104 protein-coding genes, 1 pseudogene and 1 riboswitch (2 of these 106 cut by a window edge) are annotated in these 115,343 nt (G+C 44.0%); of the genes and pseudogenes, 40 read left to right on the forward strand and 65 right to left on the reverse strand.

The window, feature by feature from the left end:
- Positions 1–852, forward strand: partial view of a hypothetical protein gene (locus OQJ75_RS06200; protein WP_265971854.1) — the 3' portion only. 381 nt of this gene lie to the left of the window's left edge; the window shows 852 of its 1,233 coding nt (coding positions 382–1,233); its start codon lies off the left edge, out of view; the stop codon is at positions 850–852.
- A 72-nt stretch (positions 853–924) separates the two neighbouring features.
- Here OQJ75_RS06200 and OQJ75_RS06205 read toward each other — a convergent pair whose 3' ends face one another.
- The 3 genes from OQJ75_RS06205 to OQJ75_RS06215 form a co-directional block, all read right to left on the reverse strand.
- Entirely contained in the window at positions 925–1,236 is a 312-nt protein-coding gene (locus OQJ75_RS06205; RefSeq protein ID WP_265971853.1) for a hypothetical protein, read from the reverse strand.
- Complete coding sequence (locus OQJ75_RS06210) at positions 1,226–1,585, reverse strand: hypothetical protein (RefSeq protein WP_265971851.1); 360 nt, start codon at positions 1,583–1,585, stop codon at positions 1,226–1,228. The genes OQJ75_RS06205 and OQJ75_RS06210 overlap by 11 nt, the downstream gene beginning before the upstream one ends.
- Positions 1,586–1,842: 257 nt before the next feature.
- The gene (locus tag OQJ75_RS06215; RefSeq protein ID WP_004730224.1) at positions 1,843–2,277 is read right to left on the reverse strand and encodes a YccF domain-containing protein; all 435 of its coding nucleotides are present in this window, start codon (positions 2,275–2,277) and stop codon (positions 1,843–1,845) included.
- Positions 2,278–2,524: 247 nt separating this feature from the next.
- On the opposite strand from OQJ75_RS06215, the gene OQJ75_RS06220 reads away from it, so the two are divergent.
- Positions 2,525–2,650 (forward strand): hypothetical protein, encoded by a 126-nt coding sequence (locus OQJ75_RS06220; protein WP_017075772.1) that lies wholly within the window; start codon positions 2,525–2,527, stop codon positions 2,648–2,650.
- A 116-nt stretch (positions 2,651–2,766) separates the two neighbouring features.
- Here the strand turns inward: OQJ75_RS06220 and OQJ75_RS06225 are convergent, their stop codons facing one another.
- The gene (locus OQJ75_RS06225) at positions 2,767–3,843 is read right to left on the reverse strand and encodes a threonine aldolase family protein (protein ID WP_265971845.1); all 1,077 of its coding nucleotides are present in this window, start codon (positions 3,841–3,843) and stop codon (positions 2,767–2,769) included.
- A 304-nt stretch (positions 3,844–4,147) separates the two neighbouring features.
- On the opposite strand from OQJ75_RS06225, the gene OQJ75_RS06230 reads away from it, so the two are divergent.
- The 3 genes from OQJ75_RS06230 to OQJ75_RS06240 all read left to right on the forward strand — a co-directional run bounded on the left by OQJ75_RS06230 (position 4,148) and on the right by OQJ75_RS06240 (position 8,458).
- Complete coding sequence (locus OQJ75_RS06230) at positions 4,148–4,765, forward strand: NAD(P)H-dependent oxidoreductase (protein ID WP_248376104.1); 618 nt, start codon at positions 4,148–4,150, stop codon at positions 4,763–4,765.
- Positions 4,765–6,690: a monovalent cation:proton antiporter-2 (CPA2) family protein gene (locus OQJ75_RS06235; RefSeq protein WP_265971843.1), complete on the forward strand. Its 1,926-nt coding sequence runs from the start codon at positions 4,765–4,767 to the stop codon at positions 6,688–6,690. The genes OQJ75_RS06230 and OQJ75_RS06235 overlap by 1 nt, the downstream gene beginning before the upstream one ends.
- A 541-nt stretch (positions 6,691–7,231) precedes the next feature.
- Entirely contained in the window at positions 7,232–8,458 is a 1,227-nt protein-coding gene (locus OQJ75_RS06240; protein ID WP_171307935.1) for a DUF819 domain-containing protein, read from the forward strand.
- A 100-nt stretch (positions 8,459–8,558) separates the two neighbouring features.
- On the opposite strand, the gene OQJ75_RS06245 is transcribed toward OQJ75_RS06240, so the two are convergent.
- Positions 8,559–9,419, reverse strand: a complete 861-nt coding sequence (locus tag OQJ75_RS06245; RefSeq protein ID WP_265971840.1) for a hypothetical protein — start codon at positions 9,417–9,419, stop codon at positions 8,559–8,561.
- Positions 9,420–9,757: 338 nt separating this feature from the next.
- Here OQJ75_RS06245 and OQJ75_RS06250 point away from each other — a divergent pair, with 338 nt between their 5' ends.
- Complete coding sequence (locus tag OQJ75_RS06250) at positions 9,758–11,284, forward strand: DUF4041 domain-containing protein (RefSeq protein ID WP_265971839.1); 1,527 nt, start codon at positions 9,758–9,760, stop codon at positions 11,282–11,284.
- A gap of 121 nt (positions 11,285–11,405) precedes the next feature.
- Here the strand turns inward: OQJ75_RS06250 and tdh are convergent, their stop codons facing one another.
- Both tdh and OQJ75_RS06260 read right to left on the reverse strand, forming a co-directional pair.
- The gene (gene tdh / locus OQJ75_RS06255; protein WP_017059546.1) at positions 11,406–12,437 is read right to left on the reverse strand and encodes an L-threonine 3-dehydrogenase; all 1,032 of its coding nucleotides are present in this window, start codon (positions 12,435–12,437) and stop codon (positions 11,406–11,408) included.
- A 110-nt stretch (positions 12,438–12,547) separates the two neighbouring features.
- The gene (locus OQJ75_RS06260) at positions 12,548–13,741 is read right to left on the reverse strand and encodes a glycine C-acetyltransferase (RefSeq protein ID WP_176679902.1); all 1,194 of its coding nucleotides are present in this window, start codon (positions 13,739–13,741) and stop codon (positions 12,548–12,550) included.
- A 378-nt stretch (positions 13,742–14,119) separates the two neighbouring features.
- Between OQJ75_RS06260 and OQJ75_RS06265 the strand changes: the two genes are divergently transcribed.
- On the forward strand, positions 14,120–14,851 hold the full coding sequence (locus OQJ75_RS06265) for an EAL domain-containing protein (protein ID WP_265971838.1): 732 nt from the start codon (positions 14,120–14,122) through the stop codon (positions 14,849–14,851).
- Positions 14,852–14,866: 15 nt separating this feature from the next.
- On the opposite strand, the gene OQJ75_RS06270 is transcribed toward OQJ75_RS06265, so the two are convergent.
- Entirely contained in the window at positions 14,867–15,679 is an 813-nt protein-coding gene (locus OQJ75_RS06270) for a helix-turn-helix domain-containing protein (RefSeq protein ID WP_265971837.1), read from the reverse strand.
- Between the two features lie 167 nt (positions 15,680–15,846).
- Between OQJ75_RS06270 and OQJ75_RS06275 the strand changes: the two genes are divergently transcribed.
- Together OQJ75_RS06275 and OQJ75_RS06280 are read left to right on the forward strand one after the other, a co-directional pair.
- The gene (locus OQJ75_RS06275) at positions 15,847–16,779 is read left to right on the forward strand and encodes a LysR family transcriptional regulator (RefSeq protein WP_265971836.1); all 933 of its coding nucleotides are present in this window, start codon (positions 15,847–15,849) and stop codon (positions 16,777–16,779) included.
- A complete protein-coding gene (locus tag OQJ75_RS06280; RefSeq protein WP_265971834.1) occupies positions 16,779–17,162 on the forward strand; it encodes a VOC family protein in 384 nt (127 codons plus the stop codon). Before OQJ75_RS06275 ends, OQJ75_RS06280 begins: the two co-directional genes overlap by 1 nt.
- A gap of 90 nt (positions 17,163–17,252) precedes the next feature.
- Here OQJ75_RS06280 and OQJ75_RS06285 read toward each other — a convergent pair whose 3' ends face one another.
- The 4 genes from OQJ75_RS06285 to OQJ75_RS06300 all read right to left on the reverse strand — a co-directional run bounded on the left by OQJ75_RS06285 (position 17,253) and on the right by OQJ75_RS06300 (position 20,817).
- Positions 17,253–18,788: a PepSY-associated TM helix domain-containing protein gene (locus OQJ75_RS06285; protein ID WP_265971832.1), complete on the reverse strand. Its 1,536-nt coding sequence runs from the start codon at positions 18,786–18,788 to the stop codon at positions 17,253–17,255.
- Between the two features lie 111 nt (positions 18,789–18,899).
- Complete coding sequence (locus OQJ75_RS06290; protein WP_048657751.1) at positions 18,900–19,250, reverse strand: hypothetical protein; 351 nt, start codon at positions 19,248–19,250, stop codon at positions 18,900–18,902.
- A gap of 280 nt (positions 19,251–19,530) precedes the next feature.
- Positions 19,531–19,926, reverse strand: coding sequence for a cytochrome b562 (locus OQJ75_RS06295; RefSeq protein ID WP_132815909.1), 396 nt, complete (start codon positions 19,924–19,926; stop codon positions 19,531–19,533).
- A 144-nt stretch (positions 19,927–20,070) separates the two neighbouring features.
- Entirely contained in the window at positions 20,071–20,817 is a 747-nt protein-coding gene (locus OQJ75_RS06300) for a phosphatase (RefSeq protein WP_265971830.1), read from the reverse strand.
- A 287-nt stretch (positions 20,818–21,104) separates the two neighbouring features.
- On the opposite strand from OQJ75_RS06300, the gene OQJ75_RS06305 reads away from it, so the two are divergent.
- Positions 21,105–24,119: an HD domain-containing phosphohydrolase gene (locus OQJ75_RS06305; RefSeq protein WP_265971829.1), complete on the forward strand. Its 3,015-nt coding sequence runs from the start codon at positions 21,105–21,107 to the stop codon at positions 24,117–24,119.
- A 78-nt stretch (positions 24,120–24,197) separates the two neighbouring features.
- On the opposite strand, the gene OQJ75_RS06310 is transcribed toward OQJ75_RS06305, so the two are convergent.
- Positions 24,198–25,208 (reverse strand): DMT family transporter, encoded by a 1,011-nt coding sequence (locus OQJ75_RS06310; RefSeq protein WP_265971828.1) that lies wholly within the window; start codon positions 25,206–25,208, stop codon positions 24,198–24,200.
- A gap of 91 nt (positions 25,209–25,299) precedes the next feature.
- Here OQJ75_RS06310 and OQJ75_RS06315 point away from each other — a divergent pair, with 91 nt between their 5' ends.
- Both OQJ75_RS06315 and OQJ75_RS06320 read left to right on the forward strand, forming a co-directional pair.
- Positions 25,300–26,226: a LysR substrate-binding domain-containing protein gene (locus OQJ75_RS06315; RefSeq protein ID WP_265971826.1), complete on the forward strand. Its 927-nt coding sequence runs from the start codon at positions 25,300–25,302 to the stop codon at positions 26,224–26,226.
- 58 nt (positions 26,227–26,284) lie between these two features.
- Positions 26,285–26,605, forward strand: a complete 321-nt coding sequence (locus OQJ75_RS06320; RefSeq protein ID WP_004730185.1) for a heavy metal-binding domain-containing protein — start codon at positions 26,285–26,287, stop codon at positions 26,603–26,605.
- A 148-nt stretch (positions 26,606–26,753) separates the two neighbouring features.
- Here OQJ75_RS06320 and OQJ75_RS06325 read toward each other — a convergent pair whose 3' ends face one another.
- Positions 26,754–28,010 (reverse strand): peptidoglycan DD-metalloendopeptidase family protein, encoded by a 1,257-nt coding sequence (locus tag OQJ75_RS06325; RefSeq protein ID WP_265971797.1) that lies wholly within the window; start codon positions 28,008–28,010, stop codon positions 26,754–26,756.
- Positions 28,011–28,173: 163 nt separating this feature from the next.
- Entirely contained in the window at positions 28,174–29,013 is an 840-nt protein-coding gene (locus tag OQJ75_RS06330; RefSeq protein WP_248376062.1) for a tetratricopeptide repeat protein, read from the reverse strand.
- 275 nt (positions 29,014–29,288) lie between these two features.
- On the opposite strand from OQJ75_RS06330, the gene OQJ75_RS06335 reads away from it, so the two are divergent.
- Positions 29,289–29,804 (forward strand): cytochrome b, encoded by a 516-nt coding sequence (locus OQJ75_RS06335; protein ID WP_260811532.1) that lies wholly within the window; start codon positions 29,289–29,291, stop codon positions 29,802–29,804.
- 81 nt (positions 29,805–29,885) lie between these two features.
- Here OQJ75_RS06335 and OQJ75_RS06340 read toward each other — a convergent pair whose 3' ends face one another.
- The 5 genes from OQJ75_RS06340 to OQJ75_RS06360 form a co-directional block, all read right to left on the reverse strand.
- A complete protein-coding gene (locus OQJ75_RS06340; protein ID WP_248376060.1) occupies positions 29,886–30,320 on the reverse strand; it encodes a hypothetical protein in 435 nt (144 codons plus the stop codon).
- A 54-nt stretch (positions 30,321–30,374) separates the two neighbouring features.
- Positions 30,375–30,641 (reverse strand): hypothetical protein, encoded by a 267-nt coding sequence (locus OQJ75_RS06345; RefSeq protein ID WP_265971793.1) that lies wholly within the window; start codon positions 30,639–30,641, stop codon positions 30,375–30,377.
- 232 nt (positions 30,642–30,873) lie between these two features.
- Positions 30,874–32,658: an ABC transporter ATP-binding protein gene (locus tag OQJ75_RS06350; protein ID WP_260811529.1), complete on the reverse strand. Its 1,785-nt coding sequence runs from the start codon at positions 32,656–32,658 to the stop codon at positions 30,874–30,876.
- Complete coding sequence (locus OQJ75_RS06355) at positions 32,652–34,415, reverse strand: ABC transporter ATP-binding protein (protein WP_265971792.1); 1,764 nt, start codon at positions 34,413–34,415, stop codon at positions 32,652–32,654. The genes OQJ75_RS06350 and OQJ75_RS06355 overlap by 7 nt, the downstream gene beginning before the upstream one ends.
- A gap of 228 nt (positions 34,416–34,643) precedes the next feature.
- Positions 34,644–35,162 carry an NUDIX hydrolase gene (locus OQJ75_RS06360; RefSeq protein ID WP_265971790.1) on the reverse strand — a complete coding sequence of 173 codons (519 nt, stop codon included), beginning with the start codon at positions 35,160–35,162 and terminating at the stop codon, positions 34,644–34,646.
- A 302-nt stretch (positions 35,163–35,464) separates the two neighbouring features.
- On the opposite strand from OQJ75_RS06360, the gene OQJ75_RS06365 reads away from it, so the two are divergent.
- Complete coding sequence (locus tag OQJ75_RS06365) at positions 35,465–35,719, forward strand: DUF333 domain-containing protein (protein WP_265971788.1); 255 nt, start codon at positions 35,465–35,467, stop codon at positions 35,717–35,719.
- Positions 35,720–35,928: 209 nt separating this feature from the next.
- A complete protein-coding gene (locus OQJ75_RS06370; RefSeq protein ID WP_265971786.1) occupies positions 35,929–36,606 on the forward strand; it encodes a hypothetical protein in 678 nt (225 codons plus the stop codon).
- Between the two features lie 4 nt (positions 36,607–36,610).
- Here the strand turns inward: OQJ75_RS06370 and OQJ75_RS06375 are convergent, their stop codons facing one another.
- Positions 36,611–37,489 carry a YdcF family protein gene (locus OQJ75_RS06375; RefSeq protein ID WP_265971784.1) on the reverse strand — a complete coding sequence of 293 codons (879 nt, stop codon included), beginning with the start codon at positions 37,487–37,489 and terminating at the stop codon, positions 36,611–36,613.
- 356 nt (positions 37,490–37,845) lie between these two features.
- On the opposite strand from OQJ75_RS06375, the gene OQJ75_RS06380 reads away from it, so the two are divergent.
- From OQJ75_RS06380 to OQJ75_RS06390, 3 genes are all read left to right on the forward strand, one after another.
- Positions 37,846–39,216, forward strand: a complete 1,371-nt coding sequence (locus OQJ75_RS06380; protein ID WP_248392997.1) for an L-serine ammonia-lyase — start codon at positions 37,846–37,848, stop codon at positions 39,214–39,216.
- A 415-nt stretch (positions 39,217–39,631) separates the two neighbouring features.
- A complete protein-coding gene (locus tag OQJ75_RS06385; RefSeq protein ID WP_265971782.1) occupies positions 39,632–41,110 on the forward strand; it encodes a peptide MFS transporter in 1,479 nt (492 codons plus the stop codon).
- Positions 41,111–41,334: 224 nt separating this feature from the next.
- Positions 41,335–42,117 carry a siderophore-interacting protein gene (locus OQJ75_RS06390; protein ID WP_017079678.1) on the forward strand — a complete coding sequence of 261 codons (783 nt, stop codon included), beginning with the start codon at positions 41,335–41,337 and terminating at the stop codon, positions 42,115–42,117.
- Positions 42,118–42,233: 116 nt separating this feature from the next.
- Here OQJ75_RS06390 and gntR read toward each other — a convergent pair whose 3' ends face one another.
- The 12 genes from gntR to OQJ75_RS06450 all read right to left on the reverse strand — a co-directional run bounded on the left by gntR (position 42,234) and on the right by OQJ75_RS06450 (position 56,067).
- Positions 42,234–43,235 (reverse strand): gluconate operon transcriptional repressor GntR, encoded by a 1,002-nt coding sequence (gene gntR / locus OQJ75_RS06395; RefSeq protein WP_265971781.1) that lies wholly within the window; start codon positions 43,233–43,235, stop codon positions 42,234–42,236.
- A gap of 139 nt (positions 43,236–43,374) precedes the next feature.
- Positions 43,375–44,883: an NADP-dependent phosphogluconate dehydrogenase gene (gene gndA / locus OQJ75_RS06400; protein WP_265971780.1), complete on the reverse strand. Its 1,509-nt coding sequence runs from the start codon at positions 44,881–44,883 to the stop codon at positions 43,375–43,377.
- 3 nt (positions 44,884–44,886) lie between these two features.
- A complete protein-coding gene (locus OQJ75_RS06405) occupies positions 44,887–45,384 on the reverse strand; it encodes a gluconokinase (RefSeq protein WP_265971779.1) in 498 nt (165 codons plus the stop codon).
- 118 nt (positions 45,385–45,502) lie between these two features.
- On the reverse strand, positions 45,503–46,825 hold the full coding sequence (locus OQJ75_RS06410; protein ID WP_017059512.1) for a TRAP transporter large permease: 1,323 nt from the start codon (positions 46,823–46,825) through the stop codon (positions 45,503–45,505).
- Entirely contained in the window at positions 46,818–47,375 is a 558-nt protein-coding gene (locus OQJ75_RS06415) for a TRAP transporter small permease subunit (RefSeq protein ID WP_265971774.1), read from the reverse strand. Before OQJ75_RS06415 ends, OQJ75_RS06410 begins: the two co-directional genes overlap by 8 nt.
- Before the next feature lie 65 nt (positions 47,376–47,440).
- Positions 47,441–48,457, reverse strand: a complete 1,017-nt coding sequence (locus tag OQJ75_RS06420; protein ID WP_265971773.1) for a TRAP transporter substrate-binding protein — start codon at positions 48,455–48,457, stop codon at positions 47,441–47,443.
- Between the two features lie 200 nt (positions 48,458–48,657).
- Entirely contained in the window at positions 48,658–49,560 is a 903-nt protein-coding gene (locus tag OQJ75_RS06425; protein ID WP_265971772.1) for a multidrug transporter, read from the reverse strand.
- Positions 49,561–49,673: 113 nt separating this feature from the next.
- On the reverse strand, positions 49,674–50,378 hold the full coding sequence (gene phnR / locus OQJ75_RS06430) for a phosphonate utilization transcriptional regulator PhnR (protein ID WP_017075809.1): 705 nt from the start codon (positions 50,376–50,378) through the stop codon (positions 49,674–49,676).
- Between the two features lie 68 nt (positions 50,379–50,446).
- Positions 50,447–52,156 carry a putative 2-aminoethylphosphonate ABC transporter permease subunit gene (locus OQJ75_RS06435; RefSeq protein ID WP_416340669.1) on the reverse strand — a complete coding sequence of 570 codons (1,710 nt, stop codon included), beginning with the start codon at positions 52,154–52,156 and terminating at the stop codon, positions 50,447–50,449.
- A 21-nt stretch (positions 52,157–52,177) separates the two neighbouring features.
- The gene (locus OQJ75_RS06440) at positions 52,178–53,287 is read right to left on the reverse strand and encodes a putative 2-aminoethylphosphonate ABC transporter ATP-binding protein (protein WP_010428765.1); all 1,110 of its coding nucleotides are present in this window, start codon (positions 53,285–53,287) and stop codon (positions 52,178–52,180) included.
- Positions 53,288–53,514: 227 nt separating this feature from the next.
- Positions 53,515–54,936: an FAD-dependent oxidoreductase gene (locus OQJ75_RS06445; RefSeq protein ID WP_265971770.1), complete on the reverse strand. Its 1,422-nt coding sequence runs from the start codon at positions 54,934–54,936 to the stop codon at positions 53,515–53,517.
- Between the two features lie 120 nt (positions 54,937–55,056).
- The gene (locus OQJ75_RS06450; RefSeq protein WP_032545450.1) at positions 55,057–56,067 is read right to left on the reverse strand and encodes a putative 2-aminoethylphosphonate ABC transporter substrate-binding protein; all 1,011 of its coding nucleotides are present in this window, start codon (positions 56,065–56,067) and stop codon (positions 55,057–55,059) included.
- A 400-nt stretch (positions 56,068–56,467) separates the two neighbouring features.
- Between OQJ75_RS06450 and phnW the strand changes: the two genes are divergently transcribed.
- The 4 genes from phnW (at position 56,468) to OQJ75_RS06470 (ending at position 61,326) form a co-directional block, all read left to right on the forward strand.
- Positions 56,468–57,571 (forward strand): 2-aminoethylphosphonate--pyruvate transaminase, encoded by a 1,104-nt coding sequence (gene phnW / locus OQJ75_RS06455; RefSeq protein ID WP_248392986.1) that lies wholly within the window; start codon positions 56,468–56,470, stop codon positions 57,569–57,571.
- Positions 57,571–58,992 carry an aspartate aminotransferase family protein gene (locus tag OQJ75_RS06460; protein ID WP_265971768.1) on the forward strand — a complete coding sequence of 474 codons (1,422 nt, stop codon included), beginning with the start codon at positions 57,571–57,573 and terminating at the stop codon, positions 58,990–58,992. The genes phnW and OQJ75_RS06460 overlap by 1 nt, the downstream gene beginning before the upstream one ends.
- Positions 58,993–59,106: 114 nt before the next feature.
- Positions 59,107–59,925 (forward strand): phosphonoacetaldehyde hydrolase, encoded by an 819-nt coding sequence (gene phnX / locus OQJ75_RS06465; RefSeq protein WP_265971766.1) that lies wholly within the window; start codon positions 59,107–59,109, stop codon positions 59,923–59,925.
- Positions 59,926–60,258: 333 nt separating this feature from the next.
- Positions 60,259–61,326 carry an OmpA family protein gene (locus OQJ75_RS06470; protein ID WP_248376014.1) on the forward strand — a complete coding sequence of 356 codons (1,068 nt, stop codon included), beginning with the start codon at positions 60,259–60,261 and terminating at the stop codon, positions 61,324–61,326.
- Between the two features lie 129 nt (positions 61,327–61,455).
- On the opposite strand, the gene OQJ75_RS06475 is transcribed toward OQJ75_RS06470, so the two are convergent.
- Positions 61,456–61,854: an OsmC family protein gene (locus OQJ75_RS06475; protein ID WP_017068628.1), complete on the reverse strand. Its 399-nt coding sequence runs from the start codon at positions 61,852–61,854 to the stop codon at positions 61,456–61,458.
- 199 nt (positions 61,855–62,053) lie between these two features.
- On the opposite strand from OQJ75_RS06475, the gene msrB reads away from it, so the two are divergent.
- Positions 62,054–63,196 carry a peptide-methionine (R)-S-oxide reductase MsrB gene (gene msrB / locus OQJ75_RS06480; protein WP_265971761.1) on the forward strand — a complete coding sequence of 381 codons (1,143 nt, stop codon included), beginning with the start codon at positions 62,054–62,056 and terminating at the stop codon, positions 63,194–63,196.
- Positions 63,197–63,276: 80 nt separating this feature from the next.
- On the opposite strand, the gene OQJ75_RS06485 is transcribed toward msrB, so the two are convergent.
- Together OQJ75_RS06485 and OQJ75_RS06490 are read right to left on the reverse strand one after the other, a co-directional pair.
- The gene (locus OQJ75_RS06485; protein WP_248392982.1) at positions 63,277–64,644 is read right to left on the reverse strand and encodes a TrkH family potassium uptake protein; all 1,368 of its coding nucleotides are present in this window, start codon (positions 64,642–64,644) and stop codon (positions 63,277–63,279) included.
- A 19-nt stretch (positions 64,645–64,663) separates the two neighbouring features.
- Entirely contained in the window at positions 64,664–65,320 is a 657-nt protein-coding gene (locus tag OQJ75_RS06490; RefSeq protein WP_265971760.1) for a potassium channel family protein, read from the reverse strand.
- 186 nt (positions 65,321–65,506) lie between these two features.
- Here OQJ75_RS06490 and OQJ75_RS06495 point away from each other — a divergent pair, with 186 nt between their 5' ends.
- The 3 genes from OQJ75_RS06495 to OQJ75_RS06505 all read left to right on the forward strand — a co-directional run bounded on the left by OQJ75_RS06495 (position 65,507) and on the right by OQJ75_RS06505 (position 69,677).
- Positions 65,507–66,622 carry a mechanosensitive ion channel family protein gene (locus tag OQJ75_RS06495; protein ID WP_265971758.1) on the forward strand — a complete coding sequence of 372 codons (1,116 nt, stop codon included), beginning with the start codon at positions 65,507–65,509 and terminating at the stop codon, positions 66,620–66,622.
- An 80-nt stretch (positions 66,623–66,702) separates the two neighbouring features.
- Positions 66,703–68,238: a mannose-1-phosphate guanylyltransferase/mannose-6-phosphate isomerase gene (locus OQJ75_RS06500; protein WP_265971755.1), complete on the forward strand. Its 1,536-nt coding sequence runs from the start codon at positions 66,703–66,705 to the stop codon at positions 68,236–68,238.
- A 14-nt stretch (positions 68,239–68,252) separates the two neighbouring features.
- A complete protein-coding gene (locus OQJ75_RS06505; RefSeq protein WP_265971754.1) occupies positions 68,253–69,677 on the forward strand; it encodes a phosphomannomutase CpsG in 1,425 nt (474 codons plus the stop codon).
- 109 nt (positions 69,678–69,786) lie between these two features.
- Here the strand turns inward: OQJ75_RS06505 and aroG are convergent, their stop codons facing one another.
- The 4 genes and pseudogenes from aroG to OQJ75_RS06525 form a co-directional block, all read right to left on the reverse strand.
- Positions 69,787–70,839 (reverse strand): 3-deoxy-7-phosphoheptulonate synthase AroG, encoded by a 1,053-nt coding sequence (gene aroG / locus OQJ75_RS06510; protein WP_019820407.1) that lies wholly within the window; start codon positions 70,837–70,839, stop codon positions 69,787–69,789.
- A gap of 314 nt (positions 70,840–71,153) precedes the next feature.
- Positions 71,154–71,369 carry a DUF3820 family protein gene (locus tag OQJ75_RS06515; RefSeq protein WP_265971752.1) on the reverse strand — a complete coding sequence of 72 codons (216 nt, stop codon included), beginning with the start codon at positions 71,367–71,369 and terminating at the stop codon, positions 71,154–71,156.
- Between the two features lie 12 nt (positions 71,370–71,381).
- Positions 71,382–72,052 (reverse strand): annotated as a pseudogene (locus OQJ75_RS06520) (DUF3313 domain-containing protein).
- Positions 72,053–72,150: 98 nt separating this feature from the next.
- Positions 72,151–72,504 carry an XRE family transcriptional regulator gene (locus tag OQJ75_RS06525; RefSeq protein WP_248375998.1) on the reverse strand — a complete coding sequence of 118 codons (354 nt, stop codon included), beginning with the start codon at positions 72,502–72,504 and terminating at the stop codon, positions 72,151–72,153.
- A gap of 323 nt (positions 72,505–72,827) precedes the next feature.
- A riboswitch (cyclic di-GMP riboswitch) is annotated at positions 72,828–72,917 on the forward strand.
- Between the two features lie 72 nt (positions 72,918–72,989).
- Between OQJ75_RS06525 and gbpA the strand changes: the two genes are divergently transcribed.
- The gene (gene gbpA / locus OQJ75_RS06530) at positions 72,990–74,456 is read left to right on the forward strand and encodes an N-acetylglucosamine-binding protein GbpA (RefSeq protein WP_265971747.1); all 1,467 of its coding nucleotides are present in this window, start codon (positions 72,990–72,992) and stop codon (positions 74,454–74,456) included.
- A 111-nt stretch (positions 74,457–74,567) separates the two neighbouring features.
- On the opposite strand, the gene cyoE is transcribed toward gbpA, so the two are convergent.
- From cyoE to OQJ75_RS06550, 4 genes are all read right to left on the reverse strand, one after another.
- The gene (gene cyoE, locus OQJ75_RS06535; RefSeq protein WP_265971745.1) at positions 74,568–75,578 is read right to left on the reverse strand and encodes a heme o synthase; all 1,011 of its coding nucleotides are present in this window, start codon (positions 75,576–75,578) and stop codon (positions 74,568–74,570) included.
- Positions 75,568–76,623 (reverse strand): COX15/CtaA family protein, encoded by a 1,056-nt coding sequence (locus OQJ75_RS06540; RefSeq protein WP_265971743.1) that lies wholly within the window; start codon positions 76,621–76,623, stop codon positions 75,568–75,570. Before OQJ75_RS06540 ends, cyoE begins: the two co-directional genes overlap by 11 nt.
- Before the next feature lie 60 nt (positions 76,624–76,683).
- Positions 76,684–77,292, reverse strand: a complete 609-nt coding sequence (locus OQJ75_RS06545) for a hypothetical protein (RefSeq protein ID WP_265971741.1) — start codon at positions 77,290–77,292, stop codon at positions 76,684–76,686.
- 65 nt (positions 77,293–77,357) lie between these two features.
- Entirely contained in the window at positions 77,358–78,287 is a 930-nt protein-coding gene (locus OQJ75_RS06550; RefSeq protein ID WP_265971740.1) for an SURF1 family protein, read from the reverse strand.
- Here OQJ75_RS06550 and OQJ75_RS06555 point away from each other — a divergent pair.
- The gene (locus tag OQJ75_RS06555) at positions 78,175–78,405 is read left to right on the forward strand and encodes a DUF2909 family protein (protein ID WP_265971739.1); all 231 of its coding nucleotides are present in this window, start codon (positions 78,175–78,177) and stop codon (positions 78,403–78,405) included. The two genes, OQJ75_RS06550 and OQJ75_RS06555, sit on opposite strands and share 113 nt — an antisense overlap.
- A 19-nt stretch (positions 78,406–78,424) precedes the next feature.
- On the opposite strand, the gene OQJ75_RS06560 is transcribed toward OQJ75_RS06555, so the two are convergent.
- From OQJ75_RS06560 to coxB, 4 genes are read right to left on the reverse strand one after another with little or no spacing between them, the layout of a single operon-like run.
- Entirely contained in the window at positions 78,425–79,309 is an 885-nt protein-coding gene (locus OQJ75_RS06560; protein WP_009845661.1) for a cytochrome c oxidase subunit 3, read from the reverse strand.
- A gap of 38 nt (positions 79,310–79,347) precedes the next feature.
- The gene (locus tag OQJ75_RS06565; protein WP_265971735.1) at positions 79,348–80,022 is read right to left on the reverse strand and encodes a cytochrome c oxidase assembly protein; all 675 of its coding nucleotides are present in this window, start codon (positions 80,020–80,022) and stop codon (positions 79,348–79,350) included.
- Positions 80,023–80,033: 11 nt separating this feature from the next.
- Positions 80,034–81,695, reverse strand: a complete 1,662-nt coding sequence (ctaD, locus tag OQJ75_RS06570; RefSeq protein WP_265971734.1) for a cytochrome c oxidase subunit I — start codon at positions 81,693–81,695, stop codon at positions 80,034–80,036.
- Positions 81,692–82,909, reverse strand: coding sequence for a cytochrome c oxidase subunit II (gene coxB / locus OQJ75_RS06575; protein ID WP_265971732.1), 1,218 nt, complete (start codon positions 82,907–82,909; stop codon positions 81,692–81,694). The genes ctaD and coxB overlap by 4 nt, the downstream gene beginning before the upstream one ends.
- A 508-nt stretch (positions 82,910–83,417) precedes the next feature.
- On the opposite strand from coxB, the gene OQJ75_RS06580 reads away from it, so the two are divergent.
- Positions 83,418–85,124, forward strand: a complete 1,707-nt coding sequence (locus OQJ75_RS06580) for a phospho-sugar mutase (RefSeq protein WP_265971731.1) — start codon at positions 83,418–83,420, stop codon at positions 85,122–85,124.
- 107 nt (positions 85,125–85,231) lie between these two features.
- On the opposite strand, the gene OQJ75_RS06585 is transcribed toward OQJ75_RS06580, so the two are convergent.
- The 4 genes from OQJ75_RS06585 to yegD form a co-directional block, all read right to left on the reverse strand.
- Positions 85,232–85,864, reverse strand: coding sequence for a LysE family translocator (locus OQJ75_RS06585; protein WP_265971730.1), 633 nt, complete (start codon positions 85,862–85,864; stop codon positions 85,232–85,234).
- Positions 85,865–86,014: 150 nt separating this feature from the next.
- Positions 86,015–86,647, reverse strand: a complete 633-nt coding sequence (locus OQJ75_RS06590) for a fumarylacetoacetate hydrolase family protein (RefSeq protein WP_265971729.1) — start codon at positions 86,645–86,647, stop codon at positions 86,015–86,017.
- Positions 86,648–86,992: 345 nt separating this feature from the next.
- Positions 86,993–88,069, reverse strand: coding sequence for a porin (locus OQJ75_RS06595; RefSeq protein WP_265971727.1), 1,077 nt, complete (start codon positions 88,067–88,069; stop codon positions 86,993–86,995).
- A gap of 539 nt (positions 88,070–88,608) precedes the next feature.
- Positions 88,609–89,961: a molecular chaperone gene (yegD, locus tag OQJ75_RS06600; protein WP_265971725.1), complete on the reverse strand. Its 1,353-nt coding sequence runs from the start codon at positions 89,959–89,961 to the stop codon at positions 88,609–88,611.
- Between the two features lie 159 nt (positions 89,962–90,120).
- Between yegD and OQJ75_RS06605 the strand changes: the two genes are divergently transcribed.
- Complete coding sequence (locus tag OQJ75_RS06605; protein WP_265971724.1) at positions 90,121–90,429, forward strand: DUF1289 domain-containing protein; 309 nt, start codon at positions 90,121–90,123, stop codon at positions 90,427–90,429.
- A 118-nt stretch (positions 90,430–90,547) separates the two neighbouring features.
- Here the strand turns inward: OQJ75_RS06605 and OQJ75_RS06610 are convergent, their stop codons facing one another.
- Complete coding sequence (locus OQJ75_RS06610; protein WP_265971722.1) at positions 90,548–90,898, reverse strand: HopJ type III effector protein; 351 nt, start codon at positions 90,896–90,898, stop codon at positions 90,548–90,550.
- 194 nt (positions 90,899–91,092) lie between these two features.
- Between OQJ75_RS06610 and OQJ75_RS06615 the strand changes: the two genes are divergently transcribed.
- Positions 91,093–91,752 carry a PilZ domain-containing protein gene (locus OQJ75_RS06615; RefSeq protein WP_265971720.1) on the forward strand — a complete coding sequence of 220 codons (660 nt, stop codon included), beginning with the start codon at positions 91,093–91,095 and terminating at the stop codon, positions 91,750–91,752.
- Between the two features lie 59 nt (positions 91,753–91,811).
- Here OQJ75_RS06615 and luxQ read toward each other — a convergent pair whose 3' ends face one another.
- From luxQ to OQJ75_RS06640, 5 genes are all read right to left on the reverse strand, one after another.
- Positions 91,812–94,385, reverse strand: a complete 2,574-nt coding sequence (luxQ, locus tag OQJ75_RS06620) for a quorum-sensing autoinducer 2 sensor kinase/phosphatase LuxQ (RefSeq protein WP_265971719.1) — start codon at positions 94,383–94,385, stop codon at positions 91,812–91,814.
- Positions 94,385–95,479 (reverse strand): autoinducer 2-binding periplasmic protein LuxP, encoded by a 1,095-nt coding sequence (locus tag OQJ75_RS06625; protein ID WP_265971718.1) that lies wholly within the window; start codon positions 95,477–95,479, stop codon positions 94,385–94,387. The genes luxQ and OQJ75_RS06625 overlap by 1 nt, the downstream gene beginning before the upstream one ends.
- 308 nt (positions 95,480–95,787) lie before the next feature.
- The gene (locus tag OQJ75_RS06630; protein WP_265971717.1) at positions 95,788–96,102 is read right to left on the reverse strand and encodes a GIY-YIG nuclease family protein; all 315 of its coding nucleotides are present in this window, start codon (positions 96,100–96,102) and stop codon (positions 95,788–95,790) included.
- Positions 96,103–96,759 carry a YceH family protein gene (locus OQJ75_RS06635; RefSeq protein ID WP_019823422.1) on the reverse strand — a complete coding sequence of 219 codons (657 nt, stop codon included), beginning with the start codon at positions 96,757–96,759 and terminating at the stop codon, positions 96,103–96,105.
- Positions 96,760–96,815: 56 nt separating this feature from the next.
- Positions 96,816–97,016, reverse strand: a complete 201-nt coding sequence (locus OQJ75_RS06640; protein WP_265971715.1) for a hypothetical protein — start codon at positions 97,014–97,016, stop codon at positions 96,816–96,818.
- 195 nt (positions 97,017–97,211) lie between these two features.
- On the opposite strand from OQJ75_RS06640, the gene OQJ75_RS06645 reads away from it, so the two are divergent.
- From OQJ75_RS06645 to OQJ75_RS06655, 3 genes are all read left to right on the forward strand, one after another.
- Positions 97,212–97,526 carry a DUF496 family protein gene (locus tag OQJ75_RS06645; RefSeq protein ID WP_004730049.1) on the forward strand — a complete coding sequence of 105 codons (315 nt, stop codon included), beginning with the start codon at positions 97,212–97,214 and terminating at the stop codon, positions 97,524–97,526.
- 212 nt (positions 97,527–97,738) lie between these two features.
- Positions 97,739–98,365 carry a D-Ala-D-Ala carboxypeptidase family metallohydrolase gene (locus OQJ75_RS06650; protein WP_004730047.1) on the forward strand — a complete coding sequence of 209 codons (627 nt, stop codon included), beginning with the start codon at positions 97,739–97,741 and terminating at the stop codon, positions 98,363–98,365.
- A gap of 164 nt (positions 98,366–98,529) precedes the next feature.
- The gene (locus OQJ75_RS06655; protein ID WP_004730045.1) at positions 98,530–98,766 is read left to right on the forward strand and encodes a hypothetical protein; all 237 of its coding nucleotides are present in this window, start codon (positions 98,530–98,532) and stop codon (positions 98,764–98,766) included.
- 32 nt (positions 98,767–98,798) lie between these two features.
- Here OQJ75_RS06655 and OQJ75_RS06660 read toward each other — a convergent pair whose 3' ends face one another.
- Positions 98,799–101,363, reverse strand: a complete 2,565-nt coding sequence (locus OQJ75_RS06660; protein WP_265972004.1) for an ATP-binding protein — start codon at positions 101,361–101,363, stop codon at positions 98,799–98,801.
- Positions 101,364–102,261: 898 nt separating this feature from the next.
- Between OQJ75_RS06660 and OQJ75_RS06665 the strand changes: the two genes are divergently transcribed.
- Complete coding sequence (locus OQJ75_RS06665; protein WP_265971705.1) at positions 102,262–103,698, forward strand: glyceraldehyde-3-phosphate dehydrogenase; 1,437 nt, start codon at positions 102,262–102,264, stop codon at positions 103,696–103,698.
- A 281-nt stretch (positions 103,699–103,979) separates the two neighbouring features.
- On the opposite strand, the gene OQJ75_RS06670 is transcribed toward OQJ75_RS06665, so the two are convergent.
- On the reverse strand, positions 103,980–105,059 hold the full coding sequence (locus OQJ75_RS06670; protein ID WP_265971704.1) for a hybrid-cluster NAD(P)-dependent oxidoreductase: 1,080 nt from the start codon (positions 105,057–105,059) through the stop codon (positions 103,980–103,982).
- Between the two features lie 119 nt (positions 105,060–105,178).
- On the reverse strand, positions 105,179–106,840 hold the full coding sequence (hcp, locus tag OQJ75_RS06675) for a hydroxylamine reductase (RefSeq protein ID WP_265971702.1): 1,662 nt from the start codon (positions 106,838–106,840) through the stop codon (positions 105,179–105,181).
- A gap of 274 nt (positions 106,841–107,114) precedes the next feature.
- Between hcp and OQJ75_RS06680 the strand changes: the two genes are divergently transcribed.
- Positions 107,115–107,345, forward strand: coding sequence for a hypothetical protein (locus tag OQJ75_RS06680; RefSeq protein WP_029221973.1), 231 nt, complete (start codon positions 107,115–107,117; stop codon positions 107,343–107,345).
- 53 nt (positions 107,346–107,398) lie between these two features.
- A complete protein-coding gene (locus tag OQJ75_RS06685; RefSeq protein ID WP_265971699.1) occupies positions 107,399–108,562 on the forward strand; it encodes an alpha/beta hydrolase in 1,164 nt (387 codons plus the stop codon).
- A 103-nt stretch (positions 108,563–108,665) separates the two neighbouring features.
- Here the strand turns inward: OQJ75_RS06685 and OQJ75_RS06690 are convergent, their stop codons facing one another.
- The 3 genes from OQJ75_RS06690 to OQJ75_RS06700 form a co-directional block, all read right to left on the reverse strand.
- Positions 108,666–109,280: a LysE family translocator gene (locus OQJ75_RS06690; RefSeq protein WP_029221972.1), complete on the reverse strand. Its 615-nt coding sequence runs from the start codon at positions 109,278–109,280 to the stop codon at positions 108,666–108,668.
- A gap of 127 nt (positions 109,281–109,407) precedes the next feature.
- Complete coding sequence (locus OQJ75_RS06695; protein ID WP_065205870.1) at positions 109,408–110,328, reverse strand: LysR family transcriptional regulator; 921 nt, start codon at positions 110,326–110,328, stop codon at positions 109,408–109,410.
- The gene (locus tag OQJ75_RS06700) at positions 110,322–110,783 is read right to left on the reverse strand and encodes an Lrp/AsnC family transcriptional regulator (RefSeq protein ID WP_265971697.1); all 462 of its coding nucleotides are present in this window, start codon (positions 110,781–110,783) and stop codon (positions 110,322–110,324) included. Before OQJ75_RS06700 ends, OQJ75_RS06695 begins: the two co-directional genes overlap by 7 nt.
- A 256-nt stretch (positions 110,784–111,039) precedes the next feature.
- Between OQJ75_RS06700 and yjeH the strand changes: the two genes are divergently transcribed.
- On the forward strand, positions 111,040–112,308 hold the full coding sequence (yjeH, locus tag OQJ75_RS06705) for an L-methionine/branched-chain amino acid transporter (protein ID WP_265971696.1): 1,269 nt from the start codon (positions 111,040–111,042) through the stop codon (positions 112,306–112,308).
- A 45-nt stretch (positions 112,309–112,353) separates the two neighbouring features.
- Here the strand turns inward: yjeH and OQJ75_RS06710 are convergent, their stop codons facing one another.
- Complete coding sequence (locus tag OQJ75_RS06710; protein WP_265971695.1) at positions 112,354–113,811, reverse strand: PLP-dependent aminotransferase family protein; 1,458 nt, start codon at positions 113,809–113,811, stop codon at positions 112,354–112,356.
- Positions 113,812–113,901: 90 nt separating this feature from the next.
- Between OQJ75_RS06710 and OQJ75_RS06715 the strand changes: the two genes are divergently transcribed.
- Positions 113,902–114,561, forward strand: a complete 660-nt coding sequence (locus OQJ75_RS06715) for a pyridoxamine 5'-phosphate oxidase family protein (RefSeq protein ID WP_265971694.1) — start codon at positions 113,902–113,904, stop codon at positions 114,559–114,561.
- A gap of 80 nt (positions 114,562–114,641) precedes the next feature.
- Positions 114,642–115,343: the 5' portion of an urea transporter gene (locus tag OQJ75_RS06720; RefSeq protein ID WP_265971693.1), read on the forward strand. It continues 222 nt past the right edge of the window; only the first 702 of its 924 coding nucleotides appear in the window; the start codon lies at positions 114,642–114,644; its stop codon lies off the right edge, out of view.

Below are 115,343 nucleotides of genomic sequence, written 5' to 3' on the forward strand. Positions count from 1 at the left end.
CGCAATGACGTAAAAATTGTTGGCGTAGACAGTGCCAGTATCCTTGCAGGTGCCAGTCAAGACGAACCCGAAGCCGTTTTCATTGATGGTCAATCCAGTGTGAGGCTTCAAGACATCACCCTTGGCGGCATGCTTTTCGCCAGAAACAGTTCATCTGTGCGCTTTGACAACGTTACCCTACCTACTGCGGTAGAAGATGGCGACGAATATCAAACCAACGTAACAATTCGAACCGCTTATCTACGAGTCAATTCTGGTTCAGTCAACAATCTTGCGCTGCACCTTAATCGCAACGCCAGTGTCGATATTCGCAGCAGTATTACCGGTAGTGCTCCTCAAGCTATCGCAGATGCAAACTCTAGCCTTGTGGTTGATAGCGGTGATGTCTCTTTCACCAACCTAGAGGCTATCGGTAGTTCGTTTGTTTACGTTTCGAACCTCGTAGCAGAGAATGTCGTTGTTGAGTCTGGCTCGACGTTAGAAGCCGATGAACTCACCGTGAGTAATGAATTGGAGGCATGGGGTAACTCGCGAATCTCGGTTTGGGGCGATGCCACCATCACAAATGAAACTTACATCTCTCAAACTAGCTCTTTTGTGTCAGATGGTGATGTTTCAAGTGGCGTTTTCGAATGTGAATCCAACTCAATGTTCCAGATTCTCGGTAATCTAACCGTTACCGACACCTTTGAATGGGATGACTCCAATACCAGTGGCTTGAGCCTACAGCGTGGTTGCCACGGGCAATACGGGGTCGATGAAGAGAATGGCGGTACTTTTAATGGCTCATTAATCAAAGATAACTACTCTGCATTAGTAGACGGCCAATATATGGAGGTTATTCCAGATTAATTAACGCTAAAGGCGTAAACGATATTCTCTATATTAAGCCGGGAAAGCAACGCTCTTCCCAGCTTAACTGTTCTATTTACTCAATTTGGACAACAACTCTTCACCAAAATACGAATTACCTGTTACTTCAGTCAACCAATCATTCACCGACAGCAAAGAAACAAACACGGCAGGTTGGTGGTGTTCATAATTATCCCATTTAACGATCTCTGGAATGTAACCATGATTAATACCCACCAACTCCCCATGTTGGTTATACACGCCGCCTCCCGACATGCCGATACGAACTAAACCAGTAGATGCAGACATTGTGCACCCTTGCCAAGTTGCGACATTAATCTCACCAATGTAATAACCACCGTTAACCGTTGGCTCACGCGTCATTGGATAGCCAACATGAGCGACAAACTCGCCACGAAATACTACCCCCAGTTTGGATGACTGTTTGCCTGGGACGTTTGATTAATGCCACATCGCATTTAGGATGATAAATCACCTCCAGATCTAAATTGTCGAGCAAATGCTTATTATGTTTTGCCGTTAACACCCAATCTTCATCTAGTCTAACGGTACTTGCTTCAATGGTTTGAATAAGCGGAACGCCATAAGTAATCTTCTGATTTTGTACCATAAAACCCTCTTTATGGGGTTTTGTTGCAGAAGAAAAACCATTGCTACAGCCAACCAACGTACTGCACAATAACAGCATGAGTACGTTCGATTTTGTAGACATAACACCCTCCGATTTTGCATTTATCGAGTTTCAAGGATGCTGCACCACTAAGGCTAGCAAAATAGATGAAAGGTAACTAAACAACCGCATGCACTTAATAACTGCGCATAAGGGCACTAGGTTGGAGAGTTTCACTATATTGCGAGGGTGTCTCTTTCCGTGGAGTGGGAGTGCACATACTAATGCGGCAAGAAAAAGAGCATGCTCAGTAGCATGCTCTTTTATTATTTGCAGACCTGTGTAATACAGATAGAAAATTAACCTTTGTAATTTCTTACTCGCGCTGCTTCGGCTTCACGTTTATCGACAACCGTCTTACCGATTGGCGCCAGCGAGATAACCGCGAGCTTAAGGTGTTGAATCGCGAACGGAATACCGATGATGGTAATGAAACACGCCACTGCTGACATGATGTGACCAATCGCAAGCCAGATTCCCGCAAACAAGAACCAAATAACGTTACCAATCACACCTAGCGGACTCGTGCCAATGTCCATTTCATTGGTCAGTTCATCACGCGAAATCGCTTCCTGACCAAATGGGAAGAATGAGAAGTTACCCATAACAAAACACGCTCTACCCCATGGAATACCAACGATGGTTAGGAATGCGAGCAGTCCGAAGAACCACCACGCCAGCCCCATAAATACACCACCGAACAGAAACCAAATGATGTTTCCTATTGTTTTCATTCTGTATTCTCCAAATCTTTGAATGCTGTTTATTTTATATGCCGAGTGAGGCAATACTTTTTCTAATAGGTTCATTATTGTTGAACCTTTATGAACCATTTATGAATCACTTACATTTTATGTGATTGATATACTCCACGGTTCTCTAAATCTACATAGGGCTAAACCCATTTATTTGATACCATGCACTTAGATTTTTAGTACCAAAAAGCTAAACAGACACGACAACTACTTTAAGGCCGAATTTATGAATAACACTGAGCAACCTAAAAAGAAAATCAAAAACTGGGTGCCAATCGTCTTCTTCGGACTTCTCAGTACGGTTCCAGTGTTCATGTTCTTAGTCGACGTATACATCAACCAGTATATGTAACAGAGCCTGCCGTCCTAGCTGCATAAATGGATACCGGACCAATTTCCTGTATCCATTTCCATTAGATCCGTTGTTCTGCAGTCAGTTCTATTGTAATCAACTCAACTCTTCCGCAATCAAATCAGCTCTTCGTTAATAAAATCAAGAATGTCGATCAGCTCATGATCAGGCAGATTTAATAAGTTATCCCCTACATACCATTCAATTTTACATTGGTTTGGCAATTCGCTGATCGCTGGGTTTCCTATCCAAACCTTGTGTTTCTTAGCTATGTTATCTCTCACGATAATGCCGTCTTCGTAACTCACAGGTAAATAGAGGTGAAGCATGTTGACCTGCGGTTGCTGTGGGTTAACCGTAAACTGAGGGTAATCTTGTAGGATTTGATAAACCTGTTTGGTGCGTTCGTATAAAGCAGGCATCAGTTCTAATCGCTCATCAAACTGCATCGCAGCTGAAACCACATAAGGCGTTCTGTGATAAACATTACCACCTTGACGTTTCATCCAGGCCGATGCTTTCGCTACAAAAGCTTTATCGCCCAACAATAACGAACCACCAAGGCCATTGAGACCTTTATACAGAGAAACATAGGCGCTATCGAACCCCTTAGCAATTTCGCTGTATGGCTTTTGGTAATAGGCGCCACATTCCCACAAGCGTGCACCATCCATATGAAAGTGAATCGATTGTTCTTTGCAGTACTGCTTTATAGCTTCAAGCTCTTCCCACTCAGGCAACTGACCACCAATCTCTCGCATCGGTAGTTCATACAATGCCGCGGCAATCTCATCAGGCCAAGCCTTTAAGTCGTCGACATTCCAAGTGCGAAATACATTGCCGACCGGAAGCACGTTGAAGCGATTTTGGAGCTGATACCCTTGGCGTTCATGACGCATGATATGACTCGACTCATGCATCGCTACTAGTGGGTTTCTTTTCTCTTGGCAGGCAATTTCTAATGCTGTGGGTTGATTCATGGTGCCAGTGATAACAAACACGGCGGCTTCATAACCAAGCAGATCTGCGACCTTGTTTTCGAAGCTCTCGATAAACTCGCCATCACCGTAGCTATCATGGCTCACATTGTGTGTTTCACACCATTCAGCCATCTGAGCGAATGTTTGTGCTGGTGTCGGTTCTAGATGACCAGAAAGCAACAAATCACATTGTTGACGCAAGTCCATGCTCATAGTTTTTTCCTTTATTCATTATCGTTCTATGTAGGGTTATTGGATTATTTACGTTACCCACCAACGGTGACATAAAATGCCCATATTCGCTTTTACTATTCGTGAATAATTAGTTTTACTCAGTCATCGGCTACTTGCGCCTGAAAGACACAAAATAACTGGTGTATTATAGAATTAAGCGCAGAAAAGCACCCGTATCTAAACAAAGAACTATGGGCTAATTCGTTGTTGTTCAACCATTCTTCTATTATTGTATAACTATAATTCCAATAAATATTATTCGTTAATGGACAAAGAGGGCTATATGTCGAAAAATCGAGTCTTGGTGCTATTCGCCCACCCTTCTCAACATCGTTCTGAAGCAAACAAACCCTTATTTGAACAAGCCAAACGCGTTGACGGTGTTACCTGTGTCGATCTCTATGCTGAGTATCCGACATTTAAAATCAACATCGACCGTGAACAGAAACGCCTGTTAGACCATGACATCATCATTTTTCAGTTCCCTTTGTATTGGTACTCAACACCGGCAATTCTTAAAGAGTGGCAAGATCTTGTTCTTGAATACGGCTTCGCCTATGGCGCTGATGGTAATGAACTGCAGGGTAAGAACTTGTTATGTAGCATTACTGCAGGTGGCAAGAAAGACGCCTACCAAAGTGATGGTTACAACCATTTCACTATTCGAGAGCTGCTTCACCCAATAGAACAAACCGCTTCTCTGTGTGGGATGACCTACCTCGCACCATTTGCTCTATTTGGTTCACGTACCGCATTGGAAGAAAACCGCATTCAAGAGCATGTCGATAGCTATAAAGTGCTGTTGGAGGCACTGGTTGCTGGCAAGATCAATATCAAGAAAGCCAGCAAGGCAGAAAAACTCAACCACTACGTAGAAGAACTAATGGCAGAGGTTAAATAATGACGGGATATTTTCTACAAGCATTTATCTACTTAGTCGCAGCAGTTATTGCGGTGCCTATTGCCAAAAGACTTGGCCTTGGTTCAGTGCTTGGCTACCTAATTGCCGGTGTTGTGATTGGTCCAATTATCGGCTTAGTCGGCGAAGAGACCACAACCATTCAACACTTTGCCGAATTCGGCGTGGTGATGATGCTGTTCTTAGTCGGACTGGAACTTGAGCCTAAGATGCTTTGGGCAATGAGAAACCGACTTATGGGTCTTGGTGGTCTGCAAGTTGGTGGCACGACCGCGATTGTAATGGGTATCGCCCTTTTCTTCGGACAGCCTTGGACCATTGCACTGACTATCGGTTTGATCTTCGCACTATCATCTACTGCGATTGTACTTCAAACCTTTAATGAGAAAGGGCTCTCCAAGACAGAAGGCGGCAAGAATGCTTTCTCGGTCTTACTGTTCCAAGATATCGCAGTCATTCCGATGCTGGCATTTATCCCTCTATTAGCGTTGCCAGAATTAATCGAAGCTGCACAAAGCGCTGTCGCTTCGGCTTCTGATCACCATGAAGAGTTAAGTCTCGTTGCTGGCCTACCCGGTTGGACTTATGGCCTTGTGATCACGGCATCTATTGCGATTGTTGTTGTCGGCGGGCACTTCTTGAGTCGTCCACTGTTCCGCTTTGTTGCAAGCTCAGGCCTACGTGAAATCTTCACTGCAACCGCACTAATGTTGGTGATTGGTATTGCTGCACTAATGAGCCTAGTCGGCCTATCACCGGCTTTGGGTACCTTCCTTGCGGGTGTGGTATTGGCGAACAGTGAATTCCGCCACGAACTTGAGTCTAATATCGACCCGTTTAAAGGGCTTCTACTTGGCTTGTTCTTTATTACCGTAGGTGCAGGCATCAACTTTGATGTTCTATTCAACGACTTTGGTTTGATCATTGGCCTCACCCTTGGCGTTATGCTACTCAAAGCTTTGGTGCTATTTACGTTGGCGTTAATCTTCAAAATCAAAAACAGTGACCGCTGGCTGTTTACATTGAGCTTAGCGCAAGCCGGTGAATTCGGTTTTGTCCTACTGAGCTTCTCATCCCAAAACCATGTACTGCCAGCCGATATTGTTCAAACACTGTCGCTGGTTGTTGCACTTTCAATGTTCCTAACGCCAGGATTATTCATTCTATTTGATAAAGTGATACTTCCTCGTTATGAGCAAAAGTCTAACGATCGCGAAGAAGATACCATCGAAGAGAAAGGTACGGTGATCATTGCTGGTATTGGCCGATTCGGTCAGATCGTTAACCGTTTATTGGTATCGAATGATGTCAATACTGTGGTTTTGGATCACCAAGCCAACCAAGTAGATTTATTACGCTCCATCAATATTAAATCTTACTTTGGTGATGCGACTCGTCATGACTTATTGCATACCGCAGGAATCGAAGAAGCCGCAATGCTTGTTGTCGCGATAGACAACCAGGACTCAAGCGTTGAACTGGTGAAGTACGTTAAACACACCTACCCTAAAGTGAAAATCTTAGCACGTGCATTCGACCGTGGTCACAGCTATCGCCTAAGAGAAGCCGGTGCAGATTTTGTAGAATCAGAAACGTACCACTCGGCGCTTGAAATGGGTGCAGAAGCCTTGCGTTCGCTAGGCCATCACCCATTCTTCGTTGAACAACAGAAATCAACGTATCAACGTGTTGAAAGCCGTAAGTCTGAAAAGCTCTACCAAGCTTGGTCTGAAGCGGAAGAGAACCCTCGCTACGACAACAACTACCGACAAATCTTTATTCATCTAGAAGAAGCGATGAAAGAAGATATGAAAAAAGACCGCTCAGATAAGCACTCTCGCTCAGAACGAGGTTGGACACCGCCACCGAAAGGCTATGCAGATGGCTTTGAGGAAGAAGAGTTCTAAGCACAACTCTAAATAACGGCGTTAGATAACCATACTAGGCAACCATCAAAAGCGGCTATTTAGGCCGCTTTTTCTTTCATTGCCCCCCTACAAAACGTCAAATGAGCATGAGTAGCGGGTGCTAAAACTCGTAATCCAAAAGATTTATGTGATCTAGCTAAAATTTTTAATTTCTGACCACATGGCAAAAGTGAATTCACTTTTTACATTATTGAAACATTCCAACCTCGCATAAACCACACCATAAACATGGCTATATATGCACTCATTTAAGTCATTCAATCATCGCCCCAATTCATAGCGACCACCCTCCAAGGCTTGAGTTACATTGCATATATCTAAATACGCTACACAAGCCCCAATCTAACCATTCACCACGCAAATATGTAACGCGCTACATTCACAAATTCAACCCGTTAAAATTAACATAAACATTTCAAAACATGTCTATCGTTACAATTTGTAACGAATAGCGGTTATCGGTATAGTCCTGCAATTCAAAAAGTGAGACCTTTGCGCTCACCTTAAAGGAGATATAATAATGATTACTAATGATGCTGTAATAATGGGCATGTTAGCTGTTATTCTTGGCGGTGTTTTTATCACGGAAAGTAGCCAAAATAGCGCACTGAAAAAATTCTACTCGTTCGTTCCGGGTCTATTGCTCTGTTACTTTGTTCCTTCTCTACTGAACAGTTTAGGCATCATCGACGCATCAAACTCTAAGTTATACTTCGTTGCAAGTCGCTACCTCTTACCAAGCGCGCTCGTTCTACTGATCATCTCAGCAGACCTACGTAAAATCTTTGGGCTAGGTTCAAAAGCCGTCATCATGTTCCTGACAGGTACTGTCGGTATTATCATTGGTGGCCCGTTGGCTATCTTGATCATCGACCAAATTAACCCTGACCTTGTATCTGGTGATGTATGGCGTGGCCTAACAACGGTTGCAGGTTCTTGGATTGGCGGTGGTGCAAACCAAGCCGCAATGAAAGAAGTGTTTGAAGTAGACGACCAACTGTTCTCTGCGATGATTACTGTAGACGTAATCTGTGCCAACATTTGGATGGCAATATTACTTATTATGGCTGGCCGTCAGAAGAAGATTGATGCGTGGTTAAAAGCCGATACTTCATCTATCGAAGACCTAAAAGAAACCGTTTCTAAGTACCAAGAAGAAAACGCTCGCCCGACGACGACGACTGATCTAATGAAGATCACGGGAATTGCATTTGGTCTTACGGGCTTAGCACACTTTTTCAGTGACATGATCGCACCATGGATCTCAACTAACGCTCCTGAGCTAGCGCAATACAGCCTGACTTCTGGGTTCTTTTGGTTAATCGTAATGGTGACTACGTTTGCGCTGATCGCTTCATGTTTCAAATCAACGCGCAGCCTTGAGCACAGTGGTGCATCTAAAGTAGGCTCAGCGTTCATCTATATCTTAGTTGCAACCATTGGTATGCAAATGGATATAACGGCTATTTTGGATAACCCTGGTTACTTCTTCATCGGTATCACTTGGTTAACTATTCACGCGATTATCATGATTGTGATGGCAAAGCTAATCCGTGCACCATTGTTCTTCATGGCTGTCGGTAGCCAAGCTAACGTAGGCGGTGCTGCATCGGCTCCTATCGTCGCTGCTGCATTCCACCCAGCATTAGCGCCAGTAGGCATTCTAATGGCTGTACTTGGTTACGCACTGGGTACATACGGCGCTTACATCTGTGGCCTAATCATGCAGGCTGCTGCACTAGGTTAATAAGCCTCTTAAAACAAAGATGGCTAAAGCAACAACAAGAAAGGCTGAACGATGATCGTTCAGCCTTTTTCGTTTCTAAAACTGTATTTCAAATAACGGCTTAATCGAACAAAGACGCCAGCTTATTTTCCACAACTGGGCTGATATTAAAGCTCAACATAAAATCTGGACGCGTTTCTTCGTCTTTCTCAAGGTAATAGTTCGCTTCAATGCCAAACTTCCAAGGACGTCCGTTCAACACAGTAGTCTTGCTTACGCTTACATTCAACGGAATTTCCGCCTGATCCTTATTCCAGTCATACGAGAATGTCGGCGCAGAGCCGATAGTCCAACCTCCTCCTAATATCTCCACCCAAAAGACTTGTGTCGATGTCTTATTTATTTGAGTATCAGAATCGTCAGCGCCATCTCCAGAAACACCATATAAGTGGTTTGGAAAAACACCTACAACTCGCTCGCTGCTTGCCTTACCGAACATAAACTCAGGCCCGACAGCAAATTGATCAGCCGTTAAGTCATTACTGCCCGTTGGCAAAGAAGCAAAGAGACCGAAAGCGACAATAGTAACGCCGTCCATTTTAGGCGCATAAGCTAAATCAAATGAGATGTCTGTAACGCCGGACTGATCCATATGCTGCGAGCTTGCTGGTGTATCCATATGGAAAGCGTTCTGTACATAAGAGACAGCCGGGCGGAAAATCACTTTATCACCATTGTCCATTGGAAACGGCAATGTCGGCTGCAAGACGGTCGCGAAAGCATCTCCTCCACCATCGTAACCACCTGAATACTGGAGCTTTAAATTGAGGCTAGCGTAAGCTGTGTTTGGGTTTGCAAGTTCCTTTGCTGCCTTTTCTGCTACTTGATCGCTTTCAGATTTCGAAATGTCGACATCAGCGCTAGCAAAATTCAGCGTTAATAATATTCCAGTTATTATCAGTGCAAGTGGTTTACAAGCCATGAGCCCTCTCTTCAATAATAAAACAATAAGGTGTAACTGCTTATTGAGTATTTTAGAGATTACTGGACAGTAAAATGGCCATTAAGTGACAGGAGTAGATTTCATGTAATTTGACTTCCCAATAACAGTCACAATTGCACAACCGCCAACTCACAAATAGAACAATATTACACAGCATTTATTGTGTTTTTGCTTTTATTACATGAGCTTAGATAATATACATCGTCAAACTACTAATACAGGAGTATTCTTCAAAGAGCGTTTAATTGGAAGAAACGACTCTCAGAAATCATTAAAGACGTAACTCAATAACAACCAAACTTAGCTAGGTAAAACAAATGGAAACAAGTGTAATAGTCACTCTTACTATATTTTTCTTACCATTGATCCTATTGGTGATTTTACATTTAAGAAGTAAAAAAAAGCGTAAAGAGTTTGAAGAACAATTTTCGATAGCTAATCAAAAAATTAGCAACATAGAAAATGAAAAAGACACACTACTAAAAAAGTATGCCCCTGTAATTGATATGGAGTTACACGCTAACCGCCTGCTTGATGAAGCCACCGAAGAAGCTACTTCGATAAGGTTCCAAGCAGAAAGAGTTTTGTCTGAGACTGAAGAGCTGCGTAACGAAACACGTAAAAAGTTAAACGAAGCAAAAGAAAAAGCGGAGATTATCAAGAACGATGCACGCGAAGAATCTGCGAAAGTGCTTAGCTTCGCAGAAGCTCAAGCCAAAGAAATAGCAGGTAATGCTTACGAAGCAAAGGCCAAAGCTGATTCCTACGAAAAGGCGATTCGTGCGATGCGCAATACAATTGACGGCTATAAAGATGACTACATCATCCCAAATCAGTCTGTTCTTGATGACCTCGCAGAAGAGTACAGTTACAAACAAGCAGGTGAAGAACTCAAAGTATCCCGTAAACGAGTAAAGGCAATGGTCAAAGAAGGTCATGCAGGGGCTTGTGATTATGTTGAAGCTCACCGTAAAACTTATGCAATTCATTTTGCCGTCGATGCTTTCAACGGAAAGGTCGATAGTGCTCTATCTAAAACAAAGCACGACAATTTTGGGAAAATCCAACAAGAAATTATTGATGCTTTTGCCTTAGTAAATCATAACGGTGCTCCATTCAGGAACGCTCGTATCAACCAAGAATACCTAGACGCACGTCTAACCGAGCTCAAATGGGCCGTTGCTGCATTTGAGCTAAGAAAGGTCGGAAAAGAAGAACAAGCCGAAATTAAGGCTCAGATTCGCGAAGAAGAACGAGCTATCCGCGAAATGGAAAAGGCGCGAAAAGAAGCTGAAAAAGAAGAAAAGATGCTACAAAAAGCTCTAGAAAAAGCGCGAGCTGAATTAGGTCAAGCAAGTGAAGAACAGAGAGCTGTATTTGAAGCACAACTTGCAGAATTAGAAAGCAAACTACAAGAAGCTGAAGAAAAAGGTCAACGTGCGCTATCAATGGCACAGCAAACTCGCCGAGGGCATGTTTACGTAATCAGCAACGTTGGTAGTTTTGGTGAAGAGGTGTTTAAGATTGGTATGACTCGTCGCTTAGAACCAATGGACAGAGTAAAAGAACTTGGTGATGCTTCTGTACCATTCTCATTTGATGTTCATGCAATGATTTATAGTGACGATGCTCCTTCTCTTGAGAAAGAGCTCCACAAGAAGTTCAACGAGCAGTCGGTTAACAAAATCAACCCAAGAAAAGAGTTCTTCAAGACTACAATAGCAGAGGTTAAACAAGCTGTTGAGCAACAAGGGTTACATGAAGTTCATTGGACTCTTAAGGCTGAAGCCGCTGAGTTCCGTGAGAGTTTAGCAATTGCGAAAGAACAGCAAGCAGTAGCGTAAAGGTAGCATTTATGAACGGGTAAACGATGACCTACTTCTGCTACGTAAAATACAAAAAAGGCGACAGTAATAACTGTCGCCTTTCTATTAAGCGTTCTTAAGTTAGCTTCCTAACTCAGAATTATTCCCAATCAAGAATTACTTTACCAGACATACCAGAGCGCATCATGTCGAAGCCTTTCTGGAAGTCGTCCACTTTGTAGTGGTGAGTAATGATTGGTGTTAGATCTAGGCCAGACTGGATTAGTGAAGCCATCTTGTACCAAGTTTCGAACATCTCACGACCGTAGATACCTTTGATAACCAAGCCTTTGAAGATTACTTGATTCCAGTCTACTGCCATGTCTGATGGTGGAATACCTAGCAGAGAGATCTTACCGCCGTGGTTCATGTTAGTCAGCATGCTGTTGAACGCAGATGGGTTACCAGACATTTCTAGGCCTACATCGAAGCCTTCTGTCATGCCAAGATCAGACATTACGTCTTCAAGCTTCTCTTCCATCACGTTTACTGCACGAGTTACACCCATTTTCTTAGCAAGATCTAGGCGGTATTCGTTTACGTCAGTAATTACAACGTGGCGAGCACCAACGTGCTTAGCAACAGCTGCAGCCATGATGCCGATTGGACCAGCACCAGTAATTAGCACGTCTTCGCCTACTAGGTCGAAAGAAAGCGCTGTGTGTACTGCGTTACCAAACGGGTCAAAGATTGATGCTAGATCGTCAGAGATTTCTGCAGGGATCTTAAATGCGTTGAACGCAGGGATCACAAGGAACTCAGAGAACGCACCAGTGCGGTTAACGCCAACACCTGTTGTGTTACGACAAAGGTGAGTACGGCCGCCACGACAGTTACGACAGTGACCACATGTGATGTGACCTTCGCCAGATACACGGTCGCCGATTTCAAAACCACGAACTTCTTGGCCGATGCCAACAACTTCACCCACGTATTCGTGACCTACTACCATAGGTACTGGAATTGTGTTTTGTGACCACTCATCCCAGTTGTAGATGTGTACGTCTGTACCACAGATTGCAGTTTTCTTAATACGAATAAGAAGATCATTATGACCCATTTCAGGTTTTTCAACCTCGGTCATCCAGATGCCTTCTTCAGGCTTAAGCTTAGAAAGTGCTTTAATTTTCATAATGTTATCCAGTTCATCTCGCCTAACTGTAAGGCGAGAATCAAAAATCTATATGTTCTACTGAGTGTTGCTCTATCTAATTAAAGGATGCTCGTGGCATCCCTTTAAAATTAGATGATACCCATATCTTTACCAACTTGGATGAACGCATCGATTGCGCGGTCTAGTTGCTCACGAGAGTGTGCAGCAGACATTTGCGTACGGATACGAGCTTGGCCTTTTGGAACTACAGGGAAAGAGAAACCTACAACGTAGATGCCTTTCTCTAGTGCGCGCTCTGCGAATTCAGCCGCTACTTTTGCATCACCAAGCATGATTGGGATGATTGCGTGGTCAGCACCGCCCATAGTGAAGCCCGCTTCTTCCATGCGAGTACGGAAGTGAGCAGAGTTTTCCCATAGTTGAGTACGTAGGTCGCCAGATTCCGCAAGAAGATCTAGAACACGGATAGACGCCGATACGATTGCAGGTGCAACAGAGTTAGAGAATAGGTATGGACGAGAACGCTGGCGTAACCAGTCAATTACTTCTTTCTTACCAGACGTGTAACCGCCTGAAGCGCCACCCATTGCTTTACCAAGCGTACCTGTGATGATGTCGATACGGTCTACAACGTTGTGGAACTCGTGAGTACCCGCGCCGTTTTCACCCATGAAACCTACTGCGTGAGAATCATCAACCATTACTAGTGCGCCGTACTTATCAGCAAGGTCACAAATAGCAGGAAGGTTAGCCACTACGCCGTCCATAGAGAACACACCGTCAGTTACGATAAGTGTGTGACGAGCGCCAGCTTCTTTAGCTGCGATAAGTTGTTGCTCTAGCTCTTCCATGTTGTTGTTCGCGTAGCGGAAGCGCATTGCTTTACACAGACGAACACCATCGATGATAGATGCGTGGTTTAGAGCATCAGAAATGATTGCGTCTTCTTTGCCTAGAATCGTTTCGAATAGGCCAGCGTTCGCATCAAAACAAGATGTGTATAGGATTGTGTCTTCTTTACCAAGGAACGTAGATAGCTTTTGCTCTAGTTCTTTGTGAGAGTCTTGAGTACCACAGATGAAACGCACAGAAGCCATACCAAAACCGTGTTGATCCATACCGCCTTTCGCAGCTTCGATCAGCTCAGGGTGGTTAGCAAGACCTAAGTAGTTGTTTGCACAGAAGTTTAGTACTTCTTCACCAGTCGAGATAGAAACCGCTGCTTTTTGAGCGGAAGTGATAATGCGCTCAGACTTGTAAAGACCTTCTTCTTTAACTTCTTCGATTTGAGTTTGAATCTGTTGGTAAAATGCAGAAGACATTGTTCATTCCTTCCTAATTATTATTCAGCAGCATCACGCGCCGCTTTATGTAGGGATATAAACGATCTCAAAACGATCATTTACACTGTAAAACTAATGCCTATATTCTAGTTGAACATCCGCTTTTCGATTATCCCTTTAGTTGGAAAAACATTAGTGAACCTGAGGCACGAATAATAGTTCATCCCAGTGACACAGGGCACATAAACGTCCTTCTCTTGTTCTTTTTAACGCCATATTTACCGAAAATTAGACCTAATTTCGCTTTCATATCAAATATCAATTTTTCATCTCAAAACGATATAGTGGTTAATTACCGTTTCTCTCAGAATGTGCGGCCGTTACACAGATGCCCAAGATAAGATGAGAAACAAGCCCATGACACTATCCGATCACATCATTCAAGAAGCCTTCGAAAACGACTGGTACACCTGCTTTTATCAGCCAAAGGTTGAGCCTAGTATCGAGAAAGTGACTGGGGTTGAAGCACTGTTTCGCCTAGATATCCCAGAGGAAGGCATTTTCTCTCCAGGTGTGTTTATCGACCGTGCATTTGCATTAGGTTATGAAGAAGAGATCTTCTTTAGTGTGCTTGAGCAATCTCTCACTGAAGTGAAATCACTCTCTGTTCACCTCAACTTGGCAGTGAACATCAGCAAGAAAGTATTAGCGAACCCAGATAACGTTGAGAAAGTTCGTGAACTTCTGTGGAATGCATCTTTCAAAGCGGAGCAACTGACTTTTGAGCTAAGTGAAAATGATCAGCTGGACGAACAATTATGTGAACAAATTCAGCGTTTTAAATCTCTGGGCGTAAAAATCTCTATCGATGATTTTGGCATTGGCCATTCAGACATGAATAAGGTAAAGAGCCTCAATGTCGATGAAGTTAAGTTTGATAAGTCGATTGTGAACAGCGCTGAACCAGCAAGCTCTGAGTTGGTTAAACAAACATTAGCGTACTGCAAAGAGTCTGGCATTGAGACTGTAGCGGAAGGTGTTGAAGATTCTGATACACATCAACGAGTCCACCAGCTTGGTTTTGATCAATACCAAGGCTTCTTATACTCGAAACCTCTGCCTCTCACTGATCTTAGATTGGTTATGTAGAACCGTTAACTGTCTCTAACTTAAGACAAATTCGACGCTTTTTTTCTTCTGCTTAAGGTCGTGGTAACGGATGTACTTGAAGTAGATATCGTGTTTATTTTGGATGTTCTGAGAAAAGGGGTTTTTCACTATCTTTTTTATGTCTGCCTTGAAGAACGGCATGCCGAGCTTACTCATATAAGGTTCTAGATATAAGTCATACAGGAACTGACTCATAGCAGGATCAAGAGTAGGAAAGCGGAATTCAGTACCCGATAAATTGTCCGCCATGTAATCGAATATCTTACGACGAATAACAATACTAACGGCACCAACACTGCAAAGCATCTTACTTAACCCGTCATACACCACATGCCCAATAATGACGCCTTCAAAAAGAAAACACAGCACCTGCATATCTTCTTTTACCACACCCAGATGTTTAGAAACCTCAATAAAATCTTTGCCATAGGTTTTTTGATGCATGATTTGAATGGATTTGAGCCTTTTCGCTGGCAGTGTCCCCATGCTGTATGACTCAACGCTCGTCACCTCATAGTCATAACCAATATCAACACTAAATGGACGCTCTGCATTCTTAGTGGCGGCTTTCACTTGCACCATTTCTTCAACGGAGAAATCGTAATCGACCTGAAAGAAGCTCGCGATACCCAGACGACGCACAAAACTCGGCAATGTTTTTGCCCTTTCCCACTGACTCACCATTACCTGATTCACACCTGAAAATGCCCGATGAGAATGGGACAATAACTCTGCGAATTCTTCCTGAGAAATGGATGCTGCTTCGCGAAGTCGTTTTAACTCTTCTGAGAAATTCTCTTTATTCATCGGTCACTTACCTAGCTTTTTTAACAGTGTAGTTTACTTATCTAAGTTATTAAACGACACCGTTGATATACCCCTAATTCACGATTCAATTAATGAAACTGATTCACAAATCAAGTTAGATCACTCACAATTACTATTACGCTCACCGCTGACTCTTATGGATACTTATGGTCAACCCCAAACTCATCGCCCTACTTCCCGATCTTGCCTCATTTATCCTAGTGGTAAACGAAGGGAGCTTTACTGCGGCAGCAAAGCAGCTAGGCGTGACACCCTCAGCGTTGAGTAAATTAATCACACGTTTAGAAAAAGCGCTCTCAGTGAAGCTGTTTGAACGCACGACTCGTACATTGATTATCACGCAAGCAGGCCAACTGGTTTATGACCAAAGCGTGGTTATGATTAATGCGGCGCAACAAGCGGTTGAGCTGTCTACCTCCGACCATACTGAACCAGCAGGCTCTATAACGGTGGCGGCACCAGAAGCCTTCTTGAACTCAGTTCTACAGCCTTTCGTTGTTCCATTCTTAAACCAGTATCCCGAGATCCAACTTAAGTTAAGGGCTGCTGATGGCGACATCGACATATTGCGCCAAGGCATCGACATTGCGTTTCGCCTTACCGATAAGCCCGACGAGAGCCTGGTTTTAAAAGAACTCGGAAAAACAAACCTCGTGTTATGTGCAAGCCCCGACTATTTGACAGCCAAAGGAGTTCCTAGCCACCCAACCGACCTTTCGGAACATGACTGTTTATACCTTGCAGAGACAGACAAAGACCACATTTGGGATTTCTTGAAAGACGATGAATTTCACACGGTATCCGTTAGTGGACGTTACGCAGTAAACCACTCTCAGATGCGACTCAAAGGCGTGAAAGAAGGCCTTGGCGTAGGTATTTTCCACGACTTTGTTATTCAAGATGCATTGACTGAAGGCTCTGTTGTGCAGGTGTTGGAAGATTGGACTATCAAGAGTAATTACCACGGCGCTATCGCGATGCAGTTCGCTCAAACCAAGTACATGCCTGCTCGATTACGTGTATTCATTGATTACGCGATGGAGCACTTAGGTGACAAGTTGGCAGGAGAAATAAACTGATGCTGAAAGGAATACACCACGCCGCCATTATTTGCTCAGACTACCAAGCCTCAAAACGCTTTTACACTGAGATTTTAAAGCTGGAAATTATTGCAGAGAATTACCGCGAAGCACGCCAGTCGTACAAGCTCGACTTAGCACTACCTAATGGCGCTCAAATAGAGTTATTTAGCTTCCCTAACGCACCTGAAAGACCAAGCTTTCCAGAAGCTCAAGGGCTGAGACATTTAGCCTTTTGTGTTGATGACGTTCAACAAATCAAAAACCATTTGGAAGGACAAGGAATCGACGTCGAACCGATTCGAGTGGATGAGTTTACGGGGAAATCATTTACGTTTTTCGCGGACCCTGACGGCCTGCCGCTCGAGCTTTATCAAATCTAGTGCAGTCTAAAGTCTTCCTCACAGAAGAAGCGCTTGCCTGATTAATAAAAACGGGCCTTCTCAAGTCGAGAAAGTCCGTTTTTGATTCAATTAACTTAATGCCGTTTTGAACCGTTCAACACGTGAGAATAGCAGCCAGTCCAATAATATCGCAGCCACAATCGTTGCTCCCGCGAGTGGAAACAGCACTGAAATAACCACCACGGTTACCAAGCCTACTTTCCATAAGCCAGCATCACCAAACTTAGGTGGCGCTCCAAGCTTGCGTTGGCCAGAAGGTCTGCGCATCCACCACATCACGCCGCCAGTCACCGACACCACAATAAATGCAAAGCAGAACAGAGCGTTTAAAAGTTTATTGATGATACTGATGTCACCTTGGTGCAGAGAAATACCGACCGCCAGTGTCTTAGCGATAAAATTGTAATCCTGCCAAGTCACCTCACCCAGAATACGACCTGAGTATTGGTCTAGGTGCGTGGTACGATCCTGAGTTGGATCGATGATGTCACCGCCCATAGTATTCGCTGTCACTGTGTAAACACCCGTTTCTGAGCGTGGGAAGTTCACCTTGTATTGCGTGAAACCAAGAGATCGTGCTTTTTCGATCACATCATCAATAGCAAAGCTGCTTGCTGCCATCACATGTTGAGAGTGGTCTTCCCCCATATTGGAGTGATCATGAGGTTCAGACGCCTCTTTCGCGTGGTGTACATGTTCTGCAGGCTTATCCTGAGACAACGGCAGTGGTGTTTGTTCTAAGTTCCACGGAAGTTCTTCTTCCGAGCCATGATTAAGCGATGCATGCGTCTTATCAGACAAAGGAATATCATCCCACATTTGAGCAGGGAAAGTGCTCCATGCTTGGACTAACTTTCCGCCCCAGAATCCCGTCCACGCCAATCCTGAAAGAATAAACAGCAGTAGAATGAGAGATAACGTGCCGCCGATGTTCGCATGTAAATCACGCATAAGCACACGTGGTCCAGATGACATTCTCAGCTTAAGAAAACCAGCACGGCTTGCGTTGTCTCTCGGTAGCCATAAGTAGATACCGCTGATAAGAAGTAGAATCGATAAGCTGATTGCCACTTCAATCAGGTAATCACCCCAATCGCCAATCAATAATGTGCCATGAATATCGTTCGCAAGTTCGTAGAGGCTTTCACTTCGTGGCACTTCACCGACGACTTCACCAGTATACTGATTCACAGTGGCGAAAACCGATGTGCCGTTTTCCAGAGAGACTGAAAATCGGTTGGCAAAATCAGGTGCTTTGCTTGGTACGAACTGTGTCACCGCCCCCTGTGGGTATTGATTCTGTACCGCGGCTAGCTGCTGTGAAACCTTGACTGGTTCGCCCGATGCAACAATTTCAATCGCATCGTGATGGAAAGCAAGTTCGATTTCATCGTCAAACAGCATCACCAAGCCAGTAATACTCAGCATCAACATAAATGGGATAACAAACAGCCCTGCATAAAAATGCCAGCGCCAAGTTAAGAAGTAGAGGGTTTTATTGCGGTCATTTCTTTTTACATGGGTTTTCGAACCGGTTTTTGCACTGCTTGTAGACTGCGAAGTTGCTTGTGCCCTCGCAGAGGCTTGAGATTCATTTCTCAACATTATTATTTCCTTTGACACGCGCAAACGAACCTTCTGAAAAATCAGAAAGTCACTAAGGCATGTTTAACTTTACTTAATACTTTATTTTTTAATTATTTTAGTGGGTTAGGTTTAAGCAGTAACAAAGGGAGGGCCACGTGGGGCTTGCCTCGTGTAGCGTTCGCTTAGAGCCAAAAAAGCGTAGCTGTCTGAGACAATAAAACTCAGTCGAGTTGTCAGTAGTGTAGTTGGAAGTTCATCTTGGTGAAATGTGGAAAAATGACTAAACGGACACGGCTTACCTTTGTGAGTATTCGGTTCGCCTTCTTCAATTTGAACCAGTTCAAAGCCGTTGACCGTACACAACGACGCCCACACTCCCGCACTGTTACCATGAGCATTGATAACAGGCATTAATGTTACTAAAGCCCAACTTAACGCTGTAGCAAGTAACATGGAGAGGTTGAACGAGGTTCGGCGCATTATTCCAAATCTTTATAAATTCCCCTTATTATGAGGCACTTGCTATATAGGTAAACGTAAAGATTAACATCAGGTTAAAAAATTGAAGCTAACGCACACTCTATTTGGTTAAAAACTGGTTACAACAGAAGCGCTAATAAAATATTACGCACCTCAGTGCATCAAACTGATTAGAAAAAAGACAATAAAAAACGCCGCTTATATTTTCCTGAAAAAGGAAATATAAGCGGCGTTTTAGAAGTTGAACTTTGTTATCTGGTCACTCTAATGAACAAGCGAATTAACCGAAGATCTTGCTCCAAATGCTTGGGTTACGTTTCTCGTGATATTCTTCGCGAAGGCCATCAATCGTGCGCAGTTCTTGCTGTGCCGCTTCAAAGTCACCTTGGTCTAGCTTCTGTTCAATGCTATCAATTGAAGCACTGATCTTTTTGAAGCCTTCCATGAAGTTGTCTTCTTTTTCTACTGGGTAAACACCCGTTTTCAGCTCTGCCACTAGCGTATCTAAACGAACGATAGGTTTCTGCATCTCTTCGATGTTTTGAGCTTCTGCCGCTTGTTTAAACGCAAGCTTCATTTCTTGCATGTTTTTCTTAAGGTCAACATTAGCAAATGCGTTGCCAGACATTACTGCAGCAGCGATTAAGCCAGATAAAAGGATTGAGCGAGTTTTCATTGTTTCTCCAAGTGAAACTGTGACTTTGAAGATAGCGCCATCATGATTGTGGCACTTCGACTTTATTATTTTCGGCTAGTGTATACAAAAATCTGACAGGCACAAAAATTGATTGTGTCGAAATGCAAACCCACCGACATTCTCTTAAGCAAGAGCTGAGTATTCTGGGATGTCATTACGACCACGCAACGCCAAAAAGGCTAGGAATTGCTTTGGCGAATGGGTAATCACCTTACTCGCATCCACGCCCATCTCATCAAGCAGTGAAGACACAAGATCCAGCCCGCCCACGTCTTGGCAGAAATGCGCATCACTTCCGGTAGTAATGAACGCCCCTTTCGCTTTCGCGATTCTCGCGATCTCGAAACAACGGTCGACACTACCAACACGGCTATTGCCTTTCAATGTGGTGTTATTAATTTCGATCGCGACGTTATGTTGGACTGCGCATTCAATCACAGCTTCAAAATCGAAATCAAAATTAGGGTTGCCTAAGTGACCAAGAGCATCGACTCGACCGCCCTTAATCACATTCAACAGCGCTTCTGTATGAGTGGCGACATCCGATGGACGAAATACTGGCTCGTGGAAGCTGGCAATCACCCAATCTAGGTTCTTATCCACGCTCGGATGAATATCGATTTCACCCTGTGTGTTCATGATGTTTGATTCTACGCCGCGGATAATCGCAACGTCTTCGATAAAACGAGGAAGCACACGCTGGTTGCTGAAGAACCAATAGTGTGGCGCGCCCGGCATCGACTCTGAATGGTCGGTAGTGCAAAACATGTCTAAGCCATTTTGTTTTGCCGACTTAGCATTCTCGATAAGCGTGCTGTAAGCATGACCACTTGCGTATGTGTGGGTGTGAGTATCTACTTTGAGTTCCATGAAACAATGCCCTCTAGCTTGGTCTCTAAACGTTTTTCAAAAAGGTATCCCTGAACCGCTTTCTGAAAAGGAGTGCCTCGTGGCAACAATTTAATCAGTTTATCAGTTGAAAGTGACAATTAGCACCAAAACGTAAGGCTTTATTATTACTTCGTTTGTGCCGCACGATAAAATTGATAGACCGCCTCTCCTACACGTATTCCATGCAAATCCGGTAATTGAGCCAATTTTTTGCAACCTACTGAAGTTCGTCAATACTTAAACCAGTTCACAAGTTGGAGTGTTTGATGAGACGAAGACGATATCCGCTGAGTATCCACATCACTAGCCTTTTCCTAATTTTGACAACCTTTGTCGGTGCGGTATTGATATCAATAAGCTATCGGCATTCTCAAGAGTTGTTGTTAGGCACCGTGCGCGAGGTCAGTAATGAACATCGTGATAAGTTGGAATCGGTATTTAAACAAGCCATTGCTCCTGTCATCACCACCTTAAACGTAATGGCAGTTAGCCCGTTTGTGGCTCAACAAACCTCTTCGGTTGAAAAGGAGTCTTGGTTGGCCTCGGTCGATATCATCTTCAAACAAAATACTAACTTAGTCGCTCTGTTCTACGGCTCCGAGGATGGCGAATTTAGAATTTTTCGCCCATTAAGCACCAACAAACAAAGAGCCGACAACAATGCACCCGCCAAAGCGACCATGATGGTCAGCAGTACCAATCTAGACGGCGAAAACTTCATTACCTTTTTAGACGGTGCGCACCAAGTGATCAGCACCATGCAAGCCGAGAGTAAGTTCAATCCAACCACTCGACCTTGGTTTCGTAACGCAAAGCCAGACGGCTCAATACAACTCTCTGAGCCCTATCTGTTCTATTTCCTGCAAACCAACGGTATTACGCTTTCTAGGCGCTCGGCAGATGGCAAGCATGTGGTGGGCGCTGACTTCACGCTGAGTTCACTCTCTTCTCAGATCAGTGAGCTGGCTTATTCTCCACAAACCAGACTCGCTCTATTTGACCAACACTTTAACCTTCTTGGTCAACATCAACTTAATTTAACGACCTCGAATCTCACACTCGAAGCTAGAAAAGCCAACACTAGTAATGGGCAAAGCACAGGTAAACTATCTGGTAGTGAGCAAGAACAAAGCTTCTTCAATATCCCTAAACGAGACCAAATTGAAGCGTTAAAAGCATCTGTTTTGGGCCCACTAATCTCAGATGAACAGAAATTTAATCTCGACTTAAAAAACGTAGAGTACAACCTGAACACATGGGCACTGACCTTAACTCCGGTTGAGCTCACTCAAAACGTAACCCTCTATTTGGCAGAAGCAACACCACACAATGAACTGCTTTCTGACCTTATCTCGATGCGTGACAAACAAGTGGCCGTCGCGATTGGAATGTTGTTCATCTGTTTCGGCATCGTGTGGCTGGTTGCAAATCGCTTATCTAAACCGCTCAATACCTTGATGCAACTGACGGATAACATCGCTCGGTTTGATTTCAGACGCACCCATTACCCCAAGAGTATGATCAAAGAAGTGGCTAACCTCGCCCACTCGATTGAGCTAATGGAGCACACACTTCATGATTTGATAGCTCTGCTTCGAGACACCGCGGGTAATCAGGAGTTTTCGATTTTAGCCAAGAACATTGCCCATCAAAGCTACTTGATCACCAAAGCAGAAACCATCGTGTTATTTACCCAATCCGAAGAAAAGGATGTGTTTGATACGGCAGCCAACCTAGCTATTTTGCCTTTCAAAGCGGACATCAATGACTTCATCAAACACACCCCGTGGCTGCTGTGTCAGCTCAGATCTGGAGAGACGATCCACCTTAATCGAGAAGATAACGTACTCAACTATTATCAGGATTCGATCTTCAATTCAGACCTGTATCTGTTCCCGTTATTAAACCGCGAAAAGCTGTTGGTCGGCATTGTGGCGATTGGCTATGAAAGACCGATTACTAAGATGCAGGCAGACAAGCACGCCTTTTTGCGCGAGCTGCTGAGCTTTGCCGAAATCGCTAAAGACAACATCGATCAAATGCAGCAACAGAAAGACATGCTTAACGCTTTTATTGAGTTGATTGCCTCTGCGATAGATACCAAGTCGCCATACACTGGTGGACATTGCCAGCGAGTGCCTGAACTCACCAAATGGCTGACGCAAGCGATCATTGATGATGACCGTTACTACCCTCAGTTTTCACTTGATAGTAAGCAATGGGAAGAGTTGATGTTAGCCGCGTGGCTACACGATTGCGGCAAGGTCACCACACCAGAATATGTGGTAGATAAAGCGACCAAGTTAGAAACGATTTATGACCGAATCCACGAAGTTCGCATGCGATTTGAGTTGCTAAAACAACAAGCGGAAACCGACTACTGGAAAGCGATGGCGAACGGTGGACTTCAAGAGGAACAACTTAAAATGCTCGAACAAAGCCTGTCTGAGCTGGATGAAGAGTTTGCCTTCGTTGCACAGTGCAACCTCGGTGGCGAATCGATGACAGAAGAGCAACTCGAACGCTTAGACCAAATCGCTCAACGCCAATGGAAGCGCACACTGGACGACCAACTCGGTTTATCTTGGTCTGAAAAAGAGAGATTCCGCACACAACAAGACACGACAGAGAAAGGTAAAACTGAGACAACAAATACAGAACAGACTTTGCCAGTTATGGAGCCTCTACTTGCTGACAAACCCGAGCACAAAATACCTTGGGACAACGGCTTTAACCCGGCTGATGTGTGGCAAGAAGCGTTTGTGCTCAAGCCCGGAGAGGTCAAATACAATCAAGGTGAACTACACAATTTGAAAGTACGTCGTGGCACGTTAAACGATGAAGAACGCTTTATGATCAACGACCATATTATTCAAACCTTCACCATGCTCAACAAGCTCCCTTACCCTTCTTACCTCAAGAACATCCCAGATATCGCTAGCGGTCACCACGAACGCATTGATGGCAAGGGCTACCCAAGAGGCTTGAACGAAGACCAACTGCCACTGCCGTCTAGAGCGATGGCAATTGCCGATGTGTTTGAGGCCCTTACTTCAAGCGATAGACCATATAAGAAAGGCAAGTTGCTCAGCGAATCACTCAACATCATGACCGACATGGCCACCAGCGGGCATATCGATCCAAAACTGTATTTACTGTTCTTAGAAAACAAAATCTATGACAAATACGCTGAGCGATTCCTTGAAGCTAACCAACGCTGTGAAATTGATCAGAACCAGCATATTGAACGAGTAAAAGAGTACATACGCTCTTTATTCTAGATTCTAAGTCTAAGGTTCTATGTTCTATGTTCTATGTTCTATGTTCTTTGTTCTAGTTTTAGGCCATAAGCTCAACGTTTAGCTTTTAGCGGCAGAATCCAACGCTGCAGCATTCGTGAGGTCCATTGTCACTCGCGGTACTTGCTTAGCTTTCGTTTTACTGTGTCTTTTGGCCAATAATGTATTACTGATGCTCGCGACCACAATGAGGTTAATGCCAATCATCTGTTGAGTAGAAAACACATCATCAAAGAACAAGCCCTGCCATAACGCGCTAAACAGCATGTTAGTAAAAATTAACGGAGCCAATTGAGATCCGCTGTCTGCCAACTTGTACGCTTTCGAACGGAAGATCTGCGTATTAATGGTGAATAGTGCCAACCCGAGTGCGCCCAGCCCAATCCAACGTAAGTCATCAAAAGACAACAGCGCCGATAAGCTGCCTGTGCTTTCAATTGCCTCAGGAGCCGCAGAGACTGAAGTAAACACAACCATAGGAATCACAATGATTGCCGCAACTAAAAACGTCCATGCATTAAGCTCTGCTGGCGAGAGGCTCGTCTTAGACGCTCGATATAAGCTGACTTGTGAGCCTGAATTAAACATGCCTGCCAACAAACCCAGCAACAGCGCCGGTCTAAAAAACTCTGATCCAAATTCAAACTGCGACCAATCCCCTGCCATCAGGACTACGCCAACAAAGGTTATCGCTAAACAAACGATGGTCGTTGTATGAATCTTAGTTCCGAATATTAATTTTTCTAACAACGGAATAAACAAAGGACCTGTACTGAATAACACTACACCTTCAACCAAGGTTAAGGTTTGCAATGACGTGAGGAAGCACCACTGACACGCCACCATAAAGATTGCACGCATCACCAAAGGCTTCCACATACCTCCCGATGGTTTGGTCACTTTGTAAAACATCAAGAATAAGAACAAAAACAGACTGGGTAGGAAAAAGCGTACAAAACTCAACAACGAAATGGGCATCGCTTCAGATAGATACTTGGCCATTAAGCCACTCAAAGACAAACTGAACGTCGACAACAACATGAAAGTCGTCGCCTTGGTAATATCAGACATAATTATCACCTCCTATGACACCCATTTTAGAGACGTGACGTGATGAAATATAGCGAGTAATATTAACGATAACTGTAAGGAAAACTTACCAATGAAGAAACTCGTTCCGCTTAAATCCGTTTACGCTTTCATTGCTGTAGCTGAAACTGGCAGCATGACCGACGCTGCTAGGGTTTTGTATGTCAGCCACTCTGCGGTAAGCCAAGCTATCAAATCACTGGAACAACGGGTCAACAAACCGTTGTTTCAACGTGTAGGTCGCCGTGTTGTGCTAAATGCCGCAGGTAAGCGATATTATCGAAAGGTCGCTCCCGCGCTCGAACAAGTAATCGAAGCCACAGAAGAATTGGCAAAAACACCTAACGATCATCGCATCACTCTCAACATGGTGAACTCACTCGCAATGCACTGGTGGATTCCCCGCGTCCCCGACTTCCAAGCTTTTGCTCCCTCACTCGATATCCGTATTTCCACTTTAACTGGCCCTTTTGATATCGAGCAGGAAGGCGTCGATATTGCCCTTGTGCACGGCAAACCGAATGAATGGGATCAGTATTACAGCGAAAAGCTCGGCGATGATGATCTGGTTTTAGTCTGCAGCCCCGCACTATTGAAAAACCAAATGGGATTAAGCGTTGAACAACTCGTGAAACAAAACCCAACTATTGGTGTCTTTAACCCTAGGCGAAAGCATGACTGGCAAGTGTGGTGCGATCATTACCAAATCTCTATGCCCACCTTCCACAGTAACTTAACGTTCGATGTTTCTATTCAAGCCGTACAAGGTGCAATTCGGTCACTTGGTGTATTGGTCACTCACCGCTTGTTTGTGAAAGATGACATTAGCCACGGCATGCTGGTAGAGCTTGGTGAGCCAGTGGCTAATCCACACCAAGATTTCTATTTTGTTTGCCCAAAAAACAAATTAAAACAAGAAAGTGTGCTAAAACTGAGAACATGGTTGAGGCATGAATTCACACGCTCAGAGACAACACTGAGCGATGTTATTCAAGAGTAAGACCAAACTATCAATCCATACAGCGAGTAACAGCTCATCAAGCTTACAAGAGGCCATTATGATTATTACCACCACTCAATCTGTTGAAGGCAAACGCATTGTCGATTACAAAGGGGTTATCGCCGGAGAAGCCATTCTAGGGGTGAATGTTTTCAAAGATATGTTTTCAGGAATTCGTGACTTTGTGGGTGGACGTTCTGGCACCTACGAGAAAGAATTAGAAAAAGCACGCAACTACGCCTTCAAAGAGCTAGAACAAAAAGCCATTGAAGCAGGCGCGAACGCGGTGGTCGGAGTCGATATCGATTATGAAGTATTAGGAACGGGTAATGGCATGTTGATGGTATCGGCGAGCGGTACGGCAGTGGTGGTTGCTTAGCCAGTGGCAAACCCATCGCTCAATAGCTCTATCCATCGAATAACGGATTCAGTCGCTTAATCATGTGATTCTCTAAAAAACGCCCCTTAGCTAAATCGCTAACTAAGGGGCGTTATTGTATGCGTTGCCAAGTTAGATTTGAATATCTCTAACTCGCGCGATCTGCGGGCTCAGAGAGCATGGCATCAAAAGAGGCAATTCGAGCCAAAAACTCTTTTCTATCTTTAGGCATAATTGAGCTTGCCATTGGTAAGTTCGCCTTCATTGCATCGACGGCGCGACCACGTACCAATACCTCAAAGTGCAAGTGCGGGCCAGTAATACGACCAGTAGCACCCGATAGCGCAATTTTCTGACCTCGCTTAATTTGCTGACCTTTCTTAACTAAGAAGCGGCTCAAGTGAAGATAACGCGTCGTATATACGCTGTTGTGTTCAATAACCAAATATTTACCAGCATACGGGTGGTCACGAAGTGCCACCACACGACCATCACCAGTTGAGTAGATAGGTGAACCTACAGGTGTAGCAAAGTCGGTACCATTGTGCGGTGAGATTCGTCCAGTTACTGGGTGTCTTCGTGTCGGATTGAACGAAGAAGTGATTCTTCGGAATTTTCTGTCGACTGGGTATCTATCAAAGGCTTGCTCTAAACTATTTCCTTCTCTGTCATAAAAAAGACCATCTGGTGCTAGAAAAGCTGCCACTTCTCGGTTTCTTAATTGAATTGAGATACCTTGAATTTCTGTTTTGCCCGTTAAGTGATCATCCGTGTACTGCTCTTTGACCAATACATTAAAGCTGTCACCTGCTCTCAGCTCACGAGCGAAGTTGACTTTGTCTTTTAGTGTGCGGGTGATATTGGCTATCTGGTTAGTAGTTAACCCCGCTTTATATGCTGACGTTGAAAAACTGCCATGAACGGTGCCCGTATAGAGCTTTTCCTTCCATTCGCCAGGAATTTCATTGAATTGGTAGTCAAAACTTCCATCGTCATTTCGAGTAAAGGCAGCTTGCTCTACCAAACTTTCATGGAAAATCAGCTCGACGAGTTGTTTAGAGTCACTATCCAAAAGCAACTCTAGGTGGTCACCAGGTTTTATTGTGTCGAGCTTCAAAGACTCCAGATCCGCTTCCATCACCTTTTGAACGGTTCCATAAGGCAGTTGCCATGACGAAAAGATGTTGCTTAGCGTATCGCCAACTTTCACAAAATAATGGACTTTGACCAAAGAGCTGGGAGTCTGTTGAGAGTCGACACCCCCCTCATCATTCGGTTGATAACCTTGATAAGGTGTTATTTTTATAGAGATTTCTGGTGCTGGCTCGGAGTGAAAAGAAAGCAAAGCAGCAAGGGAAAATGCACTGATAGCAATAACGATCAGGCCAATACGGAGGAACTTCATAAAATACTTAGCGGTTATAACGAGGAACTTAAAAAGTGTTATAACATAACAATTCAATCAAAAAAATAAATGAAATGTAAGAAACCATAGCGCGATAGGTGTGAAAGTATGGTGAGCATACAAAGCTCACCACCTTAGTTAACAAGGATCTTTACCTCACACATTACTCTTCACGAAGTGCTTCGAAGCGTTCTAAGCCGCGTAGCATCTCAAAGTCAGGTTCATCAGCCAATAACTCTCGCATTGAACCACTGGCTTCGATAGAGCGCTCTAAGTCATCGATCGCTTGTCCTTCAGCACCTAACCTTGCGTAAGCACAAGCACGTTGATACAAGGCGTGAGCGTTTTGATCGTCCACTTCCAACACGCGATTACATAAGCTCATCGCCCAGTGGTATTCTTGCATGTCCATTGCTGCATCGGCTTTGTAAGTTAGTGCTTCTAAATCACCCGGGCGGACTTTTAAGATCTCATCGTAGATTTCCATTTTCTGCTCAGCGGTTTGAGCATTCTGAGCCCTCAACCATAAATTATGAATTTCGTTGATGATTTCGATTTCACGGTTGTTCTCTGAGATAATTCGAGTCTTACGCTTAAGATCCCTTTCAAGAACGTTAAACTTCTTCTCATAGTCTTGAGCAATCGAGTTGAGTCGCTGATCAGCCATCTCTTTAGTGGTGTGTTTCAACTCTTTGAGCGATTGCCAACCTACCAATGCAATCAAGGAAGCAACACCAGCAATAATATAGAAGAAATAGGTTACGGTTACATTGGCGTAATTCAACGACTTATCTGCGACAGAGAGTTCACGATCGGTCATTTGGATCGTTAAACGCCTTTCGAGATCTTGTTGCTCCATGCGCAATTGCTTCAACTCATCCAAGATGTAACGTTCCATCAATGGTCTATCCAAATACTCTTGATCTGAGTACTTAACCTCTTCGTTTGCAAAACTCATCGTGCTGAACACCGAGATAACCGCAATCAATAAGATTCGAAGCATTATACATTCCTTATATATTTAGCTTTAAACTAACTGTATCTCGTTATAGGCATACAAGCTAGGAAGTCGGCAAGTTTGCCTTGTTTGTATTGGAATTAACACTTTAAAACATCATTGATAATTATAAAACACTTGAAGCAACATCATTAATTTCTAATTAAGGAGAATACGGCGTATTACTGTTCGATATAATTAATTCGCGATGAAAATATACTAAAAGCTAGTTTTTGCATCTATTTGAAAATTGTTGTTATAACATTCAGAACGAGGTTAATTTGAATAATCCACGATACGATTTACTAAGCCGTGTGCTGCACTGGGTGATGGCTTCTGTGATCATCTATGCAACTACCGCAGGGTATGTAATGCACTTTGTCACCGGTAATCCAGAGCTATTTTCTTTCTTGTCAGTGCTCAACATGTCGCTGGCTACTGTCGCTACTCCTTTGTTGGCGATACGATATGTATGGAGTCATTTTAGAACCTCACCGCCCATGCCTTCATCTGTGGCTACTGGTCAAGTATGCATTGCCAAGCTCGCCCATTCACTCATGTATCTCGTTATGTTCATGGTTTTCAGTACTGGTTATTTAATGCTTAAAGAACCGTACTCATTATTTTGGCTGACGACCGTCGATAATCTAATAACCGCCCCCGCAATCAACAGCTTCTTTTTCTATTTACATCGTGCCAGTTGTATTGCCCTTGCTTGTTTGATCCTTTTGCATATTAGTGCAGCGCTCAAACATCACTTCATTTCTAAGAATTACGTGTTGAAGATGATGATCTAGATTTAAATAATACAAACTTTTTAGCACAAACAAAAAAGCCATAGCGTGTAAGCTATGGCTTTATTCAATCTATTTAAGTGCTCAGTTCTTTTGAGTATCGAGCATCACTTGCCAATATTCACATTTGGCTAAGAACTCTTTTAAATAGAGCTCTGGATTTTCAAGTTTTTCGCCGCCTTTTACATCAGCGCCAGTCACTCGCCAAAAGCTACGGGTAACGAGATTTCGATGATAAATAAAATCGCTGATTTCATTTTTTTGCAAAGGAAGTTGCTCACCAAATTTTTGCGCGTACAAACTCAACGTTGAGTCTTGCTCACATGGCTTCTCTCTTAGAAAAGTATCCAAGTCCAAGCCTAGTTGATGTTGCGCTTCCTTTGGTAGTGCTTTAGCTAACTTAGAGATAACACTGAACAGAGCCAACTCAACCTTTTGAGACGCTAATAACGATGCACCTAAAAGCGCATATTCATTGGAAATGTGTTGCTCTGTTGATGAAACGGTTGCTGTTGTCACTGGTTAACCTCAAATAATCATAACGGATGTTACTGAACTGGTAGAGTCTTTTTACTAAGCTGAGACTTTTAACAAAACGCGGTCAGCATCAATAATGGTGAATCCCGATGCATCTTCATTCTTTTCGACTTGCACTAAACCTTTAAAACCAATCTGCGACAGCTTCTTTGCAAGTTGAGCTGGAGCTGTTTCAAAAATAACATTCATAAAAGGTAAAGACTCAGCATCAACAAAACCATGCTCATTAAACAGTTCCATTGCTTGAGATAAATGGTCTGAGTCGGTTAATTCGATAATTTCTACAACTTCTTCCAACAACATTTTCGATTCCATATTCGCCAGAAAGTGACTGACACAAGCACTTACGTTTGCTCGCATACATCCCGATGCCCGAAGACACCCCTTTAGTAGTAGGGAAATCATAACATATTAATAATCGAAAAATATGTTTAATTTCTCCTAAGTTACTGGGAATCTTAGAAAAGAATAGAAGTTGGTGAAACATAAGCAACACCAATCCATATTGTTGAAACGGCGACCTGACTTGAGGGGATCAGGCGACCGTTGCTTGAGAGTCGCTTGTTTTCACAATCGATTCCTTCAACAAGCCGGCATAAATGCCATTGTGCGCCACCAGGTGGTGATGATTACCTTGTTCAACAATTTCACCCTTTTCCAACACGAGAATCGTGTCCGAGTGACGAACGGTACTCAAACGGTGTGCAATCGCAATCACGGTTTTATCTTTGAAAAGGCGCTGCATTGCTTTTTGAATCAGGTCTTCAGTGATTGAATCTACCGAACTGGTCGCCTCATCAAGCATCATCAATTGCCCACCCTGTGCAACCGCTCGTGCAAAGGAGATAAGCTGCGTTTGCCCCACAGACAAATTGGAACCGTTCTTTTCCAAATGGAAGTCATAACCTTGAGGGAGTTGTTCAATAAACTTATCGGCATAAACATAGCGTGCAGCCTGTTCAACCTCAGGTCTAGATAGATGCGTTTTACCCAGAGCGATATTGAATTGGATGGTCTCTTCAAACAAGTGCACGTCTTGCATCATCATTGAGAATAAATGAGCAGAGTCTTCGCTTGAAATCTGCGACAGCTCTATTCCATTCAATAAAATGCTGCCTTCATAGTCTTGGTAGGTTTTAGAGATCAGACGCAGAATCGTCGACTTGCCCGAACCCGTCGAGCCCACAAGCGCGATTTGATGTCCTTTCTCCAATACAAACGAGACATTCTTTAGAACGTAAGGAGAGTCGTCCTTGTAACGAAAGCTCACGTTCTTAAACTCAAGGCTCACAAACTGTTCGAGTTGTTTCTCAACCTTGTTAGATGGCAGCAGGTTGCGTCCTTCCTCTTCAGTCGGCTCAACAAACAGCTCCTCAATATGGTCAAACGCTGCAAATGAACTCTGAATCGAAGCGATCTGCGAAGTAAAGTCACGAATCGGAACAAACACCTTCTCTAAGGTGTTGATGAACGCAATCAGCACACCCAAGGTGAGTGCCCCTTCTAACACTTGCTCAGAGCCATACCAGATCATGATCGCGATGGTGATAGAGGTGATACCAGAGATAAACGAGAACAAAATTGCATCGTACTTATTTATCTTCTTCTGTGCTCTTAGAAACTCATCGGTATAGCCTTGATAACGACGCTCGACTTGATCTTCCGCTCGGTACATCTGAACGGTTTTCATGCCAAGTAAGACTTCTTGTAAAAAGCCAATACCGCGAGCAAGCGAAGAACGAGTCACCTTATATAAGGCTCGAAGTCGGTTTCTCACATAGACCGTCAAATACATCACTGGCGGCATAATGATCAATACAATCACCGTTAACTGCCAGTCAATGAAGAACATCATCACCAACAGAGCAATGGTATTGATGCTGTCTTTAACTAGCCCTACAACCGACTGAACAAACGTCTCGCCGATGGTTTCCAAGTCACTGGTTAATCGTGAAAGCGTGACGCCAATCGGTGTGTTATCAAAATAGCTGCGCGGCAGTTTGAGCACGCGAGCAAACAATACTGAGCGCATGTCAGTTATCGTGTATTGACCAGTTTTACGCAGGTTGTACGAATAGGTGGTATCCACCACATAGCTCGCTACCAGCACGGCAACGAGATAGAAGACGTATTCGAGCAGTCCATCCATATCCCCTTGGCTCAGGTGAACATCGATCACTTGGATGATCAGCCAAGGGAACAACAAACTCGTGATGACAGAAAGAGGAAGCATAGCGATACCCAGAATCGCAGAGCCTTTGTATTTCTTAGCAAACTTAAAAAAGTGCTTGAGGTACTTGAGATCAACACCTTTTAACATGCTGCTGCCTCCGTTTCATTCTGCTGTAGTTGCCATGTATCGTAATAGTAATCACAGGTTTTCAATAATGTGGCGTGGTCGCCCTTCGCGATCACTTTGCCTTCGTTCAACACGATGACTTCATCCATATATTCAAGGGCATTAACGCGGTGTGAAACCACAAGAACCGATTGATTTTCCAAACGCTTAAACAAACCTTCTAAGATCTTACGTTCTGTTTCATAATCGACCGCAGACAGAACATTATCCATGATGATTAAGTCGGTTGGCTGCAATAAAGCACGCGCAATACTTAAGCGCTGCTTTTGACCACCAGACAACATGATCCCTTTCTCACCGACTAAGGTTTGATCGCCGTGTTCAAAACGTGTCACATCACTGGCCAACTGGCTGAGCTCTAGCACTTCATCAACCTGACTCTTTGCCAAATCGGTATCTAGGCTACCAAAGCGGATATTATCTTCGACGGTTGCTGAAAACAGATAAGGATCTTGAGTCACGGTTTTCACGTAACGGCGCAAGTCACTGCGTGAGAAGCTAGTAACATCTCTTTCACCTAGGAAAACAGAACCTTCGGGTACATCCAAGTGATGGTTCAAACAATTCACTAATGTCGTTTTGCCCGCTCCGATCCCGCCCAACACACCCACTTTCTTACCGGCTGGAATATCAAAGCTGATGTCATCAAGGATCAAGCGTTCTTCACCTGCGTAACTAAAGTTGAGGTTGCGAACGGAAAACGTTTTTCCCTTGAGCGACTCAACGTCTAATTCAGTCAGCTTATCTTCATCTAGCTCTGGCACTTTGGCATTAAGAATGGTCTGTGCACTCTGAATACCGACCATGCCTCGCTGGTAAATGGTCGCGATTCTACCTAATTGCATCAATGGCATTGCCAACAAAACCGAGTAAGTCAGAAAGGCGGTAATCTCACCTAGGGTCAGCTCTTGTCTCATTAACATGTAACCACCTAGCCCAAGAATGATGATTTTCATCAGGTCATTGGCGTAGTCGAGTACTGGCATAAAGAAGACTTGAATACGTGTGATTTTAAGGCGGCATTCAAGTAATAATTGATTAAGCTTTTCAGTTTCAGCTTTCACCCAAGGTGACATTTGCTGGCTCTTAATTAGATCGATCCCAGAGAGGTAGCTCATTAGCTGAGCAGACAAGTTTTGTAGACGTTTCATGTGCTCTAAATGCAGCGTTTTCATACGCTTGAAGCCCACACGGAAAATCACAAAAGCGATTGAGATAGGGATAATCGAGTAGAGTGTGAGTTCTGGCGATATGCGCCACATGTAAAGAGGCGTCAGCGACAACGCAAGCAACGCATTGAAGAACTGCAAGAAGCCAACACCAAATAGCAGTCGAATACCACTAAGGTCATTGTTGATAATCGAGATCAGTCGACCCGAAGCAAAGCGTTCGTGAAAGCTGCTCGGTAAGCGATTCAACTTTTGTAAAAGGGTACTTTTGAGTGCGGCCTCTGTAATTCGCCCCGGGTTAAGCGCATAAATACGAGATAAAATTCTCACCACCACCATGGCAACTGACATCCCGACCACAATCCAAACATAGGTTTGAAGCTGTTGATGGCCAGTTGAAGAGGCATCATCAATCAAATCTATCGCCAATTGGATATAGCGAGGGATCTCTACTTGTAACCAGTTGACGAGAAAGATGAACACAATCGCCAATAAGTACGAGGTGCGATTCATCCGCAGATAATGGGCAATAAACTGTCTTTTATTCATAGTATTCTTTGTTTAGGGCAGGCTCACAGCGAGATTTAACTATATAACCGGGCAGTTAAGCTAGATAGGTTCATCGCTGAGGTAAAGATACATCAAAAACACTTAGTTGACAATATCAACCATATTCAATAATTAGTTTCCGCTATTAAATTTTAGCATTGCTAGAAACAACTTTGCCGCCAAAAGTGGCGGCAAATAAATAGCTTAGCAGGCTAATATTGATAACGGCTAAAGCATCTCTTTGGCAATCAAATGCAGCAAAAAGGTTTCACGTTCAATACTCATGCCTTTCTTAGGGCTCTCTGCCATCGTCTTTTCGTTATGAGCGATCGCTTCATGGATATTCATCCACACAGGTTTCATCCCATTTTTCACTTCATAATCTTCGTAAGCAGTTTCACCAAGCTCACGATCAATCTTGCATGAGTAGCAGTAAGAAATCATGTGCATCATATCCGCATCGTCTTTGTACCAAGGACGAAACTCTTCAAAAATACCGAACGGCTTGATGCTATGGATATTCTTCGCGCCAGTCTCTTCTTCGAGTTCACGAACCATACCTGCGATCACATCTTCCCCTTCATCCAAACCACCACCAGGAATGGTGTAGTCGTGATAACGCTCTGTATACAGCATCAGAATGTCTTCACCATCCAATACAATGGCACGGGCAGCGTTGCGCTTATAGACCGTTTTATTGTCTAGATAGTCGATATCAGGGTGGATGGTTGTTTTTAGGTGTCTCATGATTCTGACTGCTCTACTGAATTTGGCGGCATCATATCATAATCATCAATAGATTCGAGGTTCACAACCGCCAACCAGAACTGATCGGACGGGGATATTCTAACGGTAACTTGAATCCACTTAGCTTGATCTAACACTCAAAAAGCAGTTAAACATGAAGAAATATCATCCTATTTCAATATCTTGACCAAATTAGGACAACCTTTTCTGAAATCTAAAATATACTAATTTCATAGAGCTTCTCATTTAGTTCTGTAGAACTTAACGCATTCGATTATAGAGTTATCACGTAGGAGATAGACATGAAGAAAATTGGTTTGATGGCTGTATGTGCCGTTGTATTAGGCGGTTGTGCAAACGACTATGCAGAATATAGCGAAGGCCAACGTGTTTCAGTCGCTAACCCAGCAGCGGTTTATTGTGTTCAACAGGACGGTGAATTAGACACGGTTACTGAAAACAATCAGCGTACAACTTACTGTGTATTCGATGACGGCGAGCGCATTGAACAGTGGGAGTACTACCGTAATAACCAAGAGCAAGAAACTGAAAAGTAATCACTTCTATTACAAGCTTCCCATCTCAAAGCTTTAAAACCCTCCCCCTAAAAATTCAATTATGTTACGTAAACCGCTGCCATAAGGCAGCGGTTTACCGTACATACACCAATTGAACACCGTTTTATTTCTGACATAACTCTGACATTAGCCTAATCTAGGCCGATAGAATGCCTGCCTGTTACAAATATTTACAAGTAGTGTTGATTATGAAAATACAAACAAAATCGAAAGAACAAACTCAAATGTCACTTGAGATACCAGAGTTCAACCTATCTCAGTCGACCTCTGCGGTAATCTACAAACGCTGTCAAACAGCACTGGTAGTTTTAGCGATTGGTTTTATAGTCAACCTTGCAATCCGCATTGATTTCGTTTTCTTGAGTGGAAGAATCGGTGAAAATTCAGTCACTGAAATGCTACAGCAATTCCTTTTAATCGTCTCTTCTGGCGCATTTGCTTACCTCGCTAAAAAACGTCCTGAGGTAAAACATGCCGCTATGTTAATCAGCGCATTTTTCGCCGTAATGTTCATCCGAGAATTAGATTATTGGTTTGACATGATCGTGCATGGCGCTTGGGTTGTCCCTGCCCTACTGGTTGCTGGTAGCGCAATCTTCTATGCAATTAAAAATGGTAAACGAACCATTGATCAGCTTGCGCTTATTCTTGCATCCCCACACATGAACATGCTGGTTACTGGTGTTATGCTTTTAGTTGTTTTCTCTCGGTTATTTGGCATGGGTAGTTTTTGGCATGGCGTAATGGGAAAACATTATATAAGTAATGTTAAGACCATCGCAGAAGAAGGTACAGAGCTTCTAGCTTACTGTCTGATTTCTTTTGCGAGTTTAAAGACCGTTATTGGCATCACGAGAAAGAAATAATCATCTATCGCCACCAGCGATGTGTGTGATCCGATTCCGGGTCTAAATATCGATTTAATAAAGTCAGGTTAGTGTCTAACAGTGCTAGATATTCCCTGACTTTTTTTATGTCAGTATCCACTGGAGTCTGTTGAATACAACGCTCCAAAACCGGAAGCAGGCTTTCCACGATACCAAAAAGGGACGAACGCCCTACCAATCCTTTTGCTTTCGCCAACGCTTCAACGGAGAGCCTTTCAGGCTTTTTCCTCACCATATCTAAATCTCGCTTGAATGCCCCAGCATCGACGCCTTCAAGGTAAACTCGGTAAGTCGTTAATACATCCATCAACAAAAATAGTTGGCCTTGAGTCGTTTGGTGCGGGTATGGAACCGCAACATGAGCATCCAACCTGCGATATATTTGCAGCTCTACCCCAAGAGCGGAACACTTCTCGATGAGAACTTTAAGCAAACCTTGCTCATCCATGAGCGATTGAATCTCGAATATGCGTTGTAAGTGGTAGTCATTAGAAACGAATGTCACCTGCACACTCTGCCCGCGAGTAAACAGCCCGCTTTTAATCATCTCTGAGGCCAAGTTCTGTATGTTCTCGACAGTATTGGTCGAGTGCTGCTCGAGCAAAATCGCCCCTAAGGAAAACGGATGTTCACGCTGCTTTTCAAGCATTCTAAAATACTGGTGCATCGCATCGGCTTCAGACAGTGTTTGCCCTTTTGTTACTCCACCACAAAACGCAACGGCGGTTTGCTGGTTCGACTCTTCTACCAAAGGCTCCGCCAGATACCTCACCAAGGCATCAACTCGACTGATTCCTTCATCAGTCAATTTATTCTCATTAAGTCGCTTACCCAGCACAATAAGGAGGTGATTAATGCTCATTTTATGTTCAAGTCTCGTTTTGGGGATTAGATGGAGTGAATTATGTATACAATACTTGTTAACAAAAGTATTTTGAAATTCTTATATGTTGCTCGCAATAATGCTCACTATTGATAGCGACATCTTAGGTAATACAAGAATAGACGTGTCGCTTTACAGCAAACATAGCACGCTCTTGTATTTCATCGCTCTATGCTTGTTAGCACTGGTCGATAAAAGAGCCCTTTCTATCAATGAATACGCTCAATCACATAACTGTTTCACCCTAAGAACAGGTTCACTCAAAGAAGTGAAACTAACTAAATACAAATTTTACACAGAGTTCGTTCATCGAACCGTCTTCACAGGAAGTTACTATGCTGTCTATTTTTGATATCTACAAAATTGGGGTTGGGCCATCCAGCTCCCACACAAATGGACCAATGATCGCTGGGTTTAACTTTACCCAAAAAATTGATGCTCAGCTTAAGCAAGTGAAGCGTATTCAAATCGACTTATACGGCTCGTTATCATTGACGGGTATTGGTCACCATACAGACAGAGCGACCTTGTTAGGTTTGCTAGGTAACCGCCCCGACACCATTAAAATTACCAGTGCTAACCAAGCTATGCGCAAGGCGATTGAAGAGAAATCTCTATTGGTTAGCGGCAACCATGAAATTCATTTCGATGTAGAAAGCGACCTGCTCTTCCACAAAACTAACCTTCCGTTACATGAAAATGGCATGACTATCTCCGCCTTTGACGCAAGCGGTAGCCTTCTGGATATGGAAACCTACTATTCGATTGGTGGCGGCTTTATCGCAACCGCTGATGAGCTACAAAACGGCAAACAGGAAGCAGAAACACAAGTTGAGTTCCCTTTCTCTTCTGCTGATCAGTTGCTTGAACTATCAGAACAACAAGGACTTAGCCTTGGCGGCTTAATTCTGCGCAACGAAGTTTCCTTCCAAGGTATGGATGTGATTGACCAGAAAGCCGACCAAATTTGGAAAGTGATGTCTCTGTGTATGCAGCGTGGCTTTGACACGGAAGGCATTCTTGATGGCGGCCTAGAAGTAACACGTCGAGCGCCTGCTCTTTTGAAAAAGCTTGAAGCGAATGCCTCGATTGAAAACGATCCAATGGAGATCATGGATTGGATTAACCTATTTGCCTTTGCCGTAAGTGAAGAAAACGCAGCAGGCGGCCAGGTCGTGACATCACCGACTAATGGTGCTGCTGGCGTTATTCCTGCGGTATTAATGTACTACCATCGCTTTATCAAAGAGCTAGACACTAAGCAGCTTAAAGACTTCTTGGCAGTCTCTGGCGCAATCGGCATCTTATACAAAACCAACGCTTCGATTTCTGGCGCAGAGGTAGGTTGTCAGGGAGAGGTTGGCGTATCTTCATCAATGGCTGCTGCTGGCCTAACTGCCCTACGTGGTGGTAGCAACGAGCAAATTTGTATTGCGGCTGAGATCGCGATGGAACACTCACTAGGCATGACGTGCGATCCGATCGGTGGCCTTGTACAAGTACCATGTATTGAACGTAATGCTATGGGTGCCATGAAAGCCATCAATGCATCACGGATGGCGTTGAAGCGCACCAGCAAGTGTCTTATCTCGTTAGACAAGGTTATCGCAACCATGTACCAAACAGGTAAAGACATGAACAAGAAATACCGCGAAACGTCTTTAGGCGGCCTAGCCGTGATCCACATGGCACCACCGTGTGAATAGCAGACAAGAACACGGGTGGAGAAAGCCTCTATAGAGATGGCATTCTTGTAAACTTAGTTTTCAATATCTCAACAAAGCCAGCCACCACGCTGGCTTTTTTATTGGCTAAAGCCCAACAGCCAATTGAAAGTGATACTCACTCAAAATAACTTACAGAATGACTACCTCTAACTTTCCCTTTATTAGTTCATTACTTAGCCACAAATGATGATGGCTAAATTTCATACTGCCATGCATCCATTAGCAAAATCTAACGTTGCAAATTTCATTCATGAGAAATATGAATGTACTCATAAGAAAAGATATATCGAGTAAAGTTCTGTTTGGGATAAATGTTTCAGTTTATGTATTGCTACTAATGATATTATAATCGGGTAATTACACTACATATCAATACAAACGTGAGAATAAAATAATGTGGAATAGATTAAACAAATCAATGATGTTCTGCCAAATGATGTTCGGACTTTCGTTCTATGGCGTCATGGTGATCTTGACTCGTTTCTTCCTTGAAGATCTGAACTACAATGAAGCCGACACCATGATGGTTGTTGGTGCTTTCTCTGCAATTGGACCGCTATTTGCTATTGCAGGTGGCTTTATCGCCGATAAGTTTTTAGGCGCTTACCGATCTTTAACCATTGCCTTCTTAGGGTTCGCAAGTGGTTACGTTCTACTGGTACTTGGTGCAGCAGCAACCAATGTGCCGATGGCATTATGTGGTATCGCTTTAGCAAGTTATGCACGTGGTTTGATGTCCCCTTCTTACCCAAGCCTTTACAAACGCACGTTCAAAACTCAAGAAGATTTTGAAAACTGCTACCCAATCAACTACTCAGTAAACAATATTGGTGCTCTGCTAGGTCAATACTTATTCCCAATGCTAGTGCTTGTTGTTGGTTTCCACGGTGGTTTCCTTCTTTCAGCGGTTCTAGCAGGTGCCGCGCTTCTAATGATGATCTTTGTTCGCAAAGGCCTTGTTGAAGCAAGTGCTGAAATCGACCAAAAACCAGTAAGCACGAAAAACTGGGCAGCCTTCCTTGTTCTTTCTGCTGCGATGATTGGCTTAGTATTCTTCATGTTCTCTAACATGGATATTGGCCAAAACATCGTATACGCGATTGGTGGTGCAGCGATTATCTACTTTGTCTCTTTGATGATGAAATCGAAAAAGTCAGACATGCTGAAAATGGGCACTATCTTAATCATCACATTTCTAACCACCTGTTTCTTCGTTTACTACGGTCAGATGATGACATCGATGACAATGGTAGCGATCAACACAATGCGTGGTGACCTATTTGGCTTCATCCCTGTTGCACCTGAAGCTTCAATGGCAATGAACCCACTATGGTGTATGGTTGCTGGCCCTATCATCGCGGGTATCTTCTCTAACCTAGAAAAGAAAAACATTAACTTCTCTACGGCAACCAAAGTAGGTTTTTCATTTATTCTAACGGCTATCGCTTTCGGTATCCTGACAATGGCAGTGACTACAGTTGGTGATGACGTCCTGATTCGCCCAGAAGTGTTCCTAGCGATTCACTTCTTCCTAGCATTTGGTGAAGTAATTGTAGGTTCAATGGTTGTAGCCTTCATCCTGTCTGTTGCACCTAAGCACATCGAGAACTTCTCAGTAAGCTTGTTCTCTGTTGCAATCGCTCTTTCAGGTATTGTTGGCGCGGTATTCTCAACGTCTATTGCATTAGAGAAAGGTCAAGAAATCACGCAAGAGATCGTACAAACAGTTTACGGCGATTACTTCCAACTATTAACTATCCTAGCGGTAGTAATGGTTGGTATCGCAATGGCAGCATCGTTCATTATTCGTAAGATGCTAGACGCAGCGAAAGCCGCTGATGAAACGATTGAACTAGAGCAAGCAAACAGCTAATAACACTCTTATTCAGCAAGCTCGTTCATCAAGCCCTTTAGTTTTCTAAAGGGCTTTTTTTCGATATGGATATCAAGATAAATAGATGTCAGGATTGGTAGGTAACTAGATGGAGGTTCAGGTTACGTTGCGCTGTGTAAATAAAAGTAAATGATAACCATTAGTATTGAGTGTTTTCCTGTTCAGGATTATGATGTGAAAATCAAAATCTAAGAGAGCCTTATATGAGCAAGCCTAGCCCTATCACATTAACCGTTACTCAAACCTCAACCATTACACCGAATATGCAACGTATAACGCTTAGCGGTGAAGGATTAAGTAAGTACCCAACCGAATGTGCCGGCGGCTACATCAAGCTTTTGTTCTCGCCACTCGGCACCACAGATTTAAGCCAACTGAACGAAGGTGAGCGCCCAACCATGCGCACTTACACCATTCGTCAATACAACCCAGTAGAAAAGTGGATTGAGGTTGATTTCGTTCGTCACATCACCACAGACCTGCAATGTGGCTTTGCTGCAAGATGGGCAATGAACGCAGAAGTAGGTGACACAGTTTCAGTGGCAGGCCCTGGATTAATTCAAGGGCTGAATCTAGAATCGGATTGGTTCTTCTTGGTGGCAGATATGACGTCGCTACCTGCGCTCTCTGCAAAAGTAAAAACACTTCCGGAACACGCAGTAGGCCACGCTGTCATTCAGATCAATTCAGCAGCAGATAAACAAACGCTTGAAGCGCCTCAAGGCATCAAAGTCACTTGGTTAATTGAAGATGAAACCTCAGAATCCCTTTCACAAACGGTTCGCAATTCAGAATGGTTAGACGGTCAGGTTTCAATTTGGACAGCGTGTGAGTTTGAAAGCATGCGCGAGCTGAGACAATACTTCCGAAACGAAAAAGAAGTCGCGAAAGAGAACATCTACATTAGTAGTTATTGGAAGCGTGGCGTCACTGAAGATGGCCATAAAGTATTGAAGCAACAAGATGCTCAAGCTTTAGCGGGTTAAGCCTGTTACTACATACATCTATTAAGCTAGATAAATAGAAAACGCCCTTAACGACATCACTATCGTTAAGGGCGTTTTAGTTTGAATCCGATAAAGAGCAAAGCTGAAATGTAAGATTAGATACTCTCACCCACTTCAATCTCATAACCAAGATCCAGCTTTGCTACCCATTCATTGTTACCTTGCAAACGCGCTACAACTTGCTCTGCAGCGACTTTACCGATCTGCTCCCTAGGTGTTACTACAGTCGCTAAACGCGGCGTCATCGCCACTGTAATGTCGTGTCCGTGGAAACCTGCAATCGCCATCTGCTCTGGTACTTGAATACCACGTCGTACACATTCGTAAAAAGCACCAATGGCCAAATCATCGTTAGTACAAAAAATGCCATTCACTTCAGGGTGCTTCTCAAGTAATTCACCAATCAGCTTTGCACCAAGAGTAAACGAGGAAGCGTCTTCCGTTTGCAGCGTTACTGGCGTTTTGTCAGCTTCTTTCATCGCATGCTCGTAGCCCGCCATTTTCAAGCGAGTACGTTCATCCATACGTGCCGCTAAGTAAGCGATATTGGTACGCCCTCGGTCGAGCATGGTTTTAGTCATCGCTCTTGCCGCTTCGAAGTTATCAAAGCCGACGGCTTGCTCAATTCTTGGCGATACCGAATCCATAATCTCAATCACTGGGATAGAAACAGTCTGCAGCATCTTACGCGCTCTATCAGTGTGCACATTTTCTGAAAGGATAATCGCGTCAACGTTGTAAGAAAGCAGCGAAGCGATGCTTTGCTCTTCCAGTTCAGCGCTATAGCCATAGTGGGCAATCATGGTTTGGTAACCCGCAGGCGCGGTGACTTGCTCAATACCACGAATAACTTCAGCAAAAACTTGGTTGGTTAACGAGGGGACCAAAACACCAATCGCATTGCTTTTTGCGTTGGAAAGAATATCTGGTGCACGGTTATGGATATAACCTAGCTCGTCTACTGCATCGCTGATCTTATCTCGCAGTGCTTCTGATACTTGAGATGAGTCTCTCAGGCAGCGACTGACGGTCATTTTGGTGACACCAACTAAGTTGGCAACATCTTGTAATGTGGGACGTTTTTTCTTATTCGACATAATTAGTAATTATTATTTTTGAGTTATGTTACTGGTAACAGTGTATCCGACTGACGTGGAATTTGAAGCCTAATTTAGTAAAATATTGATACAGCGTCATAATTAAAAACGCCCTCTTGTTGAGGGCGTTATTGATTGTTTAAGCGTTTACTTTTACTTCAGTTCTCGGAGACTGACTCCAAGTGACATGGAATTTTTCGGCTTCCTCTCTATCGACTCGCGAATAGGTATGAGAACCAAAATAGTCACGTTGCGCTTGCAATAGATTCGCTGGTAGCACTTCACAGCGCAGAGAATCAAAGTAACTTAATGCAGAACTAATTCCCGGCATCGACACACCATACAAAGCTGAGTTAGCAACGGCGATACGCCAAACAAGCTCACGCTCTTCCACTTGTTTGATGAAAACCTCGTCAAACAACAGGTTCGCCAGCTCACCATTTTGTTGATAAGCCGATGTGATACCTTGTAAGAATGCTGCACGAATAATACAACCTGCTCGCCAGATCTTAGCTATTTGAGTGAAATCGAGATTCCAACCCTCTTTGTCTGACCCTGTCTTTAATAAATCAAAGCCTTGTGCATAAACAGACAACTTGGCGCAATATAGAGCATCATGAAGCTCAGAAATAACTTCTGTTTTATCCAACTGACTCGCATCGGCAACATTGCCTTTAAGAAGCTTACTGCCATGAACGCGTTGTGATTTCTGACCGCTCATCGCACGTGCATAAACCGCTTGAGCAATGGTTGGGGTTGGACACCCTTCTTGAAGGCTGTTAACTGCTGTCCACAATCCCGTGCCTTTCTGCCCTGCTTTATCAAGCACAACATCAACGAATGGCTTACCCGTCACCACATCTTCTTGTTGAAGAATGTCGGCACTGATTTCCATCAGGTAACTATTAAGTACGCCAGTATTCCATTGCTCAAAGACTTGCCCAATCTCTTGAGCTGGCATTTCAAGCACATCACGCATGAAATGGTACACTTCGCAGATAAGCTGCATGTCGGCGTATTCAATACCATTGTGAACCATCTTAACGTAATGCCCAGAGCCCGAAGGGCCAACATACGCTGCGCACGCTTCACCCGCTTCAAACTGAGCAACCGGTAACCCATTAGCATCCACTTTTGCAGCAATCGCTTCCCACATCGGTTTCACATATTGCCAAGCCGATTGGTCGCCACTCGCCATGAGCGCCGGGCCAACACGAGCGCCTTCTTCCCCACCAGAAACAGCGGTGCTGAAGAAACGAAGCTTGCCTTTGTAGCTCACTTCGCGTTCCTCGGTATCTGTCCATAAGCTGTTACCTGTGTCGATAACAATGTCGTCGCTCTCTAAACCGGCTTCTAGCAAATTACTCACTACGATATCGACAGGTTTTCCTGCAGGAACGGACAAAGCGATGACACGCGGCTTAACTAGCCCTTGCAACACATGCTCAAGGCTAGTCCCTTTTGTGAACTGGCCTTTACCAGTAAACGATTCATTAAGCAGCTTTGCTTCTGTACTGGCACGTTCAATGTTGTCTGTATTCAAATCAAAGCCAGCAACGTTAAAACCGTTATCAAGTAGGTTGAGTGCGAGGCTTTTTCCCATCACTCCTAAACCAATCATCGCAATATCGTTTTTTAACTGAGTCATGGTTTAGCCTATCTGCTTAATTTGTTTGAGTGCACTTTCTACTACCTGTTCGACATCTTGTGAGATATCCACAAACAACGCATCGGCTTCATTCGGCTCAACCAAGGTTGCGAATTGGCTCATTAGCATTTCTTGACCATTGAAGTAATGGTTCTCGCGCGCTTTATGGCGGTTCCAAATGGTGTCGAAGCTACCTTGTAGGTACACGATAACTAAGCCTTCGTTGCTCCTACGAAGAATATCTCGGTACTTCGGCTTCAATGCCGAGCAAGCAATTACGGCACTTGGCTGCTCAAGGTATTGTTTGTTTAGTGTTTCTAGCCATCCTTGACGATCTTCGTCAGTCAACGGAATACCTTGGCGCATTTTTTCAACGTTGCTTTGCGGATGGAAGTCATCACCATCAAAGAATTGGAGGTCTAAAGCCTGCGCGATACGGCTACCAATCAGGCTTTTTCCGCATCCAGATACGCCCATCACGAGTATTTTTTTGCTTTTCATAAGGCAAGCCTTCCCTAAGCCCCAACTAAAACTGGGGTTGACAATCGAATCTAATAGTTAAACTTGTGTTGCTGATGATCGGTTCCTGAACATTAGATTCGCTCTGGAACCTTTGCTGTTATTGCCACCAAAGCGCGAGCTGAGGAAAGATAATAACCAGTGCCAGAACCAATACTTGAAGTGCAATGAACGGCAGTAGTGAAGAGAAAATCTCACCCAAACTGATGTCTTTTGGTGCTACCGATTTTAGGTAGAAAGCCGCAGGACCAAACGGTGGTGACAAGAACGACACCTGCATGTTTAGACAGAACACCACACCAAACCAAACTGGGTCAAAGCCAAGGCCAGTGATGATAGGAACGAAGATTGGCATCGTTAGAAGTGCCACACCTACCCAGTCAAGGAACATACCTAGTACCAACAAGATAGCCATCATGATTAATAGCGTTACTGTCGCGTTACCGCCACTGAGCGCAAGGATGGTTTCTTCAACAAAATCAATACCGCCCATCAGGTTGTAGATACCAACCAATGCACTAGCACCGATACCAATCCACATGATCATGCCGCAGGTACGCATGGTTGCGATGGCACTCTCTTTCAACATGCTGAAATTCAACTCACCACGGATAAGCGCACTGATCATGATGCCAACCACACCCAAAGCAGAAGCTTCTGTTACTGAAGCGATACCCGTGTAGATACTGCCTAGAACTGTTGCTACAGAAAGCAGTGGGAAGAACAGAGCCTTGAAGTAGCTTGGCTGATTTGCGATATCTTCTTCTGTCTCATCATCACTCGGAAGAGGAGCCAGAGAAGGATTCAGCTTACAGCGAATCAACACGTAGCCGATGTAACAGCCAGCAAGAATAAACGCAGGTAAGAAAGAAGCTTTGAACAGGTCGCCAATCGATACGCTGGCTGTCATACCGTAGATGATCAGTACGATACTTGGCGGAAGCATGGTACCAAGTGCGCCACCGGCACAGGTTGTACCGATAGCAAGCTTACGGTCATAACCCAAGCGAAGCATTTGTGGCAGTGCAAGAATACCTAGTAGTACCGTTTCACCACCGATAACACCTGACATTGAAGCCAGTAACACGGCTACCAATAACGTTTGTACCGCCACACCACCGCGAACTTTACGGCCGACAGATTTCATTGCATCAAACAGGTCACGCGCGATACCCGAACGGTCTAATAAAGCCGCCATCAATACGAACATCGGTACTGCTAAGAACACATAACCAGAAGCAAAACTGTAGGTACGGCTTGCGATCAAAGGTAAGGCATCAGGGCCAAACCAGCATAGAGTAAAGAAAATCGCGACAAAGCCTGTTACGAACGCTAGCTGCATACCGGTCAGTAGCAAGCCAATCATCATAACCAGCATGAGCAAGCTGCCCCATGCGATACCAATAGAAGATAAATCAAACATCGTCATTCTTCCTTAGACCCATCAACTCTTGGATTAGGTGCAATACAAACTGGACAACAAGAACACACAAAACGACAAAAATCAGGCCTTTCAGCAACGCAGGGTAAGGCGCGTTTAACACTGAGCCTGATGTTTCAAGGCGGAATTCACCCCATGGTGCAAACCATGCTTCCTCTGCGGTAAAGTAAGCCGCGTAAGCGAGCATGCCAGCAAAGGCCAAACCCACAATGTGGTGAACAAGATTAAGATATTTGCGTGCTTGGTTAGACACTGAATCGTAGATAAGAACCACACGCACGTGCTTATTCGCAGCAAACGCGTAGATACCACCAATAATGAATAAAGAACCACCGATGAAAGAAGCTGTTTCATGTACCCATGTGGTCGGGGCATCGAATGCGTAACGCATCACAACTTCATAAAATGAAATCAATACAGTAAAAATAAACAACCAGCTAACGAGATTACTGAACTTTATAACTAAACGATCGAGCGCATTTCTTGGTTGCTCGTCATTTTCAGCTGGGGCATGGGGAGTTTTGTCTGTCATGGGCCAAATATCCTGGGAAAGAACGGGAGAGCAATGCTCTCCCCCTTCAGTAAGCTAAGTTTGAGTTACAGTAAGCCGTTTTCTTCTAGGGACACAGTCACTGAAGTGTAAACTTTCCCTGCGTTATCAGAACGCTCTGCAAATACTTTCCATTGACCTTTCGCGATTTCACGGAACTTCTTACGCTCAACTTGAGACCAGTCGTGGATTGTGATTTCTGGGTTGGCCTGTGCTTCTTTCAGTGCCGCTTGGTCAGCCATTTTCAGCTGAGTTGTCATGTCGTAAGAAAAGTCACGAACTGATGTTTGAAGAATCGTTTGTAGGTCAGCTGGCATCTTGTCCCATTTCTTCTGAGAAATAGAGATATCAATAAGCGGTAATGAGTGGAAGCCCGGTTGAACTGGGTGTGTTGCAATGTCGTTCATGCCCGCTTTTTGGTTTGTTGAAAATACCGTGTAGTCTGCAGCATCAATTACGCCTTTGCTTAGGCCAGTAAATACTTCAGAACCCGGTAGGTTAACTGGAGTCGCGCCTGCTGCTGCAAATACTTGTTGTACTAAACCTTCAGGAGCACGCAGTTTCAGACCTTTAAGATCCGCTACACCATCGATTGGCTTTTTAGAAATAAAAGACTCAACACCCGTTGTAGAAGCACCAACGAACTGAACACCGTAAGGTTTATACAGCTCGGTCATTAGTTCGTTACCGCCGCCGTAGTTCATGTACTGAAGCAGTTGTGTTGTGTCTGACCATGCGCCAACCATGTTACCGATAAGGCCGAATGCTGGATCTTTACCAGAGAAGTAACCTGTTGCTGTGATGTGACCATCTAGGATACCCATTTTGATCGCGCCTAGCGTTTCCGTGTGCTTAACCACGGCACCAACAGGAAGAAGGTCGATATCAATACGTCCGTTAGACATCGTTTCTACGCGCTCAGCCCACTTCTGCTGAACCTTAAAGTTCAAATCACCAGATGGGTCTGATGATTGAATCTTAAGTTTAAAGTCTGCAGCCATTGCTGAAGTAGCAAATAGACCAGTGAGGGAAGCGGTAATCAGCGTTTTAGTCAGAGCTTTCATTTGGGTATCCTTATGAGTTTCACAGAGTCCGGCTTGCTATTATATGTTACCGGTAACGTTGAGATGGATGTTACCGGTAACTTTACAGCCTTGTCTATGAGAAGGATCACATCTTTAACATTAGTAAAACGTTTGCTATCAACAAGGATAATGGGACTGGAAAGTCACATTATAAGTAGAAAAGTGAATTAAAAAATTTTTTAAATCAGTGAGATAACTAAGCCCGCAATGATAAAAACCACGCCTACACCGCGAGTGGCATGCCACTTTTCCTTTAAAAAGTAGATCCCCATCACTACGCCGAAGATGATGCTTACTTGTCTAAGTGCAACAACTAAGCTGACGTTTTCTGTCATGGTCATCGCAAACAATACTAGGCCATAGGTCGAAGCCATCATGATGCCAGCAAGTGTTGCTCTTTTACGCAGTATCCAAGCGTTATGGAATTCGATTCTTTGATTCGACACAAGCAACCAAACACTCAGCGGAATCACAATCGCCCAAAACTGAATACCTAGGTAGAAAATCGCGGTGTGCTTGTTAGTGATACTAGGCGTGCTTAGAGGCTCTAATAATAGAAGTGCCTCTTTATCAATAATCGAGTAACCCGTGGTACCTATTGCGGCGATGAGCGCCCACAACACGCCAAGGTTTAGGTAGGCCTTAAGCCTCAACTCAGAGAATTGCTTCAACGGGACAAACAAACAGCCCAAGGTAATCAAGGTGAACCCAATCCATTGATTAGACGACAGTTCATAACCAATCAACACTGTACCCAAGCCAACCATTAGAACCGGAAGAGCTCGGGCCATTGGATAAATCACGCCGATGTCTGCTTGTTTATAGGCAGTCCCTAGCCCAATCAAATAGACGATTTGACAAATCCCACTCAAGAAAACCAGTTGCCAAAATGGAAGTGAGATATTTAACAAGCCAACACTGTAAACATACCAAATCAAATATGGCGTCAAAATCGCTGCGGCGGCAAAGCCAGAAGCCAGAAAAAAAGACGAACCCGATCCTTGATTAGACTTGCCTAGAACATTCCAACCCGCATGCAGCAAAGCTGAAATAATCACGATAACAATGGCAGAGACTTCCATTTCGTTCCTGTTCTATTAATTGATCAGCGAATGGCTAAACATAAGTGATAAAAAAACCTCCGAGTAAGAGGCTTTCCAATGAATCTATAAAAACTAAGAACTAACTAGCACATTTAACGTTCTAACTGCGCTATCGACTCGATACTGATCGCGTCGTGGCGCCAATATTCAATATCGCAGTCAATCAAATCACCATCTTGATTGTAGTTAACACGCTCGACCACCATAGCCGGAGACCCTGAGGTCGCACGCAGTGCTTGGGCTGTTTCGCCAAGCAAAGACGTTGTACTCACGCGGTAACGGATCTTCTGATACACAACACCAAAGTGCTCTCGGTAGATGTCAGTCAACGATTTAGACAAGTCGTAGTCAAGCAAGTTAGGGAACAGCTCAGGTCGAATGTAGTTCGTCACATACACAACCGGTCTGTCTTCAAGGTAGCGAACTCTGTCCACTCGATAAACATCTGAGAACGGTTGAAGATTAAGAAGCTTTGTCGCTTCCTTGGTTGCTAACATCCCTTTCGCCGACACCAACTCTGTTTTCGGCTTACGGTTCTGAGACAAAGCCATGTTAGTGAAGTTCAACGTTTGCGTAGGATCGTAACGAAGCGGATCAGGAGAGATAAACCAACCTCGTCGATCTTCTCGATAAATACGCCCTTCCGCTTCAAGTGAAGACAAGGCTTCACGCAACGTAACACGTGTGGTATCGAACGATTCAGCCAGTTTACGCTCAGCAGGTAGCTTCTGTCGTGGCGTTAACATCCCCGACTCTATCTGCTCTACGATGACATCTTTGATTTTTACGTACTGCACTTCATTTCCTTTCATTCTTGTTCTTGTCGTCAGCCATTCCTTGGCCAACTGCAATATAAAATGGTTCGCTAGCGCTTACGCCAAGCTTGGGTGCGCTTCTCGAATAACTTGTTGATTAACATATGAATCAACTTCGCGCTCGCTGCCGATATCATGATCATCACTGCCATGGCAGCTGCTGCACCCGTTTGCCCCGCGTCGTCCATATTCAGTACTGAAACTGACGCAGGTATCGTATCGGTAGAATACAAGAATACTACCGCAGATGTCGTGGTAAGTGCATTAATAAACAGGTATGTCATAATATCTAAAATCGCAGGCAGACAAACGGGCACCGTCACCTTAAAGAACAGCTTATATTGCGGTAAGTTCACCGAGGCTGCGGTCGCTTCAATTTCATCAGGTAGTTGTTTTAATGCAGTCAACGCTGTCATGTGGCCGACTGTGTAGTAGTGAACCACCGTATTAATCACCAAGAATGCCATCGTGCCATACAAGAAGTTGAGTGGATTACTCAAATCATTGAAGTAGAAGATATAACCCAAACCCAACACCATACCCGGAACGGCCATCGGAACCACACTGAGCATTTGCATTGCTTGACGAATAGGGCCAAATGCTCTGCCTTTCTCAATGCAATAAGCACCCAAGAAAATCAATACCGTGCCGATAATTGCTGTCCATGCACCTAGCGTTAAAGAGTTGAAGAATGGCGTCCAACCATAAGTACTCATCTCAGAAAAATTATAGTTATTTAGTGTTAACGCCTTGTTCCAAGGCCAGAACGTGACCATTGACCCGTATATCGCCATACCCAACACAATAATCACAGCCGCCGATATGATGGCGCAATAAAGAAAGCACAACCCATCACGCATAGTGCTTGGCTCTGGTTGGTAAGCGACAGAGCGAGTATCAAATAGGCTCTTCTGCTTCTTTTGAACCCAGCGATCAACGGTAAACGCCAATAATGCAGGCAACAGCAAGATGATACTGGTCACCGCGCCCATAGAGAAATTCTGCTGCCCTACCACTTGTTTAAAGATGTCTGTCGATAGAACGTTATAACTGCCTCCAATCACCTTTGGCACACCAAAGTCACAAACCACCAGCGTAAACACAACGATCAAGGTACTTATCAAACCGTATTTTGCCGCAGGTAACGTCACCATGAAGAAGGTTTTTAGCGATGAAGTATTGAGTGCACGTGCCGCCTCATAAAGACGAGCGTCAGAGGTTCTCAATGAAGTAGTTAAAATCATTAAGGCGTGTGGAAACGTCCAGAATATCAGGCCCAGTGAGATACCAATCAAGCCATAAACCGAGTTGCCACCCAAGACTTCTTTAGCGATACCTTGGTTACCAAATAAGAAGATCAAACTGATGGCAGGAAGCAATGAAGGAGCAAGAATAGGCGCAGAACCCAGCACTTGAAAAAGCCCCTTGAAAGGCATGCATGAACGAGTCAAAGCATAGGCATAACCAAACGCTAGTACCCCCACGACAACGGTCACTAACAACCCAAGCGTGAACGTATTGCCTACCGATTGCCAAAGGCTTTGAGAAGCAAAATACGTTGCGAAATTCTGTAAACCTACAAATTCGCCATCTGCGTTCTGAACACTCTTTTTCAACATTGCCCACAGTGGCATCAGGATAAACAACGTCATGACCACAGACAAAAAGGCCAGCAGACCAAATAGAATTACGTTGTCTTTGCTTAATCGAGCCAGAAAAGGCTGTACTCGTCGTTGAACTAGCAGCTTAGATTGCATCATTTGAGTCGATTCCATGATTGTTTACGCCGCCTTGTCTTTCATCACTTGCAGGCTTTTCGATGAGTAAGCTCTAAGGCCTTCTTGATCAAACGCCACGTAACGAATATCACTGCGACGCAGTTTCAATCGATTAAACTCTTTAACGGGTACATCAACGATGATCTCTTTCGCCGTTGAGTCATGTTGCAATTGACACTCAACACGATAAAACGCCCCTAAGAATTCGCTTGATACAATTCTCACTGGCAAGGATTCACTAAAACGATCCACAAACTGGATTTGCTCTGGACGAACGGCAATATCGAAAACATCACCCAGATTTGGCGTGAGATTATCTAAGTGAGGTAATGGTAGCATTGACTCAGCAATACGTATCTTGCCTTGAGCCGCGACAGAAGCTTGAATGAAGTTCATGCTGCCAACAAACTCAGCAACAAAACGGCTGACTGGTTTTTGGTAAATCTCTTGTGGAGCACCTACTTGTTCGATAACACCATGATTCATCACCACAATGCGGTCAGCCATCGTTAAGGCTTCATCTTGGTCGTGCGTCACCATAATAGTGGTGATACCCAACTTGCGTTGCAGTTGGCAGATCTCATCACGCAGGTGTGTTCTTACCTTCGCATCCAATGCAGACAGCGGTTCATCCAGTAACAACAAGCCTGGAGAAAGAGCCAATGCGCGAGCGAGCGCCACACGTTGCTGTTGTCCACCTGACAATTGATTCGGGTATTTCTGGCCAGATGTTGGTAAACCAATGGTTTCTAACCAAGACTCTACCGCTTCCAGAGCTTCTTTGGTCGACATACCTTGGTTCTTCAACCCAATCGCGATGTTCTCTTCAACGGTGAGATTTGGAAACAAAGCATAAGACTGGAACACGATGCCAAAGTCACGCTTTTCTGGTGGCAAAAAGGTCGTATCATTACCGTTCTGCTCAATAGAGCCCGAGGTTGGTAAATCTAGGCCAGCAATCGCACGTAATAAGGTGGTTTTTCCACAACCAGATGGGCCAAGGAAGCAGACGAACTCGCCTTTATCTATCGATAGGGAGATGTCTTTTAACGCTGTAAATTGGCCAAATTGCTTTACAACGTTTTCAATATTCAAATAAGTTTGGTTGCTCATACTACAGCACTCTCTATATGGTATATACCAAATTTAAACTGAGAATATTGCAGTTGAGTGACAAATTTATAGTAGCTAAATGACAGTTATATTGCAGATATAATAAGCATTAAAGATTGCTATTTGTTCTGCATTAACAGTTCGTTCAACGTTAAAAGCCCTCAGTGACTTGCCCATAAACCACTGAGAGCCTCAATGCAAACTTCTAATTTAAACGCTAGATTAATCTATGATTCAACCTTGTCGGCTTTGCCCGCCGCACCTGCGAGTTTGGATAACTGTTTATCTAGCCACAATGGCGTGCTACCCGAATCTTCCGCGTTCTCTTTTCTTCGTACCGCATCACGCACCATCATGGCACCTACCCAGCGGAATGGCTCCGGTGGGAAATGCCCAAGCGGTCCTTTGGTTAACCCACAACACGTCCAAGCATTATCGGTTCCGAGTACCATTGCTGACAAAATCTTCCCGCCTATACGGGTTTGAGCAACACCATTGCCAGAGTAACCAAGCCCATAATAGATATTACTTTGGCCTTTTAGATTACCGAAAAATGGCAACCCGGTGACCGAACGATCTGAGCCGCCTGACCAGTTGTAATCGAATTCACTTTGCTCCAGTTTAGGGAACAGCTTTTGGAATGATTGATTGAGAATCGGCAGGTAGTTGGTCGTTTGGTTAAACATGCTTTCTACTTGATTTGCAAACGAGAACTTATTGCCACCTTTACCCAACATGAGTCGCCCGTCTTGGGTGTCTCGGTAGTAGTGAACAAAAATACGTGAGTCGACCACTGCGGCTCCTTTCTCTGGGCCAAACTGCTTGAGCTTTTCAGGGATAGGCTTGGTCACCACCATATCGGAAGAGACAACCACTATGCTGCGTTTGAACTCTTTAAAGTGATCGAGCATCCACGCATTGAGTGCCAAAATCACTTTATCCGCAAATATGGAACCGCCTTTGGTTTGAATTCGAGCTGGGGAGCCATAATCGAGTGATGTCATCTCTGTGTTTTCGTGAATTTCGACACCCAGTTCGAGCGCGACTCGGCGTAAACCTCTAGCCAATAACGCTGGTTGAATACTGCCCGCAGCTTCTGAGTAGTAACCCTCAATGTGGCGATCAGATCCCGCTTTATCAACCAAAGAATTATCGCACTTCTTCCAGCTATTGATCCCCTGCTTAACCAGCTCATTAACAACAGGTTCCATTCCACCCTTTTGCGCTTCATTGGTCGCGGTGTAATAAGTCCCACTGCGATACAGATGCGCATCGATGTTATGTTCATTACAGAAAGTTTCTATTTCGTAAATGACCTTTTCAGATTCCTTAACCAACCATTTCGCTTGTTCTTTTCCGTAAAGCTTCTTCAACGTTGGATACTTCGTTGACCACGTCAACATACACCCGCCGTTGGCGCCGGAAGCACCGCTGCCACACAAGCCTTTTTCAATCACCACAACGTGCTTTTGAGGCTGTTGTTGTTTGATTAAAATCGCCGTCCATAAACCGGTGTACCCACCGCCGACAATAGCGATATCACAGTTAACGTCTTTTTGAAGCGGTTTAGCGGATTCTAGCCCCGCGTTGATGCTGCCAAATTCCTGTTCCAATGCTTGCTTGAACCAATATGAGTAGTGCTTTTTCATTTGTTGTACCTTACTAAAAACCTAAAGGCGTAAAACTAAAAAAGGAAGACCGAAGCCTTCCTTTACTGATTTCTAACTTCTAATGAACTCAATAGTTAATTAACTGAATAGGTCATCAGATTAAGATTTAGGCTCTGATTTAGCGTCAAACTTCTCAGACCATGTTTTCAAAACGTCTGCACGCTCGCTGCCCATGCGTGCAAAGTCCATTTTTGCCATGTTCTTTTCGACGTTAGGGAAGTTTTCAATTGTTGCTGTCACATCTTGGTGACCAACAACTGGGTACATTTCGATGTAAAGCTCGTTTGCGGCTTTAGAGATAGACCAATCAACAACGCGCTGCGCCGCATCAGAAGCCTTAACAAGACCTACCGCTTCAGATTCCCAGCCGATACCTTCAGGCGTAATCACTGAAAGTGGAGCGCCTTGAGTTTTCAGCTTAGCGCCACGGCTCGCCATAGAAATACCGATAGCAACTTCCCCCATGCCCGCTTGAACACATGGCTTAGATCCAGAGTGCGTGTAGTGAGCGATGTTTTGGTCTAACTTCTGCATGTAGTTCCAACCTTGGTCTTCACCCATGTTTTGTAGCCACGCCGACACTTGCATGTAACCCGTACCAGAAGACGCTGGGTTTGGCATAGCAATGTGGCCTTTGTAGATAGGCTTCGTTAGGTCATCCCAAGACTTAGGTGCCGGTAGGTTCAATTGCTTAGCAACTATTTCGTTAAAGCAAACTGCATTGAAGAATGCGTCATTACCATACCAAGCTTGAGTGGACTGCGGGTCGTTAAGGTTAGCGCGTAATGCTTCTACACCTTGAGGTGTGTACGGTTTCAGAATGCCTTCTTCTTTAAGCAGAGCCATTGAAGAACCTGCAAGTCCCCAAACGACCTCTGCGCGAGGGTTGTTTTTCTCAGCTAATAATTTTGCCGTCATGATCCCTGTTGAATCACGAACCCATTTGATGTTGATGTCTGGGTTTTCACTTTCAAATGCGTTTTTGTATTTCGCTAAAATGTCAGTTTCAAAAGCAGTGTAAACCGTCACTTCCTGTGCTGCATAAGCATTACCAGCGAGTAGAGTTACTAACGCTGCAAGTGATCCTTTCATAAAACGGTTTTTCATCATTTTCTCCAGTCAGGCTCAACTCTAAAGTGAGAAGTTGCCAAAATTAAAAGTTATCGAGGTTTAAAGCTGCCTAGTTTTGGAAGCAACCAATGTTTAACGTTTCTTAAATTAGAAGCCTCATTAAGAGGCGCCTATATCCATAAATTCATTTAGGTTGTTAGTACACGCCTTTACATTGGTATGTACCAGATTGCGAGTATTAACCTAATCGACTTTTATGACGGTTAAATGAACAAAAAATGGCAATTTAAAGATCGGAAAATTTCTCAACACAAGTGACAAATTTGAATATTAAGCTTTTGTTAAAATAACGTTTGGGCTATTTACGACTGCTTAAATTAGTTGTTAAAGTAACTAAAAATACTGGTATAGTCCAAAATACAAATCACGAGAATTGAACATGAGAAACGAATACCTACTACTGACACCGGGTCCTCTATCTACTTCTGAAACCGTTCGCCAAGCGATGCTAAAAGACTGGTGTACTTGGGATGATGAATACAACAAAGACGTTGTTGAAGTGATTCGTAGCAAGCTTGTGACTTTGGCGACTAAGCAGGCGGGATATACAAGTGTATTAATGCAAGGCAGCGGCACTGCTTCAGTTGAAGCAACAATCGGTAGCGTTATCTCTAACAGCGGTAAGCTTCTTGTTGTCGATAACGGGGCGTATGGTGCTCGCATTGCTCAAATCGCAGAATATTTAAACATTCCGTGCCATGTCGTTTCCCCAGGTGAAACATCACAGCCTGACTTGAACGAAATGGAAACGGTATTGGCCATGGATTCAGACATTACTCACGTTGCGATTGTGCACTGTGAAACCACGACTGGCATGCTTAATCCAATTGAAGAGATTGCCAAATTGGCAAAACAACACAACAAAACCGTCATTCTTGACGCGATGTCGAGCTTTGGCGGTATTCCTATGGATATTGCTGACTTGGGTATCGATTACATGATCAGCTCAGCAAATAAGTGTATTCAAGGTGTACCCGGGTTCGGCTTTGTTATTGCAAAGCAATCAGAACTGGAGAAGTGCAAAGGCCAAGCTCGCTCATTAAGCCTTGATCTGTTTGACCAATGGCACTGTATGGAAAGCAACCACGGTAAATGGCGCTTCACCTCTCCGACTCATACAGTGCGCGCTTTCTACCAAGCTCTACTTGAATTGGAACAAGAAGGCGGCATTGAAGCTCGTCATAACCGCTACCAAACCAACCAGACCACATTGGTTACAGGTATGCGCTCTCTCGGTTTTGAACCTCTGCTAAATGATGACCTTCATTCACCGATCATCACCTCTTTCTATTCTCCAACTCATAGCGATTACCAGTTCAAGGAATTCTATGACCGTTTGAAAGAGCAAGGGTTTGTAATTTATCCGGGCAAGGTTTCAAACGCGGACTGCTTCCGCATCGGTAACATTGGTGAAGTTTACCCGTCAGACATTGAAGCCCTCATTGGCGCAGTGAAAAACGCTATGTACTGGGATATCAGATAATGACCACGACCAATCAAGAACCAGTTCTAAAGACGACACACTTTAGAAGCGAAGGCGATGTGAACACCACGCCAGCACGTGAGAAATGGAACCAATCGCTAAACGATGATGCGACTCAAGCGATGTTAAAACGTGACTCTGACGTATTTCTTCATCAAGCGATGTCAACGCCGTGTCTAGATACACTTGAAGCCGCTGAAGGCATCTATATTCAAGATGCGACGGGCAAGAAGTACATGGACTTTCACGGCAACAATGTTCATCAGTTAGGTTATGGCCACCCACACATCATTAATAAAGTGACTCAGCAAATGGCGTCATTGCCGTTTTCACCGCGTCGCTTCACCAATGAAACTGCCGTTCAGTGCGCTGAAAAGCTCACGCAGATCTGTGGTGGCGACTTAAACCGTGTTTTGTTTGCGCCAGGTGGTACTTCTGTTATCGGCATGGCACTCAAACTGGCTAGACATGTCACCAACAACTTCAAAGTCGTTTCATTGTGGGATTCCTTCCATGGCGCGTCACTCGATGCAATTTCAGTGGGTGGTGAAGCCTGTTTTCGTGAAGGTATGGGGCCGTTAATGGCTGGCGTAGAACGTATTCCACCAGCGGTTTCCTATCGTGGTGCTTTTTCGCTTCGCGGGCAAAACTCAGGCGATGCGAACGAGACCGCATGTGATGTGCACTACGCCGATTACCTTGAGTATGTGATTGAAAAAGAAGGCGGTATTGGAGCCTTCATCGCAGAAGCTGTTCGTAACACCGATGTTCAAGTACCAAGCAAAGCTTACTGGAAGCGCATCCGTGAGATCTGCGATAAGCATAACGTCATGTTGATCATCGACGACATTCCAAACGGCATGGGTCGCAGTGGCGAATGGTTTACACACCAAGCTTTTGATATCGAACCTGACATTCTTTGTATCGGTAAAGGTTTTGGCGGCGGCTTGGTTCCAATTGCAGCCATGGTCACCAAAGATAAATACAACACGGCAGCGCAAGTCTCACTGGGTCATTACACCCATGAGAAAAGCCCTATTGGCTGCGCGGCAGCACTCGCAACCATGGAAGTAATTGAACAAGAAAACCTACTTGAAAAAGTGCAAGCAGACAGCGTATTCGTTCGTGAACAACTGCTGCAAATGAAAGAGAAATACCCAGTTATTGGTGACGTTCGCGGCATCGGCCTGCTTTGGGGTGTGGAATTGGTCACCGACCATATCACCAAAACCCGAGCGTTCGATGAAGCAGAAGCCGTACTTTACCAATGTCTGAACGATGGCCTGAGCTTTAAGGTGTCACAAGGTAACGTGATTCAATTAAGCCCGCCATTGATCATCAGCCGCAGCGAACTAGAAGTCGCTCTGTCTGTATTCGAAAAAGCGATAGCAAAAGTCTGCAAAGACTTTGAATACCTTTAAATCACCTTTTAAAGCATGCGTTTAAGTAATAATTTCAAGCAACCAATAACCTAAAACAATCACTCATCTCCCAGAACAACCTTAACTGGGAGAGAACAGAAATAGGACACGACTATGAACACAACATCACCTATCCAAGCGGTTATCTTTGACTGGGCTGGCACTATCGTTGATTTTGGATCATTTGCTCCAACCAGTATTTTCGTTGAAGCATTCAGACAAGGTTTCGACTTTGATATCGACTTAGCAGAAGCGCGTGAGCCTATGGGGATCGGCAAATGGGATCACATTCAAGCAGTAGGTCGAAATCCTGCTGTTGACGTTCGCTGGAAGGCTCAGTTCGGACGTTCAATGACAAGTGAAGACGTTGACGCGATCTACGCGGCATTCATGCCTCTTCAAAAAGCGAAAGTAGCCGATCACGCAGCACCTATTTTGAATGCGATAGAAGTGGTCAATAACCTAAAAGAGAAGAACGTGAAGATCGGCTCTTGTTCAGGTTACCCACGTGAGGTGATGAATGTTTTAATTCCTGCAGCAGCAGATTACGGTTATCGACCAGATAACGTAGTAGCGACCGATGACTTACCTCAAGGTGGTCGCCCAGCTCCATTTATGGCACTGAAAAACGTAATCGACCTAGGTGTAACCAGCGTTGCTGCGTGTGTAAAAGTAGACGATGCAGCACCGGGGATCGATGAAGGTCACAATGCAGGCATGTGGACAGTTGGACTCGTATTATCTGGGAACGAAGCAGGCTTAACTTATCAAGAATATTTAGATGCAGACGAGACAACACTTGCCGCTGCACGTGAAAAAGCAAGCGTTAAGCTAAACAAATCAAACCCACACTACCTAATCGATACCATTGCAGACCTACCAGGTGTCATTGCAGATATTGAAAAACGTTTGTTAGCTGGCGAACGCCCATAACGGTAATTGTTCAGGTTACCCAACCAAACATTCGATACACATAAAAAGAAACCTCGTATTGCCTAGAAATAATACGAGGTTTCTTTTTTTCCAACATTTGAGACAACATATTGTTAACAAATAACACAGTAAACAACACCTTAAACATATAATTTTTAACAATTTCATTGACTGCGATACGCAATCAGACTAACAATATAAGTACTGAGTAAAAAATAGGTCAACCTGAATCAACGCCTTGATTTACTTATTACAAGCAGTGTCATTAACTAATAAGTGATCGTTTTACTGGCAAGTTCAGATAACAACAATAGTTAATCCAAGGATAAGATTATGAAAAGACTGTCAAAAATCATGTGTGCTGTCGTTGCCGCTTCAGGCTTAGCTGCCGCTCCTTCAATTGCTGCAACCACTTACGTTGGTGCAAAAGTTGGCATGGGCTGGTTAGACAGCGCATGTGTAGCTGGTGCCAAATGTGATGATGATGCAATCGGCGCCGGTATCTACTCTGGCTACAATTTTAATGAGAAGTTTGGCATTGAGCTAAGCTCAGACTTCCTTGGTGACTACAAGACAAGTTTTACAAAAAACGGTACAACAGCTGCGTTCAGCGATCCACTAATCGCAATCTCACTAACGCCAATGTACCGCTTACCAGTACAGCAAGAATTTGACGTATTCTTCAAAGCAGGTCCTGCATACATTTCACACGGCGGCGAAGATGACGTTGTTCTTACAGCCGGTATCGGTGTTGAAAAGCAACTATCTTCTGACTGGGCACTGCGTGTTGAATACCAATACTTTGATGATTTCGACGACAACTACGTTCAAGATCTCAACTCGAACCTGTTGTCGGTCGGTGTTAGTTACAACTTCGGTACTGGTAATACAACCGCATCAGCAGCGGCTGCTGCAGCTTCGGCAGTAGCAGTGACTCAAGCACCATCTGAGCAAATCACAGAGCCTGCTGTTATTGAAGAGAAAACGACAGTAATTGTTACTCAAGCCCAAACAGAGAGTCATTCTCAAGAGATGTTTGCAACGAATAGTACGGAATTGTCTACAGACGGAAAAATTGCATTGATGCCATTAGTCGAAGTACTAAAAGAGCACCCTCAATCAACAATTGAAGTTGTTGGCCATACGGACTCGACAGGTGCGGCAGAGTACAACATGATGATATCTAAGAAACGTGCTGCCGCTGTAGCTGCATACATCGAAGAGCAAGGTATTGAAGCAGACCGCATCACTGCAACAGGTGAAGGCGAAGAAAACCCAGTTGCATCGAATGATACAGCTGAAGGTCGTGCTCAAAACCGTCGTGTTGACACAACGATCCCTGCTTTTGAATACCAGCAAGAAGTGAAAGTTGAAGAAGTTATCGTAGAAACGGCTGAATAACAGCACTCTACCTTAGCTAAGGTAACAAGGGCGGAACACTTTCAAGTGCTCCGCCCTTTTATTAATCTGTCTTTGTCCCAAATCTTAAGCTGCAAAAGTCAACCTAACACCAGAGGTACAATCAGAAGACTAGACGATTTCCCAGCTGTGAGTCATTTCTACGCCAGCACCTAGCATCAGACATACTGAACAGTATTTCTCTAATGAATCCGCACAAACTTTAGCAACAAGCTCAGGATCAAGGTTGTCACCCGATACTTCAAAATGAATATTAATAACGGTAAAGATTTTTGGTGCGGTTTCACGACGTGTTGTTTCAAGTTTTGCATTACAGCCTGTAATGTTCTGGCCTGCAGATTTCAAACCATCAACCACATCAACAGAGCTACAACCACCAGCCGCCATTAACACCATTTCCATCGGGCTTGGCGCAGTAGCACCACCACTTCCATCCATCACGACAGAGTGACCTGATTGAGATTGACCTAGGAATTTAAAGCCTTCGACCCATTTAACTTCTGCTTGCATGCTGTTCCTTAGATGTACGAAAACGTCATCATTAGCTAGTATTTTATATCAATGCCTACACCCTACTACTGGCGGCATTTATGAGCAAGATTTTCTCAATAACATATTTTTTCGTGAATGATGCAATTTTTTCCATCTAAAACCTGTCTCTATTCGTACATTCAAAATCGAATGAGAAGAACGTCAAGATGAGGTATCTATGAATAAATTATCTAAAATATTGGTATCACTCGTGGTTGCGCTACCACTGATTTCGCTGTTTGTAAGCCAGACTGGCACTGCCAATACAATGGATAAAACAGCTAATTCAGGTAAAAGTGAAATCGCGACACTGGCTGGTGGTTGTTTTTGGTGTACAGAATCCGACCTAGAAAAGCTGACAGGCGTCACCGACGTTATCTCTGGGTACTCTGGTGGTGAACTAGAAAACCCAACCTACAAACAAGTATCCTCAGGCAAGTCTGGTCACATCGAAGTGATCAACGTGACTTACAACCCTGATGTTGTTAGCTATGAACAAGTTCTTGACCAATTCTTCAGACACATCGACCCAACCGATGACAAAGGCTCTTTTGTAGACCGAGGCCGTCATTATCGACCGGCTATTTTCTATCATAACCAAGCACAAAAAGATGTTGCTCAGAACTTCATGATGGAGATCGACAAAGCTAATATCTTTGGTGAACCACTAAAAACAGAACTGATTGAATTTAAAAAATTCTGGCCAGCGGAAGACTATCACCAAGACTATTACAAGAAGAGTAAAGTTCGTTACAACTACTACCGCTATGCTTCTGGTCGCGATCAGTACCTAGATAAAATCTTCGGTGACGATAGAAAAGAGAACCCGCAAACACTCCGCCAGATCATCGACAGCAAAAATGCGACAGCCAACGCTAAGACCTACGTTAAACCGTCTGATGCTGAGATTAAAGCGAAGCTAACCTCACTTCAGTACGATGTCACACAAGACGATGCAACAGAGCGCCCGTTTGACAACCAATACTGGGATAACAAACAAGAAGGTATTTACGTTGATATCGTAACTGGTGAGCCACTGTTCTCTTCAAAAGACAAATACAAATCAGGTACAGGTTGGCCGAGCTTTACACAGCCAATCAGCGAGGCTTATGTGGTAACAACTACTGACTACAAACTGCTTTACCCAAGAACAGAGGTTCGCAGTAAGTTTGGTGATTCTCACCTAGGTCATGTATTTAAAGATGGCCCTAAACCGACAGGTTTGCGTTACTGCATGAACTCAGCTGCGATGCGCTTTATCCCTGCGGATAAATTAGCAGAAGAAGGTTATGAGGAATACGTTGAGATGTTTGAGGGATAAACATTCAGCAATTAACGATAAAACCATAACAACAAAGCCAGCATATCGCTGGCTTTCTATCATTTGCAGAGCTTTATTTATTAACCCGTTAACACCGTGTCTTCTGGGTATTTCAACAAGGAAGGTTCTGGACGAGCTAACATATAAGCCAAGGTCAAAGGACCAATACGCCCGATTACCATCACAACAATCATGATGTATTTACCAGGCTCCGTGAGGTTCGCAGTTAAGCCTGCTGTTAGGCCAACGGTTGCAAAGGCAGAAATCACCTCAAACATAACTCGATCAAACGCAGCCTTTTCAGTAAGCATTAACAAAAACATAGCAGTGGTTAATAACGCCCCACTGACCACAATAATGGCCAATGACTTTGTTACCGCTTGCCAAGTAACCGTGCGTTTAAACATCACTACATGCTTCTTTTGACGTAAGAAAGTCCAAGTCGCGACAAATGCAACCGCAAAGGTCGATACCTTAATACCACCACCAGTAGAAGTCGAACCAGCACCAATCAGCATCAGTACTATCATCACCAATAATGCCGGTTGCGTATACTGAGACAAATCCACACTATTAAATCCAGCAGTACGAGCACTCGCCGATTGGAAGAATGCCGCTAACCACTGCCCTTGAGTCGATAAACCTTCCATAGTTGCAGAGTTATTCCTCTCCAACAGCCAAAACATCACCGTACCGACCAACAATAGAGTAGGTGTTGCAGTTAGCATAATCTTGGTGTGTAAATGTAGATGTTGAAAGCCTTTACGCCAGTTACTCGATAGGTCCCCAACGACAGTGAAGCCTAGCCCACCAAAAATAAACAAGCCAGCTAAGGTAAAGATCACCAATGGATCATCGACAAAACTCATCATACTGTCTGAAAACAGCGCAAAACCTGCGTTATTGAATGCGGATATCGCGTGAAATAGCGCATAAAAGCTGCCTGTTGCCCATCCCATCTCAGGCACCCAACGGAAACAAAGCAATACAAAACCGATAAATTCAGCCACTAATGCAAAGATGATGATTTTCTTAACTAATTTACGAAGGTTAATCTTACGATCTTGGCCAAGCGCTTCTTTCGCCAGGGCTTGTTGTTTGAGGCTTAGCCTAACTCCGAACATGTAAAGTAACACTGCAGACAGGGTCATTTGCCCTAACCCACCGACTTGCATCAAGAACATCAGTAAGATTTTGCCCGCCAAAGTGAAATGCTCACCGGTATCGACAACACCTAAGCCTGTCACACTGATCGCCGAGGTTGCTGTAAACAATGCATCCGTAAAGCTTAGGCCTGTCACAGAGAATACCGGCAGCGTCAACAATATTGCAGAGGGGATAAGTACACCTAAGAAGCTCGTAAGGATAATCTTAGGTTCAGAGCCTTTACGTGGCTTTTTATCACTCTTAAGCGTGTAGAAAGTACCTTTTCGTTTTAACGAATTCATACTGTTACCTTATTGCCAATTACCAATTGCGTAGCTTTCTAGATAAAGTCTCTTTCGGCCCAGCGATAATCACCACATCCCCAATTTCTAAACTCACCTCCAGTTCTGGCGCTTTAGTGAGGTTCGGTCCTCGCTTGAAGCCAAGTACCTCTACACCATTTTCTTTACACAGCTTAAGGTCGCCAAGTTTCTTGCCCAGCAATTTGGCACCGATAACAATCTCCGTCATCGCTAAGCCGCTGCCAAGGTCGATAAACTCAAGAACGCGTCTATCTAACATTTTACGTGCAACGCGAATACCCATATCTCGCTCGGGCATAATGATGTGGTCAGCACCAATCTTAGAGAGGATCTTGCCGTGGAACTTATCATTCGCCTTGACCCAGACTGCTTTTGCTCCAGATTCTTTCACCACCAAAGTCGTTAGAATGCTTGAGTTAACATCAGAGCCAATCGACACCATCACCATGTCGTAATCGTCGAGTCTTAACTCTTTCACTGTCTCTTCGCTCGTGCAGTTCGCAACAATCGCTTGTGAAACAAAAGCCGCCGCTTCCTTCACCCGCTCTTCATCAATATCGACGGCAAGTACCTGTGCACCTGAACTTTGCAACTCTTTGCAAACAGATAAACCAAATCGCCCTAAACCGATAACTGCATATTGTTTGTCGCTCATTTGAAATCCTGTTGAGAAATTTTAATTACACGAGATAGCCAAACCTACATTAGTTTCTATCTCAAAAAAAGTCAGTTCTGTAAGAATAAGGTTATACTATTGTCATAATCGCTTGATTTATAAAGGTAGAGAACAACTCGAGTTTCTGCTAATTTCCAATTCATAATTTCTGCGGCAGCACACACAATGAATGAATTCATAACCCAAGTACAAACCTACATCAACCAGAGCCATAGTGATTGGGCAAACAGCGTCCTATTCATCACTATTGCGAGTTTTCTCGCTTGGGTAGCTTGGCGAATTATCCATAATCGCTTAGAAATTCTGGTTCAAAAAACCCCATTCCACTGGGACGATCTACTGCTAGAGGCACTAAAAACCCCTGTCAGCACGTTGCTTTGGTGTTGGCCTGCTACAGTATCTGTCGGGCTAATCCTTCAAGACCAGTTTGGCAACGAAATCAACTGGTTAAAAACGCTTAAACACATATTGATTATCTGTACCTTCGTTTGGTTTACCTTACGAATGATCACAAACACTGAAGCCTATGTTTTAGAGCAAAAAACCAGAGACGAAACCACAGTACAGGCTATAGCGAAAGTCGCTCGCCTGTTCTTTATGGTGATGGGTGGCCTAACCATTATGCAGGCGTTTGGGCTCAGCCTATCAGGCTTGCTCACATTTGGTGGTGTTGGTGGCTTGATCGTCGGTTTAGCGGCTAAGGACTTACTGTCGAACTTCTTCGGTGGGATGATGATTTACTTCGACCGCCCGTTTAAAGTCGGTGATTGGATACGCTCTCCCGATCGTCAAATTGAAGGTACTGTCGAACGCATTGGCTGGCGCATGACCATCATTCGCACCTTCGATAAACGCCCTTTGTACGTACCCAACTCGGTATTCAGCAACATTGTGGTGGAGAACCCATCGCGAATGTTGAACCGCCGAATCAATGAGACTTTTGGGCTGCGTTACCAAGATGCAAACAAACTGGCTCTGATTGTGGATGACGTAAAAGCCATGCTTGAAACGCACCCTGACATCGATGCTAAGCAGACGCTGATCGTTAACTTCGATAAGTTTGGACCATCAACGCTTAATTTCTTTATCTACACCTTCACCAAAACGGTCAACTGGGTGAGATACCATGAAGTTAAGCAAGATGTATTGCTGCAGGTGCTAGCGATTATTCACAAACATAATGCTGATATCGCGTTCCCAACTCAAACACTTAAAATCGACCCGCAAGGTTTTAGCGAAGCTCAGGACATGGTCATTTCCAATCCAGAAGGTCATCGATAAGTAAATTTCTTATCGATAAATAATAACAGTGAAGCGTGGTAACATGACGCCAGTATTTCAAGGCACTCAATTACCACGATATGATTTTACCTGTCATTCTAGCTGGCGGCTCTGGTAGCCGCCTCTGGCCACTATCTCGCGAGCTTTACCCTAAGCAGTTCCTCAACATCGCAGGTGAGCAATCTATGCTTCAGCAAACCCTTTTGCGTTTGCAAGGCCTTGAAGCGCACTTAAGTGATACCGAGTGTGCCGCTCCCTTCATTATCTGTAACGAAGAACACCGCTTTATTGCTGCGGAACAAGCTCGATCGACTAACATCCAACACAGTGGTATTTTGCTAGAGCCTGTCGGTCGAAACACGGCTCCTGCCATCGCATTAGCGGCATTACAAGCTTTAGATAAATCAACCCATAATGAGCAGAATGCATCAGACCCGATTTTATTAGTACTGGCTGCCGATCATCACATCGCTAACACCTCTGAATTCCAACAAGTGATTAGTCGTGGTGTTGATTACGCGAAGCAAGGCAAACTGGTGACATTCGGTATAACACCCAACGCACCAGAAACGGGTTATGGCTATATCAAACAGGGGGAACCTCTTTCCCCTCTCGTTCAGACCGATACCAACGCTAAAGAGCAATCAGCTCATCACGCTTACGCTATTGAATGCTTCGTTGAAAAACCCGATCAAGCGACAGCACAAGAGTACATTCGCTCAGGGCTGTACTTATGGAACAGTGGCATGTTCATGTTCAAAGCATCTCGCTACCTTGAAGAGCTTTCGGAACATCACCCAGAGATCTTGGCTGCTTGTAAGCTCGCTTTGTCCAAGCAAAATACCGACCTCGACTTTATCCGTATAGACGCTGAAGCATTCAAAAACAGTCCGAGTGACTCAATCGATTACGCCGTGATGGAAAAGACCTCACACGCCGCAGTAATCCCGATGGATGTCGGTTGGAACGATATTGGTTCATGGTCTGCAATCTGGGATGTGAGTGATAAGGACGAGCACAACAACGTAATTGAAGGCGATGTGTTGACTGTCGATTCTCAGCACAACTACATCCATGCTGAAAATAAACTGGTTGCAACTGTGGGTGTCGAAAACCTAATTATTGTCGAAACCAAAGACGCTATATTGGTTGCGAATAAAGATAAAGTTCAAGGTGTAAAATCGATTGTTAGTAAACTGAACCAAGCTGGTCGCACAGAACATGTTCATCACCGTGAGGTGTTTAGACCTTGGGGTAAATACGATGTAATCGACCTAGGTAAACGCGACAAAGTAAAACGTATCACGGTAAAACCCGGTCATAAGTTATCGCTACAGATGCATCATCATAGAGCGGAACACTGGGTTGTCGTAGCAGGGACTGCGAAAGTGACCAACGATGAGAAAACCTATCTGGTTGAAGAAGATCAATCCACTTACATTCCTTTAGGCCATATTCACAGCCTAGAGAACCCAGGGGGTCTGCCACTCGAGATGATTGAAGTACAAACAGGCAGTCATTTAAGTGAAGACGACATCATTCGATATCAAGATAGCTATGGCCGAGATGTGCGAGACGAACAACCTGACTCACCTCAAATCAACAAATCGAACTAAAGCAGCAACAACAAATGAAATCAACATTAGACCTTAGCTGCTTCAAGAACAACGATATCCGCGGCATCATTGGTGAGCAAATCAATGCCCATTTTGCCTACCTGCTCGGCAAGGCATTTGGCGAATACGTCCTACCCACGACACCTGAAACTTCATTCGATGGCTTGGCTCAAGTGGTGATTGGTCGTGATAACCGAGAAACGTCCCTTTCATTACAAGAAGCCATAACCCAAGGCTTAATCGAGTCTGGGATAACCGTAATAGACCTAGGTATAACTGGTACTGAAGAGGTCTACTTTGCAACTCGACACCTTAACGCCATTGGCGGAATCCAAATTACGGCAAGCCATAACCCAATCAATTACAACGGAATGAAATTAGTAGGTGCAGGTGCGAGTCCGATTAGTAAAAACAATGGTTTAGATGTAATAAAACAACGCATTGAGGTTCTGGATCAAGAGCTGAATAGCGGTTTACCTATCAGCCATGTACAACCCTCTTATTCTTGTAGAACGGCCAGTATTCTTGCTCCATACGTAGAGCACCTACTCTCGTATATAACCCCATCAAAGCTGTCACCGATGAAGATTGTGGTTAACGCAGGAAACGGCGTTGCAGGACATGTCATTGATGCTTTAGAGAAGAAATTTAACGAACTCGGTGTCCCTATCACCTTCATCAAGGTTCATCATACCCCTGATGGAAACTTCCCAAATGGTATTCCAAACCCTTTAATTAGAGAGAACCAAGCAGCCACTCGAGATGCCGTTTTAGAGCATTCTGCCAACCTTGGAATTGCTTGGGATGGAGACTTCGACCGATGCTTTTTCTTTGATGAGCAAGGCAATTACATCGAGGGTTATTACATTGTCGGGTTGCTTGCTGAAGCATTCTTGGTCAAACAGCCTAACGCGGCTGTATTGCACGATATGCGCATGACATGGAACACGATTGAAGTCGCTAACACGCATGGTGGAAAAGCGATTGGAATTAAAGCGGGGCACGCACTTATTAAAGAGAAGATGCGTGAAACAAATGCCGTCTATGGTGGCGAAATGAGTGCGCACCATTATTTTCGTGATTTTGGATATTGCGATTCAGGCATGATTCCTTGGCTATTGGTTATCGAACTAATGTCGAAAACTCAACAATCTCTTCACCAATTGACGAGTACCAGTATAGATAGATTCCCCTCTTCCGGGGAGATCAATCGAAGAGTATCAGACCCAGAGCAGGTCATGGCTTGCGTGTTATCGCACTACCGAGATAATGCCGTTGAGATCGATCACACAGACGGGATCAGCATCAATATGGGCACATGGCGCTTCAACTTGAGAAAGTCCAATACCGAGCCATTAGTACGCCTTAACGTTGAAACAAAACAAGATAGAGCTTTGCTATCACTTAAAGTCGACGAGCTACTGTCTTTTCTCATTTAAGAATACAAACACTTCCAGTTTTCAACTAAGATCCACAAAAAAGCCCTTACTAGCTGTTGCTAATAAGGGCTTTGAATTTTCAATAGCTTAGTTGCTGATTGTAATTAATCTATTTGTTGCGGCGAGCTTCAACAGCGTCTGCCAGTTGGCGAAGTACTGTCTCAGTGTCTTCCCAACCAATACACGCATCAGTAACAGATTGACCGTAAGTTGCAGCTTTGCCATCAACCAAGTCTTGGCGACCTTCAACAAGGTGAGATTCAATCATCACACCAAAGATAGCTTTGTCGCCACCAGAGATTTGAGCACTAACGTCATCAGATACGTTCATTTGACGCTTAAACTGCTTAGAGCTGTTTGCGTGGCTGAAATCGATCATCACTTTTTGTGGAAGACCTGAAGCTGCTAGCTCTTCTTTAATCTTACCAACGTGTTCTGCGCTGTAGTTTGGCTCTTTACCACCACGTAGGATGATATGACAATCAGGGTTACCTGCCGTTTCAACGATAGCTGAATGACCGTACTTAGTTACCGATAAAAAGTGGTGAGAAGCGCTAGCAGAGCGAATTGCATCTGTTGCGATCTTGATGTTGCCATCAGTACCATTCTTAAACCCAACTGGGCAAGATAGACCCGAAGCCAGTTCGCGGTGAACTTGAGATTCTGTAGTACGTGCGCCGATTGCACCCCAGCTGATTAGATCTGCAACGTATTGAGGCGTGATCATATCTAGGAATTCGCTTGCCGTTGGCATGCCCATGTCAGTTAGGTCAAGCAGTAGCTTACGACCTAGACGAAGGCCATCATTTAGCTTGAACGTATCGTTCATGTACGGGTCATTAATTAGACCTTTCCAACCAACAGTTGTACGTGGCTTTTCAAAGTAAACACGCATTACGATTTCAAGGTTATCACCAAGTTCGTCGCGTAACACTTTCAAACGCTTACCGTACTCAAGAGCAGCTTCTGTGTCATGAATAGAACATGGACCTACAATAACAAGCAAGCGGTCATCGCTCTCTTCTAGAATATTGTGGATCGCTTTGCGGCTTTCAAAGGTTGTAGAAGAAGCAACTTCTGTCGCTGGAAACTTTTCTAAAACAGCAACAGGGGGTAATAACTCTTTTACTTTGTTAATTCTTACATCATCAGTTTGGAACATTGCTTACTTCTTCCTTTTTTCTATCCTTGAGCTGAATGTACGTTGTCTCACGTCACTTTCTATCAGCACTAATCTTCTTGTTCCCTGTAACTTAACTAGTAAAAACTCTAGTTTCAATCACTAATTGAAAATAAACGCAATTTTTTTTGTGTTTTATATTTAAAACACCCTGTATACCATTATTTACACGCATTCGATTGCGTAATTTCAAGGACGGCACGAGGAGCTATTCTCAATAGCTTCACCATACATGTGAAATTGTGTAGAACTTAGAAACAAAAAAGCTCACGTGATTAACGTGAACTTCTAACTAATTACATTCCTTTCAATGGCTTGACAACACTATCAAGTCCTTCAATTTTCAGAGCAAGACACAGTTTTAATAAATCGCCTAGTTCACCAGGCGGGAATCCCTTTTTATCAAACCACAGCAAATATTCTTCAGGCAAGTCAATCAGTGTACGACCCGCGTACTTTCCAAATGGCATATGCATTCGAGCCAACTTAATCAGGTTCTCTTTCTCTAGCATTATTCGCTCTTTCTATGCGTCATCTATGTTGTGTAGAGTATCACCTAAACGCTCGAACCAATAGTTGATCGCGTCTTTCGCATCATCTAACGAGTCAATCATGGTTGAAAAGTCTTTATTACCCGCTTCACGGTCGATGGCAGCAAACAATGGCGTGCCCTCTTGAGCATCACTGACCAATAACTCTACACTCGCACTACCAACATTCGTGTGTTCGCCAGTTGTCACTTTAGATATGGTTGACATCGCAAGGCCAAACGGCAGTACACTACTGGTCACGGCTAGGATAGGGTTTGGAGTTTCAACGTTACTCAATGCAATACTTAGGCGCAGCGTATTCCCGGTAGGCTCATCGACAATCGTTTTATGGGGCGATATTTTCTCTTCCAAGCGTGCAACCATGTGATCAGTCAACTCTTGAATCTCTTCCTGATCGAGCGAACCTTCTTCTGCAAGCACAAAGATCTGGTCAATGACCACAGAATCATAATCGTCTAACTTAGATTTCAAACGTTGTGCGTCACGTAGGCCGATTCTAGCCCAAACTAAGTCAACACCACCGTCAGGACCTGGCTGAAAATCTTCATAACTGGTGAATTTGGTTGCGGTTTTAATTGGACCGCCTGCACAACCAAACAAAAAATGCTGGTTGCAACAAGCAAGAGAAGTTTTAAAGGTTTCATAGCGCACTTACATTAAATAGAAGAATCCAACTAAATATGCCATACCCTATGTGGAAAGATTGTAGAAAAGGGGTTAAAACTCAGAGCTAGCTCTAAAATTAATTATGCTGCACGGTGTGAGCATACTCTACAATCACCTGATTTCCTTCGATATAAGCGTTTTGAATCTCGCCATCAACACTCATTCTACTTTTCAAATAAACCACTTTAGGTCCAGATTCATTGCCTTCTTTTAGTGAAGGGAATACATTCCTTGGTTCCAAATGAAGTAAACGGCAAAAATGACTGACGAAAGACATAGTCAATGGCGTCTCCCCTCTCAACACTCTAGAGAAATCAAGCTGGTTCATTCCTAGCTTTTTTGAAAATTCCATCTGCGTAATTCGCATTCGCGATTTTTGTGACATCCACGTTTGATACAACGCATCTCTGTCTTGTTCTGTGAATTCCATACTGACTCCTTTATATAATTCATACCAATCAATTGTCCGTTTTTTCATACACGACATGTCAGGGTTCGGTTAATGGAAACCAAAGGTTTGGTTTTGATATGAGTGCAATTGTTGTACAGAGCAGAACACAAAAACCCAAAAGCATTCACAAAAACAATTAGAGCAAATACTTTCTTTATTTATATCAATAATTTATACGTTAACTAACGAAACATATAGCAAGTTAATTTTTATTAAGAATTAAAAGTTCGAGATTAGCATTCCACATTTCAATCTATTGATTCGCATTTATAAAACTGGTTGGCTACATTCCGTTGGCTTAAACGCACTTCTGGCAAACTATTTGAAAGAATAGGACGCAAAGCCACCGGTCTGTCGACAAATATTCTGTCTATGATAGCGGGGCCGCCACTTAATAGGATTTAAGTGCACATGCATGCCGGAGTGTTCTCTTTTTTGTCGGCCAAATACAGTAAGGACAAATAATGAAACAACTCCCAAAAAAATCACTCATCGCGCTGTCGCTACTTAGCGTAAGCGGTGCAAGCTTTGGTCACGGTTATGTTTCGGCATATGATAATGGCGTTGCTGAGAGCCGTGTCGCTCTATGTAAGTTCCCAGCGAGTGACACACAACAGAAAAACACCGACTGTGGTGGTATCCAATACGAACCACAAAGTGTGGAAGGCCCTGAAGGTTTCCCTGAAGTCGGCCCTGTCGATGGAAAAATCGCCAGTGCAGAATCTTCTTTAGCGGCAGCACTAGACGAACAAACCGCAGACCGCTGGGTTAAACGCCCTATCAAGTCTGGTTCTCAGTACTTTGAGTGGACGTTCACAGCTAACCACAAGACCCGCGATTGGAAATACTACATTACGCAACCAGACTGGAATCCAAACCAACCTTTGGCACGCAGCTCTTTTGATTTAACGCCATTCTGTGTTGTTGAAGGCAATATGGAGCAACCACCAATGCAAGTCAGCCACTTGTGTAATGTTCCAGAACGAGAAGGTTATCAAGTGATCCTTGCTGTATGGGATGTGGGTGACACTGCTGCAGCTTTCTACAACGTTATCGATGTGAAATTTGATGGCGACGGCCCTATCATCCCGGATTGGGATCAAGGCGGTCAGATCAACCCAACTCAAGACCTGAACGTTGGTGATGCGGTTTACACTCGTGTCTTCGACCAATCTGGTGAGAACGCTTCATACAGCACTGAGCTAGTGATTGAAAGCAACGAGCAAGGCAAAGCAAACAGCTGGTCTTACGCACTTGCAGCTAAGATCAACAAAGAGCAAACTCAAATCAAAGCAGGTCAACTAAACGGCCAAGGCGATTTCGCACCCGTTTACGGCACTAACCCTGTTTATCTAAAAGCAGGTTCTGGCTTTAACAGTGTGGAAATCGGCTACAAGATTGACACTCCAGAACCAGACCATGAGCTAGAAGTAACAGGCTTAGAGTCTGAGTACATTATTGATGAAAACCAGCCGACACAGCTTGATCTTACTCTTGCAGCAACAGGCGATATTCAAGCTGAATTGACTGTGTACAACCATCACCGTGAAGCACTTGCCTCTCAGAAATCTGAATTAGCAGACGGACAAGTTGAAGGTGTTCAGCTGACTCTTTCTAAGTCTGAAGCTGGCCACCACATGCTTGTGGTTGTGACGAAAGATGACCAAGGTAACTTAGTGGATCAGAACACGCTTGATTTCCACCTAATGGACGAGCAAACACCGCCACCAGCGGGCGACTACGACTTCGTGTTCCCAGAAAGCATTGAATCTTACACTGCAGGAACAAAGGTTCTGAGCAGCGATGGTGGCATTTATCAGTGTAAAGAGTTCCCATACTCTGGCTACTGTGTTCAATGGGCTCCAACAGCAACTCAGTACGAACCAGGTGTCGGTTCACACTGGCAAAGTGCTTGGAACAAAGTGGACTAAGTACTCGCTAGATACTTACTTTGTATTAAGTGCGTTTTAGTGATCAACCAAACAAAAACGGATGCCCAGAGCATCCGTTTTCTTATTCTGTAACAGCTGAAGCATCAGTTATCAAAGTAGATAGTGGTCCGCCAACAGAGCGACAAACAAGATCATGAGATGATAGATGGAGAACTTAAAGGTCTTCATCGCCATATTAGGTTCATCACGATATTTAAGTACCCAAGCGTGATAAATAAAACCGCCGTTGAGAACCAAAGAAGCGCTCAAATATATCCAGCTACTCATGCCGACCAATACCGGCAATATACATACGATGCTTAGCAGCAAGGTATAGAGCAAAATAGAAGTCTTGGTGTATTCGATTCCGTGGGTCACAGGCAGCATGGGGATATTCACTTTGGCATACTCATCACGACGATGAATTGCCAACGCCCAGAAGTGCGGAGGTGTCCAAATAAAGATGATCATCACCAACAACCAAGCGTTTGAATGCAGTTCGTTAGTAACCGCCGTCCAGCCCAATAGCGGAGGCATAGCGCCAGCGATCCCTGCTATCACGATGTTTTGCGGCGTCGCTCGCTTTAAGTACATGGTATAAATCACCGCATAGCCTAATAAGCTTGCAAAAGTTAACCAAGCGGTCAGTTGATTGACCCACACCACTAACGTGGCGAAACCAAGTAAGCCGATACCCGCGGCAAAGCTGAACACACGCACACTACTCAGTTCACCAGATGGTAAAGGGCGTCGATTTGTTCGAGTCATCTGGCCGTCGATCTTTTTATCGATCAAGTGGTTAAACGCCGCTGCTGAGCCTGCCATTAATCCTATTCCGATCATTCCAAACAGAGTTTGCTGTAAAGGTAATCCGTTAGGCACCGCCAAACACATCCCAACCAGTGCCGTCAGCAGCATCAAAGCCACGACCTTAGGTTTAGTCAGCGTTAAATAGACCTTCCAAGCGGCTTTGCTTTTCGAGACCAGCTCATTTTTTAGAGCACTTTCTCCGTTGACTGCGATCTCTTGGCTGGCTGCTATCTCTTGGCTAGCAACTACCTCCTGGCCTGAAGCTGCACCTTGAAGCACTACTCCATGTTGTGTTGATGTTCTAGTGACCATGATTACCTCCTTGTAATACATCGTTCTTCATCAAGTACTCACTCGGTTGACGTTGCCAAACCACAAAGTTTGTAACAACCATGGTGACAAGTAACAGAGCGGCCACCAAATTATGCAAAACGGCTACCGAGATCGGTAGGTGAAACCATACATTGCTGATCCCTAAACTGACCTGAGCAAACAACACTATCGCCAAAGTGAGAGCCAGCTTTTTTTGCGGTCCTTTTTCAAGCTTCCAAAGCTGATAAACAATCATCAACACCGTAAGTGTTGCGGCGATAGCTCCGAACCGGTGCATGACATGTATGGTTAGTCTCGCAGGATATTCCAACACACCAAACTCATAGTTATCATGCCCGTGTTGAGCAAAATCGAAGGCGTTCTTGAAATCTAAATAGCTTGCCCAGTTCCCTTCACAGATAGGTAATTGGGTACACACCAAAGCGGCATAATTAGACGATGTCCATCCACCAAGCAATATCTGGCCAACCACAACGATTAATCCAAACAATGCCCAGACTTTAAGAGACGAATTAAAAACCGACTCACTAAAGTGATGTTGGACATTAGACAGGCGACAATAGAGTAAACAGAGCAGTGACAGTAGCGTGAACCCGCCCATAAGGTGTGCCATTACCACAACGGGCATCAACTTGAGAGTCACCGTCCACATTCCAAGCAAAGCCTGAAAAATCACAGTGGCTGAGATAATTAATGGAAGACCAACTGGTGTAATGTTCTTTTTAATGCACCAAGAAACAACGACAAAGATAAGCAGCCCTAATGTTCCTGCAAAGTAACGATGTATCATCTCTATCCACGCTTTGTCTGCTTCGAGAGCTCGATCAGGGAATTGTAGATTGGCTTGATTCACCGCTTGGGCATCAGAAGGAACGGTGATCTTACCGTAACAACCCGGCCAATCAGGGCAGCCAAGGCCAGCATCAGACAAGCGTGTATAAGCGCCGAGAACAATCACGGTAAGGGTTAATAAGATCGTTAACCTCATCATGTGCATGAGTAAATCAGGGGCTTTATTCTGCATCACTTATCTCCCTATACTTATTCCCTTTCGCTGCTTACACTCAAGCATTCGCGACATCAACTACCCAACTCGTGATAGCTTAAGTAGCTTTCTTAAATCATGAATCATGCCTTTGGATTGCCCGACTAGCTGCGACGGTTCCGAAACGCTTTTGTACTCCATAACCAACTGCCCTAGTGGGTCAATAATGACAATAGAAGCCGGCGCAAACTCGGTACTTAACTGATCACCACCAGCTAACAAAGACAAATCCGGCTTATCAAGCGAACCCGTTAACGAGTTACCTTCCGATACAAAAACAACGGCGGTCACGCGCTCTTTGTTTTTCCCTAACGCCAAGTAGCTTTGATTCAAATAATAAAGCTGTTGTTCACACAAGCTTTCGCACTCCATCGGCGCAATATAACCCACTAACCACCCCTCTCCAGCCATGGGTACCGTTACGCCGAAATCCGCTAGTGTAATTCTTGGTTCGACCAATTCGCCGGAGTTAGTGACACCTGAAGTGTACCAATTCTGATCCAACACGGTTTTGGCAATAATCGCAGGCAAAGCGAAAATCAAAACTAATCCGATTAATACCAGACGCCCCTTAGTACGACGGCTTTTAAGCTCGGCCATGTTTGCCTCGGTACTTTCCCTGTTCATTTGTGCTTGAGATTTATCCATCTTTCTTCCTTGTTGCAGGCGATGCCTTTAAGTCGCTATTTAAACTTCAAGTGCCTACTTCTTATTCATGTGGCTATTTTTTTTAAATATCGGAATCCAATCAACAACATCAAAAACAGAAGTACAGCAGCCATTACAAACCATTGAAACGAGTAACCAAAGTGCTTCTCAGATTTCATCGCCGTCGGCCGCCATAACAACTCATATGGCCAGGAATCTAAGCTCAGAGGTTGGAAGACAAAGGGCAGCACTTCTTGCCCTGTGTACTGTGATAACGCTGCTATGTTTAGGTTTTGGATTCTATTAGGTGTCGTATTTTCTAAACCCAACTCATGACTTAAAGGGTTAATTGAGCGTGTATACAAGCGCCCTGACATTTTGGTTGGTACAGTGATAGTTCCTAGTTGCGGTAGTTCTCTTCTGTCATTACTTGCCGGAACAAACCCAAGATCGATCAACAACTGTTTTTCAGCCACTAAGGAATTGTTTTCATCTTCAAGACGAACCTTCCCCAACATGTAAATCACATACCCTACCGTTCCTTGGTTTATCTGGTTGTCTAACAAGAGCATCAAGCCACTCGTATTTACTAATTCAACATCAGCCTTCAACCCGTTTAGGGTTTGAGGATTTAATGACTCTTGACTAGATAAACCCAGCTCTCGCAACTCAGAAATAACGCCACCTAAAGGTTGTGACGATAGCTGTGCTCTCTCTGTTAATTGCTGTTCATAACGCAATTTCTCGTTACCACGATCGAGTTGCCATAAACCTAACTTGATTAAAACGCCGACTGAAACCACAGTTAAAACAACCGCTATCCAAAAACCTTTACTGCGGAACTTGTGTTCATCATCAATCAATCGGTTTGGAGTTATCACTATGGCGTCATCTACCTTTGTTCTGTTATTTAAAGTCGTATTGGTCGCTTTGCTGTTTTTTATCGCTTTCAATTTGATGAAAGGTCTAATCCAAATCGCCTCGGGCAAACACAATGGAAAAAAGCTCAGTCACTTCTTGGGACGTCGTGTGATGTGGTCAGCCGTTGTCGTGCTACTTTTATTACTTGCTTTGGGATCAGGAGTGATAACTCCCAACCCTCGCCCCTATTAATCCCCAATAGGCTCAGCAGTTAAAGCACATAAACAAACACAAACAAGCCTAACCAAACCACATCAACAAAGTGCCAATACCAACTGCCCGCTTGGAACGCAAAGTGGTCTTTCGGAGTGAAGTGGTCTTTCGCAACCCTCGCCAACAACACAATCAAGAAGATTGTCCCTAAACAGACATGCAAACCATGGAACCCAGTCAACAAGAAGAAGGTGTTGCCGTAGATGCCAGACTGAAGTGTCAGCCCCATTTCTTGATAAGCGTGAAGATACTCTTCAACTTGGAAGAACAGGAAGAAACCAGCCAGAACAATGGTTATCTCCAGCCAGACGATCAAAGCCATACGCTTATTTTGTTCAAGACTGATATGTGCCATATGCAGCGTCACAGAGGAAAGCAGCAGGATAATGGTGTTCTTAAGCGGGATACCTTGCCAAGGCATGGCTTGTGTCGTCACACCATCAGGGGTAGTCGTTAGTGGCCAAATAGATTGGAACATCGGCCACAACACTTCATGGGTCATTTCATTATTACCCGCACCACCAATCCAAGGCACAGAAATCATGCGAGCGTAGAAAAGCGCGCCAAAGAAAGCGCCGAAGAACATGATTTCAGAGAAAATAAACCAACTCATTCCTTGTCTAAAAGAACGAGAAATCTGCTCAGAATATAGACCACTCAATGATTCTGTGATCACATTGCTAAACCAACCTGCGAGCATGTAAAGCAGCACAGCAAACCCGACTAACAACACCGCTTTACCAAACACACCACCTGCGGCGTCGGTACCCATGTTTTGCACCGTCAATCCAGCGCCAACAGCGACCAAAAACAGTGCTACAGCACCCACCAATGGCCAGTGGCTTTGGTGTGGAACGAAATAAACTTCCTTTTTAGAACTCATCGCTCAACTCCTTATGTTGATACTGGTTCTGTAAATCCCTAGTTACTTGCGAGTGTGCTCGCTTTTGGTGAGCCAGATTGTAGTGTACTCAATGTTGATGTACTCACTTCAGGCTTACTTGCATCTCCACTCACCTGACTCGTGATGTTAAACAGCGTGTAAGAGAGCGTAAGCGTATGTATCGATTCTGGAATATCTGGCTCTATGTAAAATATCAAACCCATTTCGGCACTCTTGTGCCCCTCTAATGGTTGCTGATTGAAACAAAAGCACTCCATCTTATTGAAGTAGGTTGCCCCCATGCCTGGAGAAACCGATGGTACGGCTTGGCCAACCAATGAGGATCCAGAAAGGTTTTTGGCAATGTAGTTAGTCTGAACCACCTCACCAGGATGAACCTCTAACACTCGAACCTCAGGCGAAAACTGCCATGGCATATCTGGCTTGATGTGGGACATGAATTCAACGCGGACCGTACGAGAATAGTCAGGCTGCATTCCCTGAGGTTGAACTGCGGAAACGGTATTGGTTTTACCATTGATCCCTAAGGCCTCACACATCACATCGTAGAGCGGCACCAAAGCGAAACCGAAGCCAAACATCGCAACCACGCTCAACACCAAGTAGCCCGTCAGCTTTTTGGTCGATCGCTTATTAGACAGGCGCTTTGGTTGTTTTTTATCTTGATTGGGATCGCTTTGCTTATCACTCATGGTTCTGTCCTCTAATCCACTTTCGGTGGATGAGTAAAGGTGTGGTGAGGCGCAGGGCTTGGTACTGTCCATTCCAGACCTTCAGCTCTATCCCAAGGCTTACTTGGCGCAGGCTCTCCCCCTCTTACGCACTTAATCGCTAGCCATAAGAAAATCAGCTGAGACAACCCAAAGGCAAAACCACCAATCGACACGACTTGGTTAACGTCAGCAAACTGAATCGCATAATCAGGAATACGACGCGGCATACCCGCTAACCCTAAAAAGTGCATAGGGAAGAACAGTACATTGACTGAAATCACCGACGTCCAGAAATGCCATAGGCTGAGCTTGTGGTCGTACATATGTCCGGTCCACTTAGGCAGCCAATAATAGGCGGCAGCCATAATCGAGAACACGGCACCTGTTACCAGAACATAATGGAAGTGAGCCACAACAAAATAAGTGTCGTGATATTGGAAATCAGCAGGCACGATAGCGAGCATCAATCCAGATAACCCACCAATCGTAAACAGAACAATAAAGGCAATCGCAAACAGCATTGGGGTTTCAAAGGTCAAAGCCCCCCGCCACATGGTCGCCACCCAGTTGAAGACTTTCACACCGGTCGGCACCGCTATCAACATAGTGCAATACATGAAGAAAAGTTCGGCAAATACTGGCATACCCGTGGTGAACATGTGGTGCGCCCAAACCAAGAATGACAGCAGTGCGATACTACAGGTCGCATAAACCATCGAGTGGTAGCCAAACAGACGCTTGCCACTGAATGCAGGGATGATAGCTGAGACAATACCAAAAGACGGCAAGATCATGATGTACACTTCGGGGTGCCCAAAGAACCAGAATATGTGCTGGAACATCACCGGATCCCCACCACCAGCGGCATCAAAGAAACTAGTCCCAAAATATTTGTCAGTCAGTACCATGGTCACAGCCCCGGCGAGCACGGGCATCACGGCTATCAGTAAGAAAGCGGTAATTAACCAAGTCCATACGAACATCGGTAGCTTGAACCAAGTCATACCCGGCGCGCGCATGTTCACTATGGTTACGATCACGTTAATCGCCCCCATGATCGAACTGATCCCCATAATATGGACTGAGAATACGAATAGCGCTGTACTGTCTGGGCCATAAGTCGTTGAGAGCGGCGCGTAGAATGTCCAACCAAAACTCGGGCCGCCTCCCTCAGTAAACAGAGAACCAATTAGGATCAAGAAAGCAAAAGGCAAAATCCAGAAACTGAGGTTGTTCATTCGTGGCAGCGCCATATCGGGAGCGCCGATCATCATCGGGATCATCCAGTTAGCGAGCCCCGTGAATGCCGGCATTACCGCACCAAACACCATGATCAAGCCGTGCACTGTGGTCATCTGATTAAAGAAATCAGGCTCAACAAGCTGCAGACCCGGTTGGAACAACTCAGCACGGATCACCATTGCCATCGCACCACCGGTTAAGAACATTGCGAAACTGAACCACAGATATAATGTACCGATGTCTTTGTGATTGGTTGAATACAGCCAACGCGCCCACCCTTTTGGCGCAGCGTGAGAATCGTGCTCATCCAGAGGTAGGTCATTGCTGTCCAATGTACCTTCCACAGAATGGCTCAAGGCCTGATCTTCTGCAGGCGCCGATTTCACCGGCTTATCAATTGGTGAACTCATAGCTGCTCCTTAGCATCACTTTGTGCTTCATCCGTTGAGCCCTGTTCGTCAGATGCTTGGGCTCCGCCTTCTTGTTTAACTTTGTAAGCGTTAATATCTGAAGCCTGAACAATATCGCCCGTGTCATTACCCCAAGCGTTTCTTTGGTAAGTAACGACCGCTGCGATCTCTTTCTCGGTTAACTGGTTATCGAAGGCTTGCATTGCCGTGCCTCCACGACCATAAACAATGGTATCGATATGCACATCGACATCCCCAAGAGCAACCGTGCTACCTTTAATTGCTGGGAATGCACCAGGAATACCTTCACCGTTTGCTTGGTGACAAACCGCGCATCGAGTTTTGTAAACCTCTTCACCGATGGTGTTCAGCTCTTCCAAAGAAAGTGACGCGTCTAATGCATCTTGAGCCGCTTGCTGTGCAGCAACCGTTAGCTCTTTCTGCTCTGCTAGCCATGCATCAAACTCGTCTTCTTCCATGGCATGCACCACTATCGGCATAAAGCCATGAGCTCGGCCACACAGTTCAGCACACTGGCCACGATACACACCGGGCTCATCGATTTTTGTCCACGCTTCGTTAATGAAGCCCGGAATGGTGTCTTTCTTAACAGCAAAGGCCGGAACCCACCAAGAGTGAATCACATCGTCAGAAGTCATCAAGAAGCGAACTTTTCTATCAATAGGAAGGACTAATGGTTTATCAACCTCTAGCAGATAATGCGCGCCTTTCACTTCGATGCCTTCAATTTCTTTGTCACTGGTCGCTAGCAGGCTGAAGAACTCAACATCTTCGCCAAAATAGCTGTAATGCCATTTCCATTGTGAGCCAGTAATTTTAACGGTGAGTTCAGACTGAGAGGTGTCTTCCATCGCTATCAAGGTTTTAGTAGCGGGTATCGCCATTGCGATGAGGATGATAATAGGAATGATGGTCCAGAGGATTTCAACTTTGGTGCTTTCGTGAAAATGAGCGGCTACCGCGCCCTTCGACTTTCTGTGCCTCAGAATCGAATAGAACATCACACCAAAAACGACGAAGGCGATTGCACAGCAGATGTAGAAGATAAGCATGTGAAGTTCATAAACCTCACCGCTGATCTCAGTCACACCTCTTGTCATGTTGTATTCACTACTTGCATGCACTAAAGGCGACACTAAAACCACAACAAAACTCTTCAAAAGCCACGCTAGCCTAACCAGTAATCTTTTCAAAAGATCTCTCCTTATCCTTCCTAATTGGATACTTGCGACCTAAATGTCGTTACGAGCCATATTTCGTTGTGAGCTAAGTTTCATTACAAGCTATATGCCATTACGAGCCAGACAACATTCATTGTTATCCCGACTACACATGAAAAGGCTGAATCTGAATCTCAATCTACAACTCACATGGAGACAGCTTTAAAACACTATCAACCTCATATCTCCCCATGAGCCAATACGGCTCAAAAGCGTTGGAGGTTTCCATGAAAGATTCAAAAACGGCGAATTTGTTAAATTTTGTTATATTTATGTAAAAGGCTAGTTAGTGATATCCAATTGTTCAAGGTAAGTTTACTTACTAAACAGTCAATTATTTGAAGTGACTAAGCTACATGCCCTCTTGCCGTTGGAATTTATTTTATATCGAGTTTTACGATTGCTTTCATAGAAATGATAATCAATATCACTTAAGTTAAATCAACAGTAAGTCATACAGACATTAAAAGGTTTAGTGATTATGCAAGATGCAATGAATTGGTTAGCGAGAGACCCAGACCCGAGAACTCGTGAAGAGCTTCAACACCTCATCGATGAAGGAATGCACGACGAATTAGAAGACCGCTTTACGCAGCGATTGGAGTTCGGAACAGCAGGTCTACGAGGCAAAGTGGGATGTGGTCCAAATAGAATGAATCGCTTAGTGATACAAGAAACCGCGACTGGGCTTGGTCATTATTTGATAGAGCACGTTGCAAATGCCAAGATTCGTGGTGTTGTTGTGGGCTATGACGGCCGCTTAGATTCAAAGCAATTCGCTATTGATACCGCTTCTGTACTCACGGCTTTGGGTATTAAGGTTTACTTAACCTCGAATGTCGCAGCAACCCCTATCGTTGCTTTCGGTATTGAACATTTCAACGCAGCCGCAGCTGTTGTGGTAACGGCTAGTCATAATCCACCAGAATACAATGGCTTCAAAGTGTACTGGGAGAATGGTGCTCAAATCATTCCACCGCATGATGCTGGCATTGCCTCTGAAATCGATATCGCATCGACCAAGCCTATTCCTTTAATGAGCTTGAGTGACGCGGAAGCACAAGGCAAGTTAGTGTGGTTAACTGAAGGCTATTACCAAACGTATCGCGCTGCGATCAATCAGAGCCCATATGTGAGTAAAGACATTGAATCGGCGAACACCACCATCACCTACACCGCTATGCATGGTGTGGGCGCACAAATGGCTGAAGATTTGCTCCATGATTCTGGTTTCCATAAGGTATTCAGCGTTGCAGAACAAAGAGAGCCCGATGGTAATTTCCCGACCGTCAACTTCCCTAACCCGGAAGAGAAAGGGGCAATGGACCTTGTGGTCAACCTAGCAAAAAGTGTCGATGCAGACATAGCTTGTGCCAACGATCCAGATGCAGACCGATTCGCCGTTGCGGTCAGAACTGAAGATGACTCGTATAAAATGCTGACTGGCGATCAAGTAGGTGTGTTGTTCGCTCACTACTTGTTATCAAAGCCGCACACTAAAAATCAGCTGGTTGGTAATAGCATCGTCTCATCAACGTTACTTGAAAAAGTAGCGAATGCTCATGGAGCTACCTATTTCCAAACTCTGACAGGCTTTAAATGGTTGGCCAACATCGGCATGCAATTAGAAGACGAAAACAATGAGTTCTTGTTCGCCTATGAAGAAGCGCTAGGCTATACGATTGGTACTCAGGTTCGAGATAAGGATGGACTGTCTGCTATCGTTGTTTTCGCTCAACTTGTAGAAGAGCTCAAATCTCAAGGTCGAACGGTCTGGGATCTTCTTGCTCAAATTTCATTTAAACATGGGGTTCACACCAACGCACAAAGAAGTATTGCACTAGAGCCAGATTCACCATCGATTGGTTCTAAGCTCCGCTCGGCACAGCCTAAAGCAATCAACGGTGTCGCTATCTCTGTAGTTGAAGATCTGCAGTCTTGTTTACGCTTCGTCATTGGAGGCAATACTGAAGCCATTAACCTGCCTGCAAGTGACGTACTCATCTATCACCTCGAAGATGGTTCAAGAATCATCGTAAGACCTTCAGGCACAGAGCCAAAAGTGAAAGTCTATTATGAGACGGTGACAAAGTTTGAAGGGACAGAAACCTACGACGACACTCGCCTGCGCGGTGAGAAGTACATGGAGAAACTGATTGAACAGCACCAACAAGATTTGAATTCATAGAGATTTAGCGGGTTCAACATGTAACGGTTAAATATAAAAAATGGACGCTCGAAGCGTCCATTTTTGTCTCAGCGGCTAACCGCGAGAAAATATCTGGGTTGATTCGTCTACGAAGTAAAGAAAGAAGACAGCATCCAGATAGCCAATACGATGAAGACTCCACCCATCACTTTCTGTTGATAGGTGCGAAACTTAGCATTCTCTACCAGAGACTTACCAATCGTACCCACCAGTGCTACCAGTAGGAAATTGAACGTTAAACCTAAGACATTCAGCAGTAAACCAAGCACTAACATTTGCTCGCCCGAAGTCGCTTCAATGTTTGTCGACACAAACTGAGGTAAAAACATCACAAAGAATACCAAGGCTTTTGGATTAAGCAGGTTACTAATAAGCGCTCTTTGGTAATAGGCTTTTGCAGCAAAATTATCGTTTAGCTCCGGCGCTCTTCCCTGCTCTGTTCGCAGGCAGTCCCATCCCATCTTCAACAAGTACGCGCCGCCTAACAAATGTAGAGCTTTAAGCGCTATTGGGCTCATTGCGATCAACGCTGAAACACCCATTGCTGCCAATACTGTAAAGATGATTCCGGAAGTTGCGTTACCTAAACTTGCGAACACACCAACCTTGCGGCCATAGCTCATACTTGAGCTCGCGATGAGTAACATATCAGGGCCAGGTAAAAGAAGCAGTGCAACAACGGCTGTCAGGTAAACAGGTAAGATGGCTAAGTCGATCATGAGTTTCAGTATTGATAAAAACGGAGGCAGATTTTATATCAACTACCAACAACCTTCCAGATGCAATTGGTTGTAATAGGGTTAATTGTACGAATTAAAAACTAACTTCAACCATTCAAACCAATTTATTAACTAAACATGGAGTATTAATTAACTCGCTACCCACTCAATCTCAATCAATGTCGTTTCACCACACTTTAGACGACCAAGGAAGATATCACCTCTATGGACCTCACCAACACCTTTAGGTGTACCTGTCATTACAACATCACCATCAAGCAAAGTCGTATAAGAACATAACTCTTCGAGGATAGTTTGTGGAGAGTAAAGCATCTGCTCTACGTGTCCTTTTTGAACGCGAACACAGTTAATAAATAGCTCTAGATTTAAGTCAGAGAGATCGAAGTTATCAATAGGTACAAAACGGCTTAAAACAGCGGAACCATCAAACGCTTTCGCACGTTCCCAAGGTAAGCCTTTCACTTTTAAGCTACTTTGCAATTCGCGTTTGGTGAGATCTAGCCCTAAGCCTACAGCGGAGTACTGGCCATTTTCAACGATAAAACAGATTTCTGCTTCGTAGTGCAGCGCTTCTTGATGAAAAGAAGACAGAGATGACGTAACACTGGTGCTCGGTTTATTGAAAACCACCATAGAGTCTGGAATTGCGTTATTGAGTTCTTCGATGTGATCGACATAGTTACGCCCAATACACAGCACCTTGGTTGGAGTTGCTGCTCGTTTCGAATTCATCAACTGTTCCTGATCGACAACACTGCTCATAGTTTATCCTTGAACTATTTTTTGGAGTGCAGAGTTTAACGCATCATAAAATGAGAGTCTTCGACAAGATGGTTACCAATATCTAAATTCTGATCTTTAGCTCAATTAAATGATTTAAATACTTTTATCCGAAGATCGCGACATATAAGAACTGATGACAAGCCCCATAGTTACGTAGACAAAATGAATAGCAGAAGAAACATGAAGGAAAAGCTAAAACAGATACGTATAGAACGAAAGAAGCCCTCTCTAACAAAAAGTCAGAGAGGGCTTAGCATGGTGTCTAGGACAGTATCCTAAAAGGTAAACTTAAGGAGTAAACACTATGCTAAATCAGTCTGCGACTTATAGGTAGTAACGAGCACCAAGTAGCCACTGGTCATCAGCTTTTTCTTTGTACACGCCAGAACCTTGTAGGTCGAACTGGTAACCAGCGAAGCCTACGAACTGAGATGTGAAGTTATATTCAGCTTGTAGAGCTGTTGTGCTGTACACAGTTTCGCTCATCTTGTCGTCTTCTACTGCTTCGTAGTTAACGCTTAGGTTAAGGCTGTTAGCTAGTGCGTAAGATGCTAAAAATTCGTAACCTGTAGACTCTGAAATAACGCCAAACTTACCATTATTCATGTAGTTGTTCGCTGCGTATACAGCTGCAACGTAAAGACCTTCAGCGCCGTACGAACCGTAAGTTGCACTTACTACGTGAGAATCAGCAGTCTTTGAATCAGTGCCAACATTAGCACCAGTACCGAAAGTAACGTCACCAGTATTGTAAGCGTAGTTCGCAGAGAAGTTAGCGATATCGTAGTTCAGAGCGATTTGACCGCGGTTACCGTACTTATTCTCTGAAGCAACTTCGTTGTATTCTTCGTCAGAAACCTTACGACCTTGCCATGCAACGCCAATTGCTAGAGAGCCAGCGTTACCGAAATCTACAGCATTAGCGTAGCTCACCATCTCTTCAGCACGACCAGTACCTAGATTACCGTGATCTTCGTAGATGAAGTCATTTGCGAATGCGATTGGCATATCAGCAACACCAGCAACGTTGTAGTAAGGTGCCCATTGAGTACCTACTGCTGCACGGCCGTAATCGTCGTGAGAAACACCAACGTAACCAAGACGAGTTGTGAATGACTGATCACCACCGTCAAGCATGTTTAGCGCCCATTCACCTTTAGCGTCAGCAGTGAAGCCGTTACCAAGGTCGTGAGTTGCACCGAAGTTGATACGTGGAGATACAGTCTCTACACCGATATCATCGCTGTTTTGACGGTCATCGCTGTTTACATCACCAACTGCAACTGAAACGTGGCCGCCAACTGAGAATGTTGTGCCATCTTCGTTGTAAAGCTCTACTGCAACTGCCTGTGTACCAAATACTGCACCAGAAATTGCTAGCGCTAAAAGTTTCTTATTCATTTGTCATGTCCATTATGTAACTGGGTGAGTTATTCACTAACAACCTCGTACTTACGGAGAAGTTGTTACCTGCATTTAACAAGTAGGCAAACACTAATCGATGAATGACAAAAAAGTTGCATTAAAATATATAAAATAAAAGCAACAACACTATAAAAAACAAAAATTACTTTAAAAACAACATAATAAAACACAATTACAAGAAAGCCTTTGTGTTTTATTTATATTAGTCAAAGCGATTTTTTGGTTTTTAAGTCACTAAAAAAGCATTTAAAATCAAAGAAAAGAAAGACTGAATCAACGATGAATAGGAAAAACCTGACATTGAAACATTCAGTAACATATAGAATCTACTAGAAAACTTTCAAACGAAGGCTTACTAACTAGGCCAAAGCTAAACTCGCCAATATATGGATATACCACTGCTTTCAAGCTAAAACGTTAGACACAAAAAAGGGCAATCAGTCGAAGACCAATTACCCTACTTGTCATTTTTCGAAGTACGTAATAGCCCTATCAGAGCTAAACGAATCAAGCTGTTATTTAAAACAAACCTCAGCCCAACGAGCTAGGCCAGCGGTTACAGAACCAAAGTAATTACCACTCACAATAGGAACGTTTGGTACAGCTTGTTGTACGGCTTCACGAAGTATCGGTGAACGAGCTGAACCACCCGTCATGTAGATTACGTCTGGCTTTTTCTGGCCTTGTTGAATCGCTTCTTTAACCAACTCAATCATCTTAGACTTTGGTGCTTCAATCGCTTCAACCATCTGTTCGACTGAGATATCCACTTCGACCAGTTCAGAGGCAACATTCATCGCCGCACGATATTGAGAGGATTCTGCCAGCGCAATCTTAGCTTCTTCCGCTCTACGCACAATGCCGTAGCCCAAAGTGTCGTGATAAACCTTCATCAAGCGTTCTAGCTTTTGAGGCTCTGACGCTTCTTTGCGAAGTAATTTCAATGCCGCTAGGTTTTCTCTTGAATAGAAACCCTTTTGAGCTTCAACATTATTAATCGCAATTGGATTCCAGAATTGCGTCAATGGCATATCGATACCCGAAATGCCTTTGCTGCCCATACCAAAAGGTGACATCAGTTGTTTGAACGCAAGATAGATATCGAGGTCATTACCCCCTACCCTTTGCCCGCTGTGAGCTAACAAGCTCTGGGTTCGGTCCGCTTTACCCGACCAAGTTGGCCCCATTTCTAGCAATGAGCAATCGGTGGTACCACCGCCAATATCTACAACCAATACCGTTTGATTTTCAGTCAGGGTACTTTCGTAATCAAGGCCTGCGGCTACTGGTTCAAATTGAAAAGCGATATCAAGGAAGCCTGCACGCTTAGCTGCGCGTGAGAGTATGTCTTCAGCTTGTCGGTTTGCTTCTTCACCACCTCGACCGTGGAAGTTAATTGGTCGGCCGATAACAGCTTGCTTGATCTGCTCTTGAGTCGTGAGTTCGGCTTGATGCTTGATATTTGCCATCATGGCGCACACTAAATCTTCGAAGAAACTCACCTGAACATCATGCAGTCCACTCGCGCCAAGGAAAGATTTAGGGGACTTAACATAATAAACATCGCGAGGGTCTTCTAGATATAAGTCCAACGCAGCCTGACCAAATGCCATGTCTTCTGGCACTAAGTCGATACTCTCTTCTCTGTTCAGAGCGATCGCACGTCGTAAAACTTGCTCACCGATCGCATCACTCGGCTTGATATTCAAGTGGCGGAAGAGGTGTTCAGAAACACTCTCGCGGGTAGGCGCAAACACGGTTGAGGGAATATAGTGGTTGTTACCTTCGAGCGGTAACAGGCTTGGCTCTCCATTAACCATCGCCGCGACAGAACAGTTCGCTGTTCCATAATCAAATCCAATAAACATAATATCCCCCACTCAACAAAAGGGGCGAGATGCTACATGAAAAGCCTAAAAATTACGAGGTCATTTCTAAATTTAACTGAGTAATTTCTTAGCCTAACGGCTCTTCAAGAAGAAACAAATATGCTACATTTCAGCCCAAATGAATCACAGGTTAGATAAATGAAAACACCTTGCCGAGCGGCTTGTAAAAATAATGGCGGAATGTGTAGTGGCTGCTTTCGAACAATGGATGAGATTATAGGCTGGAAAGGCTTATCTGAAGAAGAGCAAACGTCGGTTATGGATAATCTTAGCGGCACGAGTTCGACTCACCAATGTCCACAGTGTAATGAACCAGCTCAATGCGATATCAGTGCGGGCAAAGAGACGTGTTGGTGTTTTGAGCTAGAAAAACGAGATACTAGCGATATTCCAAAGTCTGGAGTATGTCTATGCCGTAAATGCTTATCTGCTTTGCCTATTCAGTAGTTAGAGCCTATTTAGCAAGTTACAAGCTGGTTCAACATAGACAAAAAAAGCGAGAGGTTGTTTTCTCGCTTCAAAATACTGAGATTAAGTTTCGACCTGAACGCTACCTGGTTAGTGTCTACTTCGCTTTTTCAATCAGCGCAGGCTGAGAAAACTGGATACCCTTCCAGCCATGAACCATGAAGTTACGAATATTTTGATGGTCGGTATTCTCTGGAAAACCTAACACGTCGTTACGATAAAATTGACCAAAACAAGCAAGTGTTTGCTCTGCAGACAGACTTTGCTCTAAACCAAAAGCAAAAATCTTACACGAACCATTATTCTGCCCTGCAGCGTTCACTACCTCACCATTGCGAAATTCGCTCTCAGAAAAATCATAGTGAGCTTCGATCACTTGCATTGTATCTTCAAATTGCACGGCTTCTGGGGTTTCAGCCAGAGTATTCAATAAGGTTTCCAGTTCCATTTACTATTTCTCCATCAAGTATATATCTGTCAGCAGTGTATCTTGTTTTACGACAAGAGTAAGCCGTTGTTTACTTGAGATAGCGATTCACTTTTTTGTTGTACGTTGCTAATTACTTCAATGAAACTAATGACATAGTATCATCAGGACGTTATATTATTTTATCAAACGATTAACATTGTTCAGTAACGAATATGCATAAAGATAAAAACTTAGAACTGTTCAGATACCTAAAGCCAGGTACAAAAACAGCAGGTGTATTGGAATTTGGTCCAGACGACTCAATCCAGATCAGTACGCTTTATATCGGACACAAAGAAGATCAGTACCTTATCCTAGAGCTTACGCAAAAAGCGACAGAAGCACTGACACTGAGAAAGCTCACAAACGTTGATATTATTATTCGTGCGATTACCGACACCGAACTTGGGCACATTGTCGCCTTCAAAACCAATGTACTGGCTCATATCACCTCACCAGCACATCTAATCTTCCTTCGCCCACCCTCAAACTTTGCAACCAAGCCTATTCGTGAACACGAAAGGTATAAAGTACGCCTCAGCTGTGAAGTCACCTTTGATACCTTGTCACTGGATGCCACACTGGTCGATTTTTCAGCGTCAGGCTGCGGTATCTATCTTACCCAGCAATCAGATATCGATGTCGGCTGGAAGATAAAAGTTAATTCTGACTTAAATGAGTACTTAGATGACGATCTGGTCTACAAAGTGGTGAGTAAGAAAAGGCAAAGACAAGGCTGGTTGTTAGGTATCCAATTCCCTGAACACCTAGATATGAGTGATGAGTTGAAAACGCTGCTGTTAGAACAAGCCTTTGTCGCTGGCTCGATATAAAGGCAGAAAATTAGTTACTTCTCTTCAACAGACTCCATTAAAGAGCACTAAGTTAAAGCCTAGCGCTCTGTGTCATTCCAGTATGAGTTTTTGAAATGAACAAACGCTTGGTGGAGCGACTCTTCCTTAATCGGTTTTACAATCACGTAGTTCGCCCCTGCTGCCATAAAGCTGTCTCTTGTCGACTCTTGAGCATCAGCGGTACACGCATAAATAGGGGCTGACACACCAATCTCACCTCTCAGTTGCTGAGTGGTTTCTACACCACCGAGATTAGGAAGCTGGTTATCCATCAAGATCAAGTCATAGGTTATCATTTTAGCCATCTCAATCGCTTCTAAGCCATCTTTTGCCCAGGTGACGACCATGTCATATTTCTTACAGAAAGCCTGAGCAATAAAGGCGTTGGTGTGATTGTCTTCCACCAACAACACATTCAAACGTCGACTAAACAACGCCTCTGGCTCAACCTCAGCTTGTTTCTTAGCATCGACTAATAGCGGCTTGGCGTGTACGACCACTGGAATTTCTATCGTGAACTCTGAGCCTTGATCTATCACGCTGCGGACTTGAATGTCCCCTTCCAGCATATCGACCAGATTTCTTACAATTGTAAGTCCTAAACCAGTGCCTCCATATTCACGAGTGGTGGTCTCTTCTGCTTGAACAAAAGGTTCAAAAACAGCATCAATTTTACTTTCATCAATACCGATTCCGGAATCTTTCACTCGAACGATTAAGCTCGCGTGATCAGAGTTAAAGATACTCTCGAGCTCAAAGCTGACGGAGATACCGCCGTGATGAGTGAACTTAAGGGCGTTACTCAACAGATTAAACATGATCTGATTGAGGCGTACCTGATCGGTGTTGATTTCGATGTCATCAACCAAGTGATTCACAATGGTAAATTCGACGGATTTATCTTCGCACAGTGGACGATAGATGCTGTCTAAAGTATTAACTAACTCCCCCAAGCGGAAGTCTTTCTTTTGAATATTAAACTGCCCTTGCTCAATTTTTGAGAAGTCCAAGATATCGTTAAGTACCGCCAGTAAATGTTCCGCACTATTACACAATACATCCACCTGCTCGCGATTATCTTCATTGTGCATAGAACGCTTGAGCAGCTGAGACACACCGAGAATACCATTGAGCGGCGTGCGAATCTCGTGACTCATCTTAGCTAGGAAGTCTGCACGTACATTCGCAAGATGCTCGGCTTCTTCTCTTGCTCGATCGGCCTGTCGTTCCGCCTCGATAAGCTTAGTAATATCTTGCCCTTGTACCACTACACCTGTGATGCCGTGTTCCACGCGAATAGCAGACATATTCCAGCGAAACACCTTTTCACCAATGGGAACGTTAATACCCGTGAGTTTAGAGCCTTGAACCACCATTTGAATATTAGGCAGCATTCGATGCTCAAACTCTTGAGCGATTGGGCCATAATTGTCATCATCATCGAACAGTGCCATACGAGCGGCGGGGTTCATCTGAATCAAGTCGCCTTTTTCAGACCAAACCAAAATAGGTGAATGAGCAAAGTTAAAGAGATCTTGGAACTTTTGATTCTGTTCCGATAAGCGCTCAAAGGTGTCTTCAAGGGTACAACCAATATGGTGGAATTCGAAAATGTTAGAGCCATCAAACTTGTTGTACTCTTCACCATCACTTGCTGAGCGAGTGAAATCCATCAGCTTATCTAGCTCAGCAGCAACCCTTCTTTGGATCCAAGTTCGAGCAAAGAAAGACATCAATATGATCACCACAATCACCACGATAATCGCGCGCTGATAATTTTCTTCTAACGCAATGAAGTTATTGTTCTTTTGAACGGCTCGAATGATTAAAGGGGTTTCAACCGCGTTGATCTTAATGGTTGCTATAGTGACGAAATGACGAGGCAACTGTTCGTACATTTGATAATTGAGGATGTCAGTAATTGTGTAGCTTTCATCACCACTGAATGTCGATGTCACCGGTGTACCGTGCGCTTCAATAACGATATTTTCGCAATTACTGCCTTGTTGGATTGACTCAGCCAAAGAGAAGTTATTATCAAGCACAATGGCGATATAGAGCTGACCAAGCACTTCCCCGGTAGCGTTATCAACGATAGGAGTACGGCGAGCCAACAAGTGACGCTTACCTATATCTGTCCTCAGTTTAATAAAATGCCAATTACTGCTGAATGAAACTTCATCAGAAATATGCTTTAAGTTGGACTCATCCAAACCATAGAATTGACTGTTGCCATCTTCCCAAGCCAAACCATCGTGGGTAGAGACAAAGCGTAAATCTGGGGCATGATCAGGTTCACGTTGGTCAACACCAAAGAAAAAGTAGCTCAGAATCTCGTCATTACCCGTATCAAAATACTCTCTGAGAGTTTCACTGTGTGAGCTGCTGTCTTGGTGGATTTGCAGCACCGACAAACGATAATCAAACATGTTTTGGATCAGGCTAGAGGTTTGCTGAACCGTTCGATTCGTCTCTTGCTGTACGATGTTACTGCTGGTTTCATAATTATGAATAAGCACGCCAAGTGCCATCACGCCTATCACCAAAATAACGATACGCGTAATGAGTCTAGCTAAAGTGTTTCTAGGTGTACTGGCGTAGCTTTTCTTCATTATTGACCTGAGTACCTAAATGCTCGCTGTTTGAGTTCTGAAATACGTTCTGGGGAATCTTCCTTGGTCACAATTTCAAATTCACCAGAGTAAACAGTAGGCACTTCCAAACCGGCTAGATCCCACTTGATCGCCTCTGCCATCGCAATGCCCGTATCGTCGTTCATACGCATGACAGTAACATCTAGGTCGCCCCTTGCAATGGCTTCAAGTTCAGCAGAGCCGCCTCCCCAACCATTCACTAAGATATCTTGACCCGATTCACGAATCGCTTCCACTGCACCGAGAGCGACATCCGTTGAGCATGCATAGATAAAGTCTAGATCCTTATCGTTCTCTATGCTGATTTTAGCCGCTTGGTAGCCACTGTCTTTGTTTGATTTTGTGTAAAACGAAGACTTAAGGGTAAAGTTGGTATCCGTATTCACTTCATGGATAAAAGTATCTCCACGCGCATCACTGATATAGCCTTGTGAGTAATACAAAACAGAATACTTACTGTCTGGTGGACTTACTTGTTTAAAATAGTCCGCCAGTTTTAAGCTGCCTATCGCATGGTCAAACCCCACATACATAAATGGCTGTCTATCTGCCCAAGCTCGCACTGGCGTCGTGATATTTTGAAGAATCAGTTTGGTGTCAGTAGAGGTCAACACGTGTTCAATAAACTTGCGGTGGCGCGTGGTATCTAGCGTGAAAATCAAATAATCCGTCTTGTTTTCAATCGCTTCTTGCAACGAAATACTCTGCTGCGCGAGATCGGCATTAATACGGGTAAATACTTGATTTATTTGGTAGCGGATCTTCAGCCTATCGAGACGCTTCTCAAAAGCTTGAATATTACGAACCCAGTAATCCGAGATCTGTTGACCCGGATACACCACGGAAATCGTAATCGGTTCGTCTTGGATTCTTCTCAATGGCACAGGGTGATTTTGTACAGCCTCGACCATTTTATCAGTCAATGCTCTTTGTTCTGGAAAAGTGGAAAGATAGTCTTGGTATTCCCAGTACCCATTGAGGACATGAGTACCATGGGAGAGAGCGGACGCAGAAAATACGGCAAGTCCAAACAACATCAGTAAACGTTTCATATTTTTCTCGTTTTATATGAGCTACTTTGGCTCATTTTTTAACCTAGCATGACACCATCTCTTTGTATGGCTAATGGATATTATGTAGGACAACGATGATAAATGATAGCGTCTAACACTAATTAGAACGACATTCTAAATGAGCAATATGTTAATTTGGAATGGAGATTAACAACAACGTGTTCATTCATAATTTCAGCCCATTCATGGTAAGAGTAATTACCATTTAAATTCATAAGCTTAGCTAGAGCTACTATAGCCCCTTACATTATTAAGATTTAATCAATAACAAACATTTTGGCTATGAATTATGAGACTTCGATATATTGAATTTTGTCTTTTTGCCACTCAATAATCAGTTTGAGTGATACCAGTTTTTCTTTGCGGGATTTGGGCAATTGCTTGATCGCGTATTCAGTTTTCAATGCTTCACTTTTTGAGCCAACATCAAAACTCCAAACCAGCTTAAGCGGGCCTTTACCTTTTAAAGCTTTGGCGCCTTTACCGGTTCGATGTTGTTCAAATCGACGTTCTAGATTGTTCGTCACGCCACAATAAAGGGCATTGTGACGATTGCGGATCAAGTACACGACCCAATCCGCATTTTTATCAGCGTCTGACATTTAAAGCAGTGATTCAACCAGAGCCTTAAGCTCTGCCACTTCTGCTCGTAGGCTTGCTACTTCAGACTCAAGTTCTTCAAATTTTTCACTCGTTGCAGAGGGTGCAGCCGCGCTTACTGATGCCGTCGCAAACGCTTCAACATCCACTTCACCACTCAACAAATGCTGGTAGCGTGATTCACGTTTACCCGCTTCGCGTGGTAGCTTGACCACTAAGGCACCTGCTTCTCTTGCAGCTAGCTTATCTAATGTTGCTTCTACTTCTTTCACATCACTAAAGTTTGCAAGGCGACCCGTTCGAGTACGAAGTTCACCAGGTGTTTGCGCGCCACGCAGTAACATACAACAGATGATTGCGCGCTCTTGCTCTGTAAATTGCAGATCACCGAACTCAGTGTTGCAGAAACGATGCTGATACTTATTAACACGGCTATTGAAGCTGCTCTCATCGCTCACCATGCGACGTCCGATTAAGCCATCAACAGCATCTAAAACATCTGACTCAGAAAGAGAGAGAACAGGTTCACGGTTACTCTTTTGATTACATGCCGTGGTTAAACTGTTCAGTGTCAGTGGGTAATGATCGGGAGTAGTGACTTCTTTCTCGATCAAACAACCGATAATTCTCGCTTCAATTGGGGAAAGTACTGTGTTCATCGTTTTTCCTTTTTATTATTTTGATAATTCCATCTCAACACCTAACAATGCAGTAACTAGTGTTCAGACAAAATTGGTACTCGTTTCTTCCTGCCCTGTTCATCAATCATTATGATCTTAGAACGGTTTAGCTCTATTTCCACGACTTCCAAATAAGTACGCTCTTGTACATACGCATCACGAAGCTTGTTTTGTTCTGCTGAAGATTCAGTGACATTGTCGCCCAATTCTTCGTTTTCCAATTGTTGTTGATTCATTTCACATTTCGTATCAATGCAGTATCTACATGGGATACTAACTTGAACGGTAAGATAAAAACAATCACACATCAGCGAGAGTGACGAATAATTAAACAACCTTACTTTTGCTTTGATCTAAAGACTGTTACATCATCAATTGATGTGCTTTAATCAGAACCAGACAACGTATTTGACGATTAGGAAAAGGAATCTATGAGCAGCGTATTTGAAATTGTTAACCAAGCACGACGTAAGAACAAACTTAAGCGTGAACTTTTAGACAACGAAAAGAAAGTTCGCGACAACCGCAAGCGTGTCGACCTTCTTGATAACCTACTTGATTACATCAAGCCAGAGATGACTCACGACGAGATCCTAGGCATTATCAAAAACATGAAAGCTGACTACGAAGACCGCGTTGATGATCACATCATCAAGAGTGCAGAGATCTCTAAAGCTCGTCGCGACATCAGCCGCCGCATTCGTGAACTAACAGAAGAAGACAAGCAAACTCAAGGTAAGAAGTAATCTAACCTCGCTAATTTACTTGTAACAATGTTAGTAACCCACTCTTAGTAGTGGGTTTTTTTGTACCTAAACTCCAGCGTCTATACTTAAGCATCTAGACCTAAGCATCTAAACCTAACCGTCTAGACTTAAGCGTATCTAAGCAAAATGAATGAAACTCAACAGCAGTATCAAACTAAATAACGAGTGTACACTAGCGATGGAGAGACTTTATGTACGGAAGTATTCTGATTACCTTGGCGTTATCAACGACACAACCTTACCCTGAAAAATTTGAGAAACTTTATACCGAAGAGACCGAAATCACTTATGACGATCTCGTGGTCGATGTTCATGGCTACAAAGTTCCGACCCGATCAGCATTTCGAGGTTGGATGCTCCTTAACCACGCCCAAGATCAAGTCAAAGCGATCGGTCAACAACTCAAAGACAACGGCATCACTCAGAGCATGCCTCTGCATTTAGTCTTGTTGCAAGGCACGGATTGGGCAATGAGTAATACGACCCTGTTCACCCTTCCCAATAAGAAACATGTGCCAAACATGATCAATACCCTTAAGTACATACAACAATATATTGAGCCTGAAATTGGCGTTGTTATCCCTGTATCCGGAGAGCGAACCAATATCTACAATCAACAAGCTGGCGGCGCACTGCGAAGTAAACACTTGGAATTCTGCGCCTTAGACTTAGTTCCTGCGAATGATATTACTCGCGAAGATCTACACGTGAAACTTAAAAAGATTCATGCTGAATTTGGGCAAAAAAATAACGTTGGGCTGGGTTTGTATTCTGGTGTTCGATTCCACATCGATACTTGCGGATTTAGACAGTGGTAACCACTCAATGGAGTCATAATGACTTAATTATTATCAGAGTCATTATGACTCAAATAATTGACAGGACACTTTAACCAATTGATTTAATGATTAAAATAAAACTGGAACGCTAATTGCTATTGATAACGAGTGTCATAATTATTAATAGCAATTAGGAATTCAATATGAAGACGATGACTCAACGCTTTCAAACGCTACTTTCTGTTTCAAACTTCAGTCTAGCAACCACCGCCTTGCTTATGCTACTCAGTATTATTGTTGCTTATCCGATGGCCGATCACTTCTCACTGCCAATTCAAATTGTCGCACACATCAGCACGATCTTAGTGGCTGCATTACTAAAGATTAGTTATGTCGGTCGCTGCCTTGCGCAATACAACCTTGGGTTAGAAGTTCGCTAAATCGTACAGTGCTAGCCTTGATAATGAGCCAGTTAGACAATATCAAGGCTACTGAAAAGGTCATACAGTTGGTGGGATTTATAAGGTTTCGGCAAGTAGGCATTCATGCCCGCTTCAAAGCAATCTTTGATGTCTTCTTCCAGCACACTAGCGGTTAAAGCAATGATGGGTAATGGTGCGGCTTGCTGATCAATCTCCCACTGTCGAATCGCACGAGTCGCCGTTATACCATCCATAACAGGCATCATGCAGTCCATTAAGATGGCATCAAACTGAGCGCCTTGAGTAATGACATCCACCGCTTCTTGGCCATTACTGGCAATCAAATATTCATAGCCCGCTTGCTCAAGGAAGAAGCTCGCTATCTTCTGATTCATTAGGTTGTCTTCAACAATCAGAATACGTCGGTTCAGAGAACGAACCTCTTCATCTTTTACTTCCACCGTCGGCGCTTGTTCTTCACCGATATCGAGCGATTGTAAGCTGTTTAAGAATCGTCGACCCAAGAATGGCAATGTATGAGTTGAGTGAACCGTTTCTGTGATTAGATTGGTTTTAAAGAGATGATGCTGACACACGATAACGCGAGCCAAAGGGTATAACGCCTTCAACGTCGCAAGATCTTTATCCATGGAGTGATGCAGCGTATGACAATAAAGTATGAAGTCACTTTCTTTCAGGTTTTCATCAAGATCCGAAATGGATGACACAACATTAGGTCGAACATTTAAGCGTTCACACTCTTTGACCAGTTGATCGAGGTAATTGAAAGAATTCGAAATAATAGTCGCACGGTTTAGGTTGTCGAAGGTTTGAAGATGAGTTTCGACAGTGTCGACATACAAACAAAAAGTGAACGTTGAGCCCTCTCCTTTCACTGAACGTGCGGTAATGTAACCACCCATTAAATCAACAAGCTGTCGACAAATCGCAAGCCCTAACCCTGTCCCACCGAATTGGCGAGTAATGCTGCCATCTTCTTGAGTGAAAGGTTCAAATATGGACTCTAACTTCTCAGGCTCAATCCCAATCCCGGTATCAGACACACTGCATTCAAGCTTGCCTCTACCCAAAGACATAGGTGTGTATGCGATATCCGTCGTAATCGTGCCCTTTGACGTAAATTTGATGGCGTTAGACAGCAAATTGGTCAGCACCTGTCTCACGCGGTACTCATCGAAAAAGAGTTGTGGCGGCGTTTGATAATCGATATTGATGTCGAGCTCGATATCCTTACTTATCGCTTTCGACTGAATCACGCTCACAGAGTCATAGACCGCTTCGCGCAAATCAGCATTGTGTGGTGACAACATCAAGTTACCCGACTCTATTTTAGACAGGTCGAGGATGTCATTAAGCAACACCAACAAAGAGTGAGAAGACGATTCGATGTCTCCCAATACTTCTTGTTGATTTGGGCTCAGTTGGCTTTGAGATAAGATCTCAGCCATACCAATAATCCCATTAAGTGGCGTACGTATCTCATGTGACATATTGGCTAAGAATGCGCTTTTGGCTTTATTAGCCGAAATCGCGTCTTCTTTTGCTGTTATTAACTCTTTGTTGTGAAGATAGTTGCGCTCCATCACTCGATTTAGGGTTTCAGTGAACTCGGCAAGCTCATCGTTCCCTTGGATATGAATTACCTTAGGCTGACCGTAACTATCAGCGCATTCCGACACCCCTTTTAGAATCAGCGATAAGTTTCGATTCAAACGCAAAGAAGTAGCGATACCGAGCCACAGCAAAACACCTGAAGCAACCAAAATCAGCAGCGTCATGACCAAGGTCTGCCGTTTTTGCAATGCGATGTTCTTTGTCAGATCTGATTGCAATTGCTTGGTGTAAGCACCAATCGCTTGTGAAATAGCCCTTTTTTTCAGCTCTAAACCTTTCAAATGGTCATAGATTTCGGGTGACGAGAAGTCCCCTTTGAGGATTCGTGATGTGAAGTTGTCTTGAAGTTTATCTTTGGCGACAGTGTTTAACAGTTGTCTAATATTTGAAGAGCGAGTGCCCGAACGAAAAAACGTGTCTAATAACTGTTGTTGTCTTTCCAAAGCACCAACATAACTCAGTAGATATTGGTTTTTCAACTCTGGAGAACGATACAAACTGTAGCTTAACCACGCCTCTCTCTGAGTCCAGAACACGTAATTAGTCAGATGGACAAACATCGCCTCAGCTTGGCCGATATCTTGATCCACCAAGATCATTTGATATTCAGACAGCTCCATCAACACGGCTTTTAACAAATCGAAGACGCGTTCTGTGAGCTGTGTGTTATCGGTGCTTTCTGTCGCTTGAGCAAGGCTCATCAATACTATTTTAAGTTCGACCAACTGTGGTTCAACACTCCAGTTAGTATCGAACTGTTGAAGTCTTATCTCATACTGAGTGAGCCTATCCAGTTCTGATTGCAACTTTAAAAGCAGTTGACCTTTCTCAGGAGAGTCACTAGACAGAACCAACCATCGATAGGCATTACTTGAAATAGTATTGAAAGATTGAATCGCTTCGACCTTAATACGTGTTGTTTCAAGATAGTTCATCTTCTTATCGTTCTTTAGCACTTCATTGACTGTAAACCCAAACATAATGAATACAGAAACCGTGGAAAGAAAAATAAGACGCCATCTAATTGACATGTTTATCATTTTATAACGACTCCCTTCCCGACAGTAATTTTACCTAGCCCAAGTTAAGGATAGGACATTAACAGAGGTTATTGATCAAATTGGATATGAACAAACGATACTCTGAGCCCAGAACGAAAAATTAGAGCCAACTGGTATCCAGAAAAATGCTTTAAAGCGGAAAGACGTGCTTTTATTAAGACTGGTTTAAACAAGCGAGGTTTCAGTGAGCAAAATGTAAACAAAAGACGTTTTCTCCAGTTATTATCACCCGCATAACAAGTTAACATCCACATTCTACGGCTCAACTAGACTGTGAATAATGACTCTGCGCGCTAACAAAGCGGATAGTTAGGTTAAAATTGTGACATCCAATCGTTTGCGTGATGCACTTTTCACGCTCAAGCTAAGCTTATTCAAAGGTCGAACAACAATACTGGTTGATTCCCTTATTTGTCGTTTACTGTTTACGTGTAACTTGAGTTAATGATCACATCTTTTATGATCACTATGACCTGCATTACATATCATATTTTGAGTTGAGTATTTTTTGGCAAAAATTAAGTGCTACAGATTGTTAAAGTCAACAGCCTTTATTGACGCTAAAAGCTTGATTTATGACTAATATAAAGCCAAGTTTCAGACAATTTATCTGCATTTATTTTTCCTAGCAGAATAACCCGTCGTACCTTACAATCCTGCCACATAAAAATTACAAGTTACACACAAGGCATATCAAGCGCATTTTAAGTGGCGTTAAAGACCACAAAAGCTTAGATAGCTCAATTCCCCCATGCACTCATGGCTACCCTACATTCGCTATGATTGCAGAAATTAACGTGAAAGGTCCCGAGTAAAGATGAGTCCCGAAAAGCACCTCCTAGACTGGCAAACTAGTCAAACTATTGCTGAATCAATCGCTCCTACTTTAGGTCAGTTGTACCGCCAAAAAGGCGTTGAAGTTATCCTGTTCGGTAAAACACTGGTTAACGCGACAACTATCGACATCATCAAAGCTCACCGCATCGCAAAACGTTACACAGGTTCTCCGCTTACAGCAGAACAGACTCAACCAATCATTCAACACCTTCTCTCTATGGACTTGTCTCCATGTCGTATCGATGTTGGTCGCCTTGCTCATACATTCTGGCAAGATCGCGAAGACACAAACGGATTGGATGATTTCCTACAAACTGCACTTTTAGAGTCGCTTGAAGGCGATGCGATGACAGAACCTCGCGATGTTGTCTTATACGGTTTTGGTCGTATTGGCCGCCTGCTGACTCGTCTATTGATCGAAAAAAGTGGCCCAGGTTACCCACTACGTTTACGTGCAATTGTTGTTCGTGGCGGTAAAGACGGTGACTTAGAAAAACGTGCAAGCTTGCTACGTCGCGATTCAGTTCATGGCCAATTCAACGGCAGCATCGTTGTAGACCAAGAACGTAAAGCGATCATCGTTAATGGTAACTTCATCCAAGTTATCTACGCAAACAAGCCAGAAGAAGTGGATTACACGACTTACGGTATTGAAAATGCACTTGTGGTTGATAACACAGGCGTATGGCGTGACGCGGAAGGCCTAAGCCAACACGTTGCATGTAACGGTGCAAAGAAAGTACTACTGACTGCGCCAGGCAAAGGCGACATCAAGAACGTAGTATTTGGTGTGAACGAGAATGTCATTCAACCAGAAGACACGATCATCTCTGCTGCAAGCTGTACGACAAACGCAATCACGCCAGTATTGAAAGCGGTTCACGACAAATTCGGCGTACTGTCTGGTCACATTGAAACGGTTCACTCATTTACCAATGACCAAAACCTAATCGATAACTTCCACTCAGGCGATCGTCGTGGTCGTGCTGCATCATTGAACATGGTACTGACATCGACTGGTGCTGCTAAAGCGGTATCAAAAGCGATGCCAGAAATGGAAGGCAAGCTAACAGGTAATGCGATTCGCGTACCTACGCCAAACGTTTCGATGGCAGTAGCAAACCTAAACCTTGAGAAAGGCACAAACAAAGAAGAATTGAACGAGTACCTGCGTGAAATGGCGCTGTCTTCTTCTCTGTCTGCACAAATTGATTACACAGACTCGACTGAGATTGTATCGACGGACTTGGTTGGCTCTCGCCACCCAGGCGTGGTTGACGGTGTTGCGACTATCGCCCAAGACAACCGTGCTGTTCTGTATATTTGGTACGACAACGAGTTTGGCTACAGCTGTCAGGTTGTTCACTGTATGGAACAAATGATGGGTGTGCGCTACAAGACTTACCCTGAAGTATAAACTGCTTAGAGCCTGTAAATTGCTTAGATTCTATTACTTCCTTAGATTCTATAAACAGTTTTAGGTAACCAGCTCCACAACATAATAATTATATCTGCGAGGTCTGTAATGGGCTTTGCAACCCTTCTTGTTTTACTCCCCCGTATAAACAGGAAGGTTGCCACTTAGATCTGCTCTCTCTATCTGATCTAAGTGGCCTTTTTACATCTGGCAAGCTAACTTTTATCGCTATGACAAGAACTTTATCCTCGTCACTCTTGGAAAGCTTCACTTCACATCTGTTACAACTCAATCTCAACATCTGACTGAATCGAACTCGAACACGCGAGTACATAACCTTGTTCAATCTGTTCTGGCGTCAATGTTTCTTGGCTGCTTGATTCCACTGAACCTTTGGTTACTTTGCACTTGCAAGAACCACAAATCCCACTACGACAAGCGATGATAATTGGAACGCCTGCTTTCTCTAATGAATCAGCGAGTGGTGTACCCGCCTCCGCTTCTACTTCTGCGCCAAATGCAGGAACAAACACCTTAACGGCACTATTTGAATCTGCTGACGCTTCTGTTTGTGGTTCTTCTGAAGCAGTATTGCTATTGGCTAGTGAATTATTACTTTGAGTCGCTGGAGTAAAACTTTCTTGGTAGAAGTTATCCATGTTGAACTCAAGTTCTTTCAGGTAGTTTTCTATGTCTTGCATAAAGCTAACCGGCCCACACAAGTAAACGGTTCTGTCTAAAATGTCTGGGCTGAGTGTTACCAACCAGCTCTTGTCTAGACGACCTTGGGGAGCAGTTGTTCCTTCACTGTCTTTCAGAAGCAACTTAAGGTTAAAGTTAGCGTGTGTCTCATCAAGTTGGTTAAGCTCTTCAAAGTAGATGGTCTCGCGTCGATTACGTGCCATGTGAACAAAATCGATGTTAATATCACTGCCTTGAGCCAACCAATACTTTGCCATCGCCATCACAGGAGTGATACCGCAACCCGCACTCACTAGCGTCACTTTTTTTGTCGTCGTTGGCATGCAATCAATACAGTTAAACGCACCAGCAGGCTTCAATACAGAGACCTCATCACCTTCATCAAGTTCATCAACAATAAAGTTCGAAACCAAGCCACCTTCCACACGCTTTACCGTCAATTTCAGGCGGTTATCTTCAGGACAAGACGCTACAGAATAAGCACGGTAATCGGTTTTCGTCGGCATATCCAAACCCAGAGTAATAAATTGTCCTGGCTTAAAGTTGAAATGTAAGTCTTGTGGAACGCAGCCAAGCTCAAAGCTGACCGTATCTGGCGTCTCATGCCATTTCTTTAAACACACTAAATTGATTGAATCGCTATCCGACCATGCATACATAGTTCGTGTACCTTGCTAATGACTAGATGATTAAATGACTAAAGATTTAAATCGAAAAAGCCCCGCCGTTGTCTGTTTTAGAAAAACGTCACAACAACGGGGCTTAGAGTTGGCTTAAATTAAGCCGCTAAGATTGTTTTAAGATCTTGCTCTGGCGTTGAGATAGAACGCATATCGAACTCGTCTTGCATAATCTTTAATAGGTTTTCTGTTAGGAAGGCAGGTGCTGTTGGGCCCGTGTAAATACCTTTCACACCAAGAGCGAACAGGGTAAGCAGGATAACGATCGCTTTTTGCTCGAACCAAGATAGAACCAGCGTTAACGGAAGTTCGTTGATACCACAATCAAACTCTTGAGACAGTGCGATAGCAAGCTGAATCGCTGAGTAAGCATCGTTACATTGGCCAACATCTAACAGACGTGGGATACCGTTAATGTCACCAAATTGGTTCTTGTTGAAACGGAATTTACCACATGCCAATGTCAGGATTACTGAATCTTCTGGCGCTTGAGCTGTGAAGTCTGTGTAGTAGCTACGCTCAGACTTGTCACCGTCACAACCACCGACTAGGAAGAAGTGCTTGATGTTGCCTTCTTTTACTTGCTCAATAACCGCAGGTGCCGCTTCCATCAGTGCGTTACGACCAAAACCGACAGTGATCATCTGCTCGATCTCGTCGTGTTTGAAACCTTCTTGCGCAAGAGCACAGTCGATTACTGCGCTGAAATCGTCGCCTTCAAGGTGATCAACACCCGGCCAGCCTACAATGCTACGTGTAAATAGACGGTCTGCGTATGAACCTACATCTGGGTTAAGTAGGCAGTTAGATGTCATTACGATGGCACCAGGGAAGTTAGCGAATTCTTTTTGCTGGTTCTGCCAAGCGCTGCCGTAGTTACCCGCAAGGTGTGGGTACTTGTTCAGTTCAGGATAACCGTGTGCAGGTAGCATCTCACCATTGGTGTAAACGTTGATGCCCTTGCCTTCAGTTTGTTGAAGGATCTTTTCTAGATCATGTAAGTCGTGACCAGAAACAAGAATACAGTGGCCTTTCTTAGTCTTAACATTCACGGTTGTTGGTTGAGGGTGACCAAATGCATCTGTCTCACCTTTATCCAGCATTTCCATTACTTTGTAGTTCATCAAGCCAATTTGCATAGACGTATCTAGCAGTTGTTTTAAGTCAGATGGGTCAGTACCTAAGAAAGCCATGATTTCGTGGTATTCAGCAAAAATAGCATTGTCAGTTTGACCAAGAACACGCGCGTGCTCCATGTACGCTGCCGCACCTTTTAGACCGTATAGGCAAAGAAGGCGAAGACCAATCACGTCTTCATGTTGAGAGTCGTGACCACGGTTTACCGCAGCTTGAGGGGCAAGTGCCAATAGCTCTGAAGAATCGGTTGGAAGATCGAATTGCGCAGCAGCCGAAAGTGCTGGAATTTCAAAACCAATCAATGTTGCTGCTGCACGAACTTTTTGCTCTAAACGCTGCTTGAATTCATGAGACTGTTGTGCGAATTCGATAATACGAGCAGGGTCGAAGTTAACATTAGTCAGTGTTGCGAAGAACGCTTTTGGTGCCCACTCATCAACTTCTGTATCAATAACATCGCAAGCGCGACCTAGGCTTGCCCAAAAAGAAACACCTTGAAGAGAATGCACCAACACGTCTTGAAGGTCGGATACTTCCGAGGTTTTTCCACACATGCCTTGTGCGAAAGAACAGCCTTTTACGGTTGGGGTTTGAATCGTTTGTTCACATTGAATACAGAACATAAAGGGGCTCCAGTAATTTTTTATTAGCTGTAAGTGCTTTGCTTACAGTGACTTATTCCAACCCCTATAGAGCATCAACCGTGCCAACTTTTAACTCATTGATTTTATTGACCTTGCGTTTATTCCCTTATTTTAGTGCGTGATTATGACTACATATAAACTCTCAATCCACACACACCTGTGTCATAGTGACTCTCTAGAATTATTTGGTGGTGTTCATGTTTCGTTCAGAATAGAAGCGATATAGTAACAACATAGAAAAAGAGGAATGAATATGAAAAATATATTAGTTACGATTGTTGCGTTGTTTACTGGCCTTTTGGCGTTATTCACTAGCTTGATCCTTGCTATTCCTTTAGCTATCGCAGCTTTAATTACTGGCAAGCGCATTCAGAATCAAATGAAGAAACAAGGTTTCGCAGCTCATATGAACACTCGTCAGTCATCAACCAATGATGCCGGTGTTATTGAAGGTGAATACGAAGACCTTTCAAGCAGAAAGTAATCTAAACTTTAGTTTCAAACATAGTGAAAGCACAACAGAGACAAGATTACATAATGCAAAGAAAACCCCTCCTAGCACTGCTCGCCTTAACGACTTTAAGTCTCGTTGGTTGTTCCAACGAGACACCGATACCCGCTTACCAAACATCTCCTGACTTGCCTAGCTATCAGCAAGACAGCTTTGATGACTACGTCAATGACACCCAAGATTGGTTATTGAAAAACCGCGTGTTCATGGCAGAAGACAAGCAGCTTGAGATTCAACTCAATTCACCCACCGAATACGAACCTGCGACACCTAACGGTAAGGCAGTTTTATTGGTTCATGGGTTAGGTGATTCTCCGTACTCATTTAAAGACATCGCAACGCACCTAGCAGAACAAGGTTACTTAGTGAGAACGGTATTGCTACCGGGCCATGGCAGCCGTGTCGGTGACTTAATGCAGCCAAGCTTAGAAGATTGGCAAGGTGTTGTAGATCATCATACGAAGTTACTAGAGCAAGAGTATGATTCTGTGTGGCTTGGCGGCTATTCAACAGGCGCAAACCTCGTGACTTCACAGGCGATGAACGATCCTAAGATCTCAGGGCTACTGCTGTTCTCTCCTGCGTTTCAACCGAGCTCATCTGCGGTTCAGTATGCTGGGCTAGCAAGCTACTTTGTCACTTGGGCTGACCAAGATCCTGAAGACAATATGTTGCGTTACAACTCACTGCCAATGAACGGTGCCTCGGTTTACTACGAGACATCAGAAGTGGTTCGTGAAGACCTGCAAGATAAACACTTCGATAAACCGGTGTTTATTATGATGAGTGAAGGCGACAGCGTGATTGACACCAGTTTCGTTCAACAAGCGTTTACTGAGTCCATGCCCAACCCAAACAATGTGTTGATTTGGCAAGGAGAGACGACACTCGATGATCCGCGAGCGGTTCAGTACAGCATGAAGCTCCCGGAGCAACGCATTTCGAACGGTTCTCACATGGGTTTACTGTTCTCGCCAAGCAATCCGTATTACGGAATCAATGGTAGCGAGAAGATCTGCTCCAATGGTCAAGAGGAAGGTTTTGAAGAACAGTGCAACGCGACAAGTGAAGTTTGGTACTCAGCATGGGGGTATCGTGAAGAAGGGAAGAACCATGCTCGTTTGACCTATAACCCTTACTTTGCTGACTCAATGAAAGAATTAGATACGGTTCTAAACTCAGCAGGCTAACTTCTTTTAGCTGTTAACTGTTAGCGTTTAGATAAGTAGAAACAAAAACAGCTCACAAGATAATCTCTTGTGAGCCGTTTTAGATCTTAAGGTCTAGTGATGACTAAATCATCCACACCACACGCACAGCAAGTAGAATCAACACCACGCCAGATAGTCGATCAATCAACTGAGCTTTCGAGCGAATACGTTCAACAATCAAAGGGCTAGACAACACCAAGGTGATAAATGTGTACCATAAACCGTCTACAAGTAGCGGTGTTGATACGATAATCACTTGATTGGTCAGTTCATTACCTAACGCAACAAATTGGCTAAACAGAGCGATGAAGAACAGCGCGATTTTCGGGCTCAAGATAGAGATCAAGAAAGCCTCGCGAGCAGACTGCATGTAGCTCATCTGTTCACCCGCTTCCAATTTCGCGGCAACACCACCTTTCGAACGCAACGCATTCACGCCGAGATAAAGCAGATACGCTGCACCCGCTAAACTAATGGCTTTGAACAACATGGGGGATTGCTCAAGCACAACGGCTAAGCCAACAATGGTTGCGAACGCATAAATACCGATGCCTACGGCGTGAGACCAAGCCGCGATAAGCCCGTTCATGCGGCCACCAGCCAGGCTGTGTTTTGCAATCATCGCCAAGCTTGGGCCCGGAGACATTGCACCCAACAAGCAAATCGCTAATAAAGAAAACCAAATTGTTACTGTCATCATTCCATTCCTAGTAAAACAAAGCGTCCTAGCTGAACCCTCTTTGCTTAATATTCAATACTTAGCACTTACCATAATTCGCAGAAGGTATTATTTGAAATCAAAGATTATCATTACACCTATGATTTCAAGTCATACTGATATTATAACTCGACTTCTGCATAGCTTGGAATGCCTTTTCTCTCGCCCATTTGTGGGCAGAATCGTTGTCATACTTGGGGTGCCACATTAACCAATAGGTGTGCATTTCCGTATCAAATGGCAAAGAAAAATAGGCAGTATCGAGGTGCCGACCTAGGTTATAGGCGATATGTTCAGGCACGATCATCAGATAGTCGTCTTGCATTAATACAGTTCCAGCGGATGAAAAGAACGGAACCTGCAGAGCCACTCTTCGTTTAAGTCCTTTTTTCTTCAATGCTATGTCCGCGTAGCTGTCTTTATCTCCGCCACCCGTCACTTTGATGTGAGAATAGTTGACGATATCTTCTGCACTCAAAGCCGCTTGTTGAGCCAATGGGTGCGACTTGCGCATTAAACACACCGATTTATCTTCACCGAGCTTAATGCTTGATACATGTTCTGGCTTTGTGGGAAACATACTGGAAGCCAAATGAATACCCGACTCGTTCAGAGCTTCAAGGTAGTTTGGCTGCCACAAGCGGAAAGCCAAATTAATGTTCGGGGCTTCGGCGGACACCTCTGCAACAATAACAGGAAGAATATACTGAGCCACATAGTCACTCGAAGACAATACCAATTCACCCTGCCAGTCTTGCGGTTCAAAGGGTTTATCGTCTAAAAGGTGGTCGAACTCTCCAAGCAAGTCATCGAGTTTGCCTTTAAGTAACAAAGCACGGTTAGTCGGAACCAGTTTGTTGCCATCACGAACCAGCAAAGGATCACCACATAGATCTCTAAGCTGAGCCAGTTGACGGCTCACCGCCGATTGCGTGATGTGCAAACGCTGAGCTGTTCGACTGACATGACACTCTTCAAGAAGCACATGCAGAGAGCGCAGTAGGTTTAAGTTGATATTGCCTAGCATGAATGCACCTTCGCATTCTGTTTGTTAAAAAACTCCGTCAAGACAGTATGAGTCATAAGGTGTCGAAGCTCTGGATAGCTTTGCAGCCGATCGCGGATTTGATTCAAACGTTCCATGCTTTCAACTTCAACATAAAGCATCATATCTGTCTCACCGCTAATAGAGTGGCACCATTGCACCTCATCAATACTCTGGATTCGTGTCGCGTAAGACTCACAACTATGGTCGCTGCTCGACATGTCGAACTTCAACAAAATGTAAGCGCACACATTCTTCGTTTGGTTGGGCTTTGCCACTTGAGCACAATAACCCGTAATCACTTTGTCGCTTTCCAGTTTCTTGATTCTGGCATTCACCGCCGAACGCGACAAACTGACATCTCGGGCGATATCGCTCACTGAGCATCGTGCATTGGTTTTGAGAATATCCAAAATTTGGCGATCAAATTTATCCATGCTTCTGATTCTTTCCATTTATTGTTCTATTTATAACGCCTAATTTGACACAACTTTCCTACTTATAACAGCCATTATGACAGCCGACACTTTCACGCTTAATCAAGTTAAAACCGTTAAATTGACGGTGTCTTAAGACGTTTCGCTAGCTGTATTATTGATGCCGACAATGTATGCTCTCATTCATAGCATCACCCATACATCAGAAGACAGGCACAATAAGGCCGATATGATAAGCCAATAGCTAGGAGAGCGAATGACGCAACTCAAACAAGAAATCACGCTTATTTCAGGAATCGGACAACTCTCGACTACCTTGCTAGGCACTGGATTATTTATGATCCCTGCGATCGCAGCAGGCATTGCAGGACAGTTGTCACTACTCGCGTGGTTAATCCTGTTTATCGCTATTTGCCCGATTGCACTAACCTTTGCCGCATTAGGAAAACGCTACCCCAATGCAGGTGGTACGGCCTATTTTGTTCGCAAGGCGTTCAGTGAGCGATTAGAAACCAGCGTGGCTTGGTTGTTTGTGAGTGTTATTCCTGTCGGTATTCCGGCTGCCATTGCATTGGCTGGAGGTTTTGCACAACAACTATTGCCAGCGCCACTCGACACACCACTTGGCGCTCAGTCCTTTACCGTCGCTCTGCTTATTGCTGTCAATTTGATGGGCAGTAAGTCTTCTGGCCGCTTACAAACGGTGATTGCCTTGTCGATTTTTGCCTTGGTTAGCGCCTTTGTTTGGAAAGCCGACATCACTGCAGCTGACATCGCAGTTCCGACCATGACGTCTGATTCGATGTGGTCGATTGGCGCAGCCTTAGCGGTGATGTTTTGGTGCTTTGTCGGGATAGAAGCCTTTGCTCACATGGGAGAAGAATTTAAAAATCCACAGCGTGACTTTCCCATCGCAATCATTGCAGGGTGTTTCGTTGCGGGCATAGTGTACTGGGCTTGCTCGGTGGTTATTATCAAGCTAGGCGCTTATGGTTCACCTGAATTTGATGCTGCATCCATCCCGTGGGTAACAGAACAACTGTTTGGTAATGGCTTCAAAACCGTCATCAGTGTGCTTGGTTTCTTTGCTTGTTTTGCTAGCCTAAACCTTTACACACAAAGCTTGTCTCGTATGATTTGGGCTCAGGCTCGCCAACACACTCCTACGAGTAGAATGGCTCAACTCAATAGCCGTGGCGTACCACTTTACCCAACCTTAGCAATTGGCTTTGTCGCGCTTATCTCTTGTGTGATTGGTGAGTTGTCTAATCTCGATCTCGAATTCTTTCTTAAACTCGCCAACGGTATTTTCGTTCTGGTTTATCTGCTTGCAATGTTAGCGGCTTGCCGATTACTGACTGGCGCATCTAGATACACCGCCATGCTCTCATTGCTCATCTGTACTTTAGTGTTTATCTGTTTAAGCTGGTCGATGCTCTATGCCGTGACTATTTTTGTGACATTGTCACTCCCTTGGCGTAAGTGGCTAGGTAAAGGTAAAACCGTTTCTGTCGACAAGTTATAACTCGATTAATGATGAATCGACAAACTGTAGCATGCCCTACCAATATTACTGATAAAAAAGCCGAGCGATCTGTGTGATCTTCGGTTTTATCTCAGCCAAACGGATATTTCCAAATCCCAACACCGCCCCATTCCAATCACGAGCATCACTTGATCCATATTCATAAAAGTCAAAAGGACGAATGATGATATTTTCAAGCTCTGCTCTACGGCTCCACTCATGTTCAGATATGCCTTGATACCACTTCACGGTCACATGTAGCCCTGCCGCTTGGCTAATCACTTCAAGATCGCCATGAAACTCACTTTTAATCGCTTCTATCATCGCTTCATGCTTGAGTTTGTATGAACGACGCATCTTTCTAATATGACGCAATAAATCGCCTTCGCGAACAAAATCCGCCAAAGCTTCTTGTGTATGAGACGCCGTGTCTCCGGTGAGCGCATCTTTAATCTCAAGACACTTCGCCACCAAATTTTCAGGCACCACTAAGTACCCTAATCGAAGGCCATTGAACATCACCTTACTCAGAGAGCCAACATAGATGATGCGATCATCGAATCCTAACTTTCCCGCCAACCCTTGCATACTGGTATAAGGGCGATGAGCGAACTGGAACTCACTGTCATAGTCATCTTCAATAATCCATGACTGATGTTGATTGGCCCAATCGATCAATTTAAGGCGTTGCTCAGTATTTAAGGTCGTGCCCATTGGGTATTGATTACTCGGCGTGACATACAGAGCCTTAGCATTACTGGCCAACACTTTCTCAATATATAGCCCTGCCTTTTCACGCACACTCACACCGTCTAGCTCTAGTCTCAACAGATCGATAATCTTATGCACTTGTCGATAACCGGGTTCCTCCACAAGAATTTTGTCACCCATCTCTAACGTTGCCATCAAACCAATTGAGATGGCTTGCTGCGCACCTGCTGTGATGATAACTCGGTCTGCACTGCAATGAACTGAACGACTGCTTGCCAGATACCCGCTCAACGCTTCCCTCAAGGCTAAGCTTCCCTGAACCTCTTGATTGCCCGCAATGTTCTGACGTGTAGAGTGGCGTTGCAGTAACCTCTGCCATTTAGCAAAAGGGAACGCATCTAAGTCAGGGACTCCGGGGGCAAAGCTGCGGTTAATGTCGTTAGGTGTCGCTATGTTTGCACTCGGTTGACTGACTGTTTGTTTAACCTTCGCATCCTGAATACACTTCGGCTGAGACAAACTTAGAAAGTGCTCTGGTTGTTCAACCGAGACATAAAATCCTGAGCCTTGCTTACTCTCGATATAGCCTTCAGTGACCAGTTGTTCGTACGCATAAATCACCGTATTTCGACTCACCGATAACTCGACGGCCAACTTACGTGTTGAAGGTAACTTACAGCCCTTGCTCCATAAATCGTGAACGATCTTCTCTCTTATCGCGTGGAACAAGGCGGTTTGACGCGTGTCGTGCTGTTCGTCTAACTGTAGGTCACCGACATCGATAGGTTGCATAACTGGATCCAAATAGTGTTTAAAAGTGGCTCTATTTAATAGACCAGTTAATCGCTACATTAATCAAAAGGCAATGATTAAGGAGCGATTATGTTATCTAACACGAAAAGAACCACGATTAAAAAAGGGGCTCACAAAGCCGTATTTGAACAAGAGAAACTGCACCAAATTATTGATGAAAGCTTAATCGCACACATTGCATTGCAGGGCGAACAAGGCCCAATGGTTATCCCGATGCTCGCGTGGCGAGTGGATGACATGGTCTACATTCATGGGGCTAAAAACAGTCGCCTACTAAAAGGACTAAAAAAGGGAGAACCAACCTGTTTAACGTTCACCTTGTTTGATGGTTGGGTGTTGGCTCGTTCGGCATTTCATCATAGTGCGCATTATCGTTCTGCTGTGGTGTTGGGATCATTTTCGGTCATTGATGACAACCAAGAAAAGGATCGCTTGTTGAACATCTTCATTGAGCAGATAGCACCGGGAAGAACCGACGAAGTCAGGCTCAGTAATGAGAAAGAGCTCACCGCGACTGAGTTGCTGGCGATTCCGTTAACCGAAGCATCGGTAAAAATTGGTAAGCATGGTGTGAATGATGACAAAGCTGATATGGACGTTCCCGTTTGGGCTGGCGTATTGCCTTACCGAACCGTTGTTGGGCCACTAGAAACAGTGCCAGAACAGGAAGGGCTCATTGAAAAGCCAGATTACCAACAAGCCTATGGTGAACGTTGGTATCAGAATTAACACTCGAAGATGGTCAACCAAGAATAGTTGTATACAATCTGGCGTATCAAAAATTTAACATAATGAAATTCTGTCGCCAGATGATGAACACGAATAAGGACATTCTTCTACTTCAAGGCTTGCTCAATGGCATTGGGCAAGTCTATTTCACACCGTCTGTTATGACGTCGACTTTGCTGTTGCTTGCCATTTCTATTGAGTCACTTGCACTGGCTTGTCTTACTTTGCTTGGCGCCAGTTGCAGCTTTGCATTGGCCTTCTATGGCTATATGTACACCAACACCAACAAGCCAGCCGACGACATTGATAGTGGAATGTACGCGCTAAATGGGGCTTTGATTGGTTTATTTATCGGTAACTTTTTTGGTGTCACACCATTATTGGCGCTAGTGACTGTGTTAGGTGCGTTACTCACTGTGCCGATTGCGCATATCGTATTCAGTTTTAAGAAATATCGCAGTTACACTAGCGCCTTTATCCTCAGCACTTGGCTGATTTATGCTATCCAATCGACCTTTGAGCTATCAGCATTTTCTGCACCTGACTCCGCACTAATGCCCCTAATAAGTATTGAGGCTAACTCGTTGTTTAAACTGCCGACAGTGGTAATCCCGTTGTTAAAAGGGATAAGCCAAGTCAGCTTCATCGAAAATGCATTGTCGGGGCTCGTAATCTTGGTTGCCATCGCACTCAACAATATCAAGCATGCCATTTGGATTATGCTCGCAGTAACAATTAGCACCGTATTTAGCGGTTTGATTGGCGCTTCTAGCGAACTGGTA

The sequence above is a fragment of the Vibrio sp. 14G-20 genome (genome assembly GCF_026241515.1).
Classification (GTDB): Bacteria; Pseudomonadota; Gammaproteobacteria; order Enterobacterales; family Vibrionaceae; genus Vibrio.

Excerpts from the sequence above, each read along its gene's own strand:
- OQJ75_RS06205 (WP_265971853.1), bottom strand. The coding sequence starts at position 1,236 with ATGACGCGTGAGCCAACGGTTAACGGTGGTTATTACATTGGTGAGATT.
- OQJ75_RS06210 (WP_265971851.1), bottom strand. The coding sequence starts at position 1,585 with ATGTCTACAAAATCGAACGTACTCATGCTGTTATTGTGCAGTACGTTG.
- OQJ75_RS06215 (WP_004730224.1), bottom strand. The coding sequence starts at position 2,277 with ATGAAAACAATAGGAAACATCATTTGGTTTCTGTTCGGTGGTGTATTT.
- OQJ75_RS06220 (WP_017075772.1), top strand. The coding sequence starts at position 2,525 with ATGAATAACACTGAGCAACCTAAAAAGAAAATCAAAAACTGGGTGCCA.
- OQJ75_RS06225 (WP_265971845.1), bottom strand. The coding sequence starts at position 3,843 with ATGAGCATGGACTTGCGTCAACAATGTGATTTGTTGCTTTCTGGTCAT.
- OQJ75_RS06230 (WP_248376104.1), top strand. The coding sequence starts at position 4,148 with ATGTCGAAAAATCGAGTCTTGGTGCTATTCGCCCACCCTTCTCAACAT.
- OQJ75_RS06235 (WP_265971843.1), top strand. The coding sequence starts at position 4,765 with ATGACGGGATATTTTCTACAAGCATTTATCTACTTAGTCGCAGCAGTT.
- OQJ75_RS06240 (WP_171307935.1), top strand. The coding sequence starts at position 7,232 with ATGATTACTAATGATGCTGTAATAATGGGCATGTTAGCTGTTATTCTT.
- OQJ75_RS06245 (WP_265971840.1), bottom strand. The coding sequence starts at position 9,419 with ATGGCTTGTAAACCACTTGCACTGATAATAACTGGAATATTATTAACG.
- OQJ75_RS06250 (WP_265971839.1), top strand. The coding sequence starts at position 9,758 with ATGGAAACAAGTGTAATAGTCACTCTTACTATATTTTTCTTACCATTG.
- tdh (WP_017059546.1), bottom strand. The coding sequence starts at position 12,437 with ATGAAAATTAAAGCACTTTCTAAGCTTAAGCCTGAAGAAGGCATCTGG.
- OQJ75_RS06260 (WP_176679902.1), bottom strand. The coding sequence starts at position 13,741 with ATGTCTTCTGCATTTTACCAACAGATTCAAACTCAAATCGAAGAAGTT.
- OQJ75_RS06265 (WP_265971838.1), top strand. The coding sequence starts at position 14,120 with ATGACACTATCCGATCACATCATTCAAGAAGCCTTCGAAAACGACTGG.
- OQJ75_RS06270 (WP_265971837.1), bottom strand. The coding sequence starts at position 15,679 with ATGAATAAAGAGAATTTCTCAGAAGAGTTAAAACGACTTCGCGAAGCA.
- OQJ75_RS06275 (WP_265971836.1), top strand. The coding sequence starts at position 15,847 with ATGGTCAACCCCAAACTCATCGCCCTACTTCCCGATCTTGCCTCATTT.
- OQJ75_RS06280 (WP_265971834.1), top strand. The coding sequence starts at position 16,779 with ATGCTGAAAGGAATACACCACGCCGCCATTATTTGCTCAGACTACCAA.
- OQJ75_RS06285 (WP_265971832.1), bottom strand. The coding sequence starts at position 18,788 with ATGTTGAGAAATGAATCTCAAGCCTCTGCGAGGGCACAAGCAACTTCG.
- OQJ75_RS06290 (WP_048657751.1), bottom strand. The coding sequence starts at position 19,250 with ATGCGCCGAACCTCGTTCAACCTCTCCATGTTACTTGCTACAGCGTTA.
- OQJ75_RS06295 (WP_132815909.1), bottom strand. The coding sequence starts at position 19,926 with ATGAAAACTCGCTCAATCCTTTTATCTGGCTTAATCGCTGCTGCAGTA.
- OQJ75_RS06300 (WP_265971830.1), bottom strand. The coding sequence starts at position 20,817 with ATGGAACTCAAAGTAGATACTCACACCCACACATACGCAAGTGGTCAT.
- OQJ75_RS06305 (WP_265971829.1), top strand. The coding sequence starts at position 21,105 with ATGAGACGAAGACGATATCCGCTGAGTATCCACATCACTAGCCTTTTC.
- OQJ75_RS06310 (WP_265971828.1), bottom strand. The coding sequence starts at position 25,208 with ATGTCTGATATTACCAAGGCGACGACTTTCATGTTGTTGTCGACGTTC.
- OQJ75_RS06315 (WP_265971826.1), top strand. The coding sequence starts at position 25,300 with ATGAAGAAACTCGTTCCGCTTAAATCCGTTTACGCTTTCATTGCTGTA.
- OQJ75_RS06320 (WP_004730185.1), top strand. The coding sequence starts at position 26,285 with ATGATTATTACCACCACTCAATCTGTTGAAGGCAAACGCATTGTCGAT.
- OQJ75_RS06325 (WP_265971797.1), bottom strand. The coding sequence starts at position 28,010 with ATGAAGTTCCTCCGTATTGGCCTGATCGTTATTGCTATCAGTGCATTT.
- OQJ75_RS06330 (WP_248376062.1), bottom strand. The coding sequence starts at position 29,013 with ATGCTTCGAATCTTATTGATTGCGGTTATCTCGGTGTTCAGCACGATG.
- OQJ75_RS06345 (WP_265971793.1), bottom strand. The coding sequence starts at position 30,641 with ATGTTGTTGGAAGAAGTTGTAGAAATTATCGAATTAACCGACTCAGAC.
- OQJ75_RS06350 (WP_260811529.1), bottom strand. The coding sequence starts at position 32,658 with ATGTTAAAAGGTGTTGATCTCAAGTACCTCAAGCACTTTTTTAAGTTT.
- OQJ75_RS06355 (WP_265971792.1), bottom strand. The coding sequence starts at position 34,415 with ATGAATAAAAGACAGTTTATTGCCCATTATCTGCGGATGAATCGCACC.
- OQJ75_RS06360 (WP_265971790.1), bottom strand. The coding sequence starts at position 35,162 with ATGAGACACCTAAAAACAACCATCCACCCTGATATCGACTATCTAGAC.
- OQJ75_RS06365 (WP_265971788.1), top strand. The coding sequence starts at position 35,465 with ATGAAGAAAATTGGTTTGATGGCTGTATGTGCCGTTGTATTAGGCGGT.
- OQJ75_RS06370 (WP_265971786.1), top strand. The coding sequence starts at position 35,929 with ATGAAAATACAAACAAAATCGAAAGAACAAACTCAAATGTCACTTGAG.
- OQJ75_RS06375 (WP_265971784.1), bottom strand. The coding sequence starts at position 37,489 with ATGAGCATTAATCACCTCCTTATTGTGCTGGGTAAGCGACTTAATGAG.
- OQJ75_RS06380 (WP_248392997.1), top strand. The coding sequence starts at position 37,846 with ATGCTGTCTATTTTTGATATCTACAAAATTGGGGTTGGGCCATCCAGC.
- OQJ75_RS06385 (WP_265971782.1), top strand. The coding sequence starts at position 39,632 with ATGTGGAATAGATTAAACAAATCAATGATGTTCTGCCAAATGATGTTC.
- OQJ75_RS06390 (WP_017079678.1), top strand. The coding sequence starts at position 41,335 with ATGAGCAAGCCTAGCCCTATCACATTAACCGTTACTCAAACCTCAACC.
- gntR (WP_265971781.1), bottom strand. The coding sequence starts at position 43,235 with ATGTCGAATAAGAAAAAACGTCCCACATTACAAGATGTTGCCAACTTA.
- gndA (WP_265971780.1), bottom strand. The coding sequence starts at position 44,883 with ATGACTCAGTTAAAAAACGATATTGCGATGATTGGTTTAGGAGTGATG.
- OQJ75_RS06405 (WP_265971779.1), bottom strand. The coding sequence starts at position 45,384 with ATGAAAAGCAAAAAAATACTCGTGATGGGCGTATCTGGATGCGGAAAA.
- OQJ75_RS06410 (WP_017059512.1), bottom strand. The coding sequence starts at position 46,825 with ATGTTTGATTTATCTTCTATTGGTATCGCATGGGGCAGCTTGCTCATG.
- OQJ75_RS06415 (WP_265971774.1), bottom strand. The coding sequence starts at position 47,375 with ATGACAGACAAAACTCCCCATGCCCCAGCTGAAAATGACGAGCAACCA.
- OQJ75_RS06420 (WP_265971773.1), bottom strand. The coding sequence starts at position 48,457 with ATGAAAGCTCTGACTAAAACGCTGATTACCGCTTCCCTCACTGGTCTA.
- OQJ75_RS06425 (WP_265971772.1), bottom strand. The coding sequence starts at position 49,560 with ATGGAAGTCTCTGCCATTGTTATCGTGATTATTTCAGCTTTGCTGCAT.
- OQJ75_RS06435 (WP_416340669.1), bottom strand. The coding sequence starts at position 52,156 with ATGATGCAATCTAAGCTGCTAGTTCAACGACGAGTACAGCCTTTTCTG.
- OQJ75_RS06440 (WP_010428765.1), bottom strand. The coding sequence starts at position 53,287 with ATGAGCAACCAAACTTATTTGAATATTGAAAACGTTGTAAAGCAATTT.
- OQJ75_RS06445 (WP_265971770.1), bottom strand. The coding sequence starts at position 54,936 with ATGAAAAAGCACTACTCATATTGGTTCAAGCAAGCATTGGAACAGGAA.
- OQJ75_RS06450 (WP_032545450.1), bottom strand. The coding sequence starts at position 56,067 with ATGATGAAAAACCGTTTTATGAAAGGATCACTTGCAGCGTTAGTAACT.
- phnW (WP_248392986.1), top strand. The coding sequence starts at position 56,468 with ATGAGAAACGAATACCTACTACTGACACCGGGTCCTCTATCTACTTCT.
- OQJ75_RS06460 (WP_265971768.1), top strand. The coding sequence starts at position 57,571 with ATGACCACGACCAATCAAGAACCAGTTCTAAAGACGACACACTTTAGA.
- phnX (WP_265971766.1), top strand. The coding sequence starts at position 59,107 with ATGAACACAACATCACCTATCCAAGCGGTTATCTTTGACTGGGCTGGC.
- OQJ75_RS06470 (WP_248376014.1), top strand. The coding sequence starts at position 60,259 with ATGAAAAGACTGTCAAAAATCATGTGTGCTGTCGTTGCCGCTTCAGGC.
- OQJ75_RS06475 (WP_017068628.1), bottom strand. The coding sequence starts at position 61,854 with ATGCAAGCAGAAGTTAAATGGGTCGAAGGCTTTAAATTCCTAGGTCAA.
- msrB (WP_265971761.1), top strand. The coding sequence starts at position 62,054 with ATGAATAAATTATCTAAAATATTGGTATCACTCGTGGTTGCGCTACCA.
- OQJ75_RS06485 (WP_248392982.1), bottom strand. The coding sequence starts at position 64,644 with ATGAATTCGTTAAAACGAAAAGGTACTTTCTACACGCTTAAGAGTGAT.
- OQJ75_RS06490 (WP_265971760.1), bottom strand. The coding sequence starts at position 65,320 with ATGAGCGACAAACAATATGCAGTTATCGGTTTAGGGCGATTTGGTTTA.
- OQJ75_RS06495 (WP_265971758.1), top strand. The coding sequence starts at position 65,507 with ATGAATGAATTCATAACCCAAGTACAAACCTACATCAACCAGAGCCAT.
- OQJ75_RS06500 (WP_265971755.1), top strand. The coding sequence starts at position 66,703 with ATGATTTTACCTGTCATTCTAGCTGGCGGCTCTGGTAGCCGCCTCTGG.
- OQJ75_RS06505 (WP_265971754.1), top strand. The coding sequence starts at position 68,253 with ATGAAATCAACATTAGACCTTAGCTGCTTCAAGAACAACGATATCCGC.
- aroG (WP_019820407.1), bottom strand. The coding sequence starts at position 70,839 with ATGTTCCAAACTGATGATGTAAGAATTAACAAAGTAAAAGAGTTATTA.
- OQJ75_RS06515 (WP_265971752.1), bottom strand. The coding sequence starts at position 71,369 with ATGCTAGAGAAAGAGAACCTGATTAAGTTGGCTCGAATGCATATGCCA.
- OQJ75_RS06525 (WP_248375998.1), bottom strand. The coding sequence starts at position 72,504 with ATGGAATTCACAGAACAAGACAGAGATGCGTTGTATCAAACGTGGATG.
- gbpA (WP_265971747.1), top strand. The coding sequence starts at position 72,990 with ATGAAACAACTCCCAAAAAAATCACTCATCGCGCTGTCGCTACTTAGC.
- cyoE (WP_265971745.1), bottom strand. The coding sequence starts at position 75,578 with ATGGTCACTAGAACATCAACACAACATGGAGTAGTGCTTCAAGGTGCA.
- OQJ75_RS06540 (WP_265971743.1), bottom strand. The coding sequence starts at position 76,623 with ATGCAGAATAAAGCCCCTGATTTACTCATGCACATGATGAGGTTAACG.
- OQJ75_RS06545 (WP_265971741.1), bottom strand. The coding sequence starts at position 77,292 with ATGGATAAATCTCAAGCACAAATGAACAGGGAAAGTACCGAGGCAAAC.
- OQJ75_RS06555 (WP_265971739.1), top strand. The coding sequence starts at position 78,175 with ATGGCGTCATCTACCTTTGTTCTGTTATTTAAAGTCGTATTGGTCGCT.
- OQJ75_RS06560 (WP_009845661.1), bottom strand. The coding sequence starts at position 79,309 with ATGAGTTCTAAAAAGGAAGTTTATTTCGTTCCACACCAAAGCCACTGG.
- OQJ75_RS06565 (WP_265971735.1), bottom strand. The coding sequence starts at position 80,022 with ATGAGTGATAAGCAAAGCGATCCCAATCAAGATAAAAAACAACCAAAG.
- ctaD (WP_265971734.1), bottom strand. The coding sequence starts at position 81,695 with ATGAGTTCACCAATTGATAAGCCGGTGAAATCGGCGCCTGCAGAAGAT.
- OQJ75_RS06580 (WP_265971731.1), top strand. The coding sequence starts at position 83,418 with ATGCAAGATGCAATGAATTGGTTAGCGAGAGACCCAGACCCGAGAACT.
- OQJ75_RS06585 (WP_265971730.1), bottom strand. The coding sequence starts at position 85,864 with ATGATCGACTTAGCCATCTTACCTGTTTACCTGACAGCCGTTGTTGCA.
- OQJ75_RS06590 (WP_265971729.1), bottom strand. The coding sequence starts at position 86,647 with ATGAGCAGTGTTGTCGATCAGGAACAGTTGATGAATTCGAAACGAGCA.
- OQJ75_RS06595 (WP_265971727.1), bottom strand. The coding sequence starts at position 88,069 with ATGAATAAGAAACTTTTAGCGCTAGCAATTTCTGGTGCAGTATTTGGT.
- yegD (WP_265971725.1), bottom strand. The coding sequence starts at position 89,961 with ATGTTTATTGGATTTGATTATGGAACAGCGAACTGTTCTGTCGCGGCG.
- OQJ75_RS06605 (WP_265971724.1), top strand. The coding sequence starts at position 90,121 with ATGAAAACACCTTGCCGAGCGGCTTGTAAAAATAATGGCGGAATGTGT.
- OQJ75_RS06610 (WP_265971722.1), bottom strand. The coding sequence starts at position 90,898 with ATGGAACTGGAAACCTTATTGAATACTCTGGCTGAAACCCCAGAAGCC.
- OQJ75_RS06615 (WP_265971720.1), top strand. The coding sequence starts at position 91,093 with ATGCATAAAGATAAAAACTTAGAACTGTTCAGATACCTAAAGCCAGGT.
- luxQ (WP_265971719.1), bottom strand. The coding sequence starts at position 94,385 with ATGAAGAAAAGCTACGCCAGTACACCTAGAAACACTTTAGCTAGACTC.
- OQJ75_RS06625 (WP_265971718.1), bottom strand. The coding sequence starts at position 95,479 with ATGAAACGTTTACTGATGTTGTTTGGACTTGCCGTATTTTCTGCGTCC.
- OQJ75_RS06630 (WP_265971717.1), bottom strand. The coding sequence starts at position 96,102 with ATGTCAGACGCTGATAAAAATGCGGATTGGGTCGTGTACTTGATCCGC.
- OQJ75_RS06635 (WP_019823422.1), bottom strand. The coding sequence starts at position 96,759 with ATGAACACAGTACTTTCCCCAATTGAAGCGAGAATTATCGGTTGTTTG.
- OQJ75_RS06640 (WP_265971715.1), bottom strand. The coding sequence starts at position 97,016 with ATGAATCAACAACAATTGGAAAACGAAGAATTGGGCGACAATGTCACT.
- OQJ75_RS06645 (WP_004730049.1), top strand. The coding sequence starts at position 97,212 with ATGAGCAGCGTATTTGAAATTGTTAACCAAGCACGACGTAAGAACAAA.
- OQJ75_RS06650 (WP_004730047.1), top strand. The coding sequence starts at position 97,739 with ATGTACGGAAGTATTCTGATTACCTTGGCGTTATCAACGACACAACCT.
- OQJ75_RS06655 (WP_004730045.1), top strand. The coding sequence starts at position 98,530 with ATGAAGACGATGACTCAACGCTTTCAAACGCTACTTTCTGTTTCAAAC.
- OQJ75_RS06660 (WP_265972004.1), bottom strand. The coding sequence starts at position 101,363 with ATGTTTGGGTTTACAGTCAATGAAGTGCTAAAGAACGATAAGAAGATG.
- OQJ75_RS06665 (WP_265971705.1), top strand. The coding sequence starts at position 102,262 with ATGAGTCCCGAAAAGCACCTCCTAGACTGGCAAACTAGTCAAACTATT.
- OQJ75_RS06670 (WP_265971704.1), bottom strand. The coding sequence starts at position 105,059 with ATGTATGCATGGTCGGATAGCGATTCAATCAATTTAGTGTGTTTAAAG.
- hcp (WP_265971702.1), bottom strand. The coding sequence starts at position 106,840 with ATGTTCTGTATTCAATGTGAACAAACGATTCAAACCCCAACCGTAAAA.
- OQJ75_RS06680 (WP_029221973.1), top strand. The coding sequence starts at position 107,115 with ATGAAAAATATATTAGTTACGATTGTTGCGTTGTTTACTGGCCTTTTG.
- OQJ75_RS06685 (WP_265971699.1), top strand. The coding sequence starts at position 107,399 with ATGCAAAGAAAACCCCTCCTAGCACTGCTCGCCTTAACGACTTTAAGT.
- OQJ75_RS06690 (WP_029221972.1), bottom strand. The coding sequence starts at position 109,280 with ATGACAGTAACAATTTGGTTTTCTTTATTAGCGATTTGCTTGTTGGGT.
- OQJ75_RS06695 (WP_065205870.1), bottom strand. The coding sequence starts at position 110,328 with ATGCTAGGCAATATCAACTTAAACCTACTGCGCTCTCTGCATGTGCTT.
- OQJ75_RS06700 (WP_265971697.1), bottom strand. The coding sequence starts at position 110,783 with ATGGATAAATTTGATCGCCAAATTTTGGATATTCTCAAAACCAATGCA.
- yjeH (WP_265971696.1), top strand. The coding sequence starts at position 111,040 with ATGACGCAACTCAAACAAGAAATCACGCTTATTTCAGGAATCGGACAA.
- OQJ75_RS06710 (WP_265971695.1), bottom strand. The coding sequence starts at position 113,811 with ATGCAACCTATCGATGTCGGTGACCTACAGTTAGACGAACAGCACGAC.
- OQJ75_RS06715 (WP_265971694.1), top strand. The coding sequence starts at position 113,902 with ATGTTATCTAACACGAAAAGAACCACGATTAAAAAAGGGGCTCACAAA.